General features: G+C 74.3%; 106 protein-coding genes, 4 tRNA genes and 1 riboswitch (1 of these 111 cut by a window edge). Of the genes, 55 read left to right on the top strand and 55 right to left on the bottom strand.

The genetic code is table 11. From position 1 onward, the window contains the following. The first annotated feature begins 76 nt into the window (after positions 1-76). From mshD to ACFQ8Y_RS15765, 3 genes are all read left to right on the top strand, one after another. Positions 77-1,075, top strand: a complete 999-nt coding sequence (gene mshD / locus ACFQ8Y_RS15755) for a mycothiol synthase (protein ID WP_430586093.1) — start codon at positions 77-79, stop codon at positions 1,073-1,075. 49 nt (positions 1,076-1,124) lie between these two features. Next, a complete protein-coding gene (locus ACFQ8Y_RS15760; protein WP_430586094.1) occupies positions 1,125-3,503 on the top strand; it encodes an RNA degradosome polyphosphate kinase in 2,379 nt (792 codons plus the stop codon). Positions 3,504-3,585: 82 nt separating this feature from the next. Then, positions 3,586-4,557 (top strand): NUDIX domain-containing protein, encoded by a 972-nt coding sequence (locus tag ACFQ8Y_RS15765; RefSeq protein WP_430586095.1) that lies wholly within the window; start codon positions 3,586-3,588, stop codon positions 4,555-4,557. Between the two features lie 16 nt (positions 4,558-4,573). Here ACFQ8Y_RS15765 and ACFQ8Y_RS15770 read toward each other — a convergent pair whose 3' ends face one another. The 3 genes from ACFQ8Y_RS15770 to ACFQ8Y_RS15780 all read right to left on the bottom strand — a co-directional run bounded on the left by ACFQ8Y_RS15770 (position 4,574) and on the right by ACFQ8Y_RS15780 (position 7,082). Next, on the bottom strand, positions 4,574-5,578 hold the full coding sequence (locus ACFQ8Y_RS15770) for an anion permease (protein ID WP_430552111.1): 1,005 nt from the start codon (positions 5,576-5,578) through the stop codon (positions 4,574-4,576). Between the two features lie 2 nt (positions 5,579-5,580). Further along, the gene (locus tag ACFQ8Y_RS15775) at positions 5,581-6,201 is read right to left on the bottom strand and encodes a DUF47 domain-containing protein (protein WP_430552112.1); all 621 of its coding nucleotides are present in this window, start codon (positions 6,199-6,201) and stop codon (positions 5,581-5,583) included. A gap of 281 nt (positions 6,202-6,482) precedes the next feature. Next, positions 6,483-7,082, bottom strand: a complete 600-nt coding sequence (locus ACFQ8Y_RS15780) for a hypothetical protein (protein ID WP_430552209.1) — start codon at positions 7,080-7,082, stop codon at positions 6,483-6,485. Between the two features lie 179 nt (positions 7,083-7,261). On the opposite strand from ACFQ8Y_RS15780, the gene ACFQ8Y_RS15785 reads away from it, so the two are divergent. The 4 genes from ACFQ8Y_RS15785 to ACFQ8Y_RS15800 all read left to right on the top strand — a co-directional run bounded on the left by ACFQ8Y_RS15785 (position 7,262) and on the right by ACFQ8Y_RS15800 (position 11,638). Then, the gene (locus tag ACFQ8Y_RS15785) at positions 7,262-8,698 is read left to right on the top strand and encodes a sugar porter family MFS transporter (protein WP_430564295.1); all 1,437 of its coding nucleotides are present in this window, start codon (positions 7,262-7,264) and stop codon (positions 8,696-8,698) included. A 243-nt stretch (positions 8,699-8,941) separates the two neighbouring features. Then, positions 8,942-9,418 carry a MarR family winged helix-turn-helix transcriptional regulator gene (locus tag ACFQ8Y_RS15790; RefSeq protein WP_430586096.1) on the top strand — a complete coding sequence of 159 codons (477 nt, stop codon included), beginning with the start codon at positions 8,942-8,944 and terminating at the stop codon, positions 9,416-9,418. Beyond that, the gene (locus ACFQ8Y_RS15795) at positions 9,415-11,040 is read left to right on the top strand and encodes an MDR family MFS transporter (RefSeq protein WP_430586097.1); all 1,626 of its coding nucleotides are present in this window, start codon (positions 9,415-9,417) and stop codon (positions 11,038-11,040) included. The genes ACFQ8Y_RS15790 and ACFQ8Y_RS15795 overlap by 4 nt, the downstream gene beginning before the upstream one ends. A 112-nt stretch (positions 11,041-11,152) precedes the next feature. Continuing rightward, positions 11,153-11,638: a MarR family winged helix-turn-helix transcriptional regulator gene (locus tag ACFQ8Y_RS15800; RefSeq protein ID WP_430552115.1), complete on the top strand. Its 486-nt coding sequence runs from the start codon at positions 11,153-11,155 to the stop codon at positions 11,636-11,638. A 79-nt stretch (positions 11,639-11,717) separates the two neighbouring features. Here the strand turns inward: ACFQ8Y_RS15800 and ACFQ8Y_RS15805 are convergent, their stop codons facing one another. The 3 genes from ACFQ8Y_RS15805 to ACFQ8Y_RS15815 all read right to left on the bottom strand — a co-directional run bounded on the left by ACFQ8Y_RS15805 (position 11,718) and on the right by ACFQ8Y_RS15815 (position 14,496). Continuing rightward, on the bottom strand, positions 11,718-12,494 hold the full coding sequence (locus ACFQ8Y_RS15805) for a tyrosine-protein phosphatase (RefSeq protein WP_430586098.1): 777 nt from the start codon (positions 12,492-12,494) through the stop codon (positions 11,718-11,720). Between the two features lie 49 nt (positions 12,495-12,543). Further along, positions 12,544-12,948, bottom strand: coding sequence for a peptide-methionine (R)-S-oxide reductase MsrB (gene msrB, locus ACFQ8Y_RS15810; RefSeq protein WP_430552117.1), 405 nt, complete (start codon positions 12,946-12,948; stop codon positions 12,544-12,546). 66 nt (positions 12,949-13,014) lie between these two features. Further along, positions 13,015-14,496 carry a DEAD/DEAH box helicase gene (locus ACFQ8Y_RS15815; RefSeq protein WP_430552118.1) on the bottom strand — a complete coding sequence of 494 codons (1,482 nt, stop codon included), beginning with the start codon at positions 14,494-14,496 and terminating at the stop codon, positions 13,015-13,017. A gap of 171 nt (positions 14,497-14,667) precedes the next feature. On the opposite strand from ACFQ8Y_RS15815, the gene ACFQ8Y_RS15820 reads away from it, so the two are divergent. After that, positions 14,668-15,414 carry a M50 family metallopeptidase gene (locus ACFQ8Y_RS15820; protein WP_430552119.1) on the top strand — a complete coding sequence of 249 codons (747 nt, stop codon included), beginning with the start codon at positions 14,668-14,670 and terminating at the stop codon, positions 15,412-15,414. A 21-nt stretch (positions 15,415-15,435) separates the two neighbouring features. Here the strand turns inward: ACFQ8Y_RS15820 and ACFQ8Y_RS15825 are convergent, their stop codons facing one another. Further along, positions 15,436-16,251 carry a DUF1206 domain-containing protein gene (locus ACFQ8Y_RS15825; protein ID WP_430586099.1) on the bottom strand — a complete coding sequence of 272 codons (816 nt, stop codon included), beginning with the start codon at positions 16,249-16,251 and terminating at the stop codon, positions 15,436-15,438. A gap of 196 nt (positions 16,252-16,447) precedes the next feature. Further along, the gene (locus tag ACFQ8Y_RS15830; RefSeq protein ID WP_430552121.1) at positions 16,448-16,732 is read right to left on the bottom strand and encodes an iron-sulfur cluster biosynthesis family protein; all 285 of its coding nucleotides are present in this window, start codon (positions 16,730-16,732) and stop codon (positions 16,448-16,450) included. Between the two features lie 284 nt (positions 16,733-17,016). Between ACFQ8Y_RS15830 and ACFQ8Y_RS15835 the strand changes: the two genes are divergently transcribed. Together ACFQ8Y_RS15835 and ACFQ8Y_RS15840 are read left to right on the top strand one after the other, a co-directional pair. Next, positions 17,017-17,089 (top strand) — tRNA-Lys (locus tag ACFQ8Y_RS15835). Between the two features lie 46 nt (positions 17,090-17,135). Continuing rightward, positions 17,136-17,900, top strand: coding sequence for a glycerophosphodiester phosphodiesterase (locus tag ACFQ8Y_RS15840; RefSeq protein WP_430586100.1), 765 nt, complete (start codon positions 17,136-17,138; stop codon positions 17,898-17,900). A 15-nt stretch (positions 17,901-17,915) separates the two neighbouring features. Here ACFQ8Y_RS15840 and ACFQ8Y_RS15845 read toward each other — a convergent pair whose 3' ends face one another. After that, positions 17,916-18,491 (bottom strand): antibiotic biosynthesis monooxygenase, encoded by a 576-nt coding sequence (locus tag ACFQ8Y_RS15845; protein WP_430552123.1) that lies wholly within the window; start codon positions 18,489-18,491, stop codon positions 17,916-17,918. Between the two features lie 275 nt (positions 18,492-18,766). On the opposite strand from ACFQ8Y_RS15845, the gene ACFQ8Y_RS15850 reads away from it, so the two are divergent. Beyond that, entirely contained in the window at positions 18,767-19,999 is a 1,233-nt protein-coding gene (locus ACFQ8Y_RS15850) for a D-alanyl-D-alanine carboxypeptidase family protein (protein ID WP_430586101.1), read from the top strand. Between the two features lie 86 nt (positions 20,000-20,085). On the opposite strand, the gene ACFQ8Y_RS15855 is transcribed toward ACFQ8Y_RS15850, so the two are convergent. Continuing rightward, positions 20,086-20,448 carry a metallopeptidase family protein gene (locus tag ACFQ8Y_RS15855; RefSeq protein ID WP_430552125.1) on the bottom strand — a complete coding sequence of 121 codons (363 nt, stop codon included), beginning with the start codon at positions 20,446-20,448 and terminating at the stop codon, positions 20,086-20,088. A gap of 58 nt (positions 20,449-20,506) precedes the next feature. Between ACFQ8Y_RS15855 and ACFQ8Y_RS15860 the strand changes: the two genes are divergently transcribed. The 5 genes from ACFQ8Y_RS15860 to ACFQ8Y_RS15880 all read left to right on the top strand — a co-directional run bounded on the left by ACFQ8Y_RS15860 (position 20,507) and on the right by ACFQ8Y_RS15880 (position 21,783). Next, a tRNA-Glu gene (locus tag ACFQ8Y_RS15860) sits at positions 20,507-20,579 on the top strand. A 149-nt stretch (positions 20,580-20,728) separates the two neighbouring features. Continuing rightward, positions 20,729-20,802, top strand: a tRNA-Asp gene (locus ACFQ8Y_RS15865). Positions 20,803-20,853: 51 nt separating this feature from the next. Then, positions 20,854-20,929: transfer RNA gene (locus ACFQ8Y_RS15870), tRNA-Phe, on the top strand. A gap of 123 nt (positions 20,930-21,052) precedes the next feature. Next, positions 21,053-21,469 carry a phage holin family protein gene (locus ACFQ8Y_RS15875; RefSeq protein ID WP_430552126.1) on the top strand — a complete coding sequence of 139 codons (417 nt, stop codon included), beginning with the start codon at positions 21,053-21,055 and terminating at the stop codon, positions 21,467-21,469. Continuing rightward, on the top strand, positions 21,466-21,783 hold the full coding sequence (locus ACFQ8Y_RS15880; RefSeq protein WP_430586102.1) for a DUF3618 domain-containing protein: 318 nt from the start codon (positions 21,466-21,468) through the stop codon (positions 21,781-21,783). Before ACFQ8Y_RS15875 ends, ACFQ8Y_RS15880 begins: the two co-directional genes overlap by 4 nt. A gap of 45 nt (positions 21,784-21,828) precedes the next feature. Here ACFQ8Y_RS15880 and ACFQ8Y_RS15885 read toward each other — a convergent pair whose 3' ends face one another. Next, positions 21,829-22,035, bottom strand: coding sequence for a BldC family transcriptional regulator (locus ACFQ8Y_RS15885; protein WP_079575713.1), 207 nt, complete (start codon positions 22,033-22,035; stop codon positions 21,829-21,831). A gap of 396 nt (positions 22,036-22,431) precedes the next feature. On the opposite strand from ACFQ8Y_RS15885, the gene ACFQ8Y_RS15890 reads away from it, so the two are divergent. Further along, positions 22,432-22,632 carry a DUF3073 domain-containing protein gene (locus tag ACFQ8Y_RS15890; RefSeq protein ID WP_430552128.1) on the top strand — a complete coding sequence of 67 codons (201 nt, stop codon included), beginning with the start codon at positions 22,432-22,434 and terminating at the stop codon, positions 22,630-22,632. A 120-nt stretch (positions 22,633-22,752) separates the two neighbouring features. Here ACFQ8Y_RS15890 and purM read toward each other — a convergent pair whose 3' ends face one another. The 10 genes from purM to ACFQ8Y_RS15940 form a co-directional block, all read right to left on the bottom strand. Next, the gene (gene purM, locus ACFQ8Y_RS15895; RefSeq protein ID WP_430552129.1) at positions 22,753-23,859 is read right to left on the bottom strand and encodes a phosphoribosylformylglycinamidine cyclo-ligase; all 1,107 of its coding nucleotides are present in this window, start codon (positions 23,857-23,859) and stop codon (positions 22,753-22,755) included. A gap of 58 nt (positions 23,860-23,917) precedes the next feature. Continuing rightward, entirely contained in the window at positions 23,918-25,465 is a 1,548-nt protein-coding gene (gene purF / locus ACFQ8Y_RS15900) for an amidophosphoribosyltransferase (protein ID WP_430552130.1), read from the bottom strand. 48 nt (positions 25,466-25,513) lie between these two features. Beyond that, positions 25,514-25,933, bottom strand: coding sequence for a hypothetical protein (locus ACFQ8Y_RS15905; RefSeq protein WP_430586103.1), 420 nt, complete (start codon positions 25,931-25,933; stop codon positions 25,514-25,516). Positions 25,934-25,975: 42 nt separating this feature from the next. Continuing rightward, the gene (locus ACFQ8Y_RS15910; protein WP_430586104.1) at positions 25,976-28,786 is read right to left on the bottom strand and encodes an ExeM/NucH family extracellular endonuclease; all 2,811 of its coding nucleotides are present in this window, start codon (positions 28,784-28,786) and stop codon (positions 25,976-25,978) included. Between the two features lie 193 nt (positions 28,787-28,979). After that, the gene (locus ACFQ8Y_RS15915; RefSeq protein ID WP_430552133.1) at positions 28,980-29,354 is read right to left on the bottom strand and encodes a sterol carrier family protein; all 375 of its coding nucleotides are present in this window, start codon (positions 29,352-29,354) and stop codon (positions 28,980-28,982) included. A gap of 193 nt (positions 29,355-29,547) precedes the next feature. Then, entirely contained in the window at positions 29,548-30,363 is an 816-nt protein-coding gene (locus ACFQ8Y_RS15920) for an ABC transporter ATP-binding protein (RefSeq protein ID WP_430586105.1), read from the bottom strand. After that, entirely contained in the window at positions 30,360-31,286 is a 927-nt protein-coding gene (locus tag ACFQ8Y_RS15925) for an ABC transporter ATP-binding protein (RefSeq protein WP_430552135.1), read from the bottom strand. The genes ACFQ8Y_RS15920 and ACFQ8Y_RS15925 overlap by 4 nt, the downstream gene beginning before the upstream one ends. Then, complete coding sequence (locus tag ACFQ8Y_RS15930; RefSeq protein WP_430552136.1) at positions 31,283-32,287, bottom strand: ABC transporter permease; 1,005 nt, start codon at positions 32,285-32,287, stop codon at positions 31,283-31,285. The genes ACFQ8Y_RS15925 and ACFQ8Y_RS15930 overlap by 4 nt, the downstream gene beginning before the upstream one ends. After that, positions 32,280-33,275, bottom strand: a complete 996-nt coding sequence (locus ACFQ8Y_RS15935; RefSeq protein ID WP_430552137.1) for an ABC transporter permease — start codon at positions 33,273-33,275, stop codon at positions 32,280-32,282. Before ACFQ8Y_RS15935 ends, ACFQ8Y_RS15930 begins: the two co-directional genes overlap by 8 nt. Positions 33,276-33,349: 74 nt before the next feature. Beyond that, on the bottom strand, positions 33,350-35,098 hold the full coding sequence (locus ACFQ8Y_RS15940) for an ABC transporter substrate-binding protein (RefSeq protein ID WP_430586106.1): 1,749 nt from the start codon (positions 35,096-35,098) through the stop codon (positions 33,350-33,352). 284 nt (positions 35,099-35,382) lie between these two features. Here ACFQ8Y_RS15940 and ACFQ8Y_RS15945 point away from each other — a divergent pair, with 284 nt between their 5' ends. After that, complete coding sequence (locus ACFQ8Y_RS15945) at positions 35,383-35,820, top strand: YybH family protein (RefSeq protein ID WP_430586107.1); 438 nt, start codon at positions 35,383-35,385, stop codon at positions 35,818-35,820. A 28-nt stretch (positions 35,821-35,848) separates the two neighbouring features. Here ACFQ8Y_RS15945 and ACFQ8Y_RS15950 read toward each other — a convergent pair whose 3' ends face one another. Further along, the gene (locus tag ACFQ8Y_RS15950; RefSeq protein WP_430586108.1) at positions 35,849-37,345 is read right to left on the bottom strand and encodes an RNB domain-containing ribonuclease; all 1,497 of its coding nucleotides are present in this window, start codon (positions 37,343-37,345) and stop codon (positions 35,849-35,851) included. A gap of 170 nt (positions 37,346-37,515) precedes the next feature. On the opposite strand from ACFQ8Y_RS15950, the gene ACFQ8Y_RS15955 reads away from it, so the two are divergent. Continuing rightward, entirely contained in the window at positions 37,516-39,747 is a 2,232-nt protein-coding gene (locus ACFQ8Y_RS15955) for an NADP-dependent isocitrate dehydrogenase (protein ID WP_430586109.1), read from the top strand. Between the two features lie 79 nt (positions 39,748-39,826). Here ACFQ8Y_RS15955 and ACFQ8Y_RS15960 read toward each other — a convergent pair whose 3' ends face one another. Continuing rightward, a complete protein-coding gene (locus tag ACFQ8Y_RS15960; protein WP_430552142.1) occupies positions 39,827-40,225 on the bottom strand; it encodes a hypothetical protein in 399 nt (132 codons plus the stop codon). Positions 40,226-40,291: 66 nt separating this feature from the next. On the opposite strand from ACFQ8Y_RS15960, the gene ACFQ8Y_RS15965 reads away from it, so the two are divergent. Continuing rightward, positions 40,292-41,227: an alpha/beta hydrolase family esterase gene (locus ACFQ8Y_RS15965; protein WP_430586110.1), complete on the top strand. Its 936-nt coding sequence runs from the start codon at positions 40,292-40,294 to the stop codon at positions 41,225-41,227. Positions 41,228-41,330: 103 nt separating this feature from the next. Beyond that, positions 41,331-41,816: a Dps family protein gene (locus ACFQ8Y_RS15970; RefSeq protein WP_430586111.1), complete on the top strand. Its 486-nt coding sequence runs from the start codon at positions 41,331-41,333 to the stop codon at positions 41,814-41,816. Positions 41,817-41,908: 92 nt separating this feature from the next. Here ACFQ8Y_RS15970 and gdhA read toward each other — a convergent pair whose 3' ends face one another. Together gdhA and purL are read right to left on the bottom strand one after the other, a co-directional pair. After that, positions 41,909-43,246 carry an NADP-specific glutamate dehydrogenase gene (gdhA, locus tag ACFQ8Y_RS15975; RefSeq protein ID WP_430552145.1) on the bottom strand — a complete coding sequence of 446 codons (1,338 nt, stop codon included), beginning with the start codon at positions 43,244-43,246 and terminating at the stop codon, positions 41,909-41,911. 209 nt (positions 43,247-43,455) lie between these two features. After that, positions 43,456-45,807, bottom strand: coding sequence for a phosphoribosylformylglycinamidine synthase subunit PurL (gene purL / locus ACFQ8Y_RS15980; RefSeq protein ID WP_430552146.1), 2,352 nt, complete (start codon positions 45,805-45,807; stop codon positions 43,456-43,458). Between the two features lie 170 nt (positions 45,808-45,977). On the opposite strand from purL, the gene ACFQ8Y_RS15985 reads away from it, so the two are divergent. Both ACFQ8Y_RS15985 and ACFQ8Y_RS15990 read left to right on the top strand, forming a co-directional pair. Then, positions 45,978-46,370 (top strand): YrdB family protein, encoded by a 393-nt coding sequence (locus ACFQ8Y_RS15985; RefSeq protein ID WP_430586112.1) that lies wholly within the window; start codon positions 45,978-45,980, stop codon positions 46,368-46,370. A gap of 37 nt (positions 46,371-46,407) precedes the next feature. After that, entirely contained in the window at positions 46,408-46,926 is a 519-nt protein-coding gene (locus ACFQ8Y_RS15990) for a putative immunity protein (RefSeq protein ID WP_430586113.1), read from the top strand. Between the two features lie 25 nt (positions 46,927-46,951). Here ACFQ8Y_RS15990 and ACFQ8Y_RS15995 read toward each other — a convergent pair whose 3' ends face one another. From ACFQ8Y_RS15995 to ACFQ8Y_RS16010, 4 genes are all read right to left on the bottom strand, one after another. After that, the gene (locus ACFQ8Y_RS15995; protein WP_430586114.1) at positions 46,952-47,905 is read right to left on the bottom strand and encodes a carbohydrate ABC transporter permease; all 954 of its coding nucleotides are present in this window, start codon (positions 47,903-47,905) and stop codon (positions 46,952-46,954) included. A gap of 1 nt (position 47,906) precedes the next feature. Beyond that, complete coding sequence (locus ACFQ8Y_RS16000) at positions 47,907-48,815, bottom strand: carbohydrate ABC transporter permease (protein WP_430552150.1); 909 nt, start codon at positions 48,813-48,815, stop codon at positions 47,907-47,909. Continuing rightward, complete coding sequence (locus tag ACFQ8Y_RS16005) at positions 48,812-50,137, bottom strand: extracellular solute-binding protein (protein ID WP_430552151.1); 1,326 nt, start codon at positions 50,135-50,137, stop codon at positions 48,812-48,814. Before ACFQ8Y_RS16005 ends, ACFQ8Y_RS16000 begins: the two co-directional genes overlap by 4 nt. Before the next feature lie 115 nt (positions 50,138-50,252). Continuing rightward, the gene (locus ACFQ8Y_RS16010; RefSeq protein ID WP_430586115.1) at positions 50,253-52,175 is read right to left on the bottom strand and encodes a glycoside hydrolase family 127 protein; all 1,923 of its coding nucleotides are present in this window, start codon (positions 52,173-52,175) and stop codon (positions 50,253-50,255) included. 156 nt (positions 52,176-52,331) lie between these two features. Between ACFQ8Y_RS16010 and ACFQ8Y_RS16015 the strand changes: the two genes are divergently transcribed. Continuing rightward, positions 52,332-53,354 (top strand): LacI family DNA-binding transcriptional regulator, encoded by a 1,023-nt coding sequence (locus ACFQ8Y_RS16015; RefSeq protein WP_430552153.1) that lies wholly within the window; start codon positions 52,332-52,334, stop codon positions 53,352-53,354. A gap of 13 nt (positions 53,355-53,367) precedes the next feature. On the opposite strand, the gene ACFQ8Y_RS16020 is transcribed toward ACFQ8Y_RS16015, so the two are convergent. Further along, entirely contained in the window at positions 53,368-53,976 is a 609-nt protein-coding gene (locus ACFQ8Y_RS16020; RefSeq protein WP_430586116.1) for a hypothetical protein, read from the bottom strand. 266 nt (positions 53,977-54,242) lie between these two features. Here ACFQ8Y_RS16020 and ACFQ8Y_RS16025 point away from each other — a divergent pair, with 266 nt between their 5' ends. Both ACFQ8Y_RS16025 and ACFQ8Y_RS16030 read left to right on the top strand, forming a co-directional pair. After that, positions 54,243-54,758 (top strand): hypothetical protein, encoded by a 516-nt coding sequence (locus tag ACFQ8Y_RS16025; RefSeq protein WP_430564896.1) that lies wholly within the window; start codon positions 54,243-54,245, stop codon positions 54,756-54,758. A gap of 98 nt (positions 54,759-54,856) precedes the next feature. Continuing rightward, positions 54,857-55,201, top strand: coding sequence for a hypothetical protein (locus tag ACFQ8Y_RS16030; RefSeq protein ID WP_430552156.1), 345 nt, complete (start codon positions 54,857-54,859; stop codon positions 55,199-55,201). Positions 55,202-55,303: 102 nt separating this feature from the next. On the opposite strand, the gene ACFQ8Y_RS16035 is transcribed toward ACFQ8Y_RS16030, so the two are convergent. Continuing rightward, positions 55,304-57,400, bottom strand: coding sequence for an acyl-CoA dehydrogenase (locus ACFQ8Y_RS16035; RefSeq protein WP_430552157.1), 2,097 nt, complete (start codon positions 57,398-57,400; stop codon positions 55,304-55,306). After that, positions 57,397-58,143, bottom strand: coding sequence for a TetR/AcrR family transcriptional regulator (locus ACFQ8Y_RS16040; protein ID WP_430552158.1), 747 nt, complete (start codon positions 58,141-58,143; stop codon positions 57,397-57,399). The genes ACFQ8Y_RS16035 and ACFQ8Y_RS16040 overlap by 4 nt, the downstream gene beginning before the upstream one ends. 175 nt (positions 58,144-58,318) lie before the next feature. Here ACFQ8Y_RS16040 and ACFQ8Y_RS16045 point away from each other — a divergent pair, with 175 nt between their 5' ends. The 4 genes from ACFQ8Y_RS16045 to ACFQ8Y_RS16060 all read left to right on the top strand — a co-directional run bounded on the left by ACFQ8Y_RS16045 (position 58,319) and on the right by ACFQ8Y_RS16060 (position 63,060). Then, on the top strand, positions 58,319-59,617 hold the full coding sequence (locus ACFQ8Y_RS16045; RefSeq protein WP_430586151.1) for an acetyl-CoA C-acetyltransferase: 1,299 nt from the start codon (positions 58,319-58,321) through the stop codon (positions 59,615-59,617). Positions 59,618-59,628: 11 nt separating this feature from the next. Continuing rightward, a complete protein-coding gene (locus tag ACFQ8Y_RS16050) occupies positions 59,629-60,984 on the top strand; it encodes a 3-oxoacyl-ACP reductase (protein WP_430586117.1) in 1,356 nt (451 codons plus the stop codon). Then, entirely contained in the window at positions 60,981-61,997 is a 1,017-nt protein-coding gene (locus ACFQ8Y_RS16055; protein ID WP_430586118.1) for a MaoC family dehydratase, read from the top strand. The genes ACFQ8Y_RS16050 and ACFQ8Y_RS16055 overlap by 4 nt, the downstream gene beginning before the upstream one ends. Positions 61,998-62,139: 142 nt before the next feature. Next, on the top strand, positions 62,140-63,060 hold the full coding sequence (locus ACFQ8Y_RS16060; protein WP_430586119.1) for an LLM class flavin-dependent oxidoreductase: 921 nt from the start codon (positions 62,140-62,142) through the stop codon (positions 63,058-63,060). Positions 63,061-63,063: 3 nt separating this feature from the next. On the opposite strand, the gene ACFQ8Y_RS16065 is transcribed toward ACFQ8Y_RS16060, so the two are convergent. The 3 genes from ACFQ8Y_RS16065 to ACFQ8Y_RS16075 are packed head-to-tail and all read right to left on the bottom strand — an operon-like array spanning position 63,064 to position 67,349. Continuing rightward, on the bottom strand, positions 63,064-65,178 hold the full coding sequence (locus ACFQ8Y_RS16065; RefSeq protein WP_430586120.1) for a CocE/NonD family hydrolase: 2,115 nt from the start codon (positions 65,176-65,178) through the stop codon (positions 63,064-63,066). Positions 65,179-65,216: 38 nt separating this feature from the next. Beyond that, on the bottom strand, positions 65,217-66,719 hold the full coding sequence (locus ACFQ8Y_RS16070; protein WP_430552163.1) for a peptide MFS transporter: 1,503 nt from the start codon (positions 66,717-66,719) through the stop codon (positions 65,217-65,219). A 57-nt stretch (positions 66,720-66,776) separates the two neighbouring features. Continuing rightward, entirely contained in the window at positions 66,777-67,349 is a 573-nt protein-coding gene (locus tag ACFQ8Y_RS16075) for a GNAT family N-acetyltransferase (protein WP_430552164.1), read from the bottom strand. An 85-nt stretch (positions 67,350-67,434) separates the two neighbouring features. On the opposite strand from ACFQ8Y_RS16075, the gene ACFQ8Y_RS16080 reads away from it, so the two are divergent. After that, positions 67,435-68,913: an amidase gene (locus tag ACFQ8Y_RS16080; RefSeq protein WP_430586121.1), complete on the top strand. Its 1,479-nt coding sequence runs from the start codon at positions 67,435-67,437 to the stop codon at positions 68,911-68,913. Here the strand turns inward: ACFQ8Y_RS16080 and ACFQ8Y_RS16085 are convergent, their stop codons facing one another. Then, positions 68,914-69,321 (bottom strand): MerR family transcriptional regulator, encoded by a 408-nt coding sequence (locus ACFQ8Y_RS16085; RefSeq protein ID WP_430563809.1) that lies wholly within the window; start codon positions 69,319-69,321, stop codon positions 68,914-68,916. A gap of 49 nt (positions 69,322-69,370) precedes the next feature. On the opposite strand from ACFQ8Y_RS16085, the gene ACFQ8Y_RS16090 reads away from it, so the two are divergent. Both ACFQ8Y_RS16090 and ACFQ8Y_RS16095 read left to right on the top strand, forming a co-directional pair. Further along, the gene (locus ACFQ8Y_RS16090; protein ID WP_430586122.1) at positions 69,371-70,267 is read left to right on the top strand and encodes an NAD(P)-dependent oxidoreductase; all 897 of its coding nucleotides are present in this window, start codon (positions 69,371-69,373) and stop codon (positions 70,265-70,267) included. Between the two features lie 110 nt (positions 70,268-70,377). Further along, positions 70,378-70,551, top strand: a complete 174-nt coding sequence (locus tag ACFQ8Y_RS16095; RefSeq protein WP_429766061.1) for a CsbD family protein — start codon at positions 70,378-70,380, stop codon at positions 70,549-70,551. A gap of 73 nt (positions 70,552-70,624) precedes the next feature. Here ACFQ8Y_RS16095 and ACFQ8Y_RS16100 read toward each other — a convergent pair whose 3' ends face one another. After that, on the bottom strand, positions 70,625-72,067 hold the full coding sequence (locus tag ACFQ8Y_RS16100) for an aminotransferase class V-fold PLP-dependent enzyme (RefSeq protein WP_430586123.1): 1,443 nt from the start codon (positions 72,065-72,067) through the stop codon (positions 70,625-70,627). A gap of 34 nt (positions 72,068-72,101) precedes the next feature. Further along, positions 72,102-72,218, bottom strand: a riboswitch (SAM riboswitch). A gap of 86 nt (positions 72,219-72,304) precedes the next feature. Between ACFQ8Y_RS16100 and ACFQ8Y_RS16105 the strand changes: the two genes are divergently transcribed. The 3 genes from ACFQ8Y_RS16105 (at position 72,305) to ACFQ8Y_RS16115 (ending at position 74,809) form a co-directional block, all read left to right on the top strand. Beyond that, positions 72,305-72,985: an RNA polymerase sigma factor gene (locus ACFQ8Y_RS16105; protein WP_430586124.1), complete on the top strand. Its 681-nt coding sequence runs from the start codon at positions 72,305-72,307 to the stop codon at positions 72,983-72,985. After that, complete coding sequence (locus ACFQ8Y_RS16110; RefSeq protein WP_430586125.1) at positions 72,985-74,169, top strand: protein kinase; 1,185 nt, start codon at positions 72,985-72,987, stop codon at positions 74,167-74,169. Before ACFQ8Y_RS16105 ends, ACFQ8Y_RS16110 begins: the two co-directional genes overlap by 1 nt. A gap of 103 nt (positions 74,170-74,272) precedes the next feature. After that, complete coding sequence (locus tag ACFQ8Y_RS16115) at positions 74,273-74,809, top strand: hypothetical protein (protein ID WP_430586126.1); 537 nt, start codon at positions 74,273-74,275, stop codon at positions 74,807-74,809. A 19-nt stretch (positions 74,810-74,828) separates the two neighbouring features. Here ACFQ8Y_RS16115 and ACFQ8Y_RS16120 read toward each other — a convergent pair whose 3' ends face one another. Continuing rightward, complete coding sequence (locus ACFQ8Y_RS16120; RefSeq protein ID WP_430563813.1) at positions 74,829-74,999, bottom strand: hypothetical protein; 171 nt, start codon at positions 74,997-74,999, stop codon at positions 74,829-74,831. 266 nt (positions 75,000-75,265) lie between these two features. On the opposite strand from ACFQ8Y_RS16120, the gene ACFQ8Y_RS16125 reads away from it, so the two are divergent. The 4 genes from ACFQ8Y_RS16125 (at position 75,266) to ACFQ8Y_RS16140 (ending at position 78,348) form a co-directional block, all read left to right on the top strand. After that, positions 75,266-75,742 carry a rhodanese-like domain-containing protein gene (locus tag ACFQ8Y_RS16125; protein WP_430586127.1) on the top strand — a complete coding sequence of 159 codons (477 nt, stop codon included), beginning with the start codon at positions 75,266-75,268 and terminating at the stop codon, positions 75,740-75,742. Further along, complete coding sequence (locus ACFQ8Y_RS16130; RefSeq protein ID WP_430586128.1) at positions 75,739-77,004, top strand: O-succinylhomoserine sulfhydrylase; 1,266 nt, start codon at positions 75,739-75,741, stop codon at positions 77,002-77,004. Before ACFQ8Y_RS16125 ends, ACFQ8Y_RS16130 begins: the two co-directional genes overlap by 4 nt. A 54-nt stretch (positions 77,005-77,058) precedes the next feature. After that, positions 77,059-77,544, top strand: a complete 486-nt coding sequence (locus tag ACFQ8Y_RS16135; RefSeq protein ID WP_430586129.1) for a hypothetical protein — start codon at positions 77,059-77,061, stop codon at positions 77,542-77,544. Positions 77,545-77,616: 72 nt separating this feature from the next. After that, the gene (locus ACFQ8Y_RS16140) at positions 77,617-78,348 is read left to right on the top strand and encodes a class I SAM-dependent methyltransferase (RefSeq protein ID WP_430586130.1); all 732 of its coding nucleotides are present in this window, start codon (positions 77,617-77,619) and stop codon (positions 78,346-78,348) included. A 16-nt stretch (positions 78,349-78,364) separates the two neighbouring features. Here ACFQ8Y_RS16140 and ACFQ8Y_RS16145 read toward each other — a convergent pair whose 3' ends face one another. Then, a complete protein-coding gene (locus ACFQ8Y_RS16145) occupies positions 78,365-79,381 on the bottom strand; it encodes an NADP-dependent oxidoreductase (RefSeq protein WP_430586131.1) in 1,017 nt (338 codons plus the stop codon). A gap of 32 nt (positions 79,382-79,413) precedes the next feature. Next, positions 79,414-79,800: a DUF1304 domain-containing protein gene (locus tag ACFQ8Y_RS16150; protein ID WP_430586132.1), complete on the bottom strand. Its 387-nt coding sequence runs from the start codon at positions 79,798-79,800 to the stop codon at positions 79,414-79,416. Between the two features lie 101 nt (positions 79,801-79,901). On the opposite strand from ACFQ8Y_RS16150, the gene ACFQ8Y_RS16155 reads away from it, so the two are divergent. Next, entirely contained in the window at positions 79,902-80,480 is a 579-nt protein-coding gene (locus ACFQ8Y_RS16155; protein ID WP_430586133.1) for a TetR/AcrR family transcriptional regulator, read from the top strand. Positions 80,481-80,550: 70 nt separating this feature from the next. Here the strand turns inward: ACFQ8Y_RS16155 and ACFQ8Y_RS16160 are convergent, their stop codons facing one another. Beyond that, complete coding sequence (locus ACFQ8Y_RS16160; RefSeq protein WP_430586134.1) at positions 80,551-82,029, bottom strand: alpha-amylase family protein; 1,479 nt, start codon at positions 82,027-82,029, stop codon at positions 80,551-80,553. 210 nt (positions 82,030-82,239) lie between these two features. Between ACFQ8Y_RS16160 and ACFQ8Y_RS16165 the strand changes: the two genes are divergently transcribed. Beyond that, the gene (locus ACFQ8Y_RS16165; protein WP_430586135.1) at positions 82,240-82,695 is read left to right on the top strand and encodes a hypothetical protein; all 456 of its coding nucleotides are present in this window, start codon (positions 82,240-82,242) and stop codon (positions 82,693-82,695) included. 9 nt (positions 82,696-82,704) lie between these two features. Here the strand turns inward: ACFQ8Y_RS16165 and ACFQ8Y_RS16170 are convergent, their stop codons facing one another. The 5 genes from ACFQ8Y_RS16170 to ACFQ8Y_RS16190 form a co-directional block, all read right to left on the bottom strand. Continuing rightward, positions 82,705-83,364 carry a response regulator gene (locus ACFQ8Y_RS16170; RefSeq protein WP_430552182.1) on the bottom strand — a complete coding sequence of 220 codons (660 nt, stop codon included), beginning with the start codon at positions 83,362-83,364 and terminating at the stop codon, positions 82,705-82,707. Then, the gene (locus ACFQ8Y_RS16175; protein ID WP_430552183.1) at positions 83,361-84,683 is read right to left on the bottom strand and encodes a sensor histidine kinase; all 1,323 of its coding nucleotides are present in this window, start codon (positions 84,681-84,683) and stop codon (positions 83,361-83,363) included. Before ACFQ8Y_RS16175 ends, ACFQ8Y_RS16170 begins: the two co-directional genes overlap by 4 nt. Positions 84,684-84,823: 140 nt before the next feature. Beyond that, positions 84,824-85,747 (bottom strand): hypothetical protein, encoded by a 924-nt coding sequence (locus tag ACFQ8Y_RS16180; protein ID WP_430563822.1) that lies wholly within the window; start codon positions 85,745-85,747, stop codon positions 84,824-84,826. Next, positions 85,747-86,463 carry an ABC transporter ATP-binding protein gene (locus ACFQ8Y_RS16185; RefSeq protein ID WP_430586136.1) on the bottom strand — a complete coding sequence of 239 codons (717 nt, stop codon included), beginning with the start codon at positions 86,461-86,463 and terminating at the stop codon, positions 85,747-85,749. The genes ACFQ8Y_RS16180 and ACFQ8Y_RS16185 overlap by 1 nt, the downstream gene beginning before the upstream one ends. Positions 86,464-86,630: 167 nt before the next feature. After that, positions 86,631-87,233 carry a TetR/AcrR family transcriptional regulator gene (locus ACFQ8Y_RS16190; RefSeq protein WP_430586137.1) on the bottom strand — a complete coding sequence of 201 codons (603 nt, stop codon included), beginning with the start codon at positions 87,231-87,233 and terminating at the stop codon, positions 86,631-86,633. A gap of 77 nt (positions 87,234-87,310) precedes the next feature. On the opposite strand from ACFQ8Y_RS16190, the gene ACFQ8Y_RS16195 reads away from it, so the two are divergent. The 10 genes from ACFQ8Y_RS16195 (at position 87,311) to ACFQ8Y_RS16240 (ending at position 100,910) form a co-directional block, all read left to right on the top strand. Next, positions 87,311-87,844: a DUF1992 domain-containing protein gene (locus tag ACFQ8Y_RS16195; protein ID WP_430586138.1), complete on the top strand. Its 534-nt coding sequence runs from the start codon at positions 87,311-87,313 to the stop codon at positions 87,842-87,844. 85 nt (positions 87,845-87,929) lie between these two features. Beyond that, positions 87,930-91,343, top strand: coding sequence for an exodeoxyribonuclease V subunit gamma (recC, locus tag ACFQ8Y_RS16200; RefSeq protein ID WP_430586139.1), 3,414 nt, complete (start codon positions 87,930-87,932; stop codon positions 91,341-91,343). Then, complete coding sequence (locus ACFQ8Y_RS16205; protein ID WP_430586140.1) at positions 91,340-94,882, top strand: UvrD-helicase domain-containing protein; 3,543 nt, start codon at positions 91,340-91,342, stop codon at positions 94,880-94,882. Before recC ends, ACFQ8Y_RS16205 begins: the two co-directional genes overlap by 4 nt. After that, the gene (gene recD, locus ACFQ8Y_RS16210) at positions 94,879-96,843 is read left to right on the top strand and encodes an exodeoxyribonuclease V subunit alpha (protein ID WP_430586141.1); all 1,965 of its coding nucleotides are present in this window, start codon (positions 94,879-94,881) and stop codon (positions 96,841-96,843) included. Before ACFQ8Y_RS16205 ends, recD begins: the two co-directional genes overlap by 4 nt. 51 nt (positions 96,844-96,894) lie before the next feature. Continuing rightward, complete coding sequence (locus ACFQ8Y_RS16215; protein ID WP_430586142.1) at positions 96,895-97,968, top strand: LLM class flavin-dependent oxidoreductase; 1,074 nt, start codon at positions 96,895-96,897, stop codon at positions 97,966-97,968. A 97-nt stretch (positions 97,969-98,065) separates the two neighbouring features. Next, entirely contained in the window at positions 98,066-98,323 is a 258-nt protein-coding gene (locus ACFQ8Y_RS16220) for a type II toxin-antitoxin system Phd/YefM family antitoxin (protein ID WP_430552192.1), read from the top strand. After that, a complete protein-coding gene (locus ACFQ8Y_RS16225) occupies positions 98,320-98,718 on the top strand; it encodes a type II toxin-antitoxin system VapC family toxin (RefSeq protein WP_430552193.1) in 399 nt (132 codons plus the stop codon). The genes ACFQ8Y_RS16220 and ACFQ8Y_RS16225 overlap by 4 nt, the downstream gene beginning before the upstream one ends. A 26-nt stretch (positions 98,719-98,744) precedes the next feature. After that, complete coding sequence (locus ACFQ8Y_RS16230; RefSeq protein WP_430586143.1) at positions 98,745-99,515, top strand: MBL fold metallo-hydrolase; 771 nt, start codon at positions 98,745-98,747, stop codon at positions 99,513-99,515. A 64-nt stretch (positions 99,516-99,579) separates the two neighbouring features. Continuing rightward, on the top strand, positions 99,580-100,485 hold the full coding sequence (locus ACFQ8Y_RS16235) for an LLM class flavin-dependent oxidoreductase (protein ID WP_430586144.1): 906 nt from the start codon (positions 99,580-99,582) through the stop codon (positions 100,483-100,485). 38 nt (positions 100,486-100,523) lie between these two features. Next, complete coding sequence (locus tag ACFQ8Y_RS16240; protein WP_430552196.1) at positions 100,524-100,910, top strand: VOC family protein; 387 nt, start codon at positions 100,524-100,526, stop codon at positions 100,908-100,910. Positions 100,911-100,935: 25 nt separating this feature from the next. On the opposite strand, the gene ACFQ8Y_RS16245 is transcribed toward ACFQ8Y_RS16240, so the two are convergent. The 3 genes from ACFQ8Y_RS16245 to purS are packed head-to-tail and all read right to left on the bottom strand — an operon-like array spanning position 100,936 to position 102,463. After that, positions 100,936-101,460 carry a GNAT family N-acetyltransferase gene (locus ACFQ8Y_RS16245; protein WP_430552197.1) on the bottom strand — a complete coding sequence of 175 codons (525 nt, stop codon included), beginning with the start codon at positions 101,458-101,460 and terminating at the stop codon, positions 100,936-100,938. Further along, entirely contained in the window at positions 101,457-102,176 is a 720-nt protein-coding gene (gene purQ / locus ACFQ8Y_RS16250) for a phosphoribosylformylglycinamidine synthase subunit PurQ (RefSeq protein WP_430586145.1), read from the bottom strand. Before purQ ends, ACFQ8Y_RS16245 begins: the two co-directional genes overlap by 4 nt. Next, on the bottom strand, positions 102,176-102,463 hold the full coding sequence (gene purS / locus ACFQ8Y_RS16255; RefSeq protein WP_429766102.1) for a phosphoribosylformylglycinamidine synthase subunit PurS: 288 nt from the start codon (positions 102,461-102,463) through the stop codon (positions 102,176-102,178). The genes purQ and purS overlap by 1 nt, the downstream gene beginning before the upstream one ends. Positions 102,464-102,695: 232 nt before the next feature. Between purS and ACFQ8Y_RS16260 the strand changes: the two genes are divergently transcribed. Beyond that, positions 102,696-103,586, top strand: a complete 891-nt coding sequence (locus ACFQ8Y_RS16260) for a DUF4190 domain-containing protein (RefSeq protein ID WP_430586146.1) — start codon at positions 102,696-102,698, stop codon at positions 103,584-103,586. A gap of 31 nt (positions 103,587-103,617) precedes the next feature. Here the strand turns inward: ACFQ8Y_RS16260 and ACFQ8Y_RS16265 are convergent, their stop codons facing one another. Further along, on the bottom strand, positions 103,618-104,613 hold the full coding sequence (locus ACFQ8Y_RS16265) for a phosphoribosylaminoimidazolesuccinocarboxamide synthase (RefSeq protein WP_430563840.1): 996 nt from the start codon (positions 104,611-104,613) through the stop codon (positions 103,618-103,620). 127 nt (positions 104,614-104,740) lie between these two features. On the opposite strand from ACFQ8Y_RS16265, the gene ACFQ8Y_RS16270 reads away from it, so the two are divergent. Continuing rightward, positions 104,741-105,862, top strand: coding sequence for a tyrosine-protein phosphatase (locus tag ACFQ8Y_RS16270; protein ID WP_430586147.1), 1,122 nt, complete (start codon positions 104,741-104,743; stop codon positions 105,860-105,862). 102 nt (positions 105,863-105,964) lie between these two features. On the opposite strand, the gene purD is transcribed toward ACFQ8Y_RS16270, so the two are convergent. From purD to ACFQ8Y_RS16295, 5 genes are all read right to left on the bottom strand, one after another. Further along, a complete protein-coding gene (gene purD / locus ACFQ8Y_RS16275) occupies positions 105,965-107,260 on the bottom strand; it encodes a phosphoribosylamine--glycine ligase (protein ID WP_430586148.1) in 1,296 nt (431 codons plus the stop codon). A gap of 93 nt (positions 107,261-107,353) precedes the next feature. Then, entirely contained in the window at positions 107,354-107,818 is a 465-nt protein-coding gene (locus ACFQ8Y_RS16280) for a PPOX class F420-dependent oxidoreductase (protein WP_430586149.1), read from the bottom strand. A gap of 19 nt (positions 107,819-107,837) precedes the next feature. Continuing rightward, complete coding sequence (locus tag ACFQ8Y_RS16285; protein WP_430563837.1) at positions 107,838-108,560, bottom strand: transporter substrate-binding domain-containing protein; 723 nt, start codon at positions 108,558-108,560, stop codon at positions 107,838-107,840. Further along, positions 108,557-109,852 carry an adenylosuccinate synthase gene (locus tag ACFQ8Y_RS16290; RefSeq protein ID WP_430552204.1) on the bottom strand — a complete coding sequence of 432 codons (1,296 nt, stop codon included), beginning with the start codon at positions 109,850-109,852 and terminating at the stop codon, positions 108,557-108,559. The genes ACFQ8Y_RS16285 and ACFQ8Y_RS16290 overlap by 4 nt, the downstream gene beginning before the upstream one ends. A gap of 121 nt (positions 109,853-109,973) precedes the next feature. Beyond that, positions 109,974-110,336, bottom strand: coding sequence for an STAS domain-containing protein (locus tag ACFQ8Y_RS16295; RefSeq protein WP_429735554.1), 363 nt, complete (start codon positions 110,334-110,336; stop codon positions 109,974-109,976). Between the two features lie 86 nt (positions 110,337-110,422). Here ACFQ8Y_RS16295 and ACFQ8Y_RS16300 point away from each other — a divergent pair, with 86 nt between their 5' ends. Continuing rightward, positions 110,423-110,737: the 5' portion of a DUF3151 domain-containing protein gene (locus ACFQ8Y_RS16300; protein WP_430563838.1), read on the top strand. It continues 135 nt past the right edge of the window; 315 of the gene's 450 nt are visible here — the first part of the coding sequence; the start codon lies at positions 110,423-110,425; its stop codon lies off the right edge, out of view.

A 110,737-nucleotide genomic window follows, 5' to 3' on the forward strand; every position in this document is an offset into this window, starting at 1 on the left:
GTGGCGCACGTTCTGACGGTCCAGAACGTGCGCCACCGCATGGTCGGCGTCGTCCGTCCTCGGCCAGAATGGGGTCGTGCCCACCTCGCCCGCCCTGCCCGCCCTGTCCTTCGAGCCCCTCGACGCCGCCGCGCAGGACGACGTGCGCGCGCTCGCCGCGGCGGCCGCCGCCCACGACGGCGTCGCCCCGCTGTCGGAGCAGCCCCTGCTCCGCCTGGGGACCGACGCCGACTGGCTGACGCACGTCGTGGCCCGCGGCGACGACGGCGCCGTCGTCGGCTACCTCCAGGTGGACCGGGGCGGCGACGACGCGAGCGCCGAGCTGGTCGTGCACCCGGGCCACCGGCGCCGGGGCGTCGGGGGCGTCCTGCTGCGCACCGCCGAGCGCGACGCGCGGCTGCCGATGTTCTCGGGCGCCCCCGGCCAGCGCGGCAAGCCGCTGCGGGTGTGGGCGCACGGCGACCTGCCCGCGGCGCAGGCGTTCGCGGCCGCCCGCGGGTACGAGGTGGCGCGCGAGCTGCTCGTGCTCGCGCGGCCGCTCGGGCCTGACGACGCGGCCCGCGACGTGCCGGACCTGCCCGGCCTCGCCCTGCGCACGTTCCGCCCCGGCGCCGACGACGACGCGTGGGTGCGGCTCAACGCCCGTGCGTTCGCCGACCACCCGGAGCAGGGCCGGCTCACGGTCGCCGACCTGCAGGACCGGCGGCGCGAACCCTGGTTCGACGCCGACGGGTTCTTCCTCGTCGTGCCGGCCGACGACCCGTCGGACGGCGCCGCGGGCGAGCCGCTGGGTTACCTGTGGACCAAGGTCGAGAACGACCAGCCGTCCGGCGCCCAGGACGGCGAGGGCCGCTCCGGAGAGATCTATGCCGTCGGCGTCTCCCCCGACGCGCAGGGCCGCGGCCTGGGCCGCGCGCTCACCGCCGTCGGGCTGCGCCACCTGGCGCGCACGGGGTGCGACCGCGCGGTGCTGTACGTGGACGGGGACAACGCGGCGGCGCTGGCCACGTACGCGGGCGCCGGCTTCGAGCGCGCCGCCGTCGACGTCCAGTACGCGCGGCCCGCCGGCGCCTAGCGACCGGACGGAGGACTTCGTCACCCGCCGTTCACCTATCGGTGCCACGATGGGTGCCATGACAGCGTCGCGCCCCCGTACGTCCCGGCCCCGCGACGGACGCGGTCGGTACGCCCCCGTCGCACCGGACGCCGCCGTCGCGGCCGCCGAGGTGACGGACAGCCGCCCGCGCTCCACGGCCGTCGCGCCGTCGCGCCCCCTGGATCCGCAGCTCGCGGCCCACATCGCCGAGCACATCGCGGAGGAACCGGGGTCGGACGGTGTCCGCGCGGTCGAGGCGGAGCCGCTGCCCGACGACCGGTTCGCGGAGCGGGAGCTGAGCTGGCTGGCGTTCAACGAGCGGGTGCTGGAGCTGGCGGAGGACCCGTCGCTGCCGCTGCTCGAGCGCACCCGGTTCCTCGCGATCTTCGCGTCCAACCTGGACGAGTTCTTCATGGTGCGGGTGGCGGGCCTGAAGCGGCGCATCGCCACGGGCATCGCCGTCACCGCGGCGTCGGGGATGAGCCCGCGGCAGGTGCTGGAGTCGATCGGCGAGGGCGCGCACCGCCTCATGACCCGGCACGCGGAGGTGTTCCGCTCCGACGTCCAGCCCGCGCTCGACGCCGAGGGCATCACGATCGTGCACTGGGACCAGCTCGAGGTCCGCGAGCAGGAGCGCCTGCACAAGTTCTTCCGCAAGCAGATCTTCCCGGTGCTCACGCCGCTGGCGGTGGACCCGGCGCACCCGTTCCCCTACATCTCGGGGCTGTCGCTCAACCTGGCGGTCGTCGTCGCGAACCCGCTGACGGGCAAGGAGCACTTCGCCCGGGTCAAGGTGCCGCCGCTGCTGCCGCGGTTCATCGCGGTCGACGACCGCGGCCGCCCGTCGGCGCCCACGCCCACGCAGGGCGGCGGCACGCAGACGTCGTTCGTGCCGCTGGAGGAGGTCATCGCGCAGCACCTCGACCACCTGTTCCCCGGCATGGAGGTGCGCGAGAGCCACACGTTCCGCGTCACGCGCAACGAGGACGTGGAGGTCGAGGAGGACGACGCCGAGAACCTCCTGCAGGCGATGGAGAAGGAGCTGCTTCGCCGCCGCTTCGGGCCGCCCGTGCGGCTCGAGCTGGCGCACGGCATCTCGCCCCGCATCCGCGAGCTGCTGGTCCGCGAGCTCGGCGTGGCCGACGAGGAGGTGTACGAGCTGCCGGCGCCGCTCGACCTCACGGGCCTCAACGTCATCGCCGACATCGAGCGCGCGACGCTGCACTACCCGCCGTTCGTCCCGACGACGCACCGCCAGCTCGCCGAGGTGGAGTCCGCGACGGCGCGCGACGTCTTCGCCGCGATCCGCGAGCGGGACGTCCTGCTGCACCACCCGTACGACTCCTTCTCCACGTCGGTGCAGACGTTCCTCGAGCAGGCGGCCGCCGACCCGGCCGTGCTCGCCATCAAGCAGACGCTGTACCGCACGTCGGGCGACTCCCCGATCGTCGACGCCCTGATCGACGCCGCCGAGGCCGGCAAGCAGGTGCTCGCGCTCGTCGAGATCAAGGCGCGGTTCGACGAGCAGGCCAACATCTCCTGGGCGCGCAAGCTCGAGGAGGCGGGGGTGCACGTCGTCTACGGGATCGTCGGTCTCAAGACGCACGCCAAGCTGTCCCTCGTGGTCCGCCAGGAGTCGGACGGGCTGCGCCGGTACTGCCACGTCGGCACCGGCAACTACCACCCGAAGACGGCCCGCATGTACACCGACCACGGCCTGCTCACGTGCGACCGCGACGTCGGCCAGGACCTCACGCGCCTGTTCAACCAGCTCTCCGGCTACGCCCCGCAGTCGCGCTTCCACCGGCTGCTGGTCGCACCGCGCGCCGTGCGGGCGGGCCTCATCGAGCGCATCGAGCGCGAGGCGGACGCCGCCCGCGCCGGGCACGAGGCGTGGGTACGCATCAAGGTGAACTCCGCCGTGGACGAGGCCACGATCGACGCCCTGTACCGCGCCTCGCAGGCGGGGGTGAAGGTGGACCTCGTGGTGCGCGGCATCTGCGCGCTGCGCCCGGGGGTGCCGGGCCTGAGCGAGAACGTGCGCGTGCGCTCCATCCTCGGCCGGTTCCTGGAGCACTCCCGGATCTACGCGTTCGCCAACGCGGCCGGCCCGGCCATCGGCGAGGGGCCGGAGTCCGGCCCGGAGGTGTACATCGGCTCGGCCGACCTCATGCACCGCAACCTGGACCGCCGCGTCGAGGCGCTGGTCCGCATCGCCGACGAGGGCCAGGTCGCGGAGCTCCTGGAGCTCATGGACGCGTCGATGTCGGACAAGACCTCCACGTGGCACCTGCAGCCGGACGACACCTGGGTGCGGCACGCCGTCGGGCCGGACGGCGAACCGCTCGTGGACCTCCAGGCGCAGCTCGTCGACCGGCACCGCCGTCGGCCCGAGCGGGCTCGATGAGGGCGCGGTGAGGGCGGCGCGGGTGCGTCGGGCGGCGGGCACGACGGCCTCCCCGCTCGTGGACAGGCTGGGAGCGACCTCGGTGGAGCACGCCCCGGTGATCGAGTCGGCGGGCGGGCTCGTGTGGCGCGAGCGCGACGGGCGCCTCCAGGTGCAGCTCGTGCACCGGCCCCGGTACGACGACTGGTCCTGGCCCAAGGGGAAGCTCGAGCCGGGCGAGTCGCTGAACACCGCCGCTGCGCGCGAGGTCGCGGAGGAGACCGGCAAGCCCGTGGTCCTCGGCGTCCCCCTCCCGGGCCTGCAGTACCTGACCCCCGAGGGCCGCGTGAAGCGCGTGCACTACTGGGCGGCGCAGCGGGCGTCGCGGTCGGACGACGCCGCGGCCCTCGCCGCGCGGTTCCCCGTGCAGCCCCCGTCCAAGGACGAGGTCGACAGGAAGGCGTGGCTCGACGTCGACGCCGCCGCCGCCCGCCTGACGCGCCACGCCGACCGCGGGCCGCTCGAGGCCCTCGTGGCGGCGCACGCCCAGGAGCGGCTCGCCACGCACGCCGTCGTCATCGTGCGGCACGGCAAGGCCGTGACCCGGGCGGCCTGGCACGGCACGGAGCACGACCGGCCGCTGACGCCGGTGGGGCACGCCCAGGGCGCGGCGCTCGTCCCGGTCCTCGCCGCCTACGGCGTGACGTCGGTGGTCTCGAGCCGCTGGGAACGCTGTGCGGCGACGATCGAGCCGTACGTGCGGGCGTCGCACGCCCGGCCGGAGCTCAGCGACCAGCTGGGCGAGGCCGAGCACGAGCGCTCGCCGTCCCGCGTCGCCGCGACGGTCCGCGACCTGCTCGAGTCGGGCCGGTCGTCGGTGCTGTGCACGCACCGGCCGGTCCTGCCGACGGTGCTGGACGTGCTGGGCCAGCACTCCCGCCGCGCCGTCGCGGACGTCCTGCCCTCGCGCGACCCGTTCCTCGAGCCGGGCGACCTGCTCGTCGCCCACGTCGCCACCACCGGCAAGGGTCCGCGCGTCGTCGCCGTCGAGAAGGTCACTCCCCCGGTCTACTGAGGCTCGCGCCCGGTCGTCAGGTGAGCCAGGGGTGCAGGATCCAGGTGGTGATGGCGGCCACGAGCGCCGCGGCGGGGATCGTCAGCACCCACGCGGCACCGATGTTCTTGGCGACGCCCCAGCGCACGGCGGACAGCCGGCGCGTGGCGCCGACGCCCATGATCGCCGAGGTGATGGTGTGCGTCGTCGAGACGGGCGCGTGCAGGATGAACGCGTTGGCGTAGAGCACCAGCGCCGACACCGTCTCGGCGACGAAGCCCCGTGCCGGGTCCAGCTCGATGATGCGCCGGCCGAGCGTGCGCATGATCCGCCAGCCGCCGGAGGCCGTGCCGAGCGAGATGGCGCCCGCCGCGGCGAGCTTGACCCACAGCGGGATGCCCGCGTCCGGGTCCGCCCAGCCGACCGTGAGCAGCGCCATGAAGATCACGCCCATGGTCTTCTGCGCGTCCTGCAGGCCGTGCCCGAGCGCCATCGCGGCGGCCGACGCGGTCTGCGCCAGGCGGAACCGGCGGGTGACCCGCGACGGGGACGCGTTCCGGAAGATCCACAGCACCGCGACCATGACGAAGTACGCGCCGACGAAGCCGATGAGCGGCGAGAAGACCATCGGCAGCACGACCTTGTCGATGATGGCCTGCCCGTAGATCGGCAGCCCGGCCGCGAGCCCCGCACCGACGAGACCGCCGATGAGCGAGTGCGTCGACGACGACGGCAGGCCGAACCACCAGGTGATGAGGTTCCACACGATGGCGCCCACCAGGGCGCACAGCACCACGACGAGCGCGGTGTGGTTCGACGCGTCCTGCAGGTCGACGATCGACGTCGCGATGGTCTCGGCGACCTCGGTGCCCAGCAGGGCCCCGACGAAGTTCATGACCGCGGCCATGAGGAGCGCCACCCGGGGCGTGAGCGCCCGCGTCGAGACCGAGGTGGCGATCGCGTTGGCCGCGTCGTGGAAGCCGTTGGTGTAGTCGAAGCCGAGCGCGAGCGCGACGACGAGGACGACCAGCGCCACCTCCACGGTCAGGACTCCTTGAGGGCGATGGTCTCGACCATGTTCGCGACCCGCTCGAAGGCGTCGGCGCCCTCCTCGAGCATGTCGACGATCTCCTTGAGCTTGATGAGCAGCACCGGGTCCGTGGTGTCGTCGAAGAGCTGTGCGATGAGCTCGCGGTGCAGCTTGTCGCCCTGGTTCTCGAGGCGGTTGATCTCGACCCAGTAGTCGGACAGCTGGTCCATGGAGCGCAGCCGCGGCATGGCCTCGGCGGTGAGCTCGGCGCAGCGCTGCAGCACCTGCACCTGCTCGGAGACCCGCAGCGGGAGCTCGTCGACCTTGTACAGGACGATGAGGTCGCCGGCCTCCTCCATGGCGTCCATGCAGTCGTCGAGCGCGGACGCCAGGCCGTAGATGTCGTCCCGGTCGAACGGGGTGACGAACGTCTGGTTCAGCCGCCGCATGATCGAGTGGGTGGCGTCGTCGGCGATGTGCTCGGCCTCGTTGAGCCGGCGGACGATCCCTTCCCTCTCCTGCCGGGACGCCCCGAGCAGCTCCGCCAGGAGCGAGGCCCCCGTGACGTTGTGCTGCGCGAGCGTCGCCAGCATGTCGAAGTAGGTCGTGTCGCGCGGTGTGAGGCGCAGGCGCACGTGTGGCTCCCGGATCGAGGACGCTGAGACTCTCACAGACTAGAGGTGGCCATCCTGGCGCGACTAGTTGAACGCGCGCTGAACGATCCGCCTCGCGGCTGCGGGAAACTCGGGTGAGGTGCGACGCCGGACCGGGAGCGCCTCTCGGCGCGTGGCCGCTCGTAGCGGCTGAAGATGGAGCCCGGGGCTACCGCGGCCCGACGTCGCCCGAACATCGTAAGCCCGGGCGTCGGCGTGCTCCGAACACGCAGGTCAGCCCCGCCGTTCGCGGCCGCGGAGCGTCAGTCGAGGGTGCCCGTCCGCCAGCCCGCCGCCGCGCGCTCCAGCTCCTCGGCGGTGCGCACCAGGTCGGCGGCGCCGCGCGTCATCCGGGTGGCCCCGTCGGGGTCCGCGACCTCGCGGGCGTCGGCGTCGAAGGCCGCCCCGGTCGCGAGGATGCGGCAGAACGACGCGGCCCGCTCGAGCGCCACGGCCAGGTCTCCGGCGTAGACGCCGGACAGGACGTCGTCGGCGAGCGCCCGCAGGTCCTCCGGCGCGGGCGGGCGGGGCACGCCGGCCACCGCCTCGTGCACGGGGGCGGCGTCGACGCCGAGGCGGTACCGCAGCCCCACGGTGCGGGGGTCGCGGCGCACCCACTCGCGCAGGACGTACAGCCGCCACAGCGCGCCGGGCAGCGACGCGGGCGCGGCGTCCGACCAGAGGGCGGCGACGACGTCGAGCCCCTCGCGCTCGACGAGGCGCACCAGGCGGTCCACCACCTCCGGGTCCTCGGCGGCGCGCGCCCGGTGCACGACGGCGCGCGCGGTGGTGTGCGCCACCTCGTCGCGCAGCGCGGGGTCGAGCGACCCGGGGATCTGCTCGGCGGTCTGCGGATCGAGCATGGCGGGTCGGCGGTGCCTGCGCGGCTCGGGAGCGTCGTTCACCCCTCCAGTCTCACCCCCGACGGCGCGGGCTCGTGGACCGGTCGCGCGTCCGACCTGCTCAGCGCGCCGACAGGGCGACCCCGACCTAGCATCGAGAAGGATCGAGAACAGGTCTGCCGAGCGAACCGAGGACGATCATGACAAGCCCAGCACCAGGCTCCGCAGCGCACAGCGCGCACCGGAAGGCCACCGCGCTCGCCTTCGCCGCGGCGGTCGGCGGATTCCTCTTCGGATTCGACTCGTCGGTGATCAACGGCGCCGTCGACGCGATCGAGGGCCAGTTCGACCTCAACTCCACCGTGACGGGTCTCGTCGTGGCGATCGCGCTGCTCGGCTGCGCCCTCGGCGCATGGTCGGGCGGCAAGCTCGCCGACCGGTGGGGCCGCACCCACGTGATGGTGCTGGGCGCGGTGCTGTTCTTCGTCTCGTCGATCCTGTCGGCGATCGCGTGGAGCGCCTGGGACCTGGCGATCTGGCGGTTCATGGCGGGCGTCGGCATCGGTATCGCGTCCGTGATCGCCCCCGCGTACATCGCGGAGATCGCCCCCGCCGCGATGCGCGGGCGCCTCGGCTCGCTGCAGCAGCTCGCGATCACCGTCGGTATCTTCGCGGCCCTGTTGTCCGACCAGATCCTCGCGACGGCGGCCGGCAGCGCGGCGAACGAGCTGTGGTTCGGCTGGGAGGCGTGGCGCTGGATGTTCCTCGTCGCCGTGGTCCCGGCGGCCGTGTACGGGATCCTCGCGCTACGGATGCCCGAGTCCCCGCGCTATCTGGTGACGAAGGGCCGTGACGACGAGGCGCGGTCCGTGCTGGCGTCCGTGCTCGGCCCCGACGAGCATCCCGACGACCGGATCGGCGAGATCCGCCGCTCGATCGCCGTGGACGAGGAGAACGCCGAGCTGGGGAGCCTCAAGGGCGACCGCTTCGGCCTGAAGCCCATCGTCTGGGTCGGCATCGTCATGGCGATCTTCCAGCAGTTCGTCGGGATCAACGTGATCTTCTACTACTCGACGACGCTGTGGCAGGCGGTCGGGTTCGACGAGTCGCAGGCGTTCCTCGTCTCGACGATCACGGCCGTGACGAACGTGGCCGTGACGTTCATCGCCATCGCCCTCATCGACAAGGTGGGCCGGCGCCCGCTGCTGCTCATCGGCTCGGCGGGCATGGCCGTCTCCCTGGGCCTGATGGCGGTGTGCTTCACGCAGGCCACCGGTTCGGGCGAGTCGATCAGCCTCCCGGATCCGTGGAGCATCATCGCGCTGGTCGCCGCGAACGCCTTCGTGGTCTTCTTCGGCGCCACGTGGGGCCCGCTCATGTGGGTGCTGCTGGGCGAGATGTTCCCCAACCGGATCCGCGCGGCCGCCCTCGGCGTCGGCGCGGCGGCGAACTGGATCGCGAACTTCGCGATCACGCTCACCTTCCCGCCGATGCTCGACACCTTCGGCCCCGCGATCCCCTACCTCATGTACGCCGTCTTCGCCGTGCTGTCGTTCTTCTTCGTGCTCGGCAAGATCCCGGAGACGAAGGGCGTCGAGCTCGAGGACATGGCGGGCGAGGCGTACAAGCGCGCCTGAACCGCACCGCCGGGCGCCCGTCAGCACGGCGCGTCCGTACGGTCCGACCGCACGGCCCGCGACCCCCGCCCGGGGCGTCGCGGGCCGTCGTCGTGCACCGGGTGAAGTCCTCACCAGGACACTTGCTTGCTGCAAGCACCAGGAGTATGTTTGCACCCTGCAACAACTCGGCCCGTCCACCGGGCCGCTCCGCTCCGGCCGTCCGGCCCCGAGCACCCACCCCCTTCCAGCAAAGGCCCTGCCATGCCCGTTGACCGCACCGCGGCCCGTGAGCTCGTGGAGACGCTCGAGGAGCTCTCCCGTGCCCAGCGCGAGGCCGCCATGCGCGTGGCGCGCGACCTGGACCTCCCCCGGGCCGGCCTCGGGGCCCTGCACCTGCTCACGCGGTGCGGGCGCGTGCAGATCACCGACGTCGCCGCGAAGCTCCGCGTCGACGTGTCCGTCGCGAGCCGCCAGATCAGCGCCCTCGTCGACGCCGGTCTCGTCGAGCGCACGGTCGACGACGACGACCGGCGGGCCCGCTACCTCGCCCTGACGGACGCCGGCCGCGAGTTCGCGGAGGCCTCATTCGAACGCATCGACGACCTCGTCTCCGAGTCCTTCTCCGACTGGTCGGAGGACGACCTGGCCGACGCCATCTCCCGGATCCGCAGCGTCGCGGCCGCACTCACCACGACCCACGACCGCGCCACGGCGCAGGAGGAGATCCCCGCCCGATGAGTCAGTCCCCCAGTCCGGCGCCCGCCGCGCCGGCCCTCTCCGCCACGCCTGCCCCGGCGATGACCCGCCGCGAGGTGCTCGAGGCCCTCTCGGGCATCCTCCTCGGCGTCTTCGTCTCGCTGCTGGCCACCACCATCGTCTCGACCTCGCTCCCCAAGATCGTCAGCGAGCTCGGCGGCTCCCAGCACTCCTACACCTGGGTCGTCACGGCCATGCTGCTGACGATGACGATCTCGACCCCGCTGTGGGGCAAGCTCGCCGACCTCACGAACCGCAAGGTCCTCATGCAGGTCGCCCTCGCGATCACGGTGGTCTCCGCCGCCGCGGCCGGCCTGTCGCAGAACATCGAGATGCTCATCGGCTTCCGCGCCCTGCAGGGCATCGGCGCGGGCGGCCTCACCGCCCTCGCGACCGTGCTGATGGCCGACATCATCAGCCCGCGCGAGCGCGGCAAGTACATGGGCCTCATGGGCGGCGTCATGGCCGTCGCGCAGATCGGCGGCCCGCTGCTCGGCGGCGTGCTCACCGACTCGATCGGCTGGCGCTGGACCTTCTTCGTCGGCGTCCCCTTCGCCGTCGCCGCGTTCATCGTGCTGCAGAAGACGCTGCACCTGCCCGCGCTGGCCAAGCGCGAGGTGAAGATCGACTACGCGGGTGCCGGCCTCATCGCCGTCGCCGTCGCGCTGCTGCTCCTGTGGGTCACGTTCGCCGGCGACCAGTTCGAGTGGCTCTCCTGGCAGACGGGCGCGATGGTCGGTGGCGCCGTGCTGGCGCTCGTCGTCGTCGGCTTCGTCGAGAAGAACGCCGCCGAGCCGATCATCCCGCTGCACCTGTTCAAGAACCGCACGTTCGTGCTCGCCGTGGTCGCCTCGGCGTCCGTCGGCGTCGCCATGTTCGGCACCGCGGTCTTCCTCAGCCAGTACTTCCAGCTCGCCCGCGGCAAGACGCCGACCGAGTCCGGCCTGCTCACCATCCCGATGGTGGTCGGCACGATGCTCGCGGGCATCGTGCTCGGCCGGATCATCTCGAACACCGGCCGGTACAAGGCGATCATGGTGGGCGGCGCCGTCCTCCTGACCGGGTCGCTGTTCGGCCTGTCGACCATCGAGGTGGACACGAGCTTCGTGCTCATCTCGGTCTTCCTGTTCGGTCTCGGGCTGTCGGTGGGCGCCCTGATGCAGAACCTCGTGCTCGCCACGCAGAACACCCTCGACGTGCACGAGATGGGTGCCGGTACCTCCGGCGTCGCCTTCTTCCGCTCGCTGGGCGGCGCGATCGGCGTCTCGGCGCTCGGCGCCGTGATGGCCGCGCAGATCAAGACGGACCTCTCCACCGGCCTGGCGAAGCTCGGCATCGCCTCCGACGCGATGGGTGCCGGCTCGGGCGCGGTCCCGGACCTGGCCTCGCTCCCCGCCCCCGTGCAGACGGTGGTCGAGGGCGCCTACGCCGACGGCATCACGACGATCTTCCTGTACGCCGTGCCGATGGCCGTCGTCTCGCTGATCGCGGTGCTCTTCATGAAGGAGATCCCGCTGGGCCAGCGCTCCGGCATCGAGCAGGTGCTCGACGAGGAGAAGGCCGCCGAGCAGGACGTCGCCGCTCCGGTCGCCGACCGGGCCTGACAACGGCCCAGCACCCGGACGGCGTCGATTTCACCCGCTGAGACGCCGTCCGGGTGCAAGTTCGCCTGCTAGGCCACTCCCGTTTGCCTCGGCGAAGCCTCATGATGGGCGCATGCACGACGTAGCCGCCCAGCCCCTGCCCGACCCGGCCACCGACCCGTTCGGTGCTCTCGAACGCGAGATCCGGGTCCTGATCCGGCGCGCCCAGTCGTCAGCGGCACAGACCGCCAGGCGGGTGCACCCCGAGCTCGAGGCGTCGGCGTACCCGATCCTCGCGCACATCGACTCCCACCCCGGGATCCGCGGCTCCGACCTCGCGGCCCACTTCGGTGTCGGCCGGGCCACCGTGTCGCGTCAGCTGAGCCGTCTCGTGGACCTGGGCCTCGTCCACCGCGAGGTGGACCCGGAGGACACCCGCGGCCAGCGGATCACCCTGACCGCCGACGGCGCCCAGCGCTTCGCCCGGGCCCGCGACCGTCGCATCGAGATGTACAAGGACGCCTTCGGCGAGTGGGACGAGGCGGACGTCTCGCAGCTCGCGACGCTGCTGCACCGCTACTCCGAGGACTTCGTGCGCTGGCGCGACACGCGCTCCTGAGCCGGCGTCCGCCCGAGACGTCGCCGGTCGAGCCTGTCGGGACCTGTCCCGGCGGGCTCGACGCGTGTCCGGGGCCGGGTCACCCCTCGAGGAGGCGGGCCCGCAGCGCGTCCAGCGTCGCGGCACTGCCGCCGTGCGCGCGGAACCAGCCCGGCGCGCCGTCGTCGTGCTCGGCGAACCGGTCGAGCACCGTCCCGATCGCCCAGCCCGGCGCGGTGACCAGCTCGGGCGGCAGCCTCGCCAGCACGTGCGCGTCGGGGACGGCGAGGTTCGCGGTGACGGCGGCACGCGCCAGCACCTGCGGCATGTGGGGGCCGGTCCGCTCGTAGTCCGCGACGATCGCGGACCGGTCGACGCCCAGCAGGGACAGCACCAGCGCGACCGTCACCCCCGTGCGGTCCTTGCCGGCGGTGCAGTGCACGAGCACGGGCGCGTCGTCGACGGCGATGAGGCGCACCGCCTCCACGAGGTGCCCGGCGCCCACGCCGTCGAGCATCTGCAGGTACAGCTCCCCGAGGCCCGGGACGGGAGCGGGCGCGGTGGCGCCCTGCATCGCGGTCCCGTCCAGCAGCGGCAGCGGCACCACGTGCGCGACGCCGGTCAGCGGGTGCGGCTCCCCGTTCTCCCCCGGGTCGCGCAGGTCGAGCACCGTGCGCGGCGGCCACGCCACGTCGGCCGGGGCGACGTCGCCCGAGCGGGGTGCGTCGGAACGCAGCAACGCCCCGGGCACCAGGCCCGGGGCGGCCGTCGCGACGTCGCGCAGGTTGACGAGGTGGTCGGGCACGGACGCCGGCGCGGCGGTCCAGGCCACGGCGGCGTCGGCCGCAGAGGGCGCAGAGGGCGCGGAGTCGGTCACCTGGTCGACCCTAGCGGCGCCCCGCGCCCGGGGCGCCGCGGCCGGACGCTCAGGCCTCGACGGGCTCGAACGTCAGGCTGAGCGAGTTCATGCAGAACCGGTCGCCCGTGGGCGTCTGCGGCGCGTCGTCGAAGACGTGCCCCAGGTGCGAGCCGCACCGGGCGCAGCGCACCTCGGTGCGGACCATGCCGTGCGACCGGTCCTCGAGCAGCTCGACGGCGTCGCCGGCGAGCGGCGTGTAGAACGACGGCCACCCGCAGTGCGAGTCGAACTTGGTCTCGCTCCGGAACAGCTCGTTGCCGCACGCGCGACAGCGGTACACGCCGACACGCTTCTCGTCGAGCAGCTCACCGGTCCAGGGCCGCTCGGTCCCCGCCTGCCGCAGCACGGCGAACTCCTGCGGGTTCAGCTCGACCTTCCACTGCTGGTCGGACTTCGTGACTTCGTACGTCATCTGACACCTCCGTCGTGCTCAACCCGGACCGGGGCGCGGCTGTTCCTGCCGCTGCCGCTGGTGCGGTCAGGCCGCGGGCGCCGAGCCGCCCTGTCCGCGGCCGCGGCCGCCGCGGCGGCGCCGGCGACGGGCCGGTGCGGACCCGTCCGCCCGGACCGTCTGCGGAGCGCGGCCGCCGGACGACGCGGGCTGCGCCTGCGAGCGCTGGCCCTGCTGCCCCTGCTGCACCTGGGCGCGCTGCCCCTGCCCGCGCTGCGCGTCGCCGCCCGAGCCACGTCCGCGCTGGCCGCCCTGCTGCTGGCCGCCGCCCTTGCGGCGCTGCGGCTGCTGCGGCGCCGTCGGGGCGGGCGGCGTCACGTACGGCGCGACCTCGCCGACCAGCGCGGTGACGGTCGCGTCGCCCGGGGCCACGGGCTGTGGGCGGGCGTCGATCTTCGCCTTGCGCGTGAGGTCGCGGACGTCGCCGCGCTGCTCGGGCAGCATCACGGTGACGACGTCGCCGCCGGACCCGGCGCGGGCCGTGCGGCCCGAGCGGTGCAGGTACGCCTTGTGCTCGGCGGGCGGGTCCACGTGCACGACGAGCTCGACGTCGTCGACGTGGATGCCGCGCGCGGCGATGTCGGTGGCGACGAGCACCTTGACGTCCCCGGAGGAGAACGCCGCGAGGTTGCGCTCGCGCGCGCCCTGGCCGAGGTTGCCGTGCAGGTCGACGGCGGGGACGCCCGCGCCGGTGAGCTGCTTGGCGAGCTTCTTCGCCTGGTGCTTGGTGCGGGTGAACAGCACGCGACGGCCGGTGCCGGACGCGAGCGCGTGGACCACGTGCTTCTTCGCGTCGGCGTCCGCCACGGCGAGGATGTGGTGCGTCATCTGCGGCGGCGGGGCGGCGGCCTCGTCCACGGAGTGGGTCACCGGGTTCTTGAGGTAGCGCCTCACGAGCACGTCGACGCCGTTGTCCAGCGTCGCGGAGAACAGCAGGCGCTGGCCCACGGTGGGCGTGCGGTCCATGATCCGCTTCACGCCGGGCAGGAAGCCGAGGTCGGCCATGTGGTCGGCCTCGTCGAGCACCGTGATCTCGACCTCGTCCAGCGTGAGGTGCTTCTGGCCGAGCAGGTCCTCGAGGCGGCCGGGGCACGCGATGAGCACGTCGACCCCGGCGTTCAGGGCGGTGACCTGGCGGGACTGGGCGACGCCGCCGAAGACGGTGGTCGTCACGAGGCCGAGGGCCTTCGCGAGCGGCTCCATCGTGGCGTTGATCTGGTTGGCGAGCTCGCGGGTCGGGCAGAGCACGAGCGCCCGCGGGCGGCCGGGCCGACGACGCGGGCGGCCCGCGGCGGCGGCCTTCGCCGCGGACGTCGCCAGACGCGTGACGACGGGCAGCGAGAACGCGAGCGTCTTGCCGGAGCCGGTGCGGCCGCGGCCGAGCACGTCGGTGCCGGCCAGCGTGTCCGGCAGCGACGCCGTCTGGATCGGGAAGGGGGTGGTGATGCCCTGGTCCGTCAGCTGGCGGACGACAGGGGCGGGCAGGCCGAAGTCGGCAAAGGTAGTCAAGAAAAAGGGCCTCTCGGGCAGGGACGTCTCGGACGTCGGGGTCGGGGTCCGCCGCACGCAATCCGGGGGGATCTCCACGACGCGGGGCGCGCAACGCGCAGCCACCTGCCCCCAGTCTCTCACGACAGGCGCCCGGGTCGACCACCCGACCTCTCAGGGGCGCATGGTGGAATGGCCGCCGTGGACGACTTCCTCGCGACCGTCGGCGACGTACTGACGCAGATCTGGACGGCCGCCACCACCCCCGTGCCGCCGCCGGCGCAGCCGGTGGTGCTGGCCGCGGGCCTCGCCGCGCTCGCCGTCGTGCTCGTGTCCCCCGTGTGGCGGGTGGCACGGCACGTCGTGACGATCGCGCACGAGGGCGCGCACGCCGTCGCCGCCATGCTCACCGGGCGCCGCCTGGACGCCATCCGGCTGCACTCCGACACCTCCGGGCTCACGGTGTCCGCCGGGCGTCCGCGCGGGTTCGGGATGATCGTCACGGCGTTCGCCGGGTACGTCGGCCCCGGCCTGACAGGGCTCGGCGCCGCCTGGCTGCTGCGGCACGGCTACGCGGTGGGGCTGCTGTGGCTGCTCGTGCTGCTGCTCGCCCTCCTGCTGCTGAAGATCCGCAACTGGTTCGGCCTCTGGTCGATCCTCGTCTCCGGCGCCGCGCTCGTCGCGGTCTCGTGGTGGCTCGAGCCCGCCGCGCAGGCGACGGTCGCCTACGCGGTGACGTGGTTCCTGCTGATCGGGTCGGTGCGCCCCGTGCTCGAGCTCCAGGCCCAGCGGTCCCGGGGTCGGGCGCGGCGGTCCGACGCCGACCAGCTCGCGACCCTGACCCGGACGACCGGCATCCTGTGGGTCGTGGTCTTCCTGCTCGTCACCGTCGGCTGCCTGCTGCTCGGCGCGACCTGGATCGTGGAGCCCGCGACCTGACGACGGCTCCCCGCCGACGCGTCACAGCCGCGCGTACCGAGCCCGCGCGAACGAGTACACGCCGTAGGCCGCGATGCCCAGGCCCGTCGCGACGAGCAGCACGACCCCGAACGGCTGCTCACGGATCGTGCGCAGCGCGTCGTCCAGGCCGCCCGCCTTCTCGGGGTCGGCCGTGACGGCGGCCGCCACGAAGAGGCCGCCGAGGACGCCGAGCGCGATCCCCTTGGCCATGTAGCCGACCTGGCCGAGCCGCACGACCGCCTGTCCGACGCCGCCGCCCCCGGTCGCGCGCAGGTCGTCACGGAACGACTTCCGCCACCCCTTGACGACGTGGAAGACGCCCACCCCGACGATCACGAGGCCGACCACCGCGACGAGCCACCGGCCCGCGGGGGCGCGCATGAGGTCGGCGGTGAGCCCCTCCTCGGAGCCACCGCCGGACGACCCGGTCGCGACCCGCACCGCGGTGCCGGCGAGCACCCCGTACAGGACGGCCTTCGCCGCGGCCTTGGCCCGGGCACCGACCTGCTTCGCCTTGTCCGTCCCGGGCACGCCCGCCACCGCCTCGGTGAGCTGCCACAGGGCGAGGCCGGCGAAGCCCACCGCCGTCAGCCACAGGAGCAGCGCGCCGCCCGGGGCGTCGGCCAGCTCACGCAGGGCGCCCTGCTGGTCGGCGTTCCCTCCTGAGGACCCGAAGGCCAGGCGGACGGCCAACCAGCCGAGGAGCAGGTGCAGCACGCCGGACGCGACGTAGCCGGCCCGCGCGAGGGCCTGCAGCGCGGTGCTGTCGTTCGCGCTGCGCGAGGTGCGTCGGGCGGCGCGGGCGGGGTCGGACACAGGTCACCTCCGTCGGTGCCGCGGGGGTCGCGGCACCACACGATGGCGCAACCGGGCCTTGGACGCCACTCCCACGGCCATGCCGTTCCCGGCGCGACGACGGCCGGGCACGGAGCGATCTCCGTGCCCGGCCGTCGGAGGACCGGTCAGGCGGGGGCGGCGCGCCCTCGGGACGCGCGGTGCACCCGCCCGGACGTCACGCCTGGGGCGTGAGCACGAATCCCGGACCCTGCGCGGCGGGGTCGGTGTCGAGGGTCAGCGTGTCGAGGGCGGGCGCGGCCTGCGCCTCGACGAAGACGTGCGTGCCGCCCTCCTCGTCGACCACCTGGTCGTCGGGCTGGGGAGCCGGGACGAGCGCGAGCTCGAAGTTGCCGGGCTGGCCGGCGGACTGCGCGATCCGCAGCCCGCCCTCGTCCGGCACTCCTGCCTGCTGGGCGAGGTCCTCGACGGCGGTACGGGCGTTGTCGGTCACGGTGAGCATGGACGCTCCTCTCGTCGGTCCTTGCGAACCTGTCCACCGAAACAGCAGGAGGGGGCCCGGCGCAACGATGAGACGCGATCGGGACGAGATCTCCCGGTGGGTGAGACCCCGCGTGACAGCCGTCCCCGCGCGTCGATAGGTTGCCCTCCGTGACCGGATCGTGACTTTCCCGGTGGCGTCGCGGGTGGCATCACGGGCGGCGGCGCGGTCCGGTGCGCACGGGACGCCCGCGGCCCCGCGTACGCTGTCCCGCAGCCGCTACCGACCTCCGGGCGGACGGCGGCGGGCCTCTAGCTCAACTGGCAGAGCAGCGGACTTTTAATCCGCGGGTTCAGGGTTCGAGCCCCTGGGGGCCCACCCCTGCACGTCACCGTCGCAGGTCGTCGTCGCCCGAAGGAGCTCCGTGCCCGTCCGCGCCCAGGCCCCCGTCGTCATCGCCCATCGGGGCGCCTCCGCCGACGCCCCGCAGAACACGCTGGCGGCCTTCGACGCCGCCGGGGAGGCGGGCGCCGCGATGATCGAGATCGACGTCCACCTCAGCGCCGACGGCGTCCCGATGGTCATCCACGACGGCACGGTCGACGCGACCACCGACGGCAACGGCGAGGTCCGGGGCCGCACCCGGGACGAGCTGCAGGCCCTCGACGCCGGCTCGTGGTTCGGCCCGGAGTTCGCCGGGCAGCGCATCCCCACCCTGGCCGAGGTGCTCGAGCTCGTCGCGCGGCATCCCGGCCTGGGCGTCCTGTGCGAGTACAAGGGCCGCTGGAGCGCCGAGGACGTCGCCGTGACGATGCGCGTGCTCGACGCGCCCGAGCTCGCCGGCCACCTCGTCGTCCAGGGCTTCGACCCGGTGACGGTCGCCGCCCTGCGCGACGTCGCGCCGCAGGTGCCGCGGTCGCTGCTGGTCGAGCACCCGCGCGAGGGCCTGCCCGCGCTGCTCGACGAGCTCGACGCGGCCGCCGTGAGCCCCGGGGCGGCGCTGATCGCCGGCGACCCGGGCCTGGTCCCGGCCGCGCACGACGTGGGGCTGCGGGTCTTCGGCTGGACCGCGAACGACGAGGCGACCTGGCACCTGCTCGTGGACGCCGGCGTGGACGGCATCATCACCGACCGCCCGGCCGCCCTGCGCGAGTGGCTCGCGACGGCGCACGTCCCCGCCCGGGGCTGACGCGCCGGCCGCGGCTCAGCGCCGCGGCGCGTGCAGCCAGCCCGACAGACGCCCGGTCACCCAGGGCAGCACCCAGAACGACATGATCGGCGTGAGCACCAGCGTCGAGACGAGCACGCGCAGCACGACGTGCAGGTCGGCGAACGGCGGCACGAGCCAGCCCACCAGCACGGTGAACGCGAGGTTCACCGGGAAGAAGCCGAGCCAGATGGCCACGGACTGCTTCCACCGCGGCGGCGCGGCCAGCAGGGGCGGCCCGGTGGGCTCGTCCTGCCGCACGGGCGGGTCGAACCACCCCTCGATGCCGGTGCGCCTCTCGACGCGGCGCTCCTCGACCAGGCCCTCACCGGCGGCGAGCCAGCGCCGACGCTCCGGCGACTCCTCCCACGCCTCGAGCCGGGCGGCGTCGGCGAACCGGTAGAGCATGATCCAGTCCGCGGCACCCTCGGAGGCGCGGATCCAGCCCGAGCCGAGGAAGCCGTCCCAACGGTTCGCGAGCCGGACGCCGGACTGCACCCAGGCGGTGACCTCGGGGACGCGGTCGGGGCTGACGGCGCGGTGGATCGCGACCGTCACGGGTGCGGAAGTCATCCGAGCATCCTGGGGTGCGCGCGGCCTCCCGGGCCCGGCGGCGCGGGCGCGCGGGACGGCGCGTCCCACCATCCGGGCGCCCCGGCGCGCGGCCCGGGGTTTCGCCGGGATGTCCCGTCCTTCACATCTCGTCCTCGCGGCCCGCACCGGATTCGTGTCGTCTGGTCCCCTCGTTGGCCCGGAGCACCGGTTGAAACGGTTGAAGATGGAACGAGCTTCCGACCGGTGCGAGCTCCCGACAGGTTCGAGCTCCCGACCCCCGAGGACCTTCTCCCATGACCGAGCACACGACCGAGCACACCCCTGCGCCCCTGCCCCGGCGCCGCGACATCCACCGCCCGGCCCGGCAGCGCCGCGCCGCCGAGCCCGCCGCCCGTCCCACGACGCCGCGCCTCGGGCGCCGCGCCGTGCGCGCCGGCGTCCCCGTCGCGCTCACCGTGATGGCGCTGACGACCGGGGTGGTCCTCACCGGCAACTCGTCCGCCTCCGGGGAGACCCGGACCGCGGGGTCGACCGACCAGGGCTCGTCCTCGGTGGGCACCATCGAGACCGGGACGTTCGGCATCGTGTCCCCGACCACCTCCGCCACGACGGCGATCGTGCGGCCCGCGCTGTCGGGCGCCGCGGGCGCGACGTCGGGCGCCGTCGGCTCGGACACCGCGGGCTCGGGCGCGGCGAAGGCCGACACCGAGCAGGCCGCGTCGAAGGGCGCCGCGAAGAGCGCCGCCGCGTCCGGCGACGAGGCGCTCTCCGCCGCCCAGGAGGCGCTCGCCCGCGCGGACCAGGTGACGACCGAGTCCCTCGGCGTCCCCGCCAAGCAGCGCAAGGCCGTCGCGAAGAGCGCGGCGCACCTGCGCGACGTCGTGTCCGACCGCTCCGGCGGGGAGGCGGCGTCGCGCGCCGGCGAGCGCACCGCGCTCGACGTCCGCGGGCAGGGCGCGGCCGACGTCACCGACGCGACCGAGGACCTGACCACCCTGATCGAGAAGACCGACACGAGCGCGATCAGCATCACGCCCGCCCCCGCGACGCCGGCCGAGGTCCTGGACGCGCAGGCCGCGGCGGCCCGCAAGGCCGCCGGCTCCCTCAAGAAGTTCGCGGACGACACCGAGGGGTACGAGAACGGTCGCCTCGCGTCCGCCGACCTCAAGGGGTTGTCCTTCGCGTCGGGCGAGTCCCTGCGTCGCGACGCGGCCGAGCAGCTCGAGCGCCTCGACGCCGCCTACCGGGCACGCTTCGGCGAGCACCTGCAGATCCGCGACTCCTACCGCTCCTACGAGTCGCAGGTGTCGGTCAAGGCGAGCCGCGGCTACCTCGCCGCCGTGCCCGGCTACTCGGACCACGGCTGGGGCATCGCCGTCGACCTCAACGGCGGCGTCGAGGAGCGCTCGAGCGCGCAGCACCAGTGGTTGGTCGCGAACGCGGCGAAGTTCGGGTGGAAGAACCCCGCCTGGGCCCAGGCCGACGGCCGCAAGCCCGAGGCCTGGCACTGGGAGTACCGCCCCTGAGCCTCGACGCTCCCCCGCAGCACGTCCCCGACGGACCCGTGACGACCCGTGCGTCACGGGTCCGTCGTCGTCGGTCGGGGAGCGGCTCAGGCCCAGCCGAGCTCGTGCAACCGGTCGTCGTCGATCCCGAAGTGGTGGGCGATCTCGTGCACCACGGTGATGGCGACCTCCTCGACGACGTCGTCGCGCGTGTCGCAGATGGCGAGGGTCGGGTTGCGGTACACGGTGATCCGGTCCGGGAGCGAGCCCGCGGCCCAGTGCAGCCCCCGCTCCGTCAGCGGCACCCCCTCGTACAGCCCGAGGAGCTCGGGGTCGTCGGCGGGGGCGTCGTCCTCCACGAGGACCACGACGTTGTCCATCATCGCCGCCAGGTCGGCCGGGACCTGGTCGAGGCCGTCCCGGACGGCGTCCTCGAACTCCTCGCGCGTCATCTCCACCACGGGTCCCATCCTCGCCCACGACGGGGCGAGGACCGTCCCGGACGGCTGGGTATGCTTGCCGGGTCCAGCCCCCATCGTCTAGCGGCCTAGGACCCCGCCCTTTCACGGCGGTAGCACGGGTTCGAATCCCGTTGGGGGTACGTCCGCGGGGACGCCGGCAGCGTCGGCAGCCCCGCGAAACGGCGCGTCCTTGCTGGTCAGGATCCGATTTCAAGATCCCGGCGAGCATGGGGTACGCTTCTTCTCGGCTCGAAACGAGCTTCCTCGGTGGGAGTCCACTCCCCACCATGGCCCTGTAGCGCAGTTGGTTAGCGCGCCGCCCTGTCACGGCGGAGGTCGCGGGTTCAAGTCCCGTCAGGGTCGCGCATGATGCGCCCGGTTCGTCGGAAACGGCGCCCGGGCGTTCGTGTCCAAGGCTCTGTAGCTCAGTTGGTAGAGCGTTCGACTGAAAATCGAAAGGTCACCGGATCGACGCCGGTCGGAGCCACCATCGAGACCCCCACGCCCCGGGCGTGGGGGTCTCGTCGTTTTGCGCCAGGAATTGCCTGGACCAGCGGGGACGGGTTGAGTGGGACCGCACGGACGATCACCACACGCAGGATCGGAGCAGCCGATGACGGACTGGGACGACGGACGCACGCCGCCCGCCGAGCAGCCACCCTCCATGGGTCGGCTCGTGGAGCAGCTGTCGGAACAGACCACCCGGCTCGTACGCGCCGAGGTGGCGCTCGCCAAGGCCGAGATGACCGAGAAGGCGAAGCGGTCCGGCATCGGGATCGGGCTCGTCGCCGCGGCGCTCGTCATCGTGCTGTATGCGGTGGGCGTGCTCATCTGGGCCGGGATCCTCGGCCTGTCCGAGGTGTGGGCCCCGTGGCTGTCGGCGCTCGTCGTCGGCGTCGCCATGCTGCTCGTCGCCGGCCTGGCCGTCGCGATCGCGGTGGGCCAGCTCAAGAAGGCGGCCCGGCGGCCCGAGACGATCGACCGGGTCAAGGAAGACGTGGAGACGATCAAGAAGGGGGTGCGCCGGTGACCGAGCCCACGACGCCCGAGAACAGGACCCCGCCCCCCACCGCCCGGGAGCTCGAGGACGAGGTGGCCCGCACCCGCGCGGAGCTCGGCGCGACCCTCGACCAGCTCGCGACACGACTGTCGCCCAAGTACCAGGCGAACCAGTTCGCACGGGCGACCAGGCAGGCGGCCGGCGACGCCGGCACGTTCGTCACGGGCGGGGGTCTCCCCGCCACCGACCCGCGGCGCAAGCGCAACACCCAGGTGCTCCTCGGCGCCGCGGCGGCGGGGCTGGCGCTGGTCGTGATCGTCGTCGTCAGGGCCCGGCGCCACTGAACGCCGCCGCGCTCGAGCAGCGCTGCGGCATCCCTGAGCACGTCCCTACTTGTCCGGCGTCGCCTCCTCGGAGGCGGCGCCGAGCAGCGCGCGCACCTCCGACTCCTTGTAGCGGCGGTGACCACCGAGCGTACGGATCGACGAGAGCTTCCCCGCCTTCGCCCAGCGGGTCACGGTCTTCGGGTCGACGCGGAACAGGCTGGCCACCTCGGCAGGCGTCAGCAGAACCTCGGAGTCTCCGTGGAGCGACATCCCCTGCACCTCCTGGTACGGACCGGCCCGGGCGGCGCCCGGTGTGCGGACACGGTCTCGCTCATCCATTGTGTGCAGAAAGCGGGATTGAGGCGACTTGGGAGCCGGATGAAATCGTCCGGATCGTCCTGGCATCGACCGAGTCGTGCTCGTGCGTCCGTTCTGCCGGTCGTCGGCCGCCGCGGACCGCTCCGCGCACCGGACGGTCTCGTGACCTGAGACACCATCCGACGAGGATCACCCGCTCCCACGTCCGTCGATGCGCGCGGCACGTGTCGCGGAGTGGAGGGAATGGCGCGCGAGCATGTACCGTTGGGGTCTGAACAGACTACTTACGCACGGGGCCGCCGTCACGGACGGCGCAAGCCCCGCTCCTACGTTGAGGGGGTCTCAGCCATGGGCCGCGGCCGTCAGAAGGCAAAGCAGACTAAGGTCGCTCGCGAGCTGAAGTACTACAGCCCCGAGACGAACTACCACGCGCTCGAGCAGGAGCTCAGGAGCAGCGAGGGCAGTCGCACGGATGTCGCCACGGAGGATCGTTTCTCCGACGACGACGAGTACGACAACCGATACAACTCCTGGGGCGACGAGCGCTGAGTCCCAGCGTCGGACCCCGTGTCCCACGGGTTCCGACGACGCGCGCGAAGGGCCGCACGGCAGCAGCCGTCCGGCCCTTCGTCGTGCGCGGGGAAGGTCCCCCTCCCCCGCGCCGGGTGGTCAGCGGTAGTCGCCGGTGAGGCGGACGGCGCCGCCCTGCACGCCCTTGGTGCCGGCGACCAGGTCCTCCGCCGGCGTGGCCGGGTCCAGGTCCTCGACCGAGCCCAGCACCCACGCCGGCACGCCGCGCGCCGCGAGCGTCGCCAGCGCCGCGTCGACGCCGTCCGCGCCGACGACGGCCACCATGCCGACGCCGAGGTTGAGCGTGTTCTCCAGGTCGCGCCGCGGCACGGAGCCGAGCTCCCGGACGGTGCGGAAGACGGCAGGCACCTCCCACGACGCGCGGTCCACGGTCGCCACGGTGCCGGCGGGCAGGACGCGCGCGAGGTTCGCCGCGAGCCCGCCGCCCGTCACGTGCGTGACGGCGTGCACCTGCGCGGCCGGGTCCTCGGCGAGCGCGAGCACGTCCCGCGCGTAGACCCGGGTGGGCTCCAGCAGCTCCTCGCCCAGGGTGCGGCCGAACTCCTCGACGTGGCGGTCCAGCGACCAGCCGGCGTGCTTCACGACGGCGCGCACCAGCGAGTAGCCGTTGGAGTGCAGGCCGCTCGAGCCCATCGCGACCAGCACGTCGCCCGCGCGCACGCGCTCCGGGCCGAGCACGGCGTCCGCCTCGACGATGCCGGTTGCGGCGCCCGCCACGTCGTACTCGTCCGGCGCCAGGAGGCCCGGGTGCTCGGCCGTCTCGCCGCCCACGAGGGCCGTCCCGGCCACCTCGCACGCCTGCGCGATGCCGCGCACGATGTCGGCCACCCGCTCGGGGACGACCTTGCCGGTGGCGATGTAGTCCGTCATGAACAGCGGCTCCGCGCCGACCACGACGATGTCGTCCACGACCATGCCGACGAGGTCGAAGCCGATCGTGTCGTGCTTGTCGAGCGCCTGCGCGATCGCGACCTTGGTGCCGACGCCGTCGGTCGACGTCGCGAGCAGCGGCTTGCGGTACTCGCGGATCGCCGAGAGGTCGAAGAGCCCCGCGAAGCCGCCCACGCCGCCGAGGACGGCCGGCCCGTGCGTGCGGCGCACGGCGTCCTTCATCAGCTCGACGGCCTTGTCGCCGGCCTCGGTGTCGACGCCGGCCGCGGCGTAGGTCAGGGGTTCGTTCGTCACGTGGGGCTCACCGTTCGTCGGCTGTGTCGGTCGGCTGGCAGGCGGGGTCGGCTGTCAGTCAGGGGTGGTCGAGCGCGGTGCCGCCGCCGGCCCCCACGGAGACCGTGCGGAGACCGTCCTCCGGCGCGCCGAGCGGAAGCTCGGCCTGCTCGAGGAGATGCTTGCCGAGCTGGTCGGCGGTGGGGAGCTCGATCGGGTACTTGCCCGTGAAGCAGGCGGCGCACAGCTGGGACGCCGGCTGCTCGGTGGCCGCGATCATGCCCTCGGTCGAGATATAGCCGAGGGAGTCGGCGCCCAGGGACTGACCGATCTCGTCCGGGCTGAGCCCGTTGGCGATGAGCTCCGCGCGCGACGCGAAGTCGATGCCGTAGAAGCACGGCCACTTCACCGGCGGCGACGAGATGCGCACGTGCACCTCGGCCGCGCCCGCCTCGCGGAGCATGCGGATCAGGGCCCGCTGCGTGTTGCCCCGCACGATCGAGTCGTCGACGACGACGAGGCGCTTGCCGCGGATCACTTCCTTGAGCGGGTTGAGCTTGAGGCGGATGCCGAGCTGGCGCAGCGTGTCGGACGGCTGGATGAACGTGCGACCCACGTAGGCGTTCTTGGTGAGGCCCTGCCCGAACGGGATGCCGGACTCCGCGGCGTACCCGACGGCGGCCGGCGTGCCGGACTCGGGCGTCGGGATGACGAGGTCCGCCTCGACCGGGTGCTCCCGGGCGAGAGTGCGGCCCATCTCGACGCGCGCCGCGTGCACGGAACGCCCGTTGATCGTGTTGTCGGGGCGGGCGAGGTAGACGTACTCGAAGACGCAGCCCGCGCGCTCCGGCTCGGCGAACTTCTCGGAGCGCAGGCCGTCGGCGTCGATGGTGAGGAGCTCGCCCGGCTCGACGTCGCGCACGTACGACGCACCCACGATGTCGAGGGCCGGCGTCTCCGACGCGACCACCCAGCCGCGCTGCAGGCGGCCCAGGACCAGCGGGCGCACGCCCTGCGGGTCGCGCGCGGCATACAGGGTGCCCTCGTCCATGAAGACGAGGGAGAACGCGCCGCGCAGCTTCGGCAGCACCTCGAGCGCGGTCTGCGCGAGGGTGTGGTCGGCGTCGCCGGCCAGCAGGGCCGTGATGAGCGCCGTGTCGGTGGTGTTGCCGCGCGCGAGCTCGCCGCGCCGCTGGGCGCCGTAGCGCTCGGCCACGAGGTTGACGAGCTCTGCGGAGTTGGTGAGGTTGCCGTTGTGCCCGAGGGCGACGGTGCCGCCCGCGGTGGCGCCGAGCGTCGGCTGGGCGTTCTCCCAGGTCACGCCACCGGTGGTGGAGTAGCGGCAGTGGCCGACCGCGAGGTGGCCGGTGAGGGCGTCGAGCGCCGTCTCGTCGAAGACCTGGGACACGAGGCCCATGTCCTTGTAGACGAGGATCTGCTCACCGTTGCTGGTGGCGATGCCCGCGGACTCCTGTCCACGGTGCTGCAGGGCGTACAGGCCGAAGTAGGCGAGCTTGGCGACCTCCTCGCCGGGGGCCCAGACCCCGAAGACGCCGCACGCGTCCTGGGGGCCCTTCTCGCCGGGCATGAGGTCATGGTTCAGGCGGCCGTCAGGGCGCAAGGGCATGCCTCGAGTATCCCACAGGGCCCCGGTGCGTCGACCTGCCCGGACGCGTCAGCGACGACGCAGGCTGCGCCGGTCGGAGATCACCGCGATCAGCCCGCCGACGCCCAGGCCGACGGCGATGCCGCCGAAGATCATCACCGACACGTAGACGCCCGGCTTCATCAGGGCCGCGACGTCCACCGGGTCGGCGGCGTCGAGCAGCCACGTCGAGAAGATCAGCCCGACGACACCGCCCACCAGCGCGCCCATCCACAGGAACACCGGGTACTTGGGCGCGCGGCGTACGCGGTCCGGGTCGACGAGCAGCGTCACGTCCTGCGGCTGCTCGACGTCGTCCACGGCATCGGTCGTCGACCCCGCCTCCGACGGCGCGGTCTGCTCCGCCGCCGCCTCGCGGTCGGGCGGCGTGCCGTCGGGCGTGGCGCCGTCGGGTGCCGGGGCGTCCTGGTCGGGGGTCGAGCTGCTCACCCCTCGAGCCTAAGCCACCTGCCGGCACCCGACGGCCGCCCGTCAGGCGGCTCCCAGGTCCTTCCAGGGGCCCCACGACGTCGCGCCGGGCTCGTCGTGCCGGGAGTACCACTGCGCCTGCCAACGGTGCCCGTCGTGCACGACGACGTCGCCCTTGCCGTACACCCAGGTGCCCGTCCACGCCGGGAAGGTCCCGGCCGACGTCACGACCGGGGCCCCGACCTCGGCCCACGGCCCGTACGCCGACGCCCCGGGGCGGTCGCCGCGCGACCACCACAGCGCCTCGAAGAGCCCGCCCTCGAAGGCGACCCGGTCGCCCTTGCCGTAGGTGGCCTTCGCCTCCCACGCGTGCGCGGACGGCACCAGGTCCAGCCCGACGAGCAGCGGGTCGTGGTCCGACGACCGGAACGGCGTCTCGTCGTAGAGGATCGTCGCGTTGTAGTTGTAGCGGCTGTACTCGTTCGCCACCGGCTCGTACGCGTTGACGTTCCAGATGTCGGTGCCGGTCACCCGGTCGATCAGGCCCGACGACGCGAGCGCGTGGTCGAGCGAGCCGACCGCGCCGTCGAACGCGTAGGTGTACTCGCCCGTGGTGGGCCCGAGGTCCGTGTAGCCGGCGTCCGTGAGGACCACGACCGGGTCCTCCTGCTCGTACGAGTTGAGGTCGCCCACGAGCAGCACGGCGTCCGTGCCCGCGTCCGCCGCGACGTCGTCGGCGAAGGCGACCAGCGCGGTCGCCTGCCGCACGCGCGACTCGTTGGAGGCGCCCTGGCCGTCACCCGTGTCCTCGTCCCCGGGCCACGGGCCGGCGGACCCCTTCGACTTGAAGTGGTTGGTGATGACCACGACGTCGTCGCCCGGGTCCGCGTCCACACCGCCGGCCGGCTGGAACACCTGCGCCAGCGGCTGGCGCGCGTTGCCGAACGCCTCCGGGTCGTCGAGGATCCGGGAGGCCCCGACGGGCTCGGCGCCCGCGGTCCGGTAGACGAACGCCGTGCGGATCACGTCCTCGCTGTCCGGGAGGTCGGCCGGGGACGCGACGTACGCCCACGTGCCCGCGCCGTCGTGCGCGTCGAGCGCGTCCACGAGGTCGGACAGCGCCTGGTCGCGGTCCTTGCCGAACGCCGCGGAGTTCTCGATCTCCTCGAGCCCGACGACGTCCGCCCCCAGGGCGGAGATCGCGGCGACGATCTTGGTCTGCTGCCGCTCCAGGTCCTCGGCCTCCGCGGCGCCGCGGGCGTCGCAGCCGTCACGGACGGTGACCGGGTCCCCCGCGCGGTCGGTGTAGTACCGGCATCCGGTGAGCTGGTCGCCGGTCGTCGTGAAGTAGTTCAGCACGTTGAACGTGCCCACCTGCAGGGTGCCGCCCACGTCCTGCGGCGACGCCTCGCGCGTGTCCTCGAACGTGGCGGGCTGGACGTCGGCGGCGACGTCGGGCGTGAGCCGGTGCTGCGGCTGCAGCCCCCAGGCGTCGAAGCGGTAGTCGAGGACGACGGGCCGGGTGAACGTCACGGCGGCGCCGACGCGGACCGGGTCCCCGCCGGTCAGCCACGGCAGCGGCTGGGAGGAGTTCGCGGCCGAGCTGTAGTTGGTCGACGAGCCGTCGTCCAGCAGGACGGCGCGGGCCGCGTTGTCCTCGGCCTGCTGCTTCGCCTCGACGGACCCGGGGCGCCCGGCCGTCGTCGGCTGGACCAGGGGCGCGTCGCCCGCGGCCAGCCCGATGGTGCCGTAGGAGTTCGTGTCGTAGTTGTCCGTGACGGTGAAGTCGCCCTGCGGGGCGAGCAGCATGCCCTCCAGGGCCTCGCGCTCGGCGTCGGTCGCGGGCCAGGTCGTGGCGAGCGGCTCGACGACACCGGGCTCGTCGAGCAGGGTCCACGCGTCGGCGGTGACCTCCGTCAGGCCGGAGTACTCGCTGACCTTCCCCGTGACCTCCACGTGGTCGCCGACCTCGAGCTCGGCCGCGGCGGCGCGGGAGTACACGAACACCGCGTCGGAGGCGCCGGGCGTCGCGTCGTCGGCGGGGTCGCCGCCGCTGCCCGCGGTCTGGAGGTAGAGCCCGTCGAAGCCGCCCGTGGGGTAGGTGGCGGTCACGACGCCGGTGGTCGTCACCGTCGTCCCGGCCAGCGGCGACGTCGCGCCGGTGCCCTGGATCTCGGCGATCGTCGCGTCCTCGCCCGGGCCCGGGTCGGTGCCCGGGTCGGTGCCGCTCGCGGTCGGCGTCGGCGCCCCGGCGGCGAAGTCGGCCGCGTTGTCGGCGGTGTGCGCGTGGTCGCGGCGCGCGACGGACGTCGCGTTCGTCGTCGCGGGCGCCGGCCCCGAGCCCGCGAAGGCGCTGGCGGTCGGACCCCAGCCGAGGAGGTCGACGACGGCCTCGGCCGCCGCGCAGTCGGCGCCCGCGCAGGAGAGGCGGTCGGTCGAGCGCACCAGCGCGACCTTGGCGCCGGTGCCGGACATCGCGATGGTGCCGGTGACGTCGGGGGCGGGCAGCGCGGGCAGCGCCGTGTTCCCGCCCAGCGCCTGCGCGACGAGGAACGACCCGCCCGCCGGGATCTCCCCGGAGAGGTTCGTCTGGGCCCCGTTGGCCCAGGTGCCGGCCGCGGACGCGTACTGCACGGACCAGCCCTCGAGCGACACGGCGTCGTCCGTGGGGTTGTACAGCTCGACGAAGTCCTGGTTGAACGCGGCGCCGCTGTTGCCGCCGCCCCCGTACACCTCGTCGATGACGACGGGGGCGTCGGGCGAGACGGCGGCGGACGCCGGGGCGGCGAGGGCGGCGCCCAGGGGGAGGACGAGCGCGGCCGCGGCGGCGGCCGCGAACGGTCCTCGATGACGGGCGGGAGGGGTAGGGCTCACGGTGGCTCCTTCGCGGCGGACGTGGGTGACGTCACCTCAGCAGACCCGCGTGAACCGTTGTTGAACCCCACGTCACGGGACGTCGTCGTCCGGCTGTCGTGGTGCGTGCCTGCCCGGTGCCGCCGAACGTAGCGGACCGGACCGACACCCGCGCGCCATGGGGCCCGCCGACTCCCCGGCCTCGTCGGTCCGGTCAGGGGCGGGGCCGGGCGGCCTGGAGCGGCAGCAGCCCGGACAGGTCGGCCCGCTCCCCCGAGGCGCTCACCCGCCCGGACCCGACGGCGTCGTCCCACGTCAGCCGCCCGGTCGCGAGCCCGAGCCAGGTCTCGACGTCCGTCTCCACCACGTTGGGCGGCGTCCCACGCGTGTGCCGTGGCCCGGCCACGGCCTGCACGGCCCCGGCGGGCGGCACCCGCACCTCCACCGAGTTCCCGGGCGCGACGTCGGCCAGCTCCTCCAGCGTGAACCGCACCGCCGTCGTCACGACCGGCCGCGAGGTGTCGCCGCCCAGCCACGCGGCCACGGCCGCCCGTCCGGCAGCAGGTTCGGTCCGTCGTCGCGCAGGCACGCCAGCACCCTAGGCCAACCCACCGGCTGGCAGGTTCCTGACCCTGACCCGAGCGAGCCGACGAACGAGCGCGGGTCGGGGATGGCGTCGCGCGGACGTATCCCTCCCGAAGTGGAGGGCGCCCTGGCGCCCGTGAACGCGTCCGCGCGACGCCATCCCCGACCCGCGCGGCCGCCACCACCGGCAGCGACCGTCAGGAAGCAGCCAGCTCCGCCCGCACCTCGTCACGCAGCCGCCCGTGCCGCGCGGGGTCGGGGGCGGCCGCCAGCAGCGTCTTGGTGTACTCGTGCTGCGGGTCGAGGATGACGTCGTCGGAGGGCCCCCGCTCGACGACGTCCCCCCGGTACATCACGAGGATCTCGTCGCTGAAGTGGCGCGCGGTGGCGAGGTCGTGGGTGATGTACAGGACGCCGAGCTGCTCCTCGCGCTGCAGACGGGCGAGCAGGTTGAGGACGTCGAGCCGGATGGACACGTCGAGCATGGAGACGGGCTCGTCCGCGATGACGAAGCGCGCGCCGGGGGCGAGCGCCCGGGCGATGGCGACGCGCTGCCGCTGGCCGCCGGACATCTCGTGCGGCTGCTTGGCGGCGAAGACCTCCGCGGGCGTGAGGTTCACACGTTCGAGCAGCTCGTGGACGGCCGGCGTCAGGCCGGCGCCCTTGGCCACACCGTGGATCTTCAGCGGGCGCTCCAGGTGGTGCGCCACGGAGTGGTACGGGTTCAGGGACGCGAACGGGTCCTGGAACACCATCTGCACCTGGTGGCGGTACGCCGCCATGGCCCGGCCGCGGCGGCCGATCGGTGCGCCGTCGAGCAGGATCTCCCCGCGAGTCGGCGTCTCGAGCTGGGCGATCATGCGGGCCACGGTCGACTTGCCGGAACCGGACTCGCCCACCACGGCGATGGTCTTGCCGGGCTCGAGCGTGAACGACACGTCGTTCACGGCGCGGAGCCTGCCCTTCTTGAGCTTGAAGTCCTTGATCAGGTGACGAACCTCGAGGGTGCTCACGACTCTTCCCCTTCTGCGGCCGCCGACCGGGCGTCGCCGCGGACGAAGGAGCCCCGCTCGCCGGTGAGGCTCGGGAACGACGACAGCAGCTTCTTCGTGTACGGGTGCTGGGCCCGCAGGTAGATGGACTCGGCGGTGTCGATCTCGACGATCTCGCCCGCCCGCATGACGGCGATCCGGTCGCTGATCTCGAGCAGCATCGGCAGGTCGTGGGTGATGAAGACGACGGCGAAGTTGAACCGCTCGCGCAGGCGCATGATCTCGCGCAGGATGCCGCGCTGGACGACGACGTCGAGCGCCGTCGTCGGCTCGTCCATGATCATGACCTGCGGGCCCAGCGCCAGAGCCATGGCGATCATGACGCGCTGGCGCATGCCGCCGGACAGCTCGTGCGCGAAGCTGTCGAGCCGGACGGGGTCGACGCCCACCAGCCGGAGCAGCTCGGCGGCGCGGTCCTCCCGCTCGCCCTTCGTCATCTGGGGGCGGTGGGTGGTCATGACGTCGTGGAGCTGGCTGCGCACGCTGATCACGGGGTTGAGGGAGTTCATCGCCCCCTGGAACACCATCGAGACCTTGTCCCAGCGGAACGCCCGGAGCGAGTCGCCGGTGAGGCCCACGACGTCGATGTCCGACCCGTCGGCGTCGTGGAACGTCACGTCTCCGGTGCGGAGGATGGCCGGGGGCTTGAGCAGGCGGTTGAGGCCGTAGGCGAGGGTCGTCTTGCCGCAGCCCGACTCCCCCGCCAGGCCCAGGATCTCGCCGCGGTGCAGCGTGAGGGACGCGTGCTTGACCGCGTGCACGGGCGGCGTGACCTCGTACTCGATCGAGACGTCGCGTGCGGTGAGCACGGGCTCGAGCCCCGCGAGGTACTCGTCGTGGGCGGCGGACGTCAGGGGTGCGGTCGGCGTCGACGTGACGGTCATGCCTCGACCCTCTCCTTCTCCTCGGTCGTCTCGTCGTCCGAGCGGTCGTCACGGTCGGGGTCCGACGGCGAGCCGACGGCCGGCGCCGCGGTCCCGCTGCTCGTGCCGAGCTTGTCGAGCCCGGCCTTGCGCGCCTTGCGGACGCGCTTGGCGGCGGCGGGGGCGGTGCGGAGCTTCGGGTCGATGACCTCGTCGATCGCGAAGTTGATGAGCGAGAGCCCGCACCCGAAGAGGGCGATCATCAGACCCGGGGGCACGAACCACCACCAGGCGCCGCGGGTGAGCGCCCCGCCGCCCTGGGCGTCGTTCAGCATGGTTCCCCAGGTGATCGAGCCGTTAGGGCCGAGGCCGAGGTAGGACAGGCCGGCCTCGCCGAGGATGGCCAGCAGGACGGCGAACAGGAACTGGGCCGCGAGGAGCGGCAGCAGGTTGGGCAGCACCTCGACGAGGATGACGCGGGGTGTCTTCTCCCCCGCCACCTGGGCCGCGGCGACGTAGTCCCGCACGCGCAGCGAGCGCGCCTGGGACCGGAGCACCACGGCGGGGCCGGCGAACGCGGTGATGCCGAGGATCAGCGCGACGATCCACAGGCTGCGCACCGGCAGGTAGCTGGCGATGACGATCATCAGCGGGAGCCCGGGGATCACGAGCATGATCCCGGTGACGAGCGACAGGATCTCGTCCGTCCACCCGCGCAGGTACCCGGCGACGACGCCGAAGAACAGGGCGAGCACGACCGCGATGAGGCCGGCGGTGATCCCGACGATCAGCGACCCGCGGGCCCCCTCGGCGAGCTGCGCCAGGATGTCGTAGCCGAGGCTCGAGGTGCCGAGCAGGTGGTCCGGGCCGGGCGGCAGCAGCGCCGGGTTGTCGGAGTCGCGCGGATCCTGCGTGAAGAAGGGGCCGATCAGCGCGAACAGGAGGATCGCACCGACGATGACGACCCCGGCGATCAGCTTGCCCGACCAGTTCAGCGCGAAGCGCTTGCGTCGATCAGCCATTGTTGCTCCGCGTCCTCGGGTCGATGAAGCCGTAGATCAGGTCCATGATGAAGAGCGCCGCGAGGACGGCGAGCGTGATCACCAGGAAGACGCCCTGCATCAGGGCGTAGTCGTTGTTCCGCACCGCCTGGATCATGAGCTTGCCGACGCCGGGGTAGGTGAAGACCTGCTCCATCACGAGGGAGCCCGCGACGACGAACCCGAGCGAGACGCCGAACCCGGCGAGCGACGGCATCGCCGCGTTCCGCACCGCGTAGGTCATGAAGATCCGACGCGGCCGGAGGCCCTTGGCCTCCGCGGTGGTGATGTAGTCCTCGGAGAGGGTGGAGACCATCATGTTCCGCATCCCGAGGAGCCAGCCGCCCACCGCCGAGATGACGATCGTGAGCGCCGGCAGGAACGCGTGGTAGAGCACGGATCCGACGAACGCCCAGCTCCACTCCGGGGCGTCGAAGGTGAACACGTCGTACGCGCCGATGATGGGGAACCAGCCCAGCGTCACGCTGAACACGAAGATCAGCAGGAGCGCCACCCAGAAGTACGGGAGCGACTGCATCATCGTGGTGCTGGGGATCAGGCTGTCCACCCAGGTGCCGCGCTTCCAGCCGGCGAACGCGCCGAGCCCGATGCCCAGGACGAACGAGATCACGGTGGCGGTGCCGACCAACCCGATCGTCCAGGGCAGCGCCCCGGCGATCAGCTCGGTCACGGGGGTGGGGAACTGCGTCACCGACACCCCGAGGTCGCCGCGGAACAGGTTGCCCCAGTAGTGGACGTACTGCTCCCAGATCGTCTGGTCCTCCACGGCCCCGAGGAGGAGCCGGATGCTGTTCTCGACGGACGGCGAGATCCCACCGCTGCGCTGGAGCTTGGCCAGGAGAATCGTGAACGGGTCACCCGGCAGCAGGCGCGGGATGAGGAAGTTCAGCGAGATGGCCGCCCACAGCGTGATCGCGTAGAACGCGAGTCGTCGCAGGTAGAAGGTCACGGGGTCACGCCCCCCTTCGTCGTCGAGAGCATTCGGCTCCTCCTCGAGTCGTTCGTGCGGTGCCGGCTGGCGCGTCAGCTGCCGGCGATCTTGCCCAGCACCAGGCCGGACGACGGGTTCTCCCAGGCCGGCGGGAACGCGTACGGGTTCTCCTCCGTGGGCCAGCCCGTGTAGTCCTTCTGGTTGTAGAAGGTCTGGGTGGCATTCACGACGAGCGGGATGAACGGCAGGTCCTCGACGAGGTGCTCCTGGACGACGGCGTAGGCCTCCTTCTTGACGGCCTCGTCGTTGGTCTCGCTGGCGGTCTGGACCGCGTCGTTGACCTCGGGGTTGTCGTACCGGGAGAAGTTCCACTCGCCGGAGCCGAGCGCGGTGCCGACGTCCTGGGTGAAGTCGCCCGTGAACCAGTCGCGGTAGATCTGGTACGGGTCCGCGATCGAGGTGCCGACGACGCCGCCGACGAGCAGCTCGAACTTGCCCGAGAACCGCTGGTCGCCGTACTCCGCCTCGGAGATCGTCGTCGCGACGACCTTGAGCCCGGCCTCGCGGGCCTGCTCCTCAATGAGCTTGGCGGCGTTGTTGTAGTCGGTCCACCCGTCGGGCGAGGCCAGCGTCAGCTCGACGGCCTTGCCGTCCTTGCCGTAGAAGCCGTCGGCGTCCTTGGTGTAGCCGGCGTCCTCGAGGATCTTCGCCGCGGCGGCCGGGTCGGCGGCCTGCGGCGCCTCGGCGGGCATGCCGTCGGCGATCCACTTGTCGTCGCGCCCGAGCAGCGCGTAGGTCGGCGAGACGGTCTTGGCGAGGCCGACGAACGCCTTCTCGTTGATCGTGCCGCGGTCGACGGCGAGGTTGAGCGCCTGCCGCACGGCGACGTCGGTCTGCTCGCCCTCGCAGCCCCGGTCCTCGTTCGCGCAGGTGTACAGGACCGTCGGGTCCTTCGGGGTGTTGAGGTAGCCGTACACGCCCGAGGCGGTGATGCGGTCGGGATCCGGCACGAACATCGTGGCCCAGTCGATCTGGCCGGTGCTCAGCAGGTCCTCGGCCGACTGGTTCGAGTCGATGCCGATGTAGCGCAGGCTGGCGATCTTGGGCTCGCCGCCCCAGTAGCTCGGGTTCGCCTTGGCCGTGTACGCGGCGGCCGACGTCGTGCTCACCATGTACGGGCCGGTGCCGACCGGGTTCTCGGCGTTGGCCCATGCGACGAGGCCGGTGAGGGCGTTGCCGTCGCCGTCCTCGCCCGAGTCCTTCTCGTGCTCGGAGAAGACGTGCTTCGGCACGATGAGCGTGCTGCCGAGCATCGCGAACTCGTTCGTGAACGACGGGCCGTCGAACGTGAAGACGACGGTCGTGTCGTCGCTGGCCTTCGCGTCCTTGAGGTACGGCGGCTTGGCGGTCTCGTTCGTGAAGGAGTAGACGACGTCGTCGGCGGTGAACGGCTCTCCGTCGTTCCACTGGACGCCCTCGCGGAGCTTCACGGTGAGCTCCGTGCCGTCCTCGTTCCACTCCCACTCGAGGCCCAGCATCGGCGTGGGCGGCTCGTCGGCGATCTTGTTGTAGACGAACAGCGGCTCGTAGATGCCGCCGTTGGCCAGGTGCAGCACGGCCGCGGGGTTGTAGGGGTTGAAGTTCGGCGTGATCGGGGTCTGGGAACCGGCCCAGACCACGAGCTCGCGGTCGGTGGCCTGACCCTCCGCGGCAGGGGCGCTGGTGGCGTCGCCACCGTCACCGCCCTCGGCGGAACCGGAGCACCCGGCGGCCAGGAGGGTCACGCTCGTCAGGGCGGCGGCGGCTGCGAGCCACCGTCCGCGGATCTTCCCTCGGATCATCGTTGGTCCTTCCAGTCGGCAGCGCACCCTCACGCCGCGATCGCTCACGCTTAGGGAAGGAACCTTAACGAATACTCACGGGGGCAGCGCCAGACCTTGAATCGTTATAAGGCAGGAGTGTTATCAAACCGTCACCTGCGGCTCTGGCCCGGGGAGCCGGACTGCGGGAGGGACGAGGTCGGCCACGGCAGGCCCCGGACCGTCACGTCTCCGCACCCGCCGACGTCGGTCGGGTGAGGCCCGGTCCTCGCCTCGACCGAGACTCCCTGACCCGAGGAGCGACCATGACCGCGACCCACCACCACGAGCACGCGATCCGGCAGTTGCTGGAGTCGCTCGTCAGCGCCCTGCGCGCCAAGGACCTCGACGCGGTGCGCGAGATCTACGCGCCCGACGTCGTCTCGTTCGACGTCGAGCCCCCGCTGCAGCACGTCGGCATCGACGCGAAGCTGCGGAACTGGGTGCGGGTGTTCGACACCTTCGCCACCGTCGACTACGAGCTGCGCGACCTCGCCCTGACCGTCGACGACCACGTCGCCTTCGGGCACGCCTTCGGCCGGCTCGGCGGCACCCTCACCGACGGCACGCCTGTGCCGGGGACCTGGGTCCGCGGGACCTTCGGCCTGCGCCGCGACGACGACCGCTGGCTGGTCGCCCACGACCAGGTGTCCGTGCCCGTGGACGTCCGCACCGGGGCCGCGGCCACGGACCTCGAGCCCTGACCGTGGGCGCCGGGCCCCGGGGGTCCGGTCAGCCCAGCGTGAAGAGCACCCGCCGGTCGGGCACCGACGCCTCGGCCAGCGTGGCCCGGACGCGCTCGCCGAGCGGCAGCTCGGCCCCCTCGATGCGGGCCCGCACCGCCGGGTCCTCGAGCATGACCTCGCCGCGCTGCGGGCCGTCGTCCTTGCCGTCGCCGCGCACGTCGACGACGACGCCGGAGAAGGTCTTTCCCTCACGGCCGGCGAGCAGCGCCGCCTCGACGACGTCCACGCAGCCGCGCTCGAAGGCGCCCGCCGTCCGGGAGGCCGCCGCCATCGTCTCGGGCAGGTCGGGCAGCGCCTCGGTGACCCAGGCCGGCGGCTCCTTGCCCGCGGCGTGCGCGAGGCACACCTCGGCGGCATAGCGGTCGGCGAGCCGCCGCAGCGGCGCCGTCACGTGGGCGTACTCGGCCGCGATCGCCGCGTGCCGGGCGTCGGCGGGCAGCGCGACCGGCGGTGCGCCGTCGGGCCCCGGCACGCCGAACGCCAGGTAGCCGGCGCCGCGGAAGAGCGAGGTCGCCTCGGCGAGGAAGGCCGCGTGCGCGGGCCGGCGGGACTCCAGGGTCGGGACGAGCTGCGCGTACGAGACCTCGTCGGGCCAGTCGATGCCGAGGGCCGCGGCCGTGCGGCGCAGGCGCGCGACGTCCCGGTCGTCCGCCGGGGGCAACGTGCGCAGCAGGCCCACGCCCGCCTCGCGCATCATGGCCGCCGCGGCGATGCCGGTGAGCAGCGAGATCTGCGCGTTCCAGCCCTCGACCGGGAGGGTGCGGCGCAGCTCGAGCGCGAACGACCCGTCCGGCCCCGGCACGATCTCCTGCTCGGGGACCTCCAGCGACACCCCGCCGCGGTCCCGCTCGCGCTCCTGCCGCAGACGACCCACGTCCGCCAGGAGCGACAACGAGTCCGACGCCGTCCCCGCGTCGAGCTGGCCCTGGGCCTCGCCGTAGGTGAGGCGGGCACGCGACCGCACGGTCGCGCGGGTCACGGAGCTGCTGGTGATCTCGCCGTCCGCGTCGAGCCCGATCGTCCACAGCACCGCCGGCCGGTCCTCGTCGGGCAGCAGGCTCGCGGCACCCTCGGACAGGACGGGCGGGTGCAGCGGGGTGCGCACGTCCGGGCCGTAGACGGTGGTGCCACGACGATGCGTCTCGGCGTCGAGCGGGCCGCCCGGGCGGACGAACGCGGCGACGTCCGCGATGGCGTACCGGACGATGTAGCCGCGCCCCGACGACGCGACGTGCACCGCCTGGTCGAGGTCCATCGAGCCCGGCGGGTCGATCGTCACGAGCTCGACGTCGCGGCGGTCCTGGCGGCCCCGCCGGCTCTTGCCGCCGAGGGCGGACCCGCCCTCCGCGGCGGACTTCTCCGCCTCCTCCCGCACCTGGGCGGGAAACATGGCGGGCAGGCCGACCTCGGCGCGGAGCGCGGCGAGGGCGTCGGCGACCTCGGCAGGGCCCGCCTGGGCGAGATGGAGCTGACGCGTCGGCACGGCTCGACGGTAACGGCGCACGCCCCGGGCCGCGCGGCGAGGGTCCGGACCGTGAGGCACGGCACGGGGACGGAGTGCGCCCGCGTTTTCGACAGGCTCCGCCGCGGCCAGATATCTTGATGTCAAACAATCTCTCGTCCACCACTGCCCTGCCAAGGGAGCATCGCCGCATGACCACCGAGTCCCGGCCCGAGGCCGCCACGATCATCTACACGCACACCGACGAGGCGCCGCTGCTCGCGACGTACTCGTTCCTCCCGATCGTCGAGGCGTACGCCGCCCAGGCCGGGGTCACGCTCGAGACGCGCGACATCTCCCTCGCGGGCCGCATCCTCGCCCAGTTCCCGGAGCGGCTCACCGACGACCAGCGCATCGGCGACGCGCTCGCCGAGCTGGGCGAGCTGGCCACCACCCCCGGCGCCAACATCATCAAGCTGCCGAACATCTCGGCGTCCGTGCCGCAGCTCAAGGCCGCCGTCGCCGAGCTGCAGGCCCAGGGCTACGACGTCCCGAGCTACCCCGAGGACCCGCAGACCGACGCCGAGAAGGACGTGCGCGCCCGGTACGACAAGGTCAAGGGCTCGGCCGTGAACCCGGTGCTGCGCGAGGGCAACTCGGACCGTCGCGCCCCCGCGTCGGTGAAGAACTACGCGAAGGCGCACCCGCACCGCATGGGCGCCTGGTCGGCCGACTCGAGGACGAACGTCGCGACGATGGGCTCCGACGACTTCTTCTCCAACGAGAAGTCCGTCGTCGTCCCCGCGGACGACACCCTGACGATCCGCCTGGTCACCCCGGCCGGCACGACCGTCCTCAAGGACGGCCTGGAGGTCGAGGCCGGCGAGGTCGTCGACGCGACCTTCATGTCCGTCGCCGCGCTGAACACCTTCCTCGCCGAGCAGGTCGCCCGCGCCAAGGCCGAGGGCGTCCTGTTCTCCGCGCACCTCAAGGCCACGATGATGAAGGTCTCCGACCCGATCATCTTCGGCCACGTGGTGCAGGCCTTCTTCCCCGCCCTCTTCGAGAAGTACGGCGACCAGCTCAAGGCCGCGGGCATCTCCCCCAACGACGGCCTCGGCGGGCTCCTCGCGACCGTCGACACGCTGCCCGACGGCGCCGAGATCCGCGCCGCCGTCGAGCAGGGTCTGGCCGACGGCCCGGCGCTCGCGATGGTCGACTCCGACCGCGGCATCACCAACCTGCACGTGCCGTCCGACGTCATCATCGACGCGTCCATGCCCGCGATGATCCGCGGCGGCGGCCACATGTGGGGCCCCGACGGCAAGGAGCACGACACGCTCGCCGTCATCCCGGACTCGTCGTACGCCGGCGTCTACCAGACCGTCATCGACGACTGCCGCGCGAACGGTGCCCTCGACCCGGCCACGATGGGCTCCGTGCCCAACGTGGGCCTCATGGCCAAGAAGGCCGAGGAGTACGGCTCGCACGACAAGACGTTCGAGATCCCCGCCGACGGCACCGTCGAGGTCGTGAACGCGGCAGGCGACGTGCTGCTCTCCCACGACGTCCAGGCCGGGGACATCTGGCGCGCCTGCACCACCAAGGACGTCGCGATCCGCGACTGGGTCAAGCTCGCCGTGAACCGCGCCCGCGCCACCGGCTCCCCCGCCGTGTTCTGGCTCGACGCGCAGCGCGGCCACGACGCACAGCTCATCGCCAAGGTCGAGGAGTACCTGGGCGACCACGACACCGACGGCCTCGACATCCACGTGATGGCGCCGGCCGAGGCGACGGCGTTCTCCCTCGCGCGCATCCGCCAGGGGCTCGACACCATCTCGGTGACCGGCAACGTGCTGCGCGACTACAACACGGACCTGTTCCCCATCCTCGAGCTGGGGACGTCGGCCAAGATGCTGTCGGTCGTGCCGCTGATGAACGGCGGCGGCCTCTTCGAGACCGGCGCCGGCGGCTCCGCCCCGAAGCACGTGCAGCAGCTCCTCGCGGAGAACTACCTGCGCTGGGACTCGCTCGGCGAGTTCTTCGCGCTGGCCGCGTCGTTCGAGCACCTCGCGACCGTCACCGGCAACGCGCGCGCCCAGGTGCTCGCCGACACCCTCGACCGCGCCACGGGCACGTTCCTCGACCAGGACAAGTCCCCGACGCGTCGCGTGGGCGGCATCGACAACCGCGGCTCGCACTTCTACCTCGCCCTGTACTGGGCGCAGGAGCTCGCCGCGCAGTCGGACGACGCCGAGCTGGCCGCCGCGTTCGGCCCGCTCGCGGCGTCGCTCGCCGAGCAGGAGCGGACGATCGTCGACGAGCTCGTCGGCGTCCAGGGCTCGCCCGCCGACATCGGCGGCTACTACCGCCCCGACGCCGCCAAGGCCGCCGCGGTGATGCGCCCGTCCGCCACCTTCAACACGGCGCTCGAGGCCCTCTGACGTCGAGGTGGTCCCGGACTCCGCGAGGTAGCTCGGCAAAGGCGAGCTACCTCGCGGGGGTCCCGACCACCTCGAGGGGTCACCAGGACCAGCCGCGGGCGCTGAGCTCCAGCTCCTCGCGGAGCCGTTCGGCGGACTCGGCGCGCTCGCCGGCGCGCATCGGCAGGTCGACGACGCTCAGCCCGGCGAGACGGCACGCCTCGCGCAGCAGTGCGTCGTACGCGCCCTGCGCGGCGCGGGCGTGGTGCGCGCGGGCGTAGACCTGCGGGTCGTCGTCGATGGCCCGCAGCTCGCGCGCCAGCTCCCCCAGGCGCACCTGGACGGTGAGCGTCAGGAGCGGGTCGGCGGCGGGGGCACGACGACGGTGCGCACGGCGGGCGACGGCGTCACGGTGGGCGTCGGAACGCAGCCACGACCGGGCGGCGACGGTCGCGACCAGCGCGAACGACGCCGTCACGAGCGCCAGCTGCCACGTCATCGGAGCACCACCTCTGCACCGATTTCAGCCTATGCCGGGCGTCGCGCGCACGCGACAATCGACGGCATGCCGGCGCACCGCCCACTCCTGGCGACCATCGTCGCGCTGGTCACGCTGCTCCTGGCGGCCTGCAGCTCCGCCACCCCACCGCAGACGGACGCGCAGCCCCTGGTGCTCGCCGCCGTCGAGCCCCTGCCGGCCGGCGCGGTCGGCGCGCTCGACGTCGCCGGCCGCCCCGTCGAGGTGCACGTGCCGGACGGGTACGACGCCGCGGACCCCGCGCCCCTGCTCGTCGTCCTGCACGGCTACGGCTCCGACGCCGCGCGCGTCGACGCCCGGCTCGGGCTGCGCGACGAGGCTCTCGCGCGGGGCGTGCTCTACGCCCTCCCCGAGGGCACCGAGGGGCCCGACGGACGCCGGTTCTGGAACGCGACCGACGCCTGCTGCGGCGTCGACCGCGCCGGCGTCGACGACTCCGCCTACCTGGCGCAGGTGATCCGCACGCTCGTGGCCACGTACGCCGTGGACCCGGACCGGGTCGCGGTGGTCGGGTACTCCAACGGCGGTTTCATGGCCTACCGCACGGCCTGCGACCACGCCGACCTCGTGTCCGTCGCCGTGTCGCTCGCGGGCGCGATGCCGGCGGACGACGGTGTCTGCCGGCCGTCGCGGCCGGTGACCGTGGTGCAGGCGCACGGCGCCGACGACCCCGTGATCCGCGCGGGCGGAGGCCTGCGCGACGGTCGTGCCTATCCGTCGGCGGCGGAGTCGGCAGCCGGATGGGCACGTCTCGACGGGTGCGCGACGGCACCCGCCACCGCCCCCGCCCGGCGCGACCTCGACAGCACGGTCCCCGGTGCCGAGACGACCGTGACGGCATGGGCCGGGTGCTCGGGCGCCGCCACGGTCGAGCTGTGGTCGATCGCCGGGGCGGACCACTCCCCCGCCCTCACCCGGTCGTTCGCGACGGCGGTGCTCGACCTCGTGACCGGCACACCCTGACGACGACCAAGGCTCGCCTGCCCTTGCTGGCGGTCGCCGGGAAGGCTCCTTAACCTGGAATGGTTCAAGAGAGCGATCGTCACCGGAAGCGAGGTTCACACCCATGACCACTCCCACGATGAAGCGCAACACTCCGCGGGCCGAGGCGTCCGACAAGCTCCGCGCCCACCTGCAGCGCGTGCTCGTCGCGCTGGTCGACCTGCACGTCCAGGGCAAGCAGGCCCACTGGAACGTCACCGGCCGCGGCTTCCGCGACCTGCACCTCCAGCTCGACGAGCTGGTCGACGTCGCGCGGGAGCACAGCGACACCGTCGCCGAGCGGCTCCGCGCCCTCCAGGCCGTGCCCGACGGCCGCACCGAGACCGTCGCCACCACGACCGACCTGTCGCCCTACCCCGCCGGCCTGGTCTCCGTCGAGGACACGGTCGACGCGATCGTCGAGCGCGTCGCGCAGACCGTCGAGGTCGCCCGCGAGGTGCACAACGACGTCGACGCCGAGGACCCGACCACGGCCGACCTGCTGCACGAGATCATCACGGACCTCGAGAAGCAGGCGTGGATGATCTCGTCGGAGAACACCGAGGTCTGATCGACGGCGCGGGCCGCTGCGCCCCTCCCGCTCACGACGACGGCGCGGTCCCCCACCGGGGGCCGCGCCGTCGTCGTGCGTGCTGCGGACCGTCAGATGACGCCGAAGGCGATCATCGCGTCCGCCACCTTGGTGAAGCCGGCGACGTTGGCGCCGACGACGTAGTCGCCGGGCGCCTCGTACTCCTCGGCGGTGGCGAGGCAGCTGTCGTGGATGCCGGTCATGATCTCCGCGAGGCGGGACTCGGTGTAGTCGAAGCTCCACGAGTCGCGCGAGGCGTTCTGCTGCATCTCCAGCGCCGACGTCGCGACGCCGCCCGCGTTCGCGGCCTTGCCCGGGCCGAAGAGCACGCCGGCGTCGCGCAGGAGGGCCACGGCCTCCGGGGTCGTCGGCATGTTGGCGCCCTCGGCGACGGCGAGCACACCGTTCGCGACGAGCTGCTTGGCGTCGGCCTCGGAGAGCTCGTTCTGGGTGGCGCAGGGAAGCGCGACGTCCGTCGGGACGTCCCAGATGCTGCCGTCGGACACCAGGCGGGCGCCGGGGCGCCGGTCGACGTAGTCGGACACGCGGCCGCGCTGGACCTCCTTGACCTCCTTGAGCAGGTCGAGGTCGATGCCCGCCTCGTCGACGACGTACCCGGACGAGTCGGAGAACGTGATCACGCGGCCGCCGAGCTGCTGCGCCTTCTCGGCCGCGTAGATCGCGACGTTGCCCGAGCCGGACACCGAGACGCGGCGGCCGTCGAGGCTCTCGCCCTTCGTGCCGAGCATGCTCTGCGCGAACAGCACCGCGCCGTAGCCGGTGGCCTCCCGGCGCACCAGCGAGCCGCCCCAGGTGAGGCCCTTGCCGGTGAGCACGCCGGACTCGTAGCGGTTGGTGATCCGCTTGTACTGGCCGAACAGGTAGCCGACCTCGCGGGCGCCCACGCCGATGTCACCGGCGGGCACGTCCGTGTACTCGCCGATGTGGCGGTACAGCTCGGTCATGAACGACTGGCAGAACCGCATGACCTCGCCGTCGGAGCGGCCGCGCGGGTCGAAGTCGGAGCCGCCCTTGCCGCCGCCGATCGGCAGGCCGGTGAGGGCGTTCTTGAAGATCTGCTCGAAGCCGAGGAACTTCACGATCCCCAGGTACACCGAGGGGTGGAAGCGCAGGCCGCCCTTGTACGGGCCGAGGGCCGAGTTGTACTCGACGCGGAACCCGCGGTTGATCCGCACGCGGCCCGTGTCGTCCACCCACGGCACGCGGAAGATGATCTGCCGCTCGGGCTCGCAGATGCGCTCGAGCACGGCGGCCTCGACGTACTGCGGGTTCTTGCGCAGCACCGGGCCCAGCGACTCGAAGACCTCTCGTACCGCCTGGTGGAACTCCACCTCGCCGGGGTTGCGACGCAGCACCTCGGCGAACACAGGCTGCAGACGGTCTTCCATGGGGGCTCCTCCCGAGTTCTGGGGAGCGCGCCCGCGGGGCCCAAGGGCGGCACGGCACACGCACGACCATCGCAGCCTAGACGTTCCCGAGACGACGTCTCACGCCCCGAGACGTCGCCTGGTGCCGGCCCGACACGCCGCGAGCGGGCGTCCGGCCCTGTACCGGTCGCGCAACAGGGCGGGACGCCCGCTCGAAGCGGGTCGCGTGGTCAGCCGAAGATGCGCGGCAGGGTGCCCTCGTGCGCCTCGCGGGCCTCGGCGAGCGACACCGTGAAGGTCTCGCCGTCGAAGCCACCGGCGACGGCCAGCTCCTCGCCGCCGGTGCGACCGAGGCGCAGCACCGGCACGCCGGCGGCCTCGGCCACCGCGACGAGCTCGGACTCGTGCTCCGCGTCGACGGCCACCAGGGCGCGCGCGGTGGACTCGCTGAACAGCGCGGCGAACGGCGTCACGCCGTCGCGGCCGGTGACGCCGTCGAGCGCGACGTCGGCGCCGACGCCGTAGCGCAGCGACGCCTCGAGCAGCCCCTGCGCGAGACCACCCTCGGACAGGTCGTGCGCGGCGGCGACGAGGCCCTGCTCGCGCGCCTCGACCAGCGCCGAGGCGAGCGCGCGCTCGGCCGCCAGGTCCACGCGCGGCGGCAGGCCGCCCAGGTGCCCGTGCTCGACGTCGGCCCACGCGGAGCCGTCCAGCTCGTCGGCGGTGCGGCCCAGCAGCAGGATCGACAGGCCCTCGGTGCGCCAGCCCGACGGCACCGCGGTGCGCACGTCGTCGATGACGCCGAGCACGCCGACGACCGGCGTCGGGTGGATCGAGGAGTCGATCTGGCCGGGCTCGCCCGTGCCGTTGTACAGCGACACGTTGCCGCCCGTGACCGGGACGCCGAGCTCCTGGCACGCGTCCGCGAGGCCCTCGATCGCCTCGACGAGCTGCCACATCGAGTCCGGGTGCTCCGGCGAGCCGAAGTTGAGGCAGTCCGTCACGGCGAGCGGCGTGGCGCCGGCCGTCGCGACGTTCCGGTACGCCTCCGCGAGCGCGAGCTGGGCGCCCGTGCGCGGGTCGAGCTTGCCGTAGCGGCCGTTCGCGTCGGTCGCGAGGGCGACGCCGCGGCCCGTGGCCTCGTCGACGCGGACCACGCCGCCGTCGTCGGGCTGCGCGAGCGCCGTGTTGCCCTGCACGAAGCGGTCGTACTGGTTGGTGACCCACGCCTTGGAGGCGAGGTTCGGCGACGCGAGCAGGCGCAGCGCGGTGGCGCGCAGGTCGTCGGCCGAGGTGGGGCGGGCCAGACCGGCGGCCACGGTGGTGTCGGCCTGCAGGCCGTCCTGCCACGCCGGGCGGGCGTAGGGGCGCTCGTAGACCGGGCCCTCGTGCGCGACCGTCTTCGGGTCGACGTCCACGATCCGCTGGCCGTGGTGGTCGATGGTGAGGCGGCCGGAGTCGTTGACCTCGCCGATGACGGCGGTCTCGACGTCCCACTTGCCGGTGATCGCGAGGAACTGCTCGAGCTTCTCGGGCGTGACCACCGCCATCATGCGCTCCTGCGACTCCGACATGAGGATCTCGCCGGCGTTCAGGGTGGGGTCGCGCAGCAGCACGTCGTCGAGCCAGACGTGCATGCCGCCGTCGCCGTTCGAGGCGAGCTCGCTCGTGGCGCAGGAGATGCCCGCGGCCCCGAGGTCCTGGATGCCCTCGACCACCTGGGCGGCGTAGAGCTCCAGGCAGCACTCGATGAGCACCTTCTCCATGAAGGGGTCGCCCACCTGGACGCTCGGCCGCTTGGCCGGCACGCCGTCCTCGAACGTCTCCGACGCGAGGATCGACGCACCGCCGATGCCGTCGCCGCCCGTGCGGGCGCCGAAGAGGACCACCTTGTTGCCGACGCCGGACGCGTTGGCGAGGTGGATGTCCTCGTGGCGCAGCACGCCGAGGCACAGCGCGTTGACGAGCGGGTTGCCCTGGTAGGAGCCGTCGAAGACGAGCTCGCCGCCGATGTTCGGCAGGCCCAGGCTGTTGCCGTAGCCACCGACGCCCGACACGACGCCGTGCACGACGCGCGCCGTGTCCGGGTGGTCGACGGCGCCGAAGCGGAGCTGGTCCATGACGGCCACGGGGCGCGCGCCCATCGAGATGATGTCGCGGACGATGCCGCCGACGCCGGTCGCGGCGCCCTGGTACGGCTCCACGAACGACGGGTGGTTGTGCGACTCGACCTTGAAGGTCACCGCCCAGCCGTCGCCGACGTCGACGACGCCCGCGTTCTCGCCGATGCCGACGAGCAGGTGCTCCTTCATCTCCTCGGTGACCCGGTCGCCGAACTTCTTCAGGTGCACCTTGGACGACTTGTACGAGCAGTGCTCGGACCACATCACCGAGTACATGGCCAGCTCGGCAGCCGTGGGGCGGCGCCCGAGCAGGTCGCGGATGCGCTGGTACTCGTCCGGCTTGAGGCCGAGCTCGGCGTACGGCTGGGCCTCGTCGGGCGTGGACGCGGCGTTCTCGACGGTGTCCAGCTGGGGGCGGGGGGCGGACACGGCTTCAGCACGGTCGGCAGCGGCGGTCATCAACTTCCCTCGGGTCGCGCGAGTACTGCAGAGCTCAGGGCTCGGACCGGGTGATCACCGCACCGCGGGGTGCCGGTATCCGGCGTCGGTCCGTGCGGGGGCGCCTCGCGGCGCGCCGCCAGTCTACCGGCGCCCGCCGGCACTCCCGACGGCGCCGCTAGGGTGCGCGCATGACCGCACCCGAGGGGCACGGACCGGCGCACCCGGCGGACGCGCGGGGAGCCGGGCCCGCCGACCTCCTCGCCTTCGCCTGCGAGCTCGCGCTGCTGGCGCTCCTGGCCGTGTCCGGCTGGCGCCTCGGCTCCCAGGTGGGCGACGGCGCGACAACCGTCGTCACCGGCGTCCTGCTGGCCGTCGGGCTCCCCGCGGTCGCGGTGGCCGTCTGGGGGCGGTGGCTGGCACGGAACGCGCCGGGCCGCCTCCGCCAGCCCGCGCGGCTCGTCGTGCAGGCCGCGCTGTTCGTGGTGGCGGGAGCGCTCGCCGCGGCGTCCGGCCTGCCCGGATGGGGCCTCGGGGTCGCCGCCGTCGGCGTCCTCGCGTTCGCGCTGACCCGGAGGTCGTGACCTCCCGCGCCGGGCGGGAACCGGGCAGGATGGGTCGGTGCCGATCCTGCCCACCGAACGCGACCCCCGGCTGATCACCGTGCGCCGGGGAGGGTCCCTCTCCGACGACCACCACCGGATGCTGGCCGAGTGGGCGGTGGCCTGCGCCGACCACGTGCTGCCGCTCTTCGAGCGGGAGGCGCCCGACGACGCCCGCCCGCGCGACGCCCTCGAGGTCGCCCGCGGGTGGATCCGGGACGAGGTGCCGATGCGGGAGGCGCACCGCACCGCCTTCGTCGCGAACGCCGCCGGCAAGGGCCGGCCCGACCCCGCACGGTTCGCGGCCCTCGCGGCCGGGCAGGCCGTCGCCGTGGCCCACGTCCCGGCGCACGACCTGGGTGCCGCCGCCTACGCCGTCCGGGCCGCGAGCGCCGCCGCCCCGGGGCCCGAGAGGGAGGTCGTCCGCCTCGCCGAGCGGGACTGGCAGCGGGAGCAGGTGCCCGCCGAGCTGCTCGACCTGGTCCTCGACGACCAGCGGGCGCGCTCCGCGATCTGCTGGGACGTCTTCGACGACTGACGCCCACCAGCCCCCGGCCGACGGGTCAGCCCTTGACCGACCCCGACGCGAGCCCCGCCACGTAGTACCGCTGCAGCGCCACGTACAGCACCACGCACGGGATCATCGCGACCACCGACCCGGCGGCCAGGAGCCCGAAGTTCACCTGGCCGTAGGCACCCTGCTGCAGGTTCACCAGCGACACCGGCAGCGTGTAGAGCGACGAGTCGGTGAGGAACGTCAGCGCCCCGAGGAACTCCGTCCACGAGGCGAGGAACGCGTACAGGGCGGCGGTCGCGGCGCCGGGCAGCACGAGGGGCCGCAGCACGGAGACGATCATGCGCACCGTCCCCGCGCCGTCGACGTGCGCCGAGTCCTCGATCTCGCCGGGCACCGACTCGAACGCGTTGCGCATGACGAAGACGCAGAACGGGAGGTTCACGGTCGTGTAGAAGAGCACGAGGCCGAACAGGCTGTCCGTGAGCCGCATGGCGTTCATCTGCAGGTACAGCGGGGTGAGGATCGCCTGGAACGGCACCATGAGCGTCACCAGCACCAGCCCGAACAGCAGGCCCCGCCCGCGGAAGCCGAACTTGGCGAACCCGTAGCCGGCGAGCGTCGCGAGGACGGCGGTGAGCACGGCCGTCGACACCGACACGACGACGGAGTTCACGATGCCGCGCCAGATCTCCGGCTGGTCGAGGATCAGCCGGAAGTTGACCCACGACAGGTCGAGGAAGCGCCCGTCGGGCGCGGCGACGACGACGTCGCCCGGCTGGCCGGCACGCACCAGCGCCAGCAGCAGCGGCACCACGAAGACGAGGGCGGCGAGGGTGCCGCCGACCGCGTAGAGCGTGCGGCGCACGCGCGTGTCGCGCTCGGGGCCGGACGCCGGCCCCGCCGCGCCGGGCGAGGACCCGCGGCCCGGGCTCGTGCCGCGGGAGCTCCCGCCCGGTGCACCCAGCCCGGTCGTGCCCGGTGCGCTCGTCGTGACCGCCATGTCAGCTCCTCTCCCGCAGCAGCCAGAACTGCGCCGCGGTGACCAGTCCGGTGATGACGACCAGGACGAGCGACATCGCCGTCGCCGCCCCCAGCTGCAGCTGCACGAACGCCCGCCGGTAGATCGCCATCACCACGGTGGTGGTGTCCGATCCCGGGCCGCCCTGGGTCAGGATGTAGAACTGCGTGAACGCGAGCAGCGACCCGATGACCGACAGCACGACGGTCATGGCGATGGTGCGCCGCAGCATGGGGATCGTGATCGAGCGCTCCCGCACCCACCAGGACGCGCCGTCGAGCTCCGCGGACTCGTAGACCTCGCGCGGGATGCCCTGCATCCCGGACATGAGCAGCACCATCGTCAGGCCCGACACCGCCCAGATCACCATGACGCACAGGAGCCCGGTGGCGAGCGGCCCGTCGACGAGCCACGCCGTCGAGCCGTCGGTGATCCCGAGGGCCTTGAGCACCACGTTCACCATGCCGCTGTTCGGCTGCGCCTCGAGCAGCATGAGGAAGCTGAGCGTCGTGAGGCCGATGACGTACGGGACGAAGAAGATCGTGCGCAGCACCGTGGCGCCGCGGCGGTTGGACCGCACGACCACCGCCAGCGTGTAGCCGAGCGCGAGGATCGGCAGCGTGACGATCGCGGTGTAGAGCAGGGTGTAGCCGACGGCCCGCCAGAACGTGGGGTCCGTGAGCACGGACGCGTAGTTCTCCAGGCCGACGAACCGCCACGTCCCGATGAGCGGGAGGTTGGTGAACGAGATCCCCACGGCGGAGACGAGCGGCACCAGCACGAACACGACGACGAACGCGACCGCCGGCGCGACGAGCAGCAGGCCGGTGCGGGCGGGGTGGGTGAGGGTGCCGTGGCGTCGTGCGGGCCGGGCGACGGCCGCGGCGCTCATGCCTGGGCCTGCCGGAGGATGCGGTCGTACGTGGTCTGGGCCTCGTCCATGGCGGCATCGACCTCCCCGTCGAAGACGGCCCGGCGGAACATGCGCAGCCAGGGCCCGTCCTGCTGGTTGTAGATGAGGTTGTAGGCGAGCGTGGTGGGGGCGTAGCCCGCGTCGAGCGACTTCAGCGTCGGGGTGACGAGCGGGTGCTCGGCCTCGAACTCCGGCGTCACGACGTCGGAACGGATCGGCGAGTAGAACCCGTCGGGCATGCGCGCCTGCTGCTCGAGGGCGACGGCGAAGCGGATCAGCTCGGTCGCGCCCTCGGGGTTCTTCCCGCCCGCGGGCATGCACAGGTTGTCGCCGCCGTCGAAGAACGCGCGGCCGCCGTCGGGCCCGGGCAGCAGCACCACGCGGCTGCGCTCCAGGAGCTCGGGCGACGCGTTCGGCGCGACGACGCCGTAGCCGCCCGGGAACATCCCGAGCCGTCCGGCGACGTAGTCGGCCGACCAGCGCGAGGCATCGTCGGCGAAGCAGCCGGGCGGCACCAGCTGCTCGTCCCAGAGCGTGCGCTCGAGGTCGAGGGTGCGCCGCAGCGCCTCGTTGCCGGCGACGTTCCCCCGCTGGTCGCCGACGTCGCCGACGATGAGGTCGGTGCCCGTGGCCCACACGTGCGGCTGCACGGTGAACCCCAGCGCGCCGGACGCGTTGCCGGGGAACGACCAGGCGTAGGTGTCGTCGTCGAGCGCGGCGATCGCGCGGGCGGCCTCGAGGATCCCGTCGAAGGACGCCGTGTGCTCGTCGACGTCCAGGCCGGCGCGGTCGAACAGCTCGGTGTTGCAGAACAGCACCGAGAAGTCGCCGAGGAAGGGCACCCCGTAGTGCTTCCCGTCCTTGGTCGCGAGGGCGAGGTGGCCGGGACTGAGGGCGTCGCCGAGGGCGAGGTCCTCCACCAGCGGCGTGAGGTCGGTGAACACGTCGCGAAACGCGAACATCGTCGAGTAGATGTCGTCGATGTCGATGACGTCGGGTACCCGGCCACCGCGGATCGCCGTGGCGACCTTGGTGACGTACTGACCGTTCTGGATCGGCGTGAGCCGCACCCGGACGCGGTCCTGCGCCGCGTGGAACGCGTCGACCACGGCCTGGACGCCGTTGACCGTGTCCGAGCGGCACCACATCTCCACCGTGCCGCGGGCACCCCCACCGAACCCCGGGGCACCGACGTCGACGGCGGTGACCGGGCTCGCGCACCCGGCCAGCCCGACCCCGGTGGCGGCCGTCGCGCCGCCCACGCCGAGCAGCGCGAGCAGCTGCCGTCTGGTGAGCTCCATCGCTCTCCTCCTCCGCGCCCGTCGGGCGCCGTGTCCTCCAGGTCCTGCCCGCGGACGGCGCTGCCCGCGGGGGCGGGGCGCCCGTTCCCGGGCGCCCCGCGAGTGGTGCTGCCGGTCAGGCCACGGGGATCCAGACCCGCATGGCCTGCGGGCCGCGGTTGGCCCACAGGTGGTACGGGACCGCCCGCAGCGTCACGGTGCCGGTGACGGCCGGGGCAGCCGTCGTCGCCGCGCGGTAGGGACCGTCGCCCGGCTCGGTCGCGGGCCGGCCCTGCACGGTGCCGGTGGCGGTCACGACGACGGCGCCGCCCAGCAGGTCGGGGCGGTCCTCCTCGCCCAGGGATCCGGCGACGTCGATCAGGACGTCGTCCACGACGGCGCCCGGCTCCTGGTCCACCTGCTCCAGCGCGTACACCAGCGGGCCGCGCTCGATCGCGACGCAGCCGCGCACGTCGTCGACCCGGGGGTCGGCGGCAGTCAGGCGGGGCGTCACGGGCAGCTCCAGCACGACGGCGTCGCCCGCCGCGAGCGGCCGGCCCACCGTGGCGTACGCGCCCGCCGCGACCGGGGCGCCGTCGAGCGTGGCGCCCTCGGCCCAGCCCGGGATCCGCAGCGCGAGACCCGCGCCCGCGGGTGCCTCCTCGACGTGCAGCGTCACGCGACCCCGGTACGGGTACTGCGTCTCGACGCGCACGCGCAGCGTGCCCCCCGGAAGCACGGCGGCGATGGTGCCGGGCGCGTACTGGTGCAGCTGGAGCGCGTCGTCGGTGAACGTCGCGAGGTAGCCCTCGAGGCTGGACAGCGTCCGCATGATGTTCGGCGGGCAGCAGGCGCAGCCGAACCACGGCCGGCGCCCGGCGGCGGGGTTGCGCTCCTCCTCCGCGTGCGCGCCGGAGCGCACCTGCAGCGGGTTGACGTAGAAGTACTCGGTGCCGCCCAGGGAGAGCCCGGAGAGGAAGCCGTTGAGCAGCATGCGCTCGATCTGGTCCGCGTACCGCGCGTCGCCGGTCGCGAGCAGCAGGCGCCACGCCCACTGCACCCCGCCGATGGCGGCGCACGTCTCCGCGTAGGCGCGGTCGTTGGGCAGCTCGTGCGGGTCGCCGAACGACTCGCCGTCCCAGCGGGAGCCGAGCCCGCCCGTGAGGTATTGCTTGCCGTCGACCATCGCCGCGTACTGCGCCTCGAGCGCCGCGAGGAGCTCGCGGTCGCCCGTCTCGACCGCGACGTCGGTGGCGCCCGCGCCGAGGTAGACGGCCCGCACGGCGTGCCCCTCGACGGTCGTCGCCTCGCGGACGCGCACCCGGTCGGAGAAGTAGGTGGGCTGCTTGCCGTGGGCCGCGACGATCCCCGTGCCGCGGGCCTCGACGAACCACGACGCCAGGTCCAGGTACGCGCGCGTCCCCGTCTCCCGGTAGAGCTCCACGAGCGCGGTCTCGATCACCGGGTGCCCGTCGACCTCGCGCAGCTGTCCCTCGCCGTCGCCGAACGTCTCGACGAGGTGGTCGGCCAGGCGGACGGCGACGTCGAGCAGCTCGCGCCGGCCTGTCGCCCGTACCTGCGCCACCGCCGCCTGCATGAGGTGGCCCGCGCAGTAGTGCTCGTGGCTCCACGGCAGGTCGGAGTAGCGCTCGACGCCGCGCAGCTGCGGCACCGAGTCGAGGTAGCCGTCGGGGGCCTGGGCGCCCGCGACGGCGCGCGTCACCTCGAGGATGTCGGCCAGCAGCGCCTCGTCGGGCTCGCGCCCGTACTCCCAGGCCGCGGCCTCGAGCCACTTGTGCACGTCGGAGTCCGCGAAGATCGGCCCCTGCGCCTCGCCCTCGGCCAGCCCGGCGGCGATCTCGAGGTTGCGCAGGTTCCCGTACTCCCGCAGGTGCCCCAGGCCCTCGGGCACCGACGCCTCGCGGTTCACGCGGAGCCGGTGGCCCCACAGCCCGCCGTCGAGGGTCGCGCTGCCCGGCGGCAGCGGTCGCAGGCTCGCCACCGCCGCAACGGTGGGCTCGGCAGGTCCGCGGACGGTCCCGAACGTCGTCGTCGTCATGCACCTCTCCCTCGAGGAAGGAAACTAGGAATCCGTTTTCCTTACCGTAGGGAGCGTTGCCGAAGCCGTCAACCGCTGTCCCGACAAGCGAAATCGCGTACCATCGGCACGGCCGGCCGTCGGTCGGCGGAACAGCAGGAAAGCAGAGGAGGCCTGATGGCGGAGACTCCGGGCGTCGTGCGGATCACCGACGTGGCCGCACTGGCGGGGGTGTCCCCCAGCACCGTCTCCAAAGCCCTCAACGACACCGGGTCCCTGCGGCCCGCCACCCGGGCCCGCGTGCGCGAGGCGGCCGAGCGCCTGGGCTTCGTGCCCGACGCCCAGGCACGGTCGCTCTCGGCCCGGCGCAGCTTCACCGTCGGCCTGCTGAGCACGGACTCGGCGGGCAGGTTCTCGCTGCCGGTCGTGCTCGGCGCCGAGAACGCGCTCGTCGGGGGTCAGATCTCCGCGCTGCTGGCCACGGCCCGGCACGACCCGGTCCGCGAGCAGCACCACGTGCGCAGCCTCGTCGCCCGGCGCGTGGACGGCATCATCGTCACCGGCCGCACGACCGACCCGCGGCCTCCCATCCAGGTGCCGATGCCGGTGGTCTACGCCTACTCGCCGTCCTCGGACCCCGACGACGCGTCGGTCGTGCCCGACGACACCGCCGGGATGACCGCCGTCGCGGAGCACCTGCTCTCCCTCGGACGCACCCGCGTCGCCTACGTCGGCGGTCGCGGCGACCAGGCGGCCTCCGTGCAGCGGCACGCCGCCCTGGCAGCCGCTCTCGGGGCGCGCGGCGCCGCGATCGTCGGCGAGCCGCAGTTCGGCGAGTGGTCCGAGCGGTGGGGCCGCCTCGCGGTCGACGTCGTGCTCGGCGACCACCGGGCCGGCGACCCGTTGCCGGTCGACGCCGTCGTGTTCGCCTCCGACCAGCTCGCCCGGGGTGGCTGCGACCGCCTGCGCGACCGCGGCGTGCGGGTGCCCGAGGACGTGGCCGTGACCGGCTACGACGACTGGGAGGTCATGGCGCTCGCCAGCAGGCCGCCGCTGACCACCGTGGATCCGCAGCTCGACCGGCTGGGGCAGCGGGCCGCCGAGCTCCTGCTCGCCGCGATCGACGGTCGCCCCGCGCACGGCACGGAGCTCTCACCGCCACGCCTCGTCGTACGAGGGTCCACCGCCGGGGACTCCTGAGCCGGGAGCCGCGTCAGCTCGCGGGGGCCTCGTCCTCGACCGGCGGGACCATGGAGATCGACGGGTCCAGGGCGGTCGCCACGGCCGCGAGCGCCCCGAGGATCAGCCCGACCCGCGTGTGCGGCAGCCGCCGCCCCTGCGCGCGCCAGCGCTCGCCACGCCGGTAGGCCCACTTCTCCCCCGCCACGGCGATCGTCACGGCGAGGGCGAGCGCGCCCGCCACGGCCGCTCCCGCGACGCCCGGGCCCGGCAGCGGGTCGGCGCCGTCGAGCGCCACGTCGGCCGCCAGCACGTTGTCGTCCGGTTCACGGGCATCCCGCCCGTCGGCCGGCGCGATCCCCTCGTCCGGCTCCGAGGCGTTCTCGCCGGCTGCGTTCTCGTCGGCGTCGCGCAGGTCGCGCAGCTCGTCGCGCACCTCACGCATCCCGTCGACGGCGGAGCGGCCCTCGCTGGTCAGGGCCATCCCGAGCCCGAGCCCCCCGGCCAGCACGCCCACCTTGGCCAGGGCGCGTGCCCAGCGCGGTCGGACGACGTCGGGCACGGCGTACCAGGCCAGCGTCGTGAGTCCGGTGATCGCGACGCTCCGGGCGTCGACCTGCCTGCGCGCGGCGGGCGTGTCCATGGGTCCACCTCCGGGTCGGGGCCTCGTGCGAGCGGCGGCACCGAGGTCCTCGGGCCGCCCGTGGGACAACGGGCGGCACCGGGGCAGAGTTCCGCGACTCCGGTCCGGCGTGAGGCCGACCTGCACGGATGACGTTTTCTTGACCTGTGGCCCTCGATCCTTGACCAGGATCATCACCAGGTGACGATTCTTCGTGAGCGGGGCCACGCGTGGCCCCGGTGGAGCCGGGGGTTTCGTCGGTTACCACAAGGTGGTTTGATGCGCACGTGGAACTGCTCAGAACCTTCGCTCCCGGTGCGTTCGCGTACGGGCTGGCGTCGTGGTCGTGGCTGGGGGTCCACGGCAAGACGCCCCGCTTCACGACCGTCTTCGGCGACGTCTTCCTCGAGTCCCTGGAGGGCTGGTGGTTCCTCGACACGATCGAGGGGTCGCTCGAGCTCCGCTGGGCCACCGCCGTCGAGATGTACACGGAGCTCGACTCGGCGGACGGGCGTGCGGACCTCCTCCTGGAGGACCTCTGCCGAGAGGTGCTCGACGCCGGCACCCACCCCCGCCCGGACGAGGTGCTCGCCTTCTCCCCGCACCCCGCGATCGGCGGACGGCTCCACGCCGACCACGTGGCCCCGCTCCGGTTCGAGCTCGCGCTGCGGCTCACCGGGGAGATGCACCACCAGCTGCGCGCGACGCTGGACCCGTCGCCCTCGCCCCTGCTGCTCGGGCACGTCGACCCCCCGGCTCCGGCTCTCACCTGGGACACGGCGGGGCGCGACCGCCGACCGTGACCCACCTGTGACCTGCACGATCCGCCCAGCAGATGCACGACCGGCCGTCGTGTCGTCTCCTGGAAAGGCACGGATGAGGCGGACCGTGGGAGGTAGGCATGAGACGGGTGCTCGTCGTCGGGCTCGTCGTAGGGGTCGTGGACGGGGCGTTGCTGGGCGCGTCGGCGGCGCTCGGCTGGACGTGGGTGGCGTGGGCCGCCCTGCTGGCCGGGCTCGGGGGCGCGGCGGTCGTGGCGATGTCCGTCCCGCCGGCGCGCGTCGCACGACCGGCCACCGTCACGCTCGGCCTGCCGCTGCGTGACGAGCAGGCGGCCGAGGAGGCGAGCGTCGTGCCCGCCCCGGTACCCGGCACGACGCCGGGAACGGTCGAGAGCCCGCCGGCCGTCGTCGAGGACTACCCGCAGCCGGTGCGCGCGGCCCAGCCGACGCCCGCCGCCGCCTGACGGCGAGCGCAGGGAGCGGGCGAGCACGCGAGAGAAGCCGCGAGAGAGAAGCCCGGACGGGACTGCGTCGACCGCAGTCCCGTCCGGGCTTCTCTCTCGCCGTCAGGAGCGCTTCTGCTTCTTCAGCGCCTTCTCGCTGACCGGCGCGGTGCCGTCGGCCCGCTGCTGGGCGTAGTACGCCCGCGCCTCGTCCTGCCGCTCCGCCTCGATGCCGGACGCGATGACCGCCCGGAGGTGCTCCGGCCCGTAGCCCCACGCGTCGACGAGGTCGACGGCGTGCGGACGCAGGCGGTCGAGCAGGCGGTCGACGTACGACGTCACCGTGCGGGCACGCTGCGCGGACAGCCGCCCGTTGATGAGGTACCAGGCGAGGTTGCGCTCGATGAGCGTGAGCCCGAAGACGTCGCGCACCCAGGTCATCACGCGGCGCGTGCCCGGGTCCTCGATCTGCTCGAGGGCGTCGGTGAACGCCGACCAGCGCAGCAGGTCCGCGTGCGCCCTGGCCGCCTCGACGAGCTGCACCTGGTTCTCGTCGAAGATCCGCGCGGCCGTGACGGGGTCGGCCTTCTGCGCGGGGCGCAGCGCCATGGCGACGTCCTCGACGATCGTCGCGACGCGGTCGGCGAGCAGCTCGCGCTGCGTCTCGGCGTCGCGCAGGTGCCCGGCCGCGCGGCGCGGGTCGCCGACGTCGGCGAGGGCCTGGCCGGCCCGGCGCAGGCCGGTGCGGTGCAGCGCGGCGTCCGCGGCGCGGTCGACGACGAACCGGGCGATGCCGGCCGGCGTCGACGTGGCGCCCTTGAGCGCCTTCGCGTAGTCGCCCACGAGGCGCTTGGCGACGAGCTGCAGCAGCACCGTGTTGTCGCCCTCGAACGTGGCGTACACGTCCATGTCGTGGTGCAGGCTCGTGATGCGGTTCTCGGTGATGAAGCCGGCGCCGCCACAGGCGACGCGGGCCTCCTGCAGCGTCTCCAGCACGAACGTGGTCGACGTCGCCTTGAGCGCCGCCGCCATCGTCTCGAGGTCTTCGCGGTTCTCGGGGGTGTCCTTCTCGCCGGAGAAGACGTCGTCGAACAGGTCGAGGAGGCGGTCGTGCGCGAAGTGCGTCGCGTAGGTCTCCGCGATGCGGGGGAACAGGCGGCGGCGGTGCGTCGCGTAGTCCAGCAGCACCGTCTCCTCGATCGGCGACGACGAGGTGAACTGCCGGCGCTCGGCGCCGTACTTCACGGCGATGGCGAGGCCCAGCTTGGACGCCGTCGACGCCGCGCCGTCCAGGGACACGCGGCCCTGCACCAACGAGCCGAGCATGGTGAAGAAGCGGCGGCCGGGGCTGTCGATCGACGACGAGTACGTGCCGTCGGCGGCGACCGCGCCGTAGCGGGCGAGCAGGTCCGTACGCGGGATGCGCACGTGGTCGAAGGCGAGCCGCCCGTTGTCGACGCCGCGCAGGCCGCCCTTGAGGCCGTCGTCGTGCCCGCTGATCCCGGGCAGGAACTCCATGGTCTCCGGGTCGCGCACCGGCACGTAGAAGCAGTGCACGCCGTGGTTGACGCCGTTCGTGATCAGCTGCGCGAAGACGGTGGCCGCCGTGGCGTGCACCGCCGCGTTGCCGAGGAACTCCTTCCACGCCGCGCGGAACGGCGTGTGGATCTCGAACTCCTCGGTCTCCGGGTCGTAGGTGGCGGTCGTGGCCACCGACGCGACGTCCGAGCCGTGCCCGATCTCCGTCATCGCGAACGCGCCCGGCACGGACAGGTCCATGGCGCCCGGCAGCAGACGGTCCTGCTGCTCCGGGGTGCCCAGGTGGAGGATCGCCGAGCCGAAGAGGCCCCACTGGACGCCCGCCTTGATCTGCAGCGACGGGTCGGCGACGGCGAGCTCCTCGAAGCCCGCCAGGTTCGCGCCCGGGGCGTCGGCCCCGCCGAGGCGCGTCGGGTACCCGAGCCAGACCTGGTGCTTCTCGTCGGTGGCGAGCAGCTTCATCTGCTCGAGCACGCGCTCGCGGTGCTCCGCCATCGAGAGCGACTCGTCCTTCCAGAAGGTCGGGTCGGTCGAGCGCGCGCGGGCGTGGCGGCGCCACTCCGGCCACCGGCCGAGCAGCTGCTCGGACAGGCCGGCCACGTCGACGCGCGGGGTCGCCTTGGGGGCGGGCACGCTGCCGGCGGCCTGCGTCGTCGCGGGACGGTCGGACGTCGTGGTCATCGGTTCTCCTGCGGGGGTGCGGGGATGGGGGTCGAAGGGTCGGGAGGCGTCATGCCCTCGTGGTGGAGGACGCCGACGGGGCCGGTCCACAGCCAGAGCGTCACCTGCTCGGTGAGCTCCTCCCGGGTGAGCCGGTCGGCTCCGTCATGGCCGAGCCACCACTCGCCGGCGCCGCGTACGAAGCCGACGGCCCCGGCGGCCCAGGCGGCGGCGAGCGCCGGGGGCACCTGGACGGCCCTGGCGAAGGGCTCGGCCACCAGCTCGATCACGGAGTCGAGGTACGCGCCGAGCGCCTCGACCTGCCCGGTCCCGACGGCGCCGGGGGCGGGCTCGTTGCCGCCGATGGCGGTACGGGTGACGAACCAGTAGACGTTGGGCGAGTGCTCGATCATCTCGAGGTACACCCGGACCATCGCGCGCAGGGCCGCGTGCGGGGTGGGCGCGGCCTCGGCCGCCTCGCGGAGGGCGTCGTGCATCGTCGCCACGACGTGCGCGGCCACGGCGAGGCGCAGCCCCGCCTTGTCCTCGAAGTACCGGTAGACGATCGACTTGGACGTGCCCGCCTCGCCCGCGATCTCGTCCATCGAGACCCCGGGGCCGCCGCGGTGCACGGCCTTGCGCGCGGCGTTGACGAGCTGCGCCCGGCGTGCGGCGCGATGATCGTCCCAGCGCGTCGAACGACCGTCGAGGGCCGCGCGGCCGTCCGGGGTCGAACGGGCGTCGAGCTGTTCCGCGGCCCTCATCGGCCGCACCTTGTGACTCGTCTCACGGGACTGAGAGTATCAGGTACTGTGAGTCCTACCTGACCGACGGAGTGAAGGATCTATCGCTGTGGCTACACGCAAGCCGTCCGACGGCTCCCCCCGGAGCACGTCCCGGAGGACCACCCCCGCCCCGTCGCCGTCCGCCCCCGCGGGCGTGCGCGACGCCGTGATCGTGGGCGGCAACCGCATCCCGTTCTCGCGCGCCGGCAAGAAGTACGCCGACGCCTCCAACCAGGAGATGTTCACCGCGGCGCTCGAAGGGCTCGTCGCCCGGTACGGGCTGCAGGGTGAGCGCCTCGGCGAGGTCGTGGGCGGCGCGGTCCTCAAGCACTCGCGCGACTTCAACCTGATCCGCGAGTCCGTGCTCGGCTCCTCGCTGTCGCCCCAGACCCCCGCGTTCGACCTGCAGCAGGCGTGCGCGACCGGCCTCGAGGCCGCGATCACCGTCGCGAACAAGATCCGCCTCGGCCAGATCGAGTCCGGCGTCGCCGGCGGCTCCGACACCGTCTCCGACGCACCGGTCGCCGTGAGCGAGGGGCTGCGCCGGGCGCTGCTCGACGCGTCGCACGCCAAGACGCTCCAGGCCCGCCTCAAGGCCTTCGCGAAGATCCGCCCCGCCGACCTCAAGCCCCTCACCCCCGCCACCGACGAGCCGCGCACCGGCCTGTCGATGGGTGAGCACCAGGCGATCACCACCGCCCGCTGGGGCATCTCCCGCGCCGCGCAGGACGAGGTCGCGCTCGCCAGCCACCAGCACCTCGCCGCCGCGTGGAACGCCGGGTTCTTCGACGACCTGGTCACGCCGTTCCGCGGCCTGACCCGTGACGACAACCTCCGCGCGGACACCTCGCTGGAGAAGCTCGCGAAGCTCAAGCCGGTGTTCGGCCGCGGCCTCGCCGAGCCCGCCGAGCCCACGATGACGGCCGGCAACTCCACGCCGCTGACCGACGGCGCCTCCACCGTGCTGCTGTCGTCGGCCGCGTGGGCCGCCGAGCGCGACCTGCCGGTGCTCGCGCGTCTCGTCGACGCCGAGACCGCCGCCGTCGACTTCGTGCACGGCCACGACGGACTCCTCATGGCGCCCGTGCACGCGGTGCCGCGCCTGCTGGCCCGCAACGGCCTGACCCTCGACGACTTCGACTTCTTCGAGATCCACGAGGCGTTCGCGTCGACCGTCCTCACCACGCTCGCCGCGTGGGAGGACGCCGACTACTGCAAGGCGGAGCTCGGCCTCGACACGCCGCTCGGCAGCGTCGACCGGGAGAAGCTCAACGTCAACGGCTCGTCGCTCGCGGCCGGCCACCCGTTCGCCGCCACCGGCGGGCGCATCCTTGCGACGGCGGCCAAGCTGGTCGCCGCGAAGGCCGCCGAGACCGGCCGGCCGGCCCGCGCCCTGATCTCCGTCTGCGCCGCCGGCGGCCTCGGGGCCACCGCCGTCGTCGAGTCCGTCTGAGAGGGAGCCCCGTGACCGACTCCTACACCAAGGCCGTCAACTCCGGCTTCACCAAGACGCTCGCGAAGAAGCTGGGCCTGCCGCGCCCCGCGATCCTGCGGCGCTTCCGCGCGGGCGACCCGCTCACCGTCGGGCCCGTCCTCGTCGTCTCGGACGACGCGTCCACCGGCGACGCGGACACCCTCGCCAAGGAGCTCCACGGCTGGGGCCTCGACGTGCGCCGTCAGCCCACCGACGACGCGCGCTGGGGCGCCGTGCTCCTCGTGCTCACCGAGGCGAAGCGACCCACCGACGTCTCCGCGGCCGTGCTGGCCACGGGCTCGGTCCTGCGCCGGCTCGCCACGAACGGGCGCGTCGTCACCGTCTCGCGCGCGGCCGCCGACGGCGACGCCCCCGCGCTCGCCGCGGCGCGCAACGGCGTCGACGGCTTCCTGCGCTCGCTCGCCAAGGAGCTGCGCGCGGGCGCCACCGGCAACGGGATCGTGCTCACCGACGGCGCCGCCGCGAACGCCACCTCGGTGCTCGCGACGCTGCGCTTCTTCCTGTCCGCCCGCTCGGCCTACGTCGACGGCCAGCTGCTGCCGGTCGGCCCGGCGGACGCCGAGGCTCCCGCCGACTGGGACCGGCCTCTGGCCGGGAAGGTCGCCGTCGTCACCGGGGCCGCCCGAGGCATCGGCGCCGCGATCGCGAAGACCCTCGCCCGCGACGGCGCCACCGTCGTGTGCGTGGACGTCCCCGCGGCCGGCGAGGGTCTGGCCCGCACCGCCAACGCGGTGGGCGGCACGGCGCTCCAGCTCGACGTGACGGCCGAGGACGCGGGCCGCCGCATCCTCGAGCACGCGCGCACCCGCCACGGCGGCCTCGACGTCGTGGTGCACAACGCGGGCATCCTGCGCGACAAGCTGCTGGCCAACATGAAGCCCGCCCAGTGGGACTCGGTCATCGCCGTCAACCTCGAGGCCCAGCTGCGCATCAACGACCAGCTGCTCGGCCTCGACGGGGGCGAGGGCGTGGACGGGCTGCGGATCGTCTCGCTCGCGTCGACCTCCGGCATCGCCGGCAACAAGGGCCAGACGAACTACGGCTTCTCCAAGGCGGGCGTCATCGGGCACACGCGCGCGACGGCCCCGCTCGTCGCCGCGCGCGGCGGCACCGCGAACGCCGTCGCCCCCGGCTTCATCGAGACCGAGATGACGGCGTCGATCCCGTTCGCCACCCGCGAGGTGGCCCGTCGGCTCAACTCGCTGCAGCAGGGCGGCAAGCCCGTCGACGTCGCCGAGGCGATCGTCTTCCTCGCGTCGCCAGCGTCCGCCGGGGTCAACGGCCAGGTGCTGCGCGTGTGCGGGCAGAACCTGGTGGGGCGGTGACGGCGAGCGCGCCGGCCACCAGCGCCGGCGAGCCGCTGCGCGTCGAGACCCTGCCCACCCTGCCGGGCCTCGGCAGCCTCTACGCGCGCGGCGCCGCCGCCTCCGGCCGCATCGCCGCGGGGCGGGCGATGCCGGGCCTGCCCGTCATCGGCCAGGGGCGGTCGGAGGGCGACGGGGAGGCTGCTCCCCTGACGCTGCCCGACGTCGCGTACCGCGTCTCCGACGTGCCGACGGCGGACCTCGCCCACCACCTGCACGACTACCAGCGGCTGCTGCACGAGCCCGTCACCGACGTGCTGCCGGCGGGGTACCTGCACGTGCTCGCGTTCCCGCTCGCGACGGCGGTCATGGTGCGTGGGGACTTCCCGCTGCCGCTGCTGGGGATGGTGCACCTGGCGAACGACGTCGAGCTCCGCGGGCCCGTCGTCCTGGGCGACGCGCTCGAGGTGCGCGCCTGGGCCGAGAACCTGCGCCCGCACAAGCGCGGCGTGCAGGTGGATCTCGTCGCCGAGGTGCGCCGCCAGGCGGACCCGGGCTCCGCCCCGGTGTGGCGGGGCGTGTCGACCTACCTCGCCAAGGGCTTCCACCTGCCGTGGACGGCGCCCGGGACGGACGCGGAGGACGAGCACGACGGCGAGGACCGCGCGCCCACGGGCACGTGGACGCCCCCGCTGCCCACCGGCCGGTGGGCGCTCGGGCCGGGCACCGGCCGCGCGTACGGCGCGGTCTCGGGCGACCGGAACCCGATCCACCTGTCGGCGCTGTCCGCCAAGGCGTTCGGCTTCCCGCGCGCCATCGCGCACGGCATGTACACGGCGGCGCGTGCCCTGGCCGACGTCGGGCACGCGCGCGGCGAGGCGTACCGCTGGACGGTCGAGTTCGCCTCGCCCGTGCTGCTGCCCGGCACGGTGGACGTGGCCGTGACCCCGGACGACGGCGGCGGCTTCGCCTACGTCGGCTGGAACGGCGGCCGCGGCCGCCAGCACTTCCGCGGCACGGTCACGCCGCTCTGACCTGGTGTCCGCGAGGTAGCCCGAGAGCTGCCGAGGTCGTTCGGAGCGCCGCGAGGTAGTGCGCACTACCTCGCGGCGCCTCGAACTACCTCGCGGCGCTGGGCACTACCTCGGCGTGCGGGCCTGGGGCAGGATCGGGTGCATGACCACCCTCGGCTGCATCCTCGCGCCCTACGGCAACCCGCCCTCGCGGTTCGTCCCGTTCGCCCGCACCGCCGAGGCCGCCGGCCTCGACGAGGTCTGGCTGTGGGAGGACTGCTTCCTCGAGTCCGGCCCGTCCGCGGCCGCGGCGATGCTGAGCGCCACCGACCGCCTGCGCGTCGGGATCGGCGTCATGCCGCTGCCGCTGCGCAACGTGGCGCTCACCGCGATGGAGACGGCGACGATCGACGGCATGTTCCCCGGTCGGTTCCTGCCGGGCGTGGGGCACGGCGTGCAGGACTGGATGGGCCAGGTCGGCGCCCGGGTGGCGTCGCCGCTGACGCTCATGCGCGAGCAGGTCACCGCGCTCCGCGCGCTGCTCGCCGGGGAGCGGGTCACGACGTCCGGCCGCTACGTGACCCTCGACGGCGTCGCCCTCGACTGGCCGCCCGCCGTCGCGCCGCCCGTGGTCGCGGCGGCGAAGGGCCCGAGGACGATGCGGCTGGTCGGCGAGATCGCCGACGGCGTCGTCATCGACGGGGACGCCGGCGTCCAGGGGGCCCGCGAGGCGATCGCGCTGCTCGACGAGGGGCGTGCGGCCGCCGGACTGCCGCCCGTCGCGGAGTCCGGGCCGGGCAGCGCGCACCCGTTCCGGGCGGTGGCGTTCGCGCAGGTCGCCACCGGCGCCGGGGCGGCCGACCGGCTGCGTGCCTCGCTCGCGAAGTGGGACGTCGACGCGACCTCCGACGAGGTCCTCGCCGACCACGCCACGTGGGGCTCAGCGGAGGAGGTCGCCGACGGGCTGCGCCGCTTCGCCGCGCTCGGCGTCACGACCGTCGTCGCGCAGCCGACGCAGGACGAACCGGACCTCGACGGGTTCGCGGCGTTCCTCGGGCAGGAGGTCGCGCCGCTGCTGCGGTAGCCGTCAGCCCGCGGTCCGCGGGATCGACCGCGTCCACCGCCGCTCGAAGACGACCTCGTCGCCGTCGCGCGCCACCACCTCGTTCTCGGTGTGGAAGGCGTGGTCGTCGCAGGAGATCTCCGACCGGGTGACGACGCTCGCGTCCCAGCCGCCGGCCATCCCCGCGGGCAGCGGGTCGCCCGCGTCGCGGCGCAGCCGCACCGTCCAGTCCGAGCGGGTGCGCGCGCTGGTGGCGTCCCGTCCGATCCAGTACCGCTCGAGCGCGTCCTCGGTGAACTCCAGGCCGTCGGGGTAGGTGCGGGTGCCGCCGTAGCGCGGGTCCACCTCCAGCAGCCACCGGCCCTCGGCGACGTCGCGCACGACCCGCCGCTCCGGCCGCGCCTCGCCCGCCTCGCCGAAGACGACGCCCAGCGGCGGCGTCTGCTCGGGCTCCTCGAAGACGACGGGCGGGTGCGACGACGCCCGGTCGTGCACGGGCAGCTCCAGCGCACCGTCGCCGACCGCGACGGCGAGCACGGCGTCGCCGGGCTGCGGCCAGACCCACGGCCAGTACGCGGAGGACACCGCGAGGCGCAGCCGGTGCCCGGGCGCCAGCGCGTAGCCGGTGCCGGTGAGCTCGAACGACACCTCCTCCGTCGCGCCCGGCGTCCACGGCACGACGCGGTCGCGACCGTGCCGGGCCGACAGGTTGAGCACGCCGCGCGTGACGAGCGTCGACGAGCCGTCCGGGCCGACGTCGCACAGGCGCGCCACGACCTGCCCCTTCTCCCCCGAGCACGTGAGCCGCAGCCGCACGCGGGCGCGCCCCAGGATCTCCAGCGGCGCGGTGAGCGGGGCGGAGTCGAAGCAGAGCGACCGCCCGTCCTCCTCCCGCTGGTCGGGCGGCAGGTCCGCGTCGTTGCCGAACGGGAAGAACCGGCCGGCGTCCACGCCGGTGTGCGACGGCGAGTCCACCAGCCACGACGTCGGCACAGGGTGACCGCCCGCGAGCGCCCCGACCGTCGGCGCCGTCGTCCGCAGGCCGCCCTCGGGCGGGTCGTCGGCGTCGACGGCGACGAGCGGCAGCTCGCGGGGGAAGACGTGCGGCGACGGCCACGACGGCTCGCCCACCCACCGGCCGGGCAGCTCGTCGTAGACGGTGGCGGGCGGCACGGACTCGCTGATCCACGCGCGCAGCGGCGGGTCGTCGAGGACGCCGCGGTCGGCGCCCTTGAGCCAGTGGTCCCACCAGCGCAGCGTCTCCTGCAGGAAGCCGATGGCCGGGCCCGGCGGCAGAACGCGGTCGGGGTACTGGTGCGACCACGGGCCGAGGATGCCGCGCACGGGGGCGCGCAGGGCGCCGTCGTCGCGCGCCGCGGCGAGCCGCAGCACGGTGTCGCGGTACGGGTCGTTCCAGCCGCCGACGGCGAGCACCGCCGCCGAGATCGTCGAGTAGTCCTCGATGACGCTGCCGTGCCGCCAGTAGTCGTCGCGGCTCTGGTGGTCCAGCCAGGTGTGCACGAACGGCTCGGTGCGCTCCAGCCGGTCGAGCCACTGCTCGCGCCAGCCCTCCCCCACGTACACCGGGTCCGGCGGGCGCGAGCAGAACGCGAGCATCGTGGCCGCCCACGCGTGCATGTCGACGGCCAGCACGGAGCCGCCCGTGTAGTGCACGTCGTTGTCGTAGCGGTCGTCGGTGGAGCAGACCGTGACGATCGCCTTCAACGGCTCGGGCGCGAGCGCCGCGATCTGGAGCGAGTTGAAGCCGCCCCACGAGATGCCGAACATGCCGACCGACCCGTCGCACCAGCCCTGCGCCGCCAGCCACTCCACGACGGCCACCCCGTCCGCGAGCTCGGTGGGCGAGTACTCGTCGTCCTGGAACCCGTCGGAGTTGCCGCTGCCCCGGATGTCCACCCGCACCGACGCGTACCCGTGCCCCGCGTAGTAGGGGTGGCGCTGGGCGTCGCGCGGGGCCGTCCAGTCGGACAGCCGGTAGGGCAGGTACTCGAGGATCGCCGGGACAGGCGTCGGGTCGACGGGCCTCCAGACGCGGGCCGCGAGGCGCGTGCCGTCGGCCAGGGGGATCCACAGGTCCTCGACGAGGGTCTCGTAGGGCAGGTCGGTCACGTGGCGCATGGGTCCTCCGGCGCTCGGACGATCAGTGGACGGGTGCCTCAGTGGACGGGGTGCATGGTGCGCTTCATCCACGGCGACAGGGCGAGCACGACGACGGCGACGATCACGGGCACGGCGCCGTTGACGGCGAAGTAGACGCCGTCTGGCACCTCGCCGTAGAAGCGGACGGTCTGCGCCTGGATGCCGTTGGCCAGCGCGATCGACAGGAACCACACCGCCATCGACTGGCTGGAGAACGCGAGCGGGGCGAGCTTCGTGGTGGCCGACAGGCCGGTGGTCTGCAGCAGGACGTCACCCAGGCCGAGCAGCGTCAGGGAGACCAGCAGCCACCAGACGGCGATCCGCCAGTCGCCGGACTGCCCGCTCACGGCCGGCACGAGGACGAGGTAGGACAGGCCGCCGAGCAGGGCACCGAAGGCGACCTTCTTGGACGCGTGCGGCTGGCGCGGCCCCAGCCACGTCCACAGGGCCGCGACGAGCGGGGCGACGAGCACCTCGGCGGCACCCAGGTAGGAGCTGAACCAGGCCGACGGCACGTCCCAGCCGAAGATGGTCCGCTGCACGTGGTCCTCGGCCAGCAGGATCAGCACCGAGTACGCCTGGAACAGCACGAAGTTGAACGCCACCGACGCGATCCACAGCACGAGGAACGGGCGCAGGCGGCCGCGCTCCTCGGTCGTCACGCGCGGGCTGCGGAACATCACCGTGAAGTAGACGATCGGCGCCACCATCGCGATCACGGTGAGGGCGTCCACGACCCCGGCGATGCTGAGCCGCCCGACCAGGGCGAGCACCACGAGGACGACGACCACGGCCGCCGCCGCGCCGAGCAGGAGCAGGCGGGTCCGGCGCGCGGCGTCGGGCGGCAGGGGCGCCTCGGCCGGCCGGCCGTATCCCGGGATCCGCCGGCGCCCCACGACGTACTGGATCAGCCCCGCCGTCATGCCGATCGCGGCGGCGGAGAAGCCCCAGTGCCAGCCGACCTCGGCGCCCAGCCAGCCGGTGACCAGCGGACCGACGAACGCGCCCACGTTGATGCCCATGTAGTACAGCGCGAACCCGGCGTCGCGGCGGTCGTCGTCGGTGGAGTAGAGCTTGCCCACGAGCGTCGACACGTTGGGCTTGAGCAGCCCGGTGCCGAGGCTGATGAGCACGAGCCCGATCCACGTGGAGATCTCCGCCGGTACCGCCATCGTGTAGTGGCCGGCGGCGATGAGGATGCCGCCCCACAGCACCGCGCGGTAGGAGCCGAGGACGCGGTCGGCGATCCAGCCGCCGCCCACGGACACGAGGTAGACCATCGTGCCGTAGCCGGCGGCGATGGACGCCGCGTTGCCGGGCTCCATCGCGAGGCCGTCGTCGGCGACCGAGGCGGTGAAGTAGAGGACGAGGATCGCCTGCATCCCCAGGAACGAGAACCGCTCCCAGACCTCCAGGCTGAAGAGCGTCGCGAGGCCGCGGGGGTGGCCGAAGAACGCCCGGTCGTCGTGGGCGTCGGAGCCGGGGGCCGGGTCGACGGCGGGAGCGTCCTCGGTGGTCACCCGTCCAGACTCCCACCGCCCGCGCCCGCCGACCTGCCGAGCACGGGGGTGCGGACGTCAGCGACCGGCGAGCCGGGCCTCGAGGCCGGCGCGGACGCCGGGCCACTCGTCGTCGACGATCGAGAAGTAGGCGGTGTCCCCCACCGTGCCGTCGGCGGCGACGCGGTGCTTGCGCAGCACGCCCTCCGGCGTGGCGCCGAGGCGCCGGATGGCCGCGCACGAGCGCGTGTTGCGGGAGTCGGCGCGCAGCGCGACCCGGCGCATGCCCCACTCGTCGAACGCGTGCCGCAGCAGCAGGAGCTTGCACGCCGGGTTGGTCGTGCCGCCCCACCAGTCGCGACCGTAGAAGGTGGTGCCGATCTCCACGCGGCGCGGGCCCGGCGCCAGCTCGTAGAACCGGGTGGACCCGCGCACCGCCCCGTCGTCGCCCACGACGGCGAACGCCGTCGTGCCCGGCGTCGCGACGCCCGCCTCGATCCACGCCTCGAGGTCCGCGACCCCTGACGGGACCGGCGACGTCATGCCGAACCAGAGGTCGGCGTCGATCAGGGGGAGCAGCGCCTCGGCGTGCTGCGGGCCGAGCGGCTCCAGGCGCACGCCGTGGCCGGCGAGGACGAGGTCGTGGATCACCGGCCCATCCTCGCCGACCATGCCCGTGCGCACGTTCTCGCGCCGCATTCCGAGCACCACCCCATGCTCGGCGCAGGATGGGGGCATGGACGACGCCCTGCACGAGATGACCGCCACCCGGTTGCGCGACCTGCTGCGCGCGGGAGAGCTCACGCCGACCGAGGTGGCCGACCACTTCCTCGCCCGGATCGAGCGCGCCAACCCCGACCTGGGGGCGTTCGCCACCGTCGCCCCCGAGGCGGCGCGCGCGCGGACGGCGGCCCTCGAGCGCGACGGCGCGCACGGCCGGGCGATCCTGTGGGGGCTGCCCGGCGGGGACAAGGACCTGTGGATGCGGGCCGGCGTGCCCGCCCGGTTCGGCTCCCGCGCCTTCGCCGGCGACGACGCCGTCGTGCCGCCGGTGAGCGACGAGATCGTCGACGTCCTCGACGCCGCCGGCATGGTGAGCCTCGGCCGCACGACCGCCCCCGAGCTCGGCTTCCCCGCGTACACCGAGCCGCTGGCGGGGCCGGTGGCACGCAACCCGTGGGACCCGAGCCTCGGGGCGGGCGGGTCGAGCGGCGGCGCCGCCGTCGCCGTCGCGGCGGGCCTGCTTCCGTGCGCGCCGGGGTCGGACGGCGGCGGGTCGGTTCGCATCCCCGCCGCCGCGTGCGGCGTGGTCGGGCTCAAGCCGAGCCGCGGCCTCGTGCCGGCGGGGTCGGGCCAGGAGTCGCTGGGCGGGCTGGTCGTCAACGGGCCGCTCGCCCGCACCACCGAGGACACCGCGCTGCTGCTGGAGGGCATGCTCACCTGGACCCCGGACGGCCGCGTGGCGCACCCGCTCACGCTGCGCGCGCCGTCGGCCCGCGCCGGGGAGTACCTGGCCGCGGCGCGGCGCGGAGAGGTGGCGGGTGATGGGGGCGAGGACGTGCGGGGCCGGTTCCGGATCGGTGTCGCGACCGACTCCGCCTGGGACGACTTCTACGCGATCACGACGTCGGACGAGGCACGCGCCGCGCTCGACACCGGCGTGGCGACGCTCGCCGGCCTGGGGCACGAGGTCGACCACCTGTCCCTCGAGCCCGACCCGACGTACGGCCCCGCCTTCCGCACCCTGTGGATGGCGGGCGCCTCCGCGGTCCCGCTGGACGACCCCGCACGGCTCGACCGGCTCGAGCCGCTCACCCGGTGGCTCATCGGCCGCGGCCGCCAGGTGCCCGCCCGCGAGCTCGCCGAGGCGCTGCGTGCGCTCACGGCGTTCGAGCGCAGGCTGGTCGCGCAGGTGTCACGGTTCGACGCCGTCGTCACCCCCGCGCTCGCGATGACGCCCCGCCCGCTCGGCTGGTTCGACCCCGAGGACCCCGAGCGCAACTTCGAGCAGCAGTGCCAGTACACGCCGTGGACGTCGATGCTCAACGTGGCGGGGCTGCCGGCGATCACGCTGCCGACCCGCTGGACCGACGACGGGCTGCCGATGGGCGTCCAGCTGATCGGGCGGCCGGGCGGCGAGACGACGCTCCTCGCGCTCGCCGCCCAGCTCGAGGACCGGCTGCGCTGGGCGGACCGGCACCCTCCGGCCTGGTGATCAGGCGGGAACCCTCTCCGCCGTCGCGCCGTCGAGCGGCGGGTAGGTCTCGCCACCCACCCGCTCCGCCGCCGCGATGTACCCGGCCAGGGCCGAGCGCGAGCGGGCGAGCCTCGCCATCTGGTCCTCCAGACGCCGCAGGCGGGAGCGCATCGCGGTCAGGAGCTCGGCACAGCCGGGCAGCTGCGGCTCCTCGCCGACCGCGCACGGCAGGACGTAGGCGATGTCCTCGGACGACAGGCCCGCGTCGAGCAGGTGCCGGATCTGCCGCACCCGCAGCACGGCCCCCTCGTCGAACTCGCGGTAGCCGTTCGAGCGTCGGGCGACGTCCAGCAGGCCCTGGGCCTCGTAGTAGCGCAGCTGGTGCGTCCGCACGCCCGTGCGGCGGCTCAGCTCACCGATCCGCATCCCGCTCCCCCTTGACCTTCACACCGGTATGAACGTCGACGATGCTGCCATGGTCACCAGAACCCACAAGCCGTCGTCCCCCGCCCCCGTCTCCGTCGTCGGACTCGGCCTCATGGGTCGCGCGCTCGCCGGCGCGTTCCTGCGGGCCGGACACCCCACCACCGTGTGGAACCGCACCCCCGCCAGGGCCGACGCGTTGGTGGCGGACGGCGCCCACCTGGCGCCCACGGCGGCCGCGGCGGTCCGTCCCGGCGGCCTGACGATCGTCTGCCTCACCGACGACGCCGCCGTGCGCGAGCTGCTCGGCCACGACGACGTCGACCTCGCCGGCGCCACGCTGGTCAACCTCACGTCCAGCAGCTCCTCGCAGGCCAGGGAGACCGCCCGGTGGGCCGCCCGGCGCGGCGCGCGATACCTCGACGGCGCGATCATGGCCGTGCCGCCCGCGATCGGGACGGCGGACGCGGTCGTCCTGCACAGCGGGCCCCGGACGGACTTCGACGCGCACGCCGCCACCCTCGCCGCGCTCGGCACCGTCACCCACCTCGGCGAGGACCCCGGGCTGGCGTCCCTCTACGACGCGGCCGGCCTCACGATGATGTGGAGCGTCCTCGACGCGTGGCTGCACGGCACCGCCATGCTCCGCACGGCCGGGGTGGACGCCGCCGCCTTCGCCCCGTTCGCCCGGCAGATCGCGGAGGGCGTGGCCGCCTGGCTGCCCGGCTACGCGGAGCAGGTCGACAGCGGCAGGTTCCCGGCGGAGGCCTCGGCCCTCGAGACGGACGCGCGCGCGATGGCGCACCTCGTCGAGGAGAGCGCGGTGCTGGGCGTGAGCACCGAGCTGCCGAGACTGCTCAAGGCCGTGGCCGACCGTGGCGTCGCCGCGGGCCACGGTCACGAGCAGTACCCGGTGCTGATCGAGGAGTTCGGCCGCCCGACGCCCTGACCTGCCGGTCGCCACCCGGAGGACCACGACCTGAGACGTCGGCGTGCGAGCCGGCGGGCACGCGCCTACGGTCGGTGCTCGAGGTCGTTCGTCCGACGGAAGGAGCCCCGATGGGACTGGGAGACAAGGCCAAGCACCTGGCGGAAGAGGCCGAAGGCAAGGCCAAGGAAGCCACGGGCAAGCTCACCGACGACGAGAGCAAAGAGGCCGAGGGCAAGGCCCAGCAGGCCAGCGCGAACCTCAAGCAGGCGGGCGACGACGTCAAGGACGCGTTCAAGGGCTGACCCGCTGACACGACGGGGCGCCACCGCACGGTGGCGCCCCGTCGTCATGTCCGCCCGGGGCAGGGCCGACGGCTCAGAGGTCGTCGGGCAGGCAGCCGAACGCCTCGTCGGCGCCCAGCGCGGCGGTGGCGAGCAGCCCCTCGAGGCCGGAGCCCTCGGGCACGGGGCGCGGGTCGTCGACGACGACCCACAGCCCGTCCACGACGTCGTACTGCGCCTGCGGCCCCTCGGTCACGAGCGAGCGGACGGCGGCGACGAGCCGCTCGACCTCCTCGCCCGCGGTGCCGAGGCCCACCGACGCGCGGACGGCGCCGGCGTCGAAGCCGAGGCGGCCGAGCAGCGGGTGGGCGCAGAACCGGCCGTCGCGCACGCCGATGCCGTGCTCGGCGGACAGGTACGCGGCGACGAGGCCGGGGTCGTATCCGGTGACGGTGAACGTCACGACCCCCACCGGGTCGACGGCGTCGTCCCAGACGTGGACGACCTCGACGCGCTCGATCTCGCCGAGCCCGTCCACGAGCCGGCGCCGCAGGGCGTCCTCGTGCCCGGCCGCGACCCACGGGTCGAGGGCGGCGAGCTCGTCGCACGCGGCCGCGAGCGCCACCGCTCCCACGACGTTGGGCGAGCCGGCCTCGTGCCGGGCGGGGCCCTCGTGCCAGTCGGTCGTGGTGGTGCGCACCCGGCGCACGGCGCCGCCGCCGGCCAGGTACGGGGTGCCGGCGTCGAGCCAGTCGCGCCGGCCGACCAGGGCACCGGCCCCGAACGGCGCGTACGTCTTGTGGCCCGAGAACGCGACGTAGTCGACGCCCGTCTCCGCGAGCGAGAAGCGGCGGTGCGGCACCAGCTGGGCGCCGTCGAGCACGACGCGCGCGCCGGCGCCGTGCGCGGCGGCGACGACGTCGGCCACGGGCAGCGCCTCGCCGGTCACGTTGGACGCGCCGGTGAGCGCCAGGAGGGCGTAGGGGCGGCCCGCGGCAGCGGCCGACCCCAGCTCTTCCTCGATCTCCGCGAGGGTGGCGGCCACGGACGGGCCGCCCGCGACGACGGTCGCGTCGGTGACGCGCTGCCAGGGCAGCAGGTTGGCGTGGTGCTCGATGTCGAGCACGAGGACGCGGCCGGGCTCGCCGGTGGCCGGGTCGGCGGGCACGCAGCCCGCGAGCAGGTTGAGCGAGTCCGTCGTGTTGCGGGTGACGATCGTGAGGTCGTCCTCGCGGGCTCCGACGAACGCGCCGATCGTGCGGCGGGCCGTCTCGTACAGGGCCGTCGAGACCTGCGACAGGTAGCCGGCGCCGCGATGGACGCTGGCGTACAGCGGCAGCACGCGCGCGACCCGGTCGGCCACGGCCTGCAGGGCGGGCGCCGACGCCGCGACGTCGAGGTTGGCGTACGGCAGCTGACGGCCGTCGACGAGCGGCACGAGCGTGTCGCTCCCGACGACGGGCAGCACGGGTGCGACGTCCTGCACGGCGCCGACGCGCACGGCGGGCACCGCAGGCGCGGGGGTGAGCGTGGTCATGCGTGGTCCTCCTCGGTCGTGCCGGGGAGGTGGCTCCCCGCGCTTGCCCGCGCGCCGGACGGCGCAGGGCCAGGTCGTCACCCGGGGCACCCCGCCGCGAGAGGAGGGTTGCCGGCCAGCGAGCCGGGGCTTCGCGCTGGCGCTCTTGACCTGCCGCCCATCGTGCGTGCGCAGCACCACATGGTCAAGCGGAGCCCGCCCCCTTCTCACGATGCGGTCGCGTGAGACGCTGGATGCATGCCCGATCGCACCGTTCCGGCCTCCGGCGCGCCTCCGGGAGGCCCCGTCGGAAGCCCCGTCGGAACCCCGGCCGAGCTGGTCGCCCGCGCCCTCGCCGGCGGCGACCTCCACGCCGCAGGGCTCGCCGCCCGCGCGGCGACCGGGGACGACGCCGCCGACGTCCTCGACCTCGTCGGCGGGCGGGCCGCCGCGGGCTCCGCGCCCGCGACCGAGCTGCTGGTGGAGCTGCTGGACGCGTCCGGCGTCGTCCGGCGCTTCGTGCGCGGCGCCCTGCTCGACGAGGCCGCCGTGGACGACGTCTCCCAGGACGTGCTGGTCTCCGTGGCGACGTCGGTCCGGTCGTTCGCGGGCGGGTCGCGGGTCACCACGTGGGTGCACGGGATCGTGCGCCACCGGGTGGTCGACCACCTGCGTCGGCAGCGCGCCACCGCTCCCCTGCCCGACGACGACGTCGGGCCGTCGGAACGGATGAGCTCCCTCATCGCCACGCGCGCCACCGTGCGCGACGCGCTCGCCGCCCTGCCCGAGCTCTACCGCGAGCCCGTGACGCTGCGCGACATCGAGGGCCTGCCCTACGCGGAGGTGGCCGACCGTCTGGGTCGCAGCGTCGGCACCGTGAAGTCACAGGTCTCGCGCGGCCGCGCGCTCGTGGCCGCGGCCCTCGGGGGCCTGTCCTGATGGCCGCGGCGGCCGCGCCCGAGCCGCTGCTCGGGCGGTACCGGGTGGGCGACGTGATCGGCGTCGGGTCGTTCGCCACCGTGCACCGCGCCGTGGACGAGCGGCTGGACGACGTCGTCGTGGTGAAGGTGCTGGCCGAGAACCACAGCCTCAACCCGGAGGTCCGCGAGCGGTTCATCGCGGAGGGCCGGGCGCTGCGGCGGGTGGCGAGCCCGCACGTCGTCGCCGTGCACGACATCGGCGAGAGCGACCGCCAGCAGCCCTACCTCGTCCTCGAGCTCGCCGACCGCGGCACCCTCGCGGCCCGCGTCGCGGCCCTGCGGGCGGACGGGTGGACGGCGACGCCCGCCGACGTGCTCGCCGTCGCCCGGGGGCTCGCCGCCGCGGTCGAGGCCGTGCACGCCGCACGCCTCGTGCACCGGGACCTCAGCCCCGGCAACGTGCTGCTGCGCACCGGCCCGGAGGGCGCGGTCGAGGGCGTTCCCGCCGCCGTCGTCCGGCCGGACGAGCGCCTCGTCCTGGCCGACCTCGGCATGAGCAAGGACCTGGCCCGCAGCTCCGGGCTGACCGTCGCGGGCGGCACCGAGGGGTTCCGGCCGCCGGAGCAGGACGGCCCCGGCACGGTCGACACCCGCGCCGACCTGTGGGCGATGTCCGCGCTGCTGTCCTGGCTCGTCGACGGCGCCGACCTCCCGCGCTCCCTCGACGCCGCGCTGCGCCGCAGCCTCGCCGACGCCCCCGCCCGGCGGCACCCCGACGCCGCAGCCTGGCTGGCCGACGTCGAGGGGGCGCTCGGCCCGGGCACGACCGGCGGCCCGGACCGCGCGCGACGCCGCCCCGGCGCCGTCGTCGCCGCGGTCACCGCCGCCGTCCTCGGCCTGGGCGCGGGCGCCGGCGTCACGGCCTGGCTCGACCGGCCTCGCGCTGCCGGGGGCGGCGCGAGCGTCGACATCTCCGGGCCCGGGACGGCGACCGTCGGCGAGCCGGTCACCCTCACGGCCGACGTCGCGGGCGCGGAGCACTGGGTGTGGACGCTGCCCACGGGCACCTACGTGGCCGACGACGAGCGCGTGCGGCTCACCGCCAGCAGCACCGGCGCCGCCGAGGTGGTGCTCGAGGCCCGCGCCCCGGACGGGACCGCCCTCACGGCCGTGCACCGGCTGCGGGTCGGCGCCGGGTCCTGACCCGGACGAAGAAATCTCGGTCCGCGTGCAACCTTTCCGCCGCCGCGGACGACTCACGGGGGTCAGCACCGCACGGGGCTGGCACCATCGACCAGGAGAGACCATGCGACACCTTCCCCGCCGACTGACGCCGATCGCCCTCGCGAGCCTCCTCGCCCTGAGCGCGTGCGCGTCCCCGACCCCCGACGCCGAGTTCGACGACCCGGGGACCTCGGCGTCGGACACGACGGCGACGCAGCCCGCCGACGACGCCGCAGGCGCCGACGAGCAGGCCGACGGGACCGAGGAGACCGCCGACGCGCCGGCGGCGAAGGATCCCTCGGCGTACACCGTCCGCTACGCCGACAGCGACAAGACCGTCATCACCCTCGACCGGGCCCAGGTGGAGCAGCTCACCGGCACCGACCTGGCCGCCGGCACCGCCGACTCCCAGGCCGTGCTCGCGGAACCCGGCACCTGGTCGGGTGCGGACACGAAGGAGCACGCCGACGTCATCGTCGACGCCGCGACCCGCGAGTCCGACCGGATCGACCGCGTGCTCACGCAGCAGGCGGACGGCCGCGACGTCGAGCTGCGGCTGTTCGTCAAGCACCACCAGCACGCCCACGTGGCGCACTTCGGCGAGGACGACGACGACTGACCCCCAGGTGTGCCGCGGGTCAGACGCCAGGGCCGTCCCGCCAGCCGAGCACGTTGTCCGCGCCCTGGGGGTAGGGGGCCTCGTGCGGGCGCCCGCCCTCGGGACGCGGCGGCGGCAGGTCGCGCGGACGCTCCAACGGCTCCTTGCGCTCGCGCCGGAACCACCCCTTGATCGTGGCGAGGATTGCCATCGTCCGTCTCCTTCGAGGTGCGGTCGAGCCCGGATCCTGCCGGAGACTTTACCTTCGGCCGCGCCTGGGCACACCGGGGACGCACGGCGTTCGCGTCCCGAGACGGGGTGACCAGCACGCGGACGCCTGTCGTACGATCGCCAGGACCATCCCGAGCGGCCGAGTGACGTGGCACGTCGACGCCGCAGCAACCCGCGGGCCGGTCGCCGGCGACGGCGGCCCGTCCGGACGAGGGTGCTACCGCCACGACCGATGGGAGGACTGCGATGAGCACCCAGATCGATCCCCGCCCCGCCGAGGGCTACGCCGGCGACCTCACCCCGCAGCAGGCGTGGGACCTGCTCGCCGGCGATCCGGACGCCGTCCTCGTCGACGTGCGCACCGAGGGCGAGTGGCGCGCCATCGGCGTGCCGGACACCGCGACCGCCGGGAAGGCCCCGGTCTTCGTCGAGTGGGTGCAGGCGGGCGGGCGCCCGAACGCCGGCTTCCTCGCCGAGCTCGCCGCCGCGGGCGTGACCGCGGACCGCCCCGTCGTCTTCCTGTGCCGCTCCGGCCAGCGCTCGATCGGCGCGGCGCGCCTCGCGACGTCGTCGGGCCTCGGCCCGGCGTACAACGTGCTCGAGGGCTTCGAGGGCGGCCCCGGCTTCGACGGCGTCCGCGACCGCGAGGGCTGGAAGGTGCGCGGCCTGCCGTGGGGCGCGTACGACGCCGCCCGGCAGCAGGACCCGGAGCAGGCCCGATGAGCGGCGTGCAGGTCCCGACCGGCCCTGGCGCCGACCCCACGACCTTCGGCGGCTCGCGCCCGCTGCCCGCCACGGTCCGGCCCGCGACCCTGGCCGTGCGCGGCGGGCACCGTCGGTCGGACTTCCAGGAGATGTCCGAGGGCCTGTTCCTCACCCAGGGGTACACCTACGCCTCGGCGGCGGACGCCGAGGCGGCGTTCGCCGGCGAGCGCTCGCAGTTCCTGTACTCGCGGTACGGCAACCCGACGGTGCACACGTTCGAGGAGCGGCTGCGCCTCATCGAGGGTGCCGAGGCCTGCTACGCCACGGCGTCGGGCATGTCGGCGGTGTTCAACGCCCTCGCCGCGCTGGTCTCCAGCGGTTCGCGCATCGTCTCGGCGCGGGCCCTGTTCGGGTCCACCAACGTCATCTACGACGAGATCTTCGCCAAGTGGGGGGTGCGCGTCGACCTGGTCGACGGGCACGTGACCTCGCAGTGGGAGGAGGCCCTCGCCACGCCGGCAGACGTCGTGTTCTTCGAGTCGCCGTCCAACCCCATGCAGGACCTCGTGGACGTGCGGCGGGTGGCCGAGCTCGCGCACGCCGCCGGCGCCGTCGTCGTGGTGGACAACGTGTTCGCGACGCCGGTGCTGCAGAAGCCGCTCGAGCTCGGTGCCGACGTCGTCGTGTACTCGGCCACCAAGCACATCGACGGCCAGGGGCGCGTGCTCGGCGGCGCGATCCTCGGCACGGAGGAGTTCCTCACCGGGCCGGTGCAGACGTTCGTGCGCAACACCGGCCCGTCGCTGAGCCCGTTCAACGCGTGGGTGCTGCTCAAGGGCCTGGAGACGCTCGACGTGCGCGTGCGAGCCCAGGACGCGGCGGCGCTGCAGGTCGCGACCGCGCTCGAGGAGCTCGACGGAGTGACCGGGGTGCGCTACCCGTTCCTCCCGTCGCACCCGCAGCACGAGCTCGCCAAGGCGCAGCAGTCGGGCGGCGGCACGGTCGTGACGTTCGACCTGGCCGTACCCGAGGGCACGGAGGCGGCCGAGGCGAAGAAGCGCACGTTCGCGTTCCTCGACGCCCTCCAGGTCGTCGACATCTCCAACAACCTCGGCGACGCGAAGTCGATCATCACGCACCCCGCCACGACGACGCACCGCAAGCTCGGCCCCGAGGGCCGCGCCAAGGTCGGCATCGCCGAGACCACCGTGCGGCTGTCGATCGGCCTCGAGGACCCGCGGGACATCGTCGAGGACGTCGAGCAGGCGCTGCACGCCTGACCTCCTGCGACGTGTGCCAGGCTCGTGGCCCGGCACGTTCGACGAGGAGGACCCGTGGGGACGCAGCACGACTTCGACTTCCTGTTCGGCGCGTGGCACGTCCGTCATCGCCGTTGGACCGAGCCCCTGGCCCCGGGGTCGACGACGGGCACCTGGGCCGAGTTCGACACCGAGGCCGTCGCCGGGCCGATCCTCGACGGCCTCGGCAACGCCGACGACACGTCCGGCACGCTGCCCGACGGGTCCCGGTTCAGCGGTCACAGCCTCCGCCTGTACGACCCGTCACGTGACGTGTGGCGGATCTGGTGGGCATCCACGAGCCAGCCCGGTCGGCTGGACCCCCCGGTCGAGGGGACGTTCACGGACGGCGTCGGCACCTTCGTCGGCCCTTTCGAGCACGAGGGCAGGACGATCCTCGCCCGGTTCCGGTGGCTCGACACGGACTCCCCGCGTCCCCGGTGGGAGCAGGACTTCTCCTTCGACGAGGGCCCCACCTGGGAGCCGGTGAACTGGGTCATGACCCACACCCGGATCCGCTGAGACGTCCCGGACGTCCCGCACCCCGCGGAATTCCCTGTGACCGCGCGGCACGGCCCGGCCTACGGTCGATGGGTGCCCGACGCCGTCTTCGCCGACCCCACGCTCGCCCGGCTGTACGACCCGCTCGACCCGGACCGCCGCGACCTCGTCCCGTACCTGACGCTCGCCCACGAGCTGGGCGCGCGCCGCGTGCTCGACGTCGGCTGCGGGACGGGCACGTTCGCGTGCCTGCTCGCGGCGGAGGGGTTCGAGGTCGTCGGGGTGGACCCGGCGGGCGCCTCGCTCGAGGTAGCGCGCGGCAAGCCCGGCGCCGAGCGCGTGCGGTGGCTGCACGGCGACGCCACCACGCTGCCGCCGCTGCAGACGGACCTCGCGACGATGACCGGCAACGTCGCGCAGGTCTTCGGCACCGACGACGCGTGGTCGGCGACACTGCGGGGCGCCCACGCCGCCCTCGTCCCCGGCGGGCACCTGGTGTTCGAGACCCGCGACCCGGCTCAGCGGTTCTGGGAGCGCTGGACGCGCGAGCGCACGCACCGCCGCGACGACGTGCCGGGGTTCGGCGTCGTCGAGACGTGGACCGACCTGGTCGACGTCTCGTTGCCGTTCGTGACGTTCCGCGGCACGTTCGTCCTGGCCGACGGGCGCGTGCTGCGCTCGGACTCGACGCTCCGGTTCCGGGAGCACGACGAGCTGGTGGCGTCGCTCGAGGACGCCGGCTACGTCGTCGAGCAGGTGCGCGACGCCCCCGACCGCCCGGGTCTGGAGTGGGTCTTCGTCGCCCGGGCGGCCGAGCCCGGCTGACGCGGCCGACGCGAGCTCAGCGCGCGGTGCGGACGACCATCTTCCCGGTGTTGGCGCCGCGCATCATGTCGAGGAACGCCTGCGGGGCGTTCTCGATGCCGTCGACGACGGTCTCGTCGTAGGCGATCTTCCCGTCGGCGAACCAGCCCGCCATGTGCTCGCGGAACGCGGGCGCGTGGTGCAGGTACCCGCCGAGCGTGAAGCCCTCGAGCCGGAGCCCGCGGGTGACGAGGTTCGCCATGTTGTCCGGGCCGGGCAGGCGGTCGGTGGAGTTGTAGCCGGCGATGGCGCCGCAGAGCGCGACCCGTCCGCCGTCGTTCATGACGTCGAGGGCCGCGGTGAGGTGGTCGCCGCCGACGTTGTCGAAGAAGACGTCGACGCCGTCCGGCACGAGCGCGGGGAGCTGCTCGCGCACGGGCGCGTCCTTGTAGTCGAGGGCCGCGTCGTAGCCGTACTTCGAGGTGAGCAGCTCGACCTTCTCGGCCGACCCTGCCGACCCGACCACCCGCTCGGCGCCGAGCAGCCGCGCGATCTGGCCGGCGGCGGTGCCGACGGCCCCCGCGGCACCCGAGACGAACACCGTGTCGCCCGGCTTCAGGCCCGCGATAGCGGTGAGGCCGACGTAGGCCGTGAGACCCGTCATGCCGAGGATGCCGAGGTGCAGCGACAGGGGCGCGCCCGGGATCTCGGGCACGACCCGGAAGCCGCGCGCGTCCTCCTGCGCGACGTCGCGCCAGCCGTGCTGGTGCAGCACGACCGCACCCACGGGGACGTCGTCGGACGTGGACTCCACGACGCGGCCGACCGCGCCACCCGTCATGGTCTCCCCCAGCGCGTAGGGCGGGGTGTAGCTCTTCACGTCGTTCATGCGACCGCGCATGTAGGGGTCGACGGAGACGAACTCGTTGACGACGCGGACCTGACCGGGCTCGAGGTCGCCGTACGTGACCTGGACGGTGCGGAAGGTGTCCGGCGCCGGCCACCCGGTGGGGCGGGCGGCGAGCTGGACCTGGGTGCTGACGATCGAGGACATGCGGGGTGGTGCCTTCTTCCGGTGACGGGGGGTCAGGACGCGAGGCCGACGACCAGCGCGAGGACGGCGAGCAGAGGCACGGTGCCCTGCTTGACGGCGGCAGCGCGCTTGCCGGGGGACGACAGGAACAGGACAAGGGCGGCCGCGAGCATGCTGCCCGTGCCGGCCAGGACGAGGGCCGCGCCGGCGCCCGTGCTGCCGGCGGCGACGAGCACGACGCCGACCGTCGTCACGACGGCGAGGAACAGGTTGTAGAACCCTTGGTTGAAGGCCAGCTCGCGCGTGGCGGCGGCCTCCTGCTCCGTCGTGCCGAACGTGGCGCGCGCCCGCGGCGTGGTCCACGCGAGGGACTCGAGCCAGAAGATGTACACGTGGAGCGCGGCGGCGATCCCTGCCAGGACGAGCCCTGCGACGACCATCGGTCCCCCTGCTGCCTGCCCGGCGCGGTCGGCCGGTTCGATTCTGTAACGGTCGGTCCACTGTATATACTGCAACGAGCGTTGCACAACTTGGAGGCACGATGGGCAGGGCGCAGGGGTTCGAGACCGAGCAGGCGGTCCGGGCGGCCCGCGAGGTGTTCTGGCGCGAGGGTTACGCGGAGGCGTCCGTCCCCGCGCTGGAGCGCGCCACGGGACTGAACCGGTCGAGCATCTACCACGCCTTCGGCTCCAAGCGCGGGCTCTTCGACGCCGCCGTGCAGAGCTACCTGGACGAGGTCGTGCGGCCGCGCCTGCGCCCGCTCGTGGCCGACGACGTCGCCCCCGGCGCGCTCGTCGAGTACCTCACCGGGCTGCGCGCGGCGCTCGCCCGCGCGGACGAGGTCCAGGGGACCTCGGGCTGCCTGCTCGTCAACACGTCCAGCTCGCCCATCGCGGCCGACGACGCCGTGCGGCGGACCGTCGCCGACTACCGCGCCGAGCTGCGCGCCGCCCTTCGGCGCGGGGTGGTCGCGAGGCGGCCGGACGCCGCGGACGCCGACGTCGACCGGCTCGCCGACGTCTGCACGGCCCTCGTCATCAGCGCGTTCACGCTGGTGCGCGTGGATCCGCCGAGCGCGCTGCACTGCCTGGACACCGCCGTCGAGGTCCTCGAGCACTGACCGCACCCGGCAGGTCCTCGCAGGCGCGACGGGCGGGCGGCCGCGACCGCCCGCCCGCCGTGCCGGGAGCTCAGCCGTCGGCGCCTGCCGGCAGCAGCGCGACCGCGCCGTTGGCGGGGACGGTCGCGGTGAAGGTCCCGTCCGCGGCGACGGTGTACGTCGCGGCCGCACCCTCCCCGGCCGCGACGTTCGTGTACTCGCCCGCGGGCAACGAGGTCGTGTAGGTGTGCTCCGCCTCGCCGTCACCGTTGTTGAGGGCGACGAAACCGGCGTCGCCGCGGCCGAAGGCGATCCGGTCGCCGCCGTCGTCCCACCAGTCGGTGAGGTCGGTGCCCTGGACGGCGTGGTGGAACCTCACCATCCCCGCGACGGCAGGGTCGCGCTGGATGCAGCTCCAGGCTCCGCCGTCGCAGTCGGCGTCGGGCACGCTCGTCGCGGTGGCACCGGGCGCGCCGGCGTCCTTGTCGTCGAACGTGTAGCCCGTGTACAGCGACGGCGAGCCGTACGGGAACGCGAGCATGAACACGGTGGCGAGCCGGTAGGCGTCGCCGTCCTTGTACGTCAACGTCTCGCCGTTGCGCTCGGTGTCGTGGTTGGTCACGAAGACGCCGGCCTGGTCCGACGGCAGCTTGCCGTCGGCGACGCCCCGCAGGCCGGCCAGCTGGCCGCCGAACGCGTTCTTGAGCTGGCGGGCGTAGTCGAACTCGTGCACGTCGCCGCTGCCCACGTACGCGGACGGCTGGATCGGCTCGCCGCCCGCGCCGATGACCTCCTGCACCCAGTAGACGTCCGGGTCGCTCAGCTTCGCCTTGATGGCCGCGAGGTCCTCCGCAGGCATGTGCTTCGCGGCGTCGATGCGGAAGCCCTGCACGCCCAGGTCGAGCAGGTCGTTCAGGTAGCCCGCGATCTTGTCCTGCACGTCGGGCGAGCCCGTGCGCAGGTCCTGGAGCGAGACGAGGCGGCAGTTCTGCACCTCGTCCCGGTCGCCGTAGTTCGCGATGTTCTCGCGGCAGTCGTTGAAGTCCGCGGCGGTGTACGGGACGCCGGGGAAGTCGTCGACGGCGAACGACGTGCCCGCCACCCCGGTCCCGGCTCCCTGGTCCGCGCCGGTGGTGTGGTTGATGACGGCGTCCGCGACGACGCCGACACCAGCCTCACCGCAGGCGTCGACCATCGCCTCGAACTCCTCGCGCGTGCCGAGCTTGGACTCGATCTGGTAGCTCACCGGCTGGTACGACGTCCACCATGCGGCGCCCTGGATGTGCTCCTGCGGCGGCGACACCTGGACGGCGTCGATCCCGGCCGGGCCGATCGTGCTGGCGCACTCCTCGGCGACGGACGTCCATGTCCACTGGAACATGGTGAGGATGACGTCCCCGTGCGCGACGTCGGCCGCGGCGGCGGGCTCCTCGGCGGCCGACGACGGTTCGGAGCTGGCAGGGATCGCGGTCGCGACCAGGCCTGCGGCGGTGAGTCCTGCTGCCGCCATGGCGGCGACCGCCCGCCCGGCCTGTCGACGTCGGGAGCGCGTGGTGCGTGCGTGCGTCATTGCTGTCTCCTTCGGGTCGGACGGACCCTCGTGAGGGCCCGCCGGCTCTCCCCCGGCGGCGGTGCCGGGGTGTCGTGCACGGCGGGTGGCCGCGGTGGCGACAAGCGGGAGTGCGCATTGTCTCCTTGCAGCAACATTGCAGAGAATTGCGGGACTGTCTACCCGGGCGACGGCAGAGCGCACGGTGAGGTGCGCGGCTAGCCTCCGAGCATGTCGGCCGAGACCGTCCCCGCCACCGTGGGACGACGACGTCGCGTCGGACGATGGCTACCCCTGGCGTTCGTCGTCGTGGTCGTCGCGTTCGGGGTGGCGCAGATCCTCCCTCTCCCCCGGACCGCCGACGTCGCGGCGCCGCCCTCGGACGCCACGGCCGAAGACGTCGTGCGCGCCTACCTGGACGCGATCGACGCGCACGACTGCGGCACCGCGCAGGACCTCACCGCGCCGTCGTTCGCCACGACCACGGAGTCCATGTGCCACGACGCCGCGAGCCTGACGGTCACCGGCCTGGAGACCGTCGGCACCGGCCAGGTCAACGCCGGGTTCGACGTCGACTGGCGACTCTTCGCCGAGGACGGCTCCATCCCCGAGGGCGGGTTCGGTTGGACGTACTACCTCACGCAGGGTGACGACGGGTGGCTCATCGAGGACGCCGGGAACGGTTGACCGGGCAGATCAGGCGCCCGGGACGACCAGCCCGGAGTCGTAGGCCCACACGACGAGCTGCACGCGGTCGCGCGCGCCCGTCTTGGTCATGATCCGGCTGAGGTGCGACTTCACCGTGCTGGGCTCGAGGAACAGGGCCGCGGCGATCTCCGCGTTGGACGACCCGCGGCACAGCAGCGCGACGATCTCCTGCTCGCGCGCTGTGAGCAGACCGGTCGCGCGCGGGTCGGCCACGACCGGGCCCCGGCGGCGCGCGAACTCGTCGATGACGCGGCGCGTGAGGGTCTGGTCCACCAGGCCGTCGCCCGCCGCGACGCGGCGCACGGCGTCGACGAGCACCTCGGGCTCGGCGTCCTTGAGCAGGAAGCCGGAGGCGCCGGCCTCGAGGGCACCGAACACGTAGTCGTCGAGGTCGAAGGTGCTCACCACCAGCACGGGCACCGGGTCGGTGACGCCCGGACCGGCGAGCTCGCGCGTCGCGGTGATGCCGTCGCCTCCGGGCATCCGCACGTCCATGCACACGACGTCGGGCCGCTCCCGGCGGGCCACGCGCACGGCGTCCGCACCGTTCGACGCCTCCCCGACCACCTCGAGGCCCTCGCTCTGCAGGATCACGGTGAACCCGGCGCGCACTACCGCCTGGTCGTCCACGAGCACGACGCGCGTCATCGGGCGCCCTGCCCGACAGGCACCCGCGGGTCCTCGGCGTCCGCGGGGCGCGGCACGACCAGCCGCACCAGCCAGCCGCCGCCGGACGTGCGCCGAGCGGTGAGCCGTCCGCCGACGAGCTCCGCGCGCTCGGTCATGCCGATGACGCCGTGCCCCGGGCCCGCCTCCTGCGGCGGGGCGGTCGCCGCCGACCGGTCGGCGGGCCCGTTGCGCACGGTGATCGCCAGCTCGTCCTCGTCGTACACGGTCTCGACGTCGACGGCGCTGCCCGGCGCGTGCCGGCGGGCGTTGGCGAGCGACTCCTGGAGCACCCGGTACACCGTGAGCTGCACCGTGGGCGGCAGGTCGTAGGGCTCGCCACGTCGCGTCTCCTGGACGCGCGTACCCGTGCTGCGGGCGAGGTCGAGCAGCGGGGGCACGTCCGCGAGCGTCGGCTGCGGGGCGGAGGGCGCGTCGTCGCCCTCGCCGGTGTCGCGGAGGATCCCGACGACGAGCCGCAGGTTGTCGAGCGTCTCCCGACCCTGCCCGCGGATCCAGCGCAGCGACTCCTTCGCCCGCTCGGGGTCGCCCGTGACGAGCCGCTCGGCGGCGGCCGCCTGCACGACGATCCCGGACAGGTGGTGGGCCGCGACGTCGTGCAGCTCACGGGCCATGCGGCCGCGCTCCGCGAGGACGGCCTGGGCCGCGAGCGCCTCCCGCTCCCGCTCCGCCTGCGCGACGCGCGCCCGCAGCTGCGCCAGCAGCTCGCGCCGGGTGCCGATGTACGCGCCGACGAGGACGGCGCCGAGGTAGACCACCAGCGCGGACACCAGGCCGCCCCACAGCTGGGTGCCGACGGGCACGCCGAGCTCCGCCGACGACGCCGGCCCGCCCAGGACGTACCCGAGCAGCACCTGCACGACGGCGGCGCCCGCCGCGGCGCCGAGGGCGGGTCGACGCGGGGCGTGCACCCCCACCGAGTAGGCGGCGATCAGCGTGGCCGGCGCCTGGAAGTTCATGTACGGGGGCAGCAGCGGCGCCAGGGCGAGCTGCCCGAGCAGCACCAGCGCGAGGCACAGCATCGGGAACCGGCGGCGCAGCGTGAGCGCCATCGCCTGCCCGACGAGGACGACGCACGCCGCCACCAGCGCACCGGTGCTCATCCCGTCGACCGAGGCCTGGGCGCCGAACGACTCGCCGAGGCTCGACGACACGACCTCCAGCAGCACCAGGAGCAGCGCGACGGACAGCGTCGCGACCACGCCGCCGAGCAGCGCGTCGCGGCCCGTGGGGGTCCGGACGCCGAGGGCGTCGAGCCGCCGGCGCAGCACGTCGAGCACGGGTCCTCCGTCGGTGTCGGATGGCTGTCTGGATGGCTGTCTGGATGGATCTCGGATGGCTGTCGAGCCCGGCCCACGGTACGCCGTCCCGGGGCCGGGCGAGACACGTCTCCGCTGGTCAGGCGGGTATCGATCTGATATCAGGCGAGGTCACGGCGACGGAACACCGCTCCCGCCGTGACGAGCAGCACGGCCGCCCAGGCGAGCAGCCCCGTCAGCGCCGCGGCGACCCCGACCGCCGGGCCGGCGTCCGTCGTCGCGCCGAAGAGCTGCGCGGCGCCCTGCCCTGCGGACGCGAGGGAGCCGAGGGTGATCGGCAGCCACGACGTCGCCGCCGTCGCGCCGCCCGTGAGGACGAGCGCGGCGGCCTGGATCATCGGTTCCACGAGGGCGAGCGCCACGACCACGACGATCGCCGCGACCTGCCCCCGCACGAGGGTACCGACGGCCAGCCCCAGCCACGAGAGCAGGACCATCACCGCGAGGCCCCGCGCCCAGACGCCGAGCGCCTCGCCGGGCCCGATCGCCAGGCTCGCGCCGGGCGTCGTCGCGACCGCGAGGACCAGCCCGACCGCGGTGACCAGCGCGAGCGCCACCCCGATCGCGAGCGCCGCCGTCGCCGTCGCGCCCGCCTTGCCGGCGAGGATCCGCAGCCGGTCCGGCACGGCGAGCGCCGTGGGCACGATGCCGCCGGTGCGGAAGTCGGTGGTGGCCGCCAGCGCGCCGAGCAGCAGCAGGCAGAGGGCGGTGACGCCGCTGGAGGCCGACCCGCCGGGGCCGGTGCCCATGAGGTCGAGCAGCGAGCGCTGGGCCGCGGCGGACCCGAGGTCGGTGGCGGCGGCCAGCCCGGACAGGAGCTCGCTCGTGTCCGCCGGGGACATCTGCGGCCCGACGTGGAACCCGGCGTCCGCCCCGCCCAGCGACTCCAGGGTGCGCAGGGTGCGCGGCAGCACGAGGGTGAGGACCTGCACCAGGGCCATGCCCGCGAGGGCGACGACCCCGATGACCCAGGGCGTCCGGGTGCTGCGCAGCTTGAGCAGCTCGGCCCTGAACACGGCAGACATCAGCGGACTCCTTCGGTGGCGGCGGTGAGATCGAGGTACACGTCCTCGAGGCTCCGGTCGGTGGTGACGAGCTCGCCCAGCGTGCCCGCGGCGACGACGCGGCCCTGGCCGATGACGACCAGGTCGTCCGCGACCTGCGCCACCTCGCCGAGCACGTGGCTGGCCAGCAGCACCGTGCCGCCGTCGTCGGCGAAGGCGCGCAGCAGCTCGCGCAGCCACCGCATGCCGGCGGGGTCGAGGCCGTTGGCGGGCTCGTCGAGCACCAGGACCTCGGGGCGGCCGAGCAGCGCGGTGGCGATGCCGAGGCGCTGCTTCATCCCCAGCGAGTAGGTGCGCACACGGCGGTCCGCGGCGGGGATCATGCCGACGGCCGCCAGCACCTCGTCGACCCTGCGGGCGGGGAGCCGCGACGCCGCGGCGAGCACCCGCAGGTGGTCGCGGCCGGTACGCCCGGGGTGCAGCCCGCCCGCGTCCAGCAGGGCCCCGACCACCTGCGCCGGGTGCTCCAGGTCGGCGTACCGTCGGCCGTCGAACGTCGCCGTGCCGGCGTCCGCGCGGGCCAGTCCGAGCAGCACGTGCAGCGTCGTGCTCTTGCCGGCGCCGTTCGGGCCCAGCAGGCCCACGACCCGGCCCGGCTCGGCCGTGAAGCCGACGTCGTGCACGGCCTCGAAGCCGCCGTAGGACTTGTGCAGCCCTTCGATCCGGATGGTGGTCATCCGTCCCCTCCCTCGTCGTCCGGCGCTCCCGTCGTCTCACCGGCGCCGGTACCCCGAGCCTCCCCGGCGGCGGGGGCCCGGGTCTTGAGGCGGAGGGGGGAACCCGGGTTGCGCCTTTCGGGGGAGGTCGCGCGGTCAGGACCCGGTCGGACGTCGAGCCGGCCGGGTCACGACGACGCGGCGAAGAGGCGGTCGAGGTGCTGGTCGATCGCCGCCAGCACGGCCCGGGGCTCGATGACGCCGAGCTCGAGCAGGGGCGTGAACCCGGTCAGCGCCAGGAGGAGGTCCGTCTCGACGTCGGGGTCCCGGTCCGGGGAGATCTGGCCCTGCGCCGCCGCCTCGCGGACGAGCCGCCCGACCAGTGCGCGCCCCTCGCGGAGCCCCAGGGCCGCCTGCCTGCGCAGCGCCGGGTCGTGCAGCGCCTCCAGGACGTACGCGGCGCTCATGCGGCTCGACGCACGCGCGTCGGGGTGCAGGGGCAGCATCTCCGTGAGCACCACGCGCAGCACGTCCCGGGGGTGCGGCGGCCGGTCGAGGTCGGCCAGTCCCCGGGCGACCCGGTCCGAGGTCTGCTCGGCGGCGAACTCCATCGCGAAGGTCAGCATCGCCGCGCGGGACGCGAAGTAGTGCTGCAGCTGCCCCAGCGAGACCCCGGCCTCGCGGGCGACGTCGCGCAGGGTCGCCCGGGTCCAGCCGTCCCGGTCCACGACCCGCCACAGCGCGTGCGCGATCGCCTCGCGTCGTTCCTGGTGGTCCACCAGCTTCGGCAACCGGCTCCCCTTCCCCGTGTGTGTCGTACCGTGGAAATAATACAGTTGACCGAAAACAATGTCCGACGGGAGGGACGATGACCGAGCCGAGCGTGCCCCCCGCGTTCTTCAACCCGTACGCGGTGGCCATCGACGACGAGGTGGCGATCGCGCTGCTCGCCGAGATGCACATCCGCAGGGCGATCGAACGCGGGGAGTTCGACGACCTGCCCGGCAGCGGCAAGCCGCTCGACCTGCAGGACCTCCACGACCCGGACTGGTGGCTGAAGGCCTTCATGCGGCGCGAGAAGCTCGTGGTGCTGCCGCCCTCGATCCAGCTGCGCAAGGACGACGCCGCGCTGGACGGGCGCCTCGACGAGCTGTGGAGCGAGGAGGACGTGCGCGAGGAGGTCGAGGAGTTCAACAAGAGCGTCCTGCGCGCCCGCTACCAGCCCGCGGCCGGGCCACCCCTGGTCACCATGCCGCGCGACGTCGAGGCGACGCTGGCCGCCTGGGCGGAGCGACGCGCCGCCCGGGCCGCGGAGACGCGCGCGCAGGCACGGGCCGAGGCGGCGGCCGCGGAGGACCGTCCCCGCCGGAGGGCTGGCCGGGCTCGTCGCCGGGCACGCTGACGGGGACGCTGACGGAAGCCCTCCGCCGGTGGTCCCTGTGGAGGACCGACTGCCCCTGTCGGCGCGGACCCGTAACCTGGCCGACGTGCTGCACGTCCACCGGTCCGAGCGCTCCGACGCGCTGGTCGCTCCCCTCGCCGACGTGCTCGCCGAGCCTCCGGACGACCCGTTCACCCCCGACGTCGTCGCGGTGCCCACGCGTGGCATCGAGCGGTGGCTGGCGCAGCGGCTGTCGCACCGGCTCGGGGTGGACGGCGCGTCGGGCGCCGGCGTGTGCGCCAACGTGGACTTCTCCTCGCCGTCGCGGCTGGTCGCGTCGGCGGTGACGGCGGTGACCGGCGTCGAGCCCGACGACGACCCGTGGCGCCGTGCGCGCCTCGTGTGGCCGGTGCTGGAGACCGTCGACGCGTCCCTCGACGAGGGCTGGGCCGCGCCGCTCGCGCGGTACGTCGGCGAGGCGGGCGACGGCGTGCGCCGGTCGCGCCGCGTCGCGCTCGCGCAGCGTGTGGCGGAGCTGTTCGCCGCGTACGCGCAGCAGCGGCCCGGCCTGCTCTCCGGCTGGCTCGAGGGGCGCGACGACGGCGTCCCCGACGACCTCGCGTGGCAGCCCCGGCTGTGGCGGCGGGTCCGCGAGCGCGTGGACGCGCCCGGCCCCGCGGAGGTGCTGGCGGAGGCGGTCGGCGTGCTGCGCACCGACCCGGGCGCCGTGGACCTGCCCGCCCGGCTCTCCGTCTTCGGCCCCACCCGGCTGCCGGAGGACCAGCGGCAGGTGCTCGCCGCCCTCGCGCGCCACCGCGACGTCCACCTGTGGCTGCCGCACCCGTCGCCCGCGCTGTGGGCCTCGGTCGAGGGCCTTGGCGCCCGGGGCGCCGCCGCCGGGGCGCGTCGTGACGCCCTGCCCCCGGCCGCCCGCCACCCCCTGCTGGCCTCCACGGCGCGCGACTCCGTCGAGCTGCAGCTGCGCCTCTCGGGGGTCCTCGACCCACCCGCCGACGACGCCCCCGACGTGCGGGTCGCGCACCATCCGGCGCCGCCGCCCCCGGGCACGCTGCTGGGCGCGCTCCAGTCGGCCCTGCGCGCGGACGACCCGGACGTCGCGCCCGCGCCGGTGGGTCCCGACGACCGCAGCGTGCAGGTGCACGCCTGCCACGGCCGGGCGCGCCAGGTCGAGGTGCTGCGCGAGGTGCTCACCGGTCTGTTCGCCGCCGACCCGACCCTGGAGCCGCGCGACGTCATCGTCCTGTGCCCCGACGTCGAGGCGTTCGCCCCGCTCGTGACGGCCACGTTCGGCGCCGCTCCCGACGGCGTCACGCAGATCCACCCCGGGCAGCGGCTGCGCGTCAGCCTGGCCGACCGCGGTCCCGGCGTCGTCAACCCCGTGCTCGGTGTGCTGGCGACCCTGCTGCGCCTGGCCGACGGCCGCGTCACGGCGTCCGAGGTCCTCGACCTCGCCACCAGCGAGCCCGTGCGCCGCCGCTTCCGCCTCTCCGACGACGACCTGGACCGCTGGCGCGACTGGGCCGTCGAGGTCGGGGTGCGCTGGGGCGAGGACGGGTCGCGGCGCGAGCGCTTCGGCATCGACCCGCGGGTGCGGCAGGGCACGTGGGACGCGGCGCTCGACCGGGTGCTGCTGGGCGTCGCGATGGCCGAGGAGGACTCGCGCTTCGTGGGCCCGGCGCTGCCGCTGGACGACGTCGGGTCCACCGACGTGGACGTCGCGGGCCGGTTCGCGGAGCTGGTGTCCCGCCTGACGGGGCTGCTCGCCGACCTCGAGGGCACGCACCCGCTGGAGCACTGGCTCGACGCCCTGGACCGGGCCGTCACGCTGCTCGCCGACCCGGCGCCGGACGACGCGTGGCAGTCGGTGCAGGCGCGCCGCGTGCTGGGCGACGTCCGGGCCGCGGGCGCGGGCCGCGCCACCGCGGGCGACGGGCTGCGGCTGGAGGACGTGCGCGCCCTGCTCGCCGACCGCCTGGCGGGCCGCCCCACGCGCGCGGGCTTCCGCACCGGCGCGCTCACCGTGTGCTCGCTGGAGCCGATGCGCGCCGTCCCGCACCGCGTGGTGTGCCTGCTCGGCATGGAGGACGGCGCGTTCCCCCGGTCCGCGACGCCGGACGGCGACGACCTCCTCGCGCGCGACGCCCTGCTGGGCGAGCGGGACCGGCGCAGCGAGGACCGGCAGATCTTCCTGGACGCGCTCACGGCGGCGCGGGAGCACCTGGTGGTGCTGCACTCGGGCGCCGACGAGCGCACCGGCGCCGCCCGGCCGCCGGCCGTCCCCGTCGCGGAGCTGCTGGACGCGCTCGACCGCGTCGGCGCGGCGGCGGACGGCGGGCCCGTCCGACGGCAGGTCGTCGTGCGGCACCCGCTGCAGGTCGTGGGAGAGCGCAACTTCGAGTCCGGCGCGCTCGGCACCCCCGGCCCGTTCAGCTTCGACACGGCGGCGTTCCGCGGCGCGGAGGCAGGTCGAGGAGGCCGCGTCGATCCCGGGCTGCTCGTGCCCGCGCCGCTGGTCCTCGACGCCGCCGCCCCGACGGAGGTCGACCTCGACGACCTCGTCGCGATGCTCGAGCACCCGGTCCGCTGGTTCCTGCGGACCACCCTCGACGTGCGCGTCGCGCAGGACGAGGACGAGGTGGACGACCGCCTGCCGCTGACGATGGCGCCGCTGGCCGCGTGGGGGGCGGGCGACCGGATCCTCACCGCCGTGCTCGGGGGCACCGACCCGGGGCGCGCGTTCCAGGCGGAGTGGCGCCGCGGCCAGGCGCCGCCGCGCGAGCTGGGCCGCACCGCGCTGCGGGACGTCGTCGAGCGCGTGCAGCCGGTCGAGACGATGGCGCGACAGGTCCGCGCCGAGCACGCGGCCCGCGCCGTCGACGTGTCCGCCGCGCTGCCCTCCGGCGTCCTCGTCACCGGCACCGTCCCCGGCGTGCACGGCGGCCGCGTCGTGCGCGCGGAGTACTCGAAGCTCGGCCCGAAGCACCGCCTGCGCGCCTGGGTGCAGACCCTCGCCCTCGCGGCGTCGGGCGGCGACGGCGGGCTGCCCGACGGGCAGCAGTGGCACGCCGGCACCGTGGGCCGGGCCCCCGGCCGGGGCGCCAAGGCGGCGTGGAGCCTGATCCAGGCGCCCGACCCGGCCGACGCGGCGCGCCTCCTCGACGACCTCGTCGCCCTGCGCGCCCAGGCCACCCGCGCTCCTCTCCCCCTGCCCCCGGACGCGTCGCACGCGTACGCCGTCTCCCGCGGAGGCGGCACGGGCGACCCCGGCCAGGCGACGAGCGAGGCCCGCTTCACCTGGAACGGCGGCTTCGAGAAGTCCGACGCGTATCACCTGATGGTCTGGGGTGACCCGAGCGGACCTGGGTCGTTCGACGCGATGGCTGGTGTGCCGGACGACGACGACCGGCGCAGGTTCCCCGACGAGCCCTCGCGGCTGGGGGCGCTCGCCCGCCGCGTCTGGGACCCGTTGCTGGCGCACGAGCAGAAGGGCACCACATGACGGCCGGGGCGGGCTTCGACACCGACGCGACCGGCGGTCTGGCGGGCGTCCCGGACCGTCCGGTCTTCGACGTCTGCGGCCCGCTGCCGGAGGGCACCACGGTGCTCGAGGCCAGCGCCGGTACGGGCAAGACGTTCACCATCGCTGCGCTCGCCACACGGTTCGTCGCCGAGGGCCGCGCCGAGCTGCGCGAGCTCATGCTCGTGACGTTCGGCCGGGCGGCCACGTCCGAGCTGCGCGACCGCGTGCGCGAGCGGCTGGTGAGCGCCGAGCGCGCGCTGCGCGGCCCGGACCCTGCCTCCAGCGACGACCCGGTCGTGGCGCTGCTCGCCGACGTCGACGGCGAGGAGCTGGACCGCCGGCGCGCCCGGCTCGCCGCCGCCCTGTCGCAGCTCGACGCCGCGACCATCACGACGACGCACGGCTTCTGCCAGCAGATGCTCACGTCGCTCGGCATCGCGGCCGACGTCGACCCCGCGGCGACGTTCGTCGCCGACGTCGCCGACCTCGTGCGGGAGGTGTCCGACGACCTGTACGTGCGCCGCTTCTCCGGCGAGGCGCACCCCGCACTCACCCCGACGATGGCCGCCGACCTGGGCCGGGCCGCCGTCAGCGACCACCAGGCCTGTGTCGAACCCGCCGAGCCGGGCGGGGGCGCGCCGTCCACGCCACCCCCGTCCACACCGGGCGCGCTGCGGCGGGCCGTGGCCCAGGAGACGCGCGACGAGACGCTGCGCCGCAAGCGCGCGCAGCACCTCCTGGACTACGACGACCTGCTCGTCATGCTGCGCGACGCGCTCGCCGACCCGGTGCACGGCCCCGTCGCCGCCGAGCGGGTGCGCTCCCGGTTCCGTGTGGTCATGGTCGACGAGTTCCAGGACACCGACCCCGTGCAGTGGGAGATCCTGCGCACCGCGTTCCACGGGCACCGCACCCTGGTGCTCATCGGCGACCCCAAGCAGGCGATCTACGCCTTCCGCGGCGCCGACGTCGTCGCGTACCTCGACGCACAGCAGGACGCGACCGCCGTCGCCACGCTCGGCACCAGCTGGCGCAGCGACGAGCCGCTGCTGCGGGCCCTCGACACCCTGCTGGGCGGGGCGGCGCTGGGCGACGAGCGCATCGTCGTGCGGCCGGTGGACGCCGCGCACCGCGGGTCGCGCTTCGACGGCGGCGCGCCGCTGCGGCTGCGGCAGGTGACGCGTGCCGCCCTCGGGATGTCGCCCGGCGAGACGCCGCCGGTCGGTCCGCCGCGCCAGCTCGTCGCCGCGGACGTCGCGGCCGACATCGCCGCGCGCCTGGGCCGCGACCGGCTGGTGGACCCGGACGACACGAGCGGCGACGGCAGCGACACCGGCGCGTGGCGACCGCTCGAGCCGCGCGACGTCGCCGTGCTCACCCGCACCAACGCGCAGGCCGAGGCGGTCCGGTCGGAGCTGACGAAGCGCGGGGTGCCCGCCGTCGTCTCGGGGTTGTCGAGCGTGTTCGCGACGCCGTCGGCCCGCGACTGGCTCACCCTGCTCGCCGCGCTGGAGCAGCCGGGCGCTCACGGACGGGCCGCGGCCCTGGCGCTGACGCCGTTCGTCGGCTGGGACGCCGAGCGGCTCGCCACGGCGGACGACGCCGCGCACGACGCGCTCGCCGACACGGTGCGGCGCTGGTCGCGGCTGCTGTGGTCGCGGGGGGTCGCCGCGCTGCAGGAGGCGGTGACCCGCGACGGCCTGGCGGAGCGGCTGATGCGCACCAGCACCGGCGAGCGCCACCTCACCGACCTGCGGCACGTGGGCGAGGTGCTGCACGCCGCAGCGGTCACGGAGGGGTTGGGCGCCTCCGCGCTCACGGCATGGCTGCGGCGGCGCATCCGCGAAGCCGCCCAGGACTACGACGAGGAGCGCAGCCGCCGCCTGGAGACGGACGCCGCGGCGGTGCAGGTCGTCACGGTGCACGCCAGCAAGGGCCTGGAGTTCGGCGTCGTGTACGTGCCGTTCGCGTGGGACCGGTTCGAGCCGCGCCAGCCCGAGGTGCTGCGGTTCCACGCCGGCGACGGGCGCCGCATCCTCCACGTGGGCGGCCCGGGCTCGTTCGGGTACGACGCCGCCCTGGAGCGCCACCGCCGTGAGGAGGGCGGCGAGGACCTGCGGCTGCTGTACGTGGCGCTGACCCGCGCCCGGCACCAGGTGGTGGCGCACTGGGCGCCGTCGAAGGCGAACTCCGCGAAGGCGGGCCTGACGCGCGTCGTCCTGGGCGACCGCACGCTCGGCGGCGAGCCCGCGCCGCACGCGCCCCAGCAGGCCATGCGCGACGACGCGGTACGGACGGCGCTCGGTGCCCTCGCCCAGGGCTCGGGCGGCACGATCGCCGTCGAGGAGGCGCCCGCCACGCCGTCCACCGAGCGTTGGCGCCCGCCCGTGGACGACGTGCCCACGCTCGGCGTCGCGCACCTCGACCGGGTACCCGACCCGACGTGGCGGCGCGCGTCGTACTCCGCGCTCACCGCCGCGGCGCACGTCGGTCGCCCGGGCGGCCTCTCGCCCGCGCCAGGCCCGGCCGAACCCGCGGCGGGGGGAGTCGAGTCCGAGCCGGAGGGCGGCGGCCTGCAGGACGAGCCGGCCGAGGCCGCGCCGACGGCGGTCCGCCCCGTCGGCGCCGTCGGCGAGCCCGGGGAGGCGCCCGGCGCCGATCTGCCGTCCCCGATGTCGGGCCTGCCGGCCGGCACGGGCTTCGGCACCCTCGTGCACGAGGTGCTGGAGTACGCCGACACCGCGGCCCCCGACCTCGACGCGGAGCTGCTCGCGCGGTGCGCCGCGGCGGCGACCACGCGGGTGCCGGGCACGGACCCTGCCGAGCTCGCCGCCGCGCTGGGCGTCGTCGCACGCACGCCGCTCGGGCCGCTCGCGGGCGGACGCACGCTCGCCGACGTCACGCCGCGCGACCGCCTCGCGGAGCTGGAGTTCGAGCTCCCGCTCGCCGGGGGCGACGGCGACGTGGGCGGTCCCCCGGCCGAGGGCGCCACCCTGGCCGGGATCGCGGCGCTGCTGGGCCGCTACCTGGGTGCGGACGACGCGTTCGCCGCGTACCCCGCCGTGCTCGCCGAGCTGGCGGCGGCCGACCCCACGGCCCGCCCCCTGCGCGGCTACCTGACCGGGTCGATCGACGCGGTGCTGCGGGTGCCCGGGGACGACGGTGCGCCGCGCTTCCTCGTCGTCGACTACAAGACGAACCGCCTCGGCGCGTTCGACGCCCCGCTCACGGCGCACGACTACCGGCCCGAGGCCACCGTCGACGCGATGCTGCACGCCCACTACCCGCTGCAGCTCGTGCTCTACCTCGTGGCGCTGCACCGCTACCTGGCGTGGCGGCTGCCGGGCTACGACCCGGACGTGCACCTCGGCGGCGGGCTCTACCTGTTCGTGCGCGGCATGTGCGGCCCGGCCACGCCCACGGGGCCCGACGGCGCGCCGCACGGCGTGGTGTCGTGGGTGCCGCCGCGGGGCCTGGTGCCCGCGCTGTCCGCGCTGCTGGACGGAGACGACGCATGACCGACACCTCCACGCTCCCGGGCGGCCCGGTCGAGGCCTCCGGCGACGTCCGCCTCGCCGCCGCGGCGCCCGGGCTGCTGCGGGAGTTCAACGCGGCCGGACTCGTCGCCGCGACGGACGTGCACGTCGCGACGCGGCTCGGGCGGCTGACGGGCGAGGACGACGCGACGGTGCTGCTCGCCGTCGCGCTCGCCGTCCGGGCGCTGCGGGGCGGGTCGGTGTGCGTGCGGCTCGACGACCCGGACGAGCTCGCGGCGCTCGCGCTGCCCGAGGACGCCGACCGGGGCGACGCCGCCGACGGTCCCGACGCCGCCGCTCCCCCGCCCTGGCCGGAGCACGAGGCCTGGGTGCGGGCGATCGAGGCCAGCCCGCTCGTGACGGTCGGCGCGGGCGAGCCGCTCGACCGGCCGGCCCGCTGGGTCGGCGGGCGCCTGTACCTCGACCGGTACTGGAGGGACGAGCTCACGGTGCGACGGCTGGTCGACGCCCGGCTCCAGGCCCCGCCGCTCGTGCCCGGCGGCGCCGACCGGCTGGACGCGGCGCTCGCCCGGCTGTTCCCCGAGGCCGGCGACGAACGGCAACGGCTCGCGGCCGCGCACGCCGCCGGCCGCAGGCTCACGGTGCTCACGGGCGGGCCGGGCACGGGCAAGACGACGACGGTCGCGCGGCTGCTCGCCGTGCTGCAGGACGTCGCCGGGGAGCCCGCCCTGCGGGTCGCGCTCGCCGCGCCGACGGGCAAGGCGGCCGCCCGGCTGCAGGAGGCGGTCCGCGACGTCGTCGGCGCCCTGCCGCCCGAGGACCGCGAGCGCACCGGCCGACCGGAGGCCACGACCGTCCACCGGCTGCTCGGCTACCGCAGCGCGACCCGCTTCCGGCACCACGCCGGCCACCACCTGCCGCACGACGTCGTCGTGGTGGACGAGACCTCGATGGTGCCGCTGTCGCTCATGGCGCGGCTGCTCGAGGCGCTGCGCCCGGACGCGCGGCTGGTGCTGGTCGGCGACCCGGACCAGCTCGCGTCGGTCGAGGCCGGGGCTGTGCTGGGCGACCTCGTCGCCAGGCCGCCGGTGGTCGGGAGCCTCGCCGCGCACGTCACCACCACGCCGCCCGACGAGCCCGCGGGGGACGACGACACGGCCCTGGCCAACGGCGTCGTGCGGCTCGTCACGGTGCACCGACAGGGCGAGGACTCCGCGATCCTGCCGCTCGCGGCCGCCATCCGCGACGGGGACGCGGACGCCGTGCTCGACGTCCTGCGTGCCGGGGTCGGTGGCGTCGAGCTCGTCGAGGCGGACACCGAGCGCCTCGACGAGCACGCCGTGCAGGGACTGCACGACGACGCGGTCGACGCCGGCCGACGGCTCGTGGCCGCGGCGCGGGAGGGCGACGCGGCCGGCGCCCTCGAGGCGCTCAACGCGCACCGCGTCATGGTGGCGCACCGGCGGGGCCCGGTCGGCGTGGCCCGCTGGGCCGCGCAGGTCGAGGCCTGGGTGGAGGAGGCGACCGCCGACGGCACCCTGGCCCCGGCCGTCCCCGGGTCGCCGTGGGTCGTGGGCCGCCCGCTGCTGGTCACGAGCAACGACGCCGACGTCGGCCTGTACAACGGCGACACCGGCGTGCTCGTCGCGGAGGGCGACCCGGCACACGCTCAGGACGAGGCGGTCGCGGTCGTCGCGGTGTTCGGCGACCCGCGCGCCCCGCTGCGGGTGCGCACCCACCGGCTGCCCCCGGTCGAGACCGTGCACGCGATGACCGTGCACCGCGCGCAGGGCAGCCAGTTCCGCCGCGTCTCGCTCGTGCTGCCCCCGCCGACGTCGCCCCTGCTCACCCGCGAGCTGCTGTACACGGCCGTCACCCGCGCGCAGGAGTTCGTGCGCGTGGTGGGCACCGCCGACGCCGTGCGCGCCGCCGTCGCACATCCCGTCCGCCGGGCGAGCGGCCTCCGCGAGCCGCTCCCCTGACGCCCGCCCACCACGGAATAGGAGTCGCGCTCCTGCGGGTTGTCCCAGGCGATGAATGCCGACGCCCCCACCCCCGCGCCCACGTCCCCCCGCCTGTCCGTGCTGGACCTCGTCCCGGTCCGCGCGGGCCAGTCCAGCCCCCAGGCGCTGGCCGCCTCGCTCGCGCTGGTGCGCCGGGCGGACGAGCTGGGCTTCGAGCGGTACTGGTTCGCCGAGCATCACAACATGCCCGCGGTCGCGGCGTCGACGCCGCCGGTGATGATCGCGGCGGCCGCCGCCGTCACGGAACGCATCCGCGTCGGCTCGGGCGGGGTCATGCTGCCCAACCACGCGCCGCTCGTGGTGGCGGAGCAGTTCGCCGCGCTGGAGGCGCTCGCGCCCGGGCGGGTGGACCTCGGCCTCGGTCGCGCGCCCGGCTCGGACCCGGTCGTCACGGCGCTGCTGCGGCAGTCCGGCCCGACGTCGGACGTCGAGCGGTTCCCCCAGCACGTGCGCGACATCCTGTCGCTCATGAGCCCCGACGGCGCCGCCCTGCGCCTCGGCGACGGCAACCTCTACGACGTGCACGCCACCCCCGCCGCCGACGGCACCCCGACCGTGTGGCTGCTCGGCTCCAGCGACTACTCGGCCCGCCTCGCCGCGGAGCTGGGCCTGCCGTACGTCTTCGCGAACCACTTCTCCGGCGCGGGGATCGACCAGGTGCTCGCGCTGTACCGCGACGGCTACCGCCCGAGCCCCGACCACCCGGAGCCGCGGACGTTCCTCACCGCGAACGTCGTCGTCGCGCCGACCGCGGTCGAGGCGCACGAGCGTGCGCTGCCGCAGCTGCGGTCGATGGCGCGGCTGCGCACCGGCAAGCCGATGGGCCGCGCGGAGACGGTCGAGCAGGCCGCCGCCGAGCCGCTGGACCCGATGGCCGAGCAGATCGTCGCGGACATGCGGTCGCGCTGGGTGGTCGGCGAGCCGCACCAGGCCGCCGCCCAGCTGCGCGACCTCGCCACCCGGCACGGCGTGGACGAGGTCATGGTGGTGCCGGTGGCCGGGTCCTACGAGTCCGAGCCGCTGGACGCCACGCCCGGCCGGGTCCGCACCCTCGAGCTCCTCGCCGAGGCGCTCGCCGCCTGACACCGGGAGACCGTCACGGAACCTCCGAGCCTCCGTTGCCCCCGAGGGCACGTCGGACTAGCCTCGACTTAGTCCAGCCTGGTCCAGGAGGCCCCCCGTGAAGACCGTCAACGTGCACGAGGCCAAGACCCATCTCTCCCGCCTCCTCGCGGAGGCCGAGGCGGGAGAGGACGTCGTGATCGCGCGTGCGGGCCGCCCGGTCGCTCGCCTGGTCGGGATCGACCCCGCCGCCCGGCCGCGGCGAGAGCTCGGCCCGCTGCGCGGCCGGTTCACGATGCCCGACGACTTCGACCACTGGGCGCAGGACGAGGTGGCCTCCCTGTTCGAGAACGACGAGCCGGCGGACGCCCGGTGAGGTATCTCCTCGACACGAACGTCCTCGTGTGGACGCTCGGGTTCCCCGAGCGACTGCCCGACGACGTCGCAGAGATCCTTGCCGACCCCGAACCCGAGATCTGGTTCAGCGCCGTCAACATCTGGGAGATCGGCATCAAGTCCGCTCTGGGCCGCGCCGACTTCGACCTCGACCCCCACGTCGCCCGCGCGACCACCCTGGCCCTCGGCTTCGTGGAGCTGGCCGTCGACGGCGCCCACGCCGTGACGGCGACACGCCTGCCCCCCGTCCACCGAGACCCGTTCGACAGGATGCTGGTGGCGCAGGCGATCATGACGGGCTCGACCCTGCTCACCAGCGACGCCACCGTCGCCGCGTATCAGGGCCCCATCCGCCACGTCGGTCGCCGCGGCTGATGCACGACCGAGAGAGGACCTGCACGATGCCCCACGTCACCGTCGTCCGTGCGGACAACCCCGGCCCGATGACGCTGGACGGCACGCGCTCGTACGTGCTGCGCGCGCCGGGCTCGTCGTCGTGCGTGGTCGTGGACCCGGGCCCCGACGACGAACGGCACCTGGCGACCCTGGCCGAGGCGGGTCCCGTGGAGCTCGTGCTGGTCACGCACCGGCACGCGGACCACACCGCCGGCTCGGCGCGCCTGCACGCGCTCACGGGCGCCCCGGTCCGCGCCGCCGACCCGGAGCACTGCCACGGCGGCGAGCCGCTGCGCGGCGGCGAGACGATCGACGCCGGCGGCCTCCGGGTCGACGTCCTCGCGACGCCGGGGCACACCGCCGACTCGGTGTCGTTCGTCGTGACCGTGCCCGTCGGCGCCGGGTCCGGCGAGCCGGTCGTGCTCACGGGCGACACGGTGCTCGGGCAGGGCACCACCGTCATCGCCGAGCCGGACGGTTCGCTGCGCGACTACCTCGCCAGCCTCGACCTGCTGGAACGCGTGGGCGCCGGGCGGGTCGGGCTGCCGGGTCACGGCCCCGCGCTGGACGACCTCGGCACGGCGGTCCGCGCCTACCGGGCCCACCGTCTGGAGCGTCTCGACCAGGTGCGGTCGGTGCTCGCGACGCTCGGCCCGGCGGCGGACGCCGACGCCGTCGTCGCGCACGCCTACGCCGACGTGGACCCGTCGGTGCGGCGCGCGGCGCGGCAGTCCGTCGTCGCGCAGCTCGCCTACCTGCGCGACGAGACCGCCTGACCGGCCGCCGCGGCCCACGACCGCCTCCCGGGCAGGTGTCGGTGTCCCGCGGCACGATGGCGTGATGACGGTCACCCCCGCTCCGGAAGTCCGCCCTGCCGTGCACCTCGGCGTCGCCTTCGTCCCGACGATGCCGCCGGAGTCCCTGCGGTCGCTCGCCACCGCCGTCGAGGCCGCCGGCCTCGACGACCTGTGGGTGTGGGAGGACTGCTTCAAGCAGAGCGGTGTCGCGTCAGCCGCCGCCGCGCTGGCCTGGACCGAGCGAGTGCGCGTCGGGATCGGCCTCATGCCCGCGCCGCTGCGCAGCACGGCGGTGACGGCGATGGAGGTCGCCACGCTCGGCCGCATGTTCCCGGGCCGGTTCGTGCCGGCGGTCGGCCACGGCGTGCAGGCCTGGATGGACCAGGCCGGGGTCCGCGCGAAGTCGCCCCTCACCCTGCTGCGCGAGCACACCGAGGCGCTGCGCGCCCTGCTCGCCGGCGACGAGGTGACCGTCTCGGGCCGCTACGTCACCCTCGACCACGTCCGCCTCGACTGGCCCGCGCCGCAGGTGCCGCTGCTGCTCGGCGGCGTCGGCCCCCGCTCTCTCGCGCTGGCGGGCGAGCTGGGCGACGGCGTCATCCTCGCCAACGCGCTCACCCCCGACGACGTGCGTGCCGCCGCGGAGACGGCCGAGACGGCCGCGCAGGCCGCGGGCCGGCCCGCACCGGGCGTGTACGCCACCCTCATCGCAGCGACCGGCGACGGCGCGCAGCAGCGGCTCGACGCCGAGCTCCCGCTGTGGGGTGCGGAGGCCGGGAGCGGCATCGGTGCGGCCGGCGACGCCCGCGCCATCGCCGACGCCGTGCTCCGCCTGGCCGCCGCCGGTGCTTCCGCCGTCGCGGTGCAGCCCACCGCCGACGAGCCCGACCTCGCCGGGTTCGTCGAGCTGCTCGGCCGCGAGGTACGGCCCCTGCTCGACCAGGCGTGACCACCCGGGTCCCGCCGCACAGCACCGAGGAGCACACGATGGACTGGAAGATCGAGCTGATCCACGTGCCCGTGAGCGACGTGGACCGGGCGAAGGAGTTCTACGAGCGCGTCGGCTTCCACCCCGACCACGACCAGCAGGTGAACGACGACCTGCGGTTCGTCCAGATGACACCGCCGGGCTCGGCCTGCTCGATCGCGTTCGGGACGGGCCTGGGCGGCACGCTGCAGCCGGGGCAGCTGGACGCGATCCAGGTGGTGGTGCCCGACGCGGACGAGGCGCTGGCGCACCTGCGCGGCGTGGGCGTCGAGGCCGACGGGGTGGACGACCAGGCGTGGGGCCGGTTCGTCACGTTCGCCGACCCCGACGGCAACGCCTGGACCCTGCAGCAGCTGCCCGCGTGGTCCGCGGGCGCCGGGGGCTGAGCCCGCGAGGACGACGCCCTCGACGTCAGAGCCGCTTGCCGTAGCAGCGCTGCTGCTCCAACCCGGCGTGGTCGCCGAACGACTCGATCGGCTCGTAGCCGATGGCCTCGTACAGCGCGATCGCCTCGGGCTGCGCGGTGCCGGTCTCGAGCACGAACCGGCGGAAGCCGACCTGGCGGGCGGCACGCTCGAGCTCGGCCATCAGCCGCCGTGCGACGCCGCGCCCGCGCACGTCGCCGTCCACGTACAGACGCTTGACCTCGCCGGTCGCGGCCGGGTGGGTGGTGCCGCGGCCGCGCCGGTCGTCGGTGCCGGAGACGTCGCGCACGGCGGCGGTGCCGACGGGGCGGCCGTCCAGGCGCGCGACGAGCGTGACGACGATCGTCCGCGGGTCGATGGTGGGCGCCTCGTCGTCCCCGCCGTACCGCACGGCCATCTCGGCCTCCTGGGCGGCACGCAGGGTCGCCGCGACGGGGTCGTCCCACGCCACGACGTCGACCGCCAGGCCCTCGGGCCCGACGGTCGACGGGAGGACGGTGGTGGCGGTCATGCCGAGACGAGCGACGCCAGCACCGACGTGAAGAATCCGAGGCCGTCCGTGCCGGTGCGCGGGCCGTCCTCGCCGTCCGGGCCGAAGCCCGCCTCGACGGCGTGCTCCGGGTGCGGCATGAGGCCGACCACGTTGCCGCGCGCGTTGCTGATGCCCGCGATGTCGCGACGGGAGCCGTTCGGGTTCCAGCCCTGGTAGCGGAACACGACGCGGCCCTCGCCCTCGAGCTCGTCGAGGGTGCGGTCGTCCGCCACGAACTGGCCGTCCTGGTTCTTCAGCGGGATGGTGATGTGCTGGCCGGGCCGGTACCGGTTGGTCCACGCCGTCGACGTGTTCTCGACCGACAGCACCTGCTCGCGGCACACGAAGTGCAGGTGGTCGTTCTTCACCATCGAGCCGGGCAGCAGGTGCGCCTCGGTCAGCACCTGGAAGCCGTTGCAGATGCCGAGCACGGGCATGCCGCCCTTCGCCGCGTCCACCAGGGCGTCCATGGCGGGCGCGAAGCGCGAGATGGCGCCGGCGCGCAGGTAGTCGCCGTACGAGAACCCGCCCGGCAGGACGACGGCGTCGACGCCCTGGAGGTCGCCGTCGGCGTGCCACAGCGACACGGGCTCCCCGCCCGCGAGCCGGACCGCGCGAGCCGCGTCCCGGTCGTCGAGGGTGCCGGGGAACGTGACGACGCCGATCCGCGCCGACGCGAGGGTGCCGGCGGTCATCAGGCCACGCCCTCGGAGGTGATCGTCCCTGCGGCGTCGGTCGCGGCGTCCGCGACGCGCACGACGTCCTCGATGACGGGGTTGGACAGCAGCGTCTCCGCGGCCTGCTGCGCGGCGGCGAGCACCTCGGGCGTGACGTCGCCGTCCACCTCGAGCTCGAACCGCTTGCCCTGGCGCACCCCGCTGAACTGGGTGAAGCCGAGGCGGGGCAGCGCCCCGACGACGGCCTTGCCCTGGGGGTCCAGGATCTCGGGCTTGGGCATGACCTCGACGACGACGCGTCCCACGGGTGCTCCTTGGATCGTGACCGGTAGCTGGCCGGGTGGTCCAGCGGCCGCGGCTCCGAGGTCCCGGCACGGGCGGCGCAACGGAGGCGCGCGCGTGGGGGCGGGAGCACGACGGCGGGATTCCGCGACGAGTCTACCGCCCGCGCGCTAGCCTTCTGACGCCGCGGAGCGCAGCCGGTCGACGGCGCCGCCGACGCCGCGTCGTCCACCATCGCACCGACCCCGAGGAAGCATGTCCGCACCCACCTCTCCGCCCTCCGGCGGCACGCCCGACCCGTACGCCACGCCCGAGGCGGGCGCGACGCCCCCGACCGGGACCGCACCGAACGGGACCGCACCGAACGGGACCGCACCGAACGGACCGCCCGCGCCGTACACCGCGCCCGGCACCCCGTCCCCCGCGACGCCGTACGACCAGCAGGCCCCGTACGGGGGCCGGCCGACGCCGTACGACCAGCCCGCGCCGTACGGCGCGCCGTCCCCGTACGGGCAGCCGGCGCCCGGGACGGACGGGTTCTCGATCGCCGCGCTGATCACGGGCATCCTCGGGATCAGCCCCGTGGCGCTCGGGCTCGGCATCGCGGGGATGCGGCGCACCCGGCGCACGGGACAGAGCGGCCGCGGCATGGCGATCGCCGGCGTCGTGCTCGGTGCCCTGGGGATCCTCGGCTGGCTCCTGGTGGTCGGGCTGCTCGCCCTGCTCGCGACGAACGACGAGGTCCAGGAGGGGTTCAGCCAGGGCTTCGAGGAGTCCTACGCCGACCGCACGGGCGCGAACCTCGACCTGGGCGCCTGCTTCGAGCTGCCGGACGACGCCACCGACCTCACCGGCATCGTCGCGACCGACTGCGCGTCGGCGCACGGGGCGGAGATGGTGGGCGTCGACGAGCTCACGGACGCCGAGTACCCGGGCGAGTCCTCCGTGGTCGCCACCACGGAGGACTTCTGCTTCGAGGAGTTCGCCGCGTACGTCGGCACGGACTACGACGCGTCCAGCCTCGACATGATGTACCTCTACCCCACCCGGGCGTCGTGGGCGTTCGGCGACCGGCGCCTCATGTGCTGGGCGCAGAACCCGGACGGCTCGCCGCTCGAGGCCAGCGTCCAGGGCTCCGGCCTCTGACCTGCCGGCCCGCCGGCACGCGGGGGCGCCCTCAGCGCAGGGGCGCCCCCGTCAGCCGCTCGTACGCCTCGAGGTACCGGTCACGGGTGCGCTCGACCACCTCGGGCGGCAGCACGGGCGGCGGCACGTCGGACGCCCGGTCCCAGCCGGAGGCCGGCGACGTCAGCCAGTCGCGCACGATCTGCTTGTCGAAGCTCGGCTGGGCACGGCCCGGCTCCCACTCGTCCGCGGGCCAGAACCGCGACGAGTCGGGCGTGAGCACCTCGTCGCCGAGCACCGTGGCCCCGGTCGCCGGGTCGACGCCGAACTCCAGCTTGGTGTCCGCGAGGATCACGCCGCGCTCGCGCGCGATCTCCTCGGCGCGGGCGTAGACGGCGAGGGTGAGGTCCCGCAGGCGCGTGGCGGCGTCGTCGCCGATCCGGCGCGCCACCTCCTCGAACGGCACGTTCTCGTCGTGCTCCCCCACCTCGGCCTTCGTCGCGGGGGTGAAGATCGGCTCCGGCAGGCGCGACCCGTCGACCAGGCCGGCCGGCAGCGGGATGCCTGTGACCTCGCCGGACGCGCGGTACTCGGCCAGGCCGGAGCCGGTGAGGTAGCCGCGGGCCACGCACTCGACGGGGAACATCTCCAGCCGACGGCAGATCATCGCGCGGCCCGCGACGACGTCGGGCACCAGGCCGTCGCCCGGCTCGGCACTCGCCTCGGTGGACACGACGTGGTTGTCCACCACGTCGGCGAGCTGCTCGAACCACCACAGGCTCAGCTGGGTGAGCACCACGCCCTTGTCGGGGATGCCGGGGGTGAGCACGTGGTCGTGCGCCGAGAGGCGGTCCGAGGCGACCACGAGGACGACGTCGCCCAGCGGGTGCACGCCGCCCAGGGCGGGCAGGTCCGGCGCGTACAGGTCGCGCACCTTGCCGGAGTAGACGTGGCGCCACCCCGGCAGGTCGAGCGGTCCCCCGGCGAAGGCGTCGTTCTGGTCGGCACCGGGCTGGTCGACATCGTGCGTCTCGGTCACGATGCTCAGTCTCGCATCCGGCGTCGGGCCGGGCCGCACGCGTCCGCGGTCCCGCTGCGCGGAGTTCATCGGGTCCCCTACCGGACAGCCCCGTCCGTTCACCGCCCGTTCGCCGGCGGCGTCCACCGTGCAGCCCATGAGACTCCGCACCCGGCACACCGCCGCCCTGCTCGTCGCGGCCCTCGTCGCCGCTCCCGCCGCCACGTCCGTCGCGGCCCCGCGCCCGCCCCACGCGGCGGCCGGACACCCGTCCGCCCCCCAGCACGGCGCCGCCACGGGGCACATCCCCTTCACCGCGGCGACGGTGACGACCCACGACGACGGTTCGTTCACCGTCACCTGGTCGGCGCCGCGCGGAGCCGGCGACGTGCGCCTCTACGCGGGCACCGACCGGGACCGCATCGACACGCGCCACGTCGTGGCGCGCGGCGGGTCCTCCGGGACGGTGACGGTCACCGACCTGTCCGACGCCGACCGCCGCTGGTTCCGGCTCGTCCCCGACCGCGGCGCGGGCCTGACGATCGCCGACCGCCTGGTGCGGCTCGACGGCACGGTGAACCTCCGCGACCTGGGCGGCTACCGCACCACCGACGGCGACTGGGTCGCCATGGGCGAGGCCTACCGGTCCGACGCCCTCGACCGGCTGAGCGAGGCGGACCTCGACACCCTCGAGGGGCTCGACGTGCGCACCGTCGTCGACCTGCGCACGAGGTCGGAGCGCGCCACCGCACCCGACCGCGTGCCCGACGGCGCCCGGTACGAGGTGGCTGACGTGCTCGGCGGCGGCACCGCGACGATCCCGGACCTGTCGTCACCGGCCGCGGCCGCGCAGCTGATGGTCGACGGGGAGCGCTCCATGGTCTCGAGCGACACGGGCCGGGCCGCGTACGCGACGTTGTTCGACGCGGTCGCGGACGACGGCGCGGTGCTGTTCCACTGCACCGCGGGCAAGGACCGCACGGGCTGGGCAGCGGCCGCCCTGCTCACCACGGCGGGCGTGCCGCGCGACGTCGTCGAGGACGACTACCTGCTGAGCAACCACTACCGCGCCGAGGCGAACGCCGCCGCGCTCGCATCGATGCCAGCCGAGCAGGCCGCGATCTACCGGCCGCTGCTCGACGTGCGGCCGGAGTACCTGGCCGCCGGGTTCGACGAGGTGCACGACGAGTACCGCTCGTTCGACCGGTACCTCCGCCAGGGCCTCGGCCTCAGCGCTCGCGAGGTGCGCGACGTGCGGGACGAGCTGCTCGTCGGCTGACCGGCTGACCCACCACACCCGTCCGATCTGTTCGGCATGAGGTCGATCTCTTCGGCATGGGTCGGTGCCGAAGAGATCGACCTCCTGCCGAACAGACCAGCGTCAGGGGACGGCGACCTCGCCCCGCTCGGCCTTCAGCGCGATGTCGCTGCGGTGGTGGGAGCCGTCCAGCGCGATCTTCTCGACCCCGGCGTAGGACGCCGCCCGTGCGGCGGCGAGGTCCGCGCCACGGCCGACGACGGACAGCACGCGCCCGCCGGCGGACACCAGCGCGCCGTCGACGACGGCGGTGCCGGCGTGCAGCACGTGCACGTCGTCCAGCGCCTCGGCGTCGGCGATGCCGGTGATCGGGTCGCCCTTGCGCGGCGACTCGGGGTAGCCCTGGGAGGCGACGACGACGTTGACCACGGCGTCGTCCGACCAGCGCAGCGGCTCGATGCCGTCGAGGCGGCCGGTGGCGGCGGCGAGCAGCACGCCGGACAGCGGGGTGCGCAGGCGCGCGAGGACGGCCTGGATCTCCGGGTCGCCGAAGCGGGCGTTGAACTCCACGACGCGCGTGCCGCGGCTGGTCAGCGCCAGCCCCACGTAGAGGACGCCGGAGAACGGGGTGCCGCGGCGGGCCATCTCGTCCACGGTGGGCTGCGCGATGCGGTCCACCACCTCGGCGACCAGGCCGGACGGCGCCCAGTCGAGCGGCGTGTACGCGCCCATGCCACCGGTGTTCGGGCCGGCGTCGTCGTCGCCGACGCGCTTGAAGTCCTGCGCGGGCATCATCGGCACCACGGTTGCGCCGTCGCACAGGCAGAACAGCGACACCTCGGGCCCGTCGAGGTACTCCTCGATCACCACGCGGCCCTCGTCGCCGCGCGCGTCGAGCGCCTCGCGGGCGTGCGCGAGGGCGGCGTCGCGGTCGGAGGTCACGACGACGCCCTTGCCGGCGGCGAGACCGTCGTCCTTGACGACGTAGGGGGCGCCGAAGGCGTCGAGCGCATCGGCGACCTGCTCCACCGTGGTGCACACGTGGGCCATCGCCGTCGGGACGGCCGCGGCGGCCATGACGTCCTTCGCGAACGCCTTCGACCCCTCGAGCCGGGCGGCCTCGGCCGACGGCCCGAAGACGGGGATCCCGGCCTCCCGGACGGCGTCGGCGACCCCTGCCACCAGGGGCGCCTCGGGCCCGACGACGACCAGGTCGACGCCGAGCGTGCGGGCGAGGGCGGCGACGGCACGGCCGTCGTTCGCGTCCACCGGGTGGAGGTCGGCCTGCGCGGCCATGCCCGGGTTGCCGGGGGCGGCGTGCAGCTCGTGCGCCGGCTGCGCGCCCTCGGCGGCCTCGGACGCGAGGGCGTGGACGATGGCGTGCTCGCGGGCACCGGTCCCGACGACGAGGATCTTCACGGGCGACCATGCTAACGACCCCGCGGAGTGCGGGCCGCGGCGTCCGCGGGCACCGTGCTCGCGCGTGCCGCACCCGGGGGCGCGGCGGGCCGGTCACGGCTGCGGCAGGCGGGCCATCCCGTAGACGCGGTCGACGCGCAGGCGCAGCACCTGGCGCCGGTCGGCCACCATCGCCCGCCGGAACTCCTCCCAGTCGGGGTGCTCCTGCCGGGCCGCGACGCGGAAGGTCTCGACGAGCTCGTCGGCGGCGGCGTCGTGGACGTCGGTCGCCACGTCGCTCAGCTCCGCCGTGCCGTCGAGGACGGCGTAGCTCCAGAAGTCCGGGGCGCTCACGTGCAGCGACACGCGGGGGTCGCGCGCCGCGTTGCGGGTCTTGGCGCGGTCCGCGGTCACGGACACGCGCGCCGTCCGCGTCTCCTCGTCCCACGCGTAGAGCACGTTGGACAGCTGGGGCCGGCCGGCCCTCCGCAGGGTCGTGAGGACCCCCTTGTTGCCGTCCGCCACCAGGGCGAGCAGGGCCCGCTGGTCGTCCGTCTCGGTCGTCCCCGTCGTCGTCATGCCGGGACAACCCGCCAGGTCAGGCCGTTGTTCCCCCGGGCACGGTGGCGTCCTGCCCCGACCGGGCGAGCGCCTCCGCCACGAAGCCGTCGGCCGTGAGCTCGGCGACGGCGTCGCGCAGCCAGGCCACGGCGACGGGGTCGCGGTCGCGACCGGTGGCGACCGCCTGCCGGATCTCGGTGAACCGCGGCTCGACGACGCGCAGCCCGGGGTGCTCGGCGACGTACCGGGTCAGCGGCTGCCGGATGCCGGCGGCGACCTCCAGGCCGTGCTCCTCGAACGCGACCGTGCCGTCGGCCCCGCGCACCACCTCGGCCCGGGTCAGGGTGCGGCTGAGGAACAGGTCGTACGCGGAGCCCTCCTTCACCCCGACGCGCACGCCCGGCCGGTCGACGTCGTCGGCCGTGCGGACGGGCGAGCCCTCGGGAACGGCGAAGACGCCCTCGATCAGCACGTACGGCGCGGTGAACGCGACCTGCGCGGCCCGCTCCGGCTCCACGGCGAGGAAGCCGACGTCGGCCCGGCCGTCGGCCACGGCCGCGAACGAGTGCCGCGCGGCGTCGACGCACTCCAGCACGCCCTCGACACCGAGGCGCCGGGCCAGCTCGCGGGCGAGGTCGACGGTCACCCCGGAGGGGTCGTGCCGGGTGCCCTGCGCGAGCACCGGGTTGCCGAGGTTGACCACCGCACGCAGCACCCCCGTGGGGGCGAGCGCGTCGACGACCTGGCCCGTCGCCGTCATGCCCGCGCGTGGATCAGGTCGTGCACCGGGATGATCTCGTCGCGCCGCGGGCCGACGCCCACCGCGGAGATGCGGCAGCCGGACAGCTCCTCCAGGCGCGCGAGGTACGCCTGCGCGTTGGCGGGCAGGTCCTCGATGGTGCGGGCACCGGAGATGTCCTCCCACCAGCCCGGCATCTCCTCGTAGATCGGCTTCGCGTGGTGGAACGCCGACTGGTCGTCGGGCATCTCGTCGTACCGGGTGCCGTCCACGTCGTAGGCCACGCAGACCGGCACCTTCTCCAGGCCCGTGAGCACGTCCAGCTTGGTCACCACGAGGTCCGTGAGGCCGTTGATGCGCGACGCGTAGCGCGCGATGACGGAGTCGTACCAGCCGCAGCGGCGCGCACGGCCGGTCGTGACGCCGTACTCGCCGCCCGTCTTGAGCAGGTACTCGCCCATGTCGTCGAACAGCTCGGTGGGGAACGGGCCCTCGCCGACCCGCGTCGTGTACGCCTTGATGACGCCGATGACGGAGTCCACCCGGGTGGGCCCGATGCCGGAGCCGGTCACCGCGCCGCCGGCCGTGGCGCTCGACGACGTGACGAACGGGTACGTGCCGTGGTCGATGTCGAGCATGGTGGCCTGGCCGGCCTCGAACAGCACGTTCTTGCCCTGGTCGAGCGCCTCGTTGAGCACGAGCGGCGTGTTCGCGACCATCGGGCGCAGGCGCTCGGCGTGCGCGAGCAGCTCGTCGACCGTCTCGTCGATGTCGACGGCACGGCGGTTGTAGACCTTCACCAGCAGGTGGTTCTTCTGGTCGAGGGAGCCCTCGACCTTCTCCCGCAGGATCTTGGGGTCGAACAGGTCGGCGATGCGGATGCCGACGCGGTTGATCTTGTCGGCGTACGCCGGCCCGATGCCGCGGCCCGTGGTCCCGATGCGGCGCTTGCCGAGGAAGCGCTCGGTGACCTTGTCGAGCGTGCGGTGGTAGCCGGCGATGACGTGCGCCTGGCTCGAGACCAGCAGACGGGAGACGTCCACCCCCCGCGCGATCAGGTCGTCGAGCTCCTCGAACAGCACGTCGATGTCGACGACCACGCCGTTGCCGATGACGGGGACGACGCCGGGCGACAGGATGCCGGAGGGCAGCAGGTGCAGCGCGTACTTCTCGTCGCCGATGACGACGGTGTGACCCGCGTTGTTGCCGCCGTTGAACTTCACGACGTAGTCGACCCGGGACCCGAGCAGGTCCGTGGCCTTCCCCTTGCCCTCATCGCCCCACTGGGCACCGACGAGCACCACGGCTGGCATGAAATCTCCTCGCGTCGACGAGGCCCGGCGTGTTCACCCACGTCACCTGAGGAGGCGGGCCTCCTGGTCCGGGCCGCGCCCGAGTTTACCCGCCCGTGACCTGCCCGTCGGTCCGGCGCGCTCAGCCCGCGGGGTGATGCGTCGCGGGGGTCGACGGCGCGGGAGCCGACTCGCAGCGGTGGTCGCGGTCGATGCGGAACAGGTCGAGGGCCCCGCACACCTCCAGCACGAACAGGTCGCGCTCGTCCGCGCCGCGCAGCACCGTGGCGCCGCCACGCTTGCGCCCGGCGTCGGCGAGGGAGATGAGGAACGCGGCCCCGGTCGAGTCCATGAACGTGACGCGGCACATGTCGATCACCAGCAGCTGCCGCCGCAGCCCGACCACGCGGGTGGCGATCTCCGGGAACTGGTCGCGCTCCGCGAGGTCGAGGTCACCGGCGATCACGAGCGTCGTCGTCGTCGAAGACGTCGCGATCTCGATCATGGAGCGAGCGTACCCGCGACCGGCCGCGCGCGACGCCCGAGGCGCCGATCTGTGAACCGGGCCGCGGCCGGGCCAGAATGGGGCTCATGACCTCCTCCGCGCGTGACCTGCTCGCCGGCCCGCCCCCGACCCTCCTGCCCGACGAGCACCCCCAGGTGCGCGACGGCCTCGACGCCGGGGAGGACCCGGCCCGGCTCGCCGCCGACCACCCCGCGTCGTCGCTCGCCTGGGCGGTGCTGGCCGAGGCCACGCTCGACGCCGCGGGCGACGCGCCCACCGCCGCCCGGTCCGTGACGGCGTACGCGTACGCGCGCACCGGCTACCACCGCGGCCTCGACGCGCTGCGTCGCGCCGGCTGGCGCGGCCAGGGCCCGATCCCCGCCGACCACGAGCCCAACCAG

The organism is Isoptericola sp. NPDC056605 (assembly GCF_042792795.1).
Taxonomy (GTDB): Bacteria; Actinomycetota; Actinomycetes; order Actinomycetales; family Cellulomonadaceae; genus Isoptericola.

Bases quoted from the DNA above. Each gene is read 5' to 3' on its own strand.
- ACFQ8Y_RS16195 (WP_430586138.1), top strand. From the start codon at position 87,311: ATGACCGAGCCGAGCGTGCCCCCCGCGTTCTTCAACCCGTACGCGGTG.
- ACFQ8Y_RS15985 (WP_430586112.1), top strand. From the start codon at position 45,978: ATGACCGCACCCGAGGGGCACGGACCGGCGCACCCGGCGGACGCGCGG.
- ACFQ8Y_RS16165 (WP_430586135.1), top strand. From the start codon at position 82,240: ATGTCGGCCGAGACCGTCCCCGCCACCGTGGGACGACGACGTCGCGTC.
- ACFQ8Y_RS15945 (WP_430586107.1), top strand. From the start codon at position 35,383: ATGACCGCGACCCACCACCACGAGCACGCGATCCGGCAGTTGCTGGAG.
- ACFQ8Y_RS16185 (WP_430586136.1), bottom strand. From the start codon at position 86,463: ATGACCACCATCCGGATCGAAGGGCTGCACAAGTCCTACGGCGGCTTC.
- ACFQ8Y_RS15960 (WP_430552142.1), bottom strand. From the start codon at position 40,225: ATGACGTGGCAGCTGGCGCTCGTGACGGCGTCGTTCGCGCTGGTCGCG.
- purF (WP_430552130.1), bottom strand. From the start codon at position 25,465: ATGCCCTTGCGCCCTGACGGCCGCCTGAACCATGACCTCATGCCCGGC.
- ACFQ8Y_RS16105 (WP_430586124.1), top strand. From the start codon at position 72,305: ATGCCCGATCGCACCGTTCCGGCCTCCGGCGCGCCTCCGGGAGGCCCC.
- ACFQ8Y_RS16110 (WP_430586125.1), top strand. From the start codon at position 72,985: ATGGCCGCGGCGGCCGCGCCCGAGCCGCTGCTCGGGCGGTACCGGGTG.
- ACFQ8Y_RS16090 (WP_430586122.1), top strand. From the start codon at position 69,371: ATGGTCACCAGAACCCACAAGCCGTCGTCCCCCGCCCCCGTCTCCGTC.
- ACFQ8Y_RS15845 (WP_430552123.1), bottom strand. From the start codon at position 18,491: ATGACTTCCGCACCCGTGACGGTCGCGATCCACCGCGCCGTCAGCCCC.
- ACFQ8Y_RS16280 (WP_430586149.1), bottom strand. From the start codon at position 107,818: ATGACGACGACGGGGACGACCGAGACGGACGACCAGCGGGCCCTGCTC.
- ACFQ8Y_RS15970 (WP_430586111.1), top strand. From the start codon at position 41,331: ATGACCACTCCCACGATGAAGCGCAACACTCCGCGGGCCGAGGCGTCC.
- ACFQ8Y_RS16170 (WP_430552182.1), bottom strand. From the start codon at position 83,364: ATGACGCGCGTCGTGCTCGTGGACGACCAGGCGGTAGTGCGCGCCGGG.
- ACFQ8Y_RS16115 (WP_430586126.1), top strand. From the start codon at position 74,273: ATGCGACACCTTCCCCGCCGACTGACGCCGATCGCCCTCGCGAGCCTC.
- ACFQ8Y_RS16160 (WP_430586134.1), bottom strand. From the start codon at position 82,029: ATGACGCACGCACGCACCACGCGCTCCCGACGTCGACAGGCCGGGCGG.
- ACFQ8Y_RS16155 (WP_430586133.1), top strand. From the start codon at position 79,902: ATGGGCAGGGCGCAGGGGTTCGAGACCGAGCAGGCGGTCCGGGCGGCC.
- ACFQ8Y_RS15930 (WP_430552136.1), bottom strand. From the start codon at position 32,287: ATGGCTGATCGACGCAAGCGCTTCGCGCTGAACTGGTCGGGCAAGCTG.
- ACFQ8Y_RS16095 (WP_429766061.1), top strand. From the start codon at position 70,378: ATGGGACTGGGAGACAAGGCCAAGCACCTGGCGGAAGAGGCCGAAGGC.
- ACFQ8Y_RS16120 (WP_430563813.1), bottom strand. From the start codon at position 74,999: ATGGCAATCCTCGCCACGATCAAGGGGTGGTTCCGGCGCGAGCGCAAG.
- ACFQ8Y_RS16060 (WP_430586119.1), top strand. From the start codon at position 62,140: ATGACCACCCTCGGCTGCATCCTCGCGCCCTACGGCAACCCGCCCTCG.
- ACFQ8Y_RS16290 (WP_430552204.1), bottom strand. From the start codon at position 109,852: ATGCCAGCCGTGGTGCTCGTCGGTGCCCAGTGGGGCGATGAGGGCAAG.
- ACFQ8Y_RS16215 (WP_430586142.1), top strand. From the start codon at position 96,895: ATGAATGCCGACGCCCCCACCCCCGCGCCCACGTCCCCCCGCCTGTCC.
- purQ (WP_430586145.1), bottom strand. From the start codon at position 102,176: ATGACCGCCGGCACCCTCGCGTCGGCGCGGATCGGCGTCGTCACGTTC.
- ACFQ8Y_RS15790 (WP_430586096.1), top strand. From the start codon at position 8,942: ATGCCCGTTGACCGCACCGCGGCCCGTGAGCTCGTGGAGACGCTCGAG.
- ACFQ8Y_RS15925 (WP_430552135.1), bottom strand. From the start codon at position 31,286: ATGACCGTCACGTCGACGCCGACCGCACCCCTGACGTCCGCCGCCCAC.
- ACFQ8Y_RS15875 (WP_430552126.1), top strand. From the start codon at position 21,053: ATGACGGACTGGGACGACGGACGCACGCCGCCCGCCGAGCAGCCACCC.
- ACFQ8Y_RS15830 (WP_430552121.1), bottom strand. From the start codon at position 16,732: ATGCTCACCGTGACCGACAACGCCCGTACCGCCGTCGAGGACCTCGCC.
- ACFQ8Y_RS15785 (WP_430564295.1), top strand. From the start codon at position 7,262: ATGACAAGCCCAGCACCAGGCTCCGCAGCGCACAGCGCGCACCGGAAG.
- ACFQ8Y_RS16020 (WP_430586116.1), bottom strand. From the start codon at position 53,976: ATGGACACGCCCGCCGCGCGCAGGCAGGTCGACGCCCGGAGCGTCGCG.
- purL (WP_430552146.1), bottom strand. From the start codon at position 45,807: ATGACCGCCGCTGCCGACCGTGCTGAAGCCGTGTCCGCCCCCCGCCCC.
- ACFQ8Y_RS16180 (WP_430563822.1), bottom strand. From the start codon at position 85,747: ATGTCTGCCGTGTTCAGGGCCGAGCTGCTCAAGCTGCGCAGCACCCGG.
- ACFQ8Y_RS16285 (WP_430563837.1), bottom strand. From the start codon at position 108,560: ATGACGGCGACGGGCCAGGTCGTCGACGCGCTCGCCCCCACGGGGGTG.
- ACFQ8Y_RS16235 (WP_430586144.1), top strand. From the start codon at position 99,580: ATGACGGTCACCCCCGCTCCGGAAGTCCGCCCTGCCGTGCACCTCGGC.
- ACFQ8Y_RS15760 (WP_430586094.1), top strand. From the start codon at position 1,125: ATGGGTGCCATGACAGCGTCGCGCCCCCGTACGTCCCGGCCCCGCGAC.
- ACFQ8Y_RS16010 (WP_430586115.1), bottom strand. From the start codon at position 52,175: ATGACGACGACGACGTTCGGGACCGTCCGCGGACCTGCCGAGCCCACC.
- msrB (WP_430552117.1), bottom strand. From the start codon at position 12,948: ATGACGTACGAAGTCACGAAGTCCGACCAGCAGTGGAAGGTCGAGCTG.
- ACFQ8Y_RS16240 (WP_430552196.1), top strand. From the start codon at position 100,524: ATGGACTGGAAGATCGAGCTGATCCACGTGCCCGTGAGCGACGTGGAC.
- ACFQ8Y_RS16245 (WP_430552197.1), bottom strand. From the start codon at position 101,460: ATGACCGCCACCACCGTCCTCCCGTCGACCGTCGGGCCCGAGGGCCTG.
- ACFQ8Y_RS16080 (WP_430586121.1), top strand. From the start codon at position 67,435: ATGGACGACGCCCTGCACGAGATGACCGCCACCCGGTTGCGCGACCTG.
- ACFQ8Y_RS16065 (WP_430586120.1), bottom strand. From the start codon at position 65,178: ATGCGCCACGTGACCGACCTGCCCTACGAGACCCTCGTCGAGGACCTG.
- ACFQ8Y_RS15940 (WP_430586106.1), bottom strand. From the start codon at position 35,098: ATGATCCGAGGGAAGATCCGCGGACGGTGGCTCGCAGCCGCCGCCGCC.
- ACFQ8Y_RS15800 (WP_430552115.1), top strand. From the start codon at position 11,153: ATGCACGACGTAGCCGCCCAGCCCCTGCCCGACCCGGCCACCGACCCG.
- ACFQ8Y_RS16295 (WP_429735554.1), bottom strand. From the start codon at position 110,336: ATGATCGAGATCGCGACGTCTTCGACGACGACGACGCTCGTGATCGCC.
- ACFQ8Y_RS16015 (WP_430552153.1), top strand. From the start codon at position 52,332: ATGGCGGAGACTCCGGGCGTCGTGCGGATCACCGACGTGGCCGCACTG.
- ACFQ8Y_RS15955 (WP_430586109.1), top strand. From the start codon at position 37,516: ATGACCACCGAGTCCCGGCCCGAGGCCGCCACGATCATCTACACGCAC.
- ACFQ8Y_RS16030 (WP_430552156.1), top strand. From the start codon at position 54,857: ATGAGACGGGTGCTCGTCGTCGGGCTCGTCGTAGGGGTCGTGGACGGG.
- ACFQ8Y_RS15855 (WP_430552125.1), bottom strand. From the start codon at position 20,448: ATGGGACCCGTGGTGGAGATGACGCGCGAGGAGTTCGAGGACGCCGTC.
- ACFQ8Y_RS15780 (WP_430552209.1), bottom strand. From the start codon at position 7,082: ATGCTCGATCCGCAGACCGCCGAGCAGATCCCCGGGTCGCTCGACCCC.
- ACFQ8Y_RS15995 (WP_430586114.1), bottom strand. From the start codon at position 47,905: ATGGCGGTCACGACGAGCGCACCGGGCACGACCGGGCTGGGTGCACCG.
- ACFQ8Y_RS16260 (WP_430586146.1), top strand. From the start codon at position 102,696: ATGTCCGCACCCACCTCTCCGCCCTCCGGCGGCACGCCCGACCCGTAC.
- ACFQ8Y_RS16205 (WP_430586140.1), top strand. From the start codon at position 91,340: ATGACGGCCGGGGCGGGCTTCGACACCGACGCGACCGGCGGTCTGGCG.
- ACFQ8Y_RS16040 (WP_430552158.1), bottom strand. From the start codon at position 58,143: ATGAGGGCCGCGGAACAGCTCGACGCCCGTTCGACCCCGGACGGCCGC.
- ACFQ8Y_RS16035 (WP_430552157.1), bottom strand. From the start codon at position 57,400: ATGACCACGACGTCCGACCGTCCCGCGACGACGCAGGCCGCCGGCAGC.
- recD (WP_430586141.1), top strand. From the start codon at position 94,879: ATGACCGACACCTCCACGCTCCCGGGCGGCCCGGTCGAGGCCTCCGGC.
- ACFQ8Y_RS16230 (WP_430586143.1), top strand. From the start codon at position 98,745: ATGCCCCACGTCACCGTCGTCCGTGCGGACAACCCCGGCCCGATGACG.
- ACFQ8Y_RS16085 (WP_430563809.1), bottom strand. From the start codon at position 69,321: ATGCGGATCGGTGAGCTGAGCCGCCGCACGGGCGTGCGGACGCACCAG.
- gdhA (WP_430552145.1), bottom strand. From the start codon at position 43,246: ATGGAAGACCGTCTGCAGCCTGTGTTCGCCGAGGTGCTGCGTCGCAAC.
- ACFQ8Y_RS16130 (WP_430586128.1), top strand. From the start codon at position 75,739: ATGAGCGGCGTGCAGGTCCCGACCGGCCCTGGCGCCGACCCCACGACC.
- ACFQ8Y_RS16005 (WP_430552151.1), bottom strand. From the start codon at position 50,137: ATGGAGCTCACCAGACGGCAGCTGCTCGCGCTGCTCGGCGTGGGCGGC.
- ACFQ8Y_RS16125 (WP_430586127.1), top strand. From the start codon at position 75,266: ATGAGCACCCAGATCGATCCCCGCCCCGCCGAGGGCTACGCCGGCGAC.
- ACFQ8Y_RS16270 (WP_430586147.1), top strand. From the start codon at position 104,741: ATGAGACTCCGCACCCGGCACACCGCCGCCCTGCTCGTCGCGGCCCTC.
- ACFQ8Y_RS16150 (WP_430586132.1), bottom strand. From the start codon at position 79,800: ATGGTCGTCGCAGGGCTCGTCCTGGCAGGGATCGCCGCCGCGCTCCAC.
- ACFQ8Y_RS15965 (WP_430586110.1), top strand. From the start codon at position 40,292: ATGCCGGCGCACCGCCCACTCCTGGCGACCATCGTCGCGCTGGTCACG.
- ACFQ8Y_RS15820 (WP_430552119.1), top strand. From the start codon at position 14,668: ATGGCCGCCGTGGACGACTTCCTCGCGACCGTCGGCGACGTACTGACG.
- ACFQ8Y_RS16000 (WP_430552150.1), bottom strand. From the start codon at position 48,815: ATGAGCGCCGCGGCCGTCGCCCGGCCCGCACGACGCCACGGCACCCTC.
- ACFQ8Y_RS16145 (WP_430586131.1), bottom strand. From the start codon at position 79,381: ATGTCCTCGATCGTCAGCACCCAGGTCCAGCTCGCCGCCCGCCCCACC.
- ACFQ8Y_RS15890 (WP_430552128.1), top strand. From the start codon at position 22,432: ATGGGCCGCGGCCGTCAGAAGGCAAAGCAGACTAAGGTCGCTCGCGAG.
- ACFQ8Y_RS16100 (WP_430586123.1), bottom strand. From the start codon at position 72,067: ATGACCACGCTCACCCCCGCGCCTGCGGTGCCCGCCGTGCGCGTCGGC.
- ACFQ8Y_RS15850 (WP_430586101.1), top strand. From the start codon at position 18,767: ATGACCGAGCACACGACCGAGCACACCCCTGCGCCCCTGCCCCGGCGC.
- ACFQ8Y_RS15885 (WP_079575713.1), bottom strand. From the start codon at position 22,035: ATGTCGCTCCACGGAGACTCCGAGGTTCTGCTGACGCCTGCCGAGGTG.
- ACFQ8Y_RS15795 (WP_430586097.1), top strand. From the start codon at position 9,415: ATGAGTCAGTCCCCCAGTCCGGCGCCCGCCGCGCCGGCCCTCTCCGCC.